Consider the following 115,343-nt stretch of genomic DNA (forward strand, 5'->3'; position numbering starts at 1 on the left):
TCTCCGAAGGCACATCGGTCGCGGTCTACGGGCCCTGGGGCTGCGGCGTCTGCCACTTCTGCTCGCGGGGTCTGGAGAACTACTGCAGCCGGGCGGGCGAACTCGGTATCGCACCACCGGGGCTCGGCAACCCTGGTGCGATGGCCGAGTACCTGCTCGTCGACAACCGGCGGCACCTGGTTCCCCTCGGCGATCTGGACCCGGTGGCCGCGGTACCGCTCACCGACGCCGGACTCACGCCGTATCACGCGATCAAACCGAGCCTTCCGAAGCTGGTGGGCGGCACGACTGCGGTGGTCATCGGCGCCGGCGGCCTCGGACACGTCGGCATCCAACTGCTTCGTCACCTGACCCCCTCACGGGTGATCGTGCTCGACGTGAACGACGAGAAGCTGGCCTTCGCGCGAGAGGTCGGCGCCCACGAGGTGGTGCTCAGTGACGCCGACGCCGTCGCCAATGTCCGCAAGATCACCGGCGGCGAGGGTGCGACCGCCGTCTTCGACTTCGTCGGTCTGCAGCCCACGATCGACATCGCGATGGGCGTCGTCGGCACCATGGGCGACGTGGTGATCGTCGGTATCGGCGACGGTGTCGCGGCGGCGAAGGTCGGCTTCTTCACCCAGCCCTATGAGGTGTCGGTGCGCGCACCGTACTGGGGTGCGCGCGATGAGCTGATCGAGGTGCTCGATCTGGCGCGGGACGGTGTTCTCGAGGTGGCGGTCGAGAAGTTCTCACTCGACGACGGCCTCGAGGCCTACCGGCGGTTGGCGGCGAATGAGCTCCGCGGGCGGGCCGTCGTGGTGCCGGACTGATCACCATCCGGACGCCTCATGGACGTGTCACCTGCGGTTTCTCGTGCTCGAGACCGCGGGTGACTTTCGTCGTTCGTTAGGCGAAGCCGCTAACCTACGGTACCGTAACTTACGTGGATGTAGAGCTCGCCCAGTCTGAAGCCGTATACGCGCACTACCTGGATCACCAGCAGGACCGCGTACGAGCGAGGCTGATGTACGGGGTGCTCGCCGCCAGGATTCGGCCCGTGGTGCGCTTCACGTCCCGCGATCGTCTGGTTCGTGCGGTCCGGAGCGGCAAGCCGTTACTGATCGCCGCCAACCATGTCTCCGAGCGCGATCCGCTGGTGCTGGCGGCCGCGGGGTTCCGCTCCCCCATTCGACTCCGGATCGGCCACCTGCGCGTGTTGGCGAAAGACGAACTCTTCGAGGATCCGGAGCAGCGACGAAAGATCGACACCCTGGGCGGTATCCCGGTGTTCCGTCCGAAGGACCATGGCGTCCGGGCGGCAGCTGAGGCCGGTCGGCAGATGTTCGGCGTCTGCGTCGAGCGAATGGTCCGCGGTGACAGCATCGCGGTCTTCCCGGAGGGGACCTGCAACGAGGGCGACGTCACCCGTCTGCAGAAACTCGGCACCGGCATCGGTCACATCGCCTATCGGGCGCTGAAGGCCGGGGTCGACGTCTCGCTGGTGTCCGCCGGGATCGCCTACCCGGACCACGGCGACCGTGTACGTCCACGCGTGACCTTTGGGGAACCCGTTGTCCTGGCGGGCTTCAAGGACGAAACGCCGGCTGCACTGACCAGGATCATCCAGGGGGATCTGCAGGGCGTCGTCGACGAGGTGAGTCGGGTCGCTGCCCGGGCCTGAGGTCAGTCCGTCGTGGGCGGCAGATCTTCCCACGACTGGTTACGGTCTCGTGAGGTCGCTTCGGCCGGCTGAGCGCGCCGACCACCTCGCCAATCCTCGCTGGTCGCGGCATGAAGGGTTTGGTCCGCGAACCCCGCGGCTACACCGGGGTATGAGCAAGGATGAGCAGACCAAGGAACCGGACCGGGACGTCGATGTCCGCGACGACCCGGAGCGTGCCGATCCCGACGATCCTCGCAAACCGGAGTCGCCCACCGACCTGACGAAACCGTCACTGATGTTCGTCCTGCGCAAGACGGCTCGCGAGTTCTCCCGCGATCAGTGCACCGACCTCGCCGCCGCACTCACCTACTACTCGGTGCTGTCGTTGTTCCCCGCGCTCCTCGCCATGGTGTCTCTGCTCGGTGTCTTCGGGCAGGGCGAGAAGACCGTCGACGCGGTGCTGACGATGGTCGAAGACCTCGGGCCCTCGGACGCGGTGGACACCCTCCGCGCGCCCGTCGAGCAACTGGTGGCCGCACCGAGTGCCGGTCTCGCGCTCGTGCTCGGTCTCGCCGGCGCCCTGTGGTCGGCGTCGGGGTACGTCGGTGCGTTCGGACGGGCGATGAACCGCATGTACGAGGTCGACGAAGGCCGGCCGATCTGGAAACTGCGGCCCGCCATGCTGTTGGTGACGCTCCTGGCCCTCGTCCTGGCTGCGGCGGTGGCGCTGATGCTTGCCGTCAGCGGGCCGATCGCGCGGTCCATCGGTGACGCCATCGGTTTCGGCAGCACCGCGCTCACGGTGTGGAACATCGTCCGCTGGCCGGTGGTGTTGTTGTTCGTCGTGGTGATCGTCGCGGTCTTGTATTGGGCCACACCGAATGTGAAGCAACCGAAGTTCCGCTGGATCAGCGCGGGCGCGGTCCTCGCGATCGTCACCTGGATCGTGGCGTCGGCGGCGTTCGCTCTCTACGTGTCGAACTTCGGCAGCTACAACAAGACCTACGGAGCACTGGCGGGCGTCATCGTGTTCCTGCTGTGGTTGTGGCTGACGAATCTGGCCCTGCTGTTCGGCGCCGAGTTCGACGCCGAACTCGAGCGGGGTCGACAGCTCCAGGCGGGCATGGCAGCCGAAGAGCGCCTGCAACTTCCGCCCCGCGACACCACTGTCTCGGACAAGAACGAGAAGATCCACCAGGAGTACATCGAGAAGGGGCGCGAATTGCGGAACTCCCGCGGTGGCTGACGGGTCAGGCGAACACCGCGACCGTCTGTGAGGCCTGGATGATCGGCCGGGATGCGCTGTCCCAGAGTGTCATCGACTGGTGCGAGTAGCCGTCACGGGTGAACGTGCTCGACGATTCGAGTAACAACCACTCCGTTGGCTTGGGCACCTCGTCGGTGCAGATGTGCAATGTCCAGCTCATGGTGCTGATGGGTGCCCAGTCGGTGAACACCGCGGTTGTCGCGGGCGGCAGCGCGTCGGCCAGGGCGACGAGCGCGGTCGCCGGATCGACCCCCACGGCGCCACGGTGGCGGACCCAGGCGAGGAATCGCGGCGGCCCGTCGTTGGACATGGGGCCGGCGCCGCCCGCCTTGCGGATGTCGAAGTTGTCCACGAACGCGGGCCGGAGCGAGGACGCCTCCGAGAATGCCTGACAGTCGTCCGGGCCAGGAACCTCGGGTATCACGACGAAATCGTGCGCGATCGCGCTGGGCCGCGGGGCGGCGAAGATCAGCGACGCGTGGGCGGCGACCTGTCCCCCGCTGACGGTCTCCACCGCGACACTCGTTGCCGAGCGGCCCTCGCGAAGACGGCGGGCGGTGATCGTCGCGGCGTCGACGACCGGAGCGCTGAGCAGGAACTGGGCCGACTTGAGCGGCGGGAGCGGGCCCCCCTCGGTCAGCTGCGCTGCGTGCACGGACAGTGCGGCCGTCAAGCCTCCGTAGGCGGTACGACCCTGCGTCCATTCGACGGGCACGACGAAGTCGCAGGTCGGATCGAAACGGGAAACGAGTTCGGCGAGTGTGGGCACGGGGAAGCTCCCTGACGCAATTATGACGATCGGTATACCCGGCGAACGCTACGCTATGGCGGTTTGCATAGGCAACCGCACTCGACCGGTCGGCTACTCCTCGGCCGGCGAACGGGCAGACCTGGCCGCGGCAGCATCGCGCGCCATGGCCTCGCGCATGAGTTGCCCCCCGTTGGTGAGCACCGCACGCCGCCACGGCAGCGTGCCTTCGATCTCGATCTGGATGGACATCGACAACACCGTCCGGATGACCACGATGATGCCGAGGATCACGGCGTCCTCGATGGACGGCTTCGAGGTGATCGTCCGGATGAGATCTGCGGCGACCAGGATCTCGAGACCGAGGAGGATCGCGGACCCCAGTGTGGTTCGTAGCACCGAGAAGGCCTCGCCGCCGCCCTCCTTGCGGGAGAGCGATCGTGCGCCGAGGACGATGGCGATCACAAACCCCACGATCATCGCCAACGCGCCGAGCGCCTCGAAGGCGACGGCGACGGCGGTGAAGACGTCCTCGAAATCCATGTGCGCCAGACTATCCACGTCCGGGGGTTTCCAGAGCATTTCACGGCCTGTCGTGCGTCACGCCTCGATCGTGTGGTTCGGTGTGCACTTGCCACTGACCGACCCGCGCGAGCGTGATGGCCGAGAGCGGTCGGGATACGATTCGTCGGTGTTGGTACGAGGGCGATGTCGATGACCTCCGCTTTGATCGCCATTCTGGTGATCGTCGGGTGGTCGTTTGTGGCGGGCGGGTTGTCCCGGGTCAGGATCTCGGGTGCGTTGCTGATGGTGATCACCGGCATGGTCATCGGACTGACCACCAGCAACCCGATCGGCTATGCACTCGACACCGACGATGCCGAGCCGGCGGTCGAGCTGATCCTGGCGTTGCTGTTGTTCGTCGACGCGATCGAGGTCCGGGGCGGCTACTTCGCCGGCGAACGCCGAACGTCGTTCCGCCTGTTGCTGATTGCGATGCCCCTGTCGATCGCGGCGGCCACGCTACTCGGCCTCGCACTGCTTCCGACCATGTCGGTGGGTGTGGCACTGGCCATCGCCTGTGTCGTTATCCCGATGGACCTGACGCCCGTCTCATCGCTGGTACGCGACCAGCGAATCCCCTCCAGGGTGCGTCACCTGTTGAACATCGAAAGCGGCTACAACGACGGGATCATCGCGCCGGTCTTCATCTTCGCGCTCACGCTCGCCGGCGACCACAAACACGCCTCCTCGCCTGCCGACGCCCTGGAACAGGCAGTGCCCTCGGCCCTGTGGGCCGCGCTGGCGGGCAGTGTCATCGGATTCGTCGCGGCTCGACTGACGAACATCTCGGCGCGTCGCGGGCTCGCCACGGAACAGTCGATCAGGATCAGTCTCGTCCTCATCCCGATACTCGCCTACGGATGTTCGGTGCAGCTCGGCGGCAACGGCTTCGTGGCGGCGTTCATCTGCGGTATCGCCTACAAGGCAGCCCGCGCGGACGGGCCCGGTGACGAGCAGCTGCGCCTGGCCGACGACGTCAGTGGCCTCGCCGCACTCACGATGTGGTTTGTGTTCGGTTGCGCAGCCGTCCTGGTCTTCGAGCTCGGATTCGTCTGGCAGCTGGTCGTTCTGGGGATCGCTGCGCTGACGGTCCTGCGGATCGTTCCCGTGTACCTGGCGCTCCTGCGGACCGACCTCGGTCGTCGCGATCGATTACTGGTCGGCGTTCTCGGCCCGCGTGGCACCGCGTCGATCGTGTTCGGTCAACTCGCATTCAACGAATTCGACGGTCTGGTCGCCGACCAGACCCTCTACGCGATGACGGTGACGGTCCTGGCGAGTGTCCTGTTCCACGGCTTCGGCGCGGCTCTCATCGCTCATCGTCTCGGCCGGCGGAACCCGGCTCCGGAGTTGAAGTCCGACTGATTCTTTGACTTGCACGGCGGGTCGATCGCCCGGAGCGGCCGGTCGCTTGCCGGACCGTGACCGTTTCCCCGGGAGCATCACCGCTGCTCGCATACGGTCTGGGCGTCCGGACGGACGCAGCGTGGTCCTCTGTGCGGCGGATGTATGGGTCGCATGTCCAGAGTTCTGCTGTCTCACAGCAGCCTTCGTGGATGTGAGAAATGCGTAGAGTTTCTGGCCTATTGGAAATCCATCCAGTTCGTCCAGAGGAATACCGATGACACTGACCTCCCACGCCATCCCGCGCGACGCCTTCGGTCCCGACGCCCGCAGCGTCGACACCGAGGTGCTCGACTCCCACATCCACCACATCGAGCACGGCGATGGGAACCCCATCGTCTTCCTGCACGGCAGCCCCACCAGCTCATACCTCTGGCGTCACGTGTTCACACGTCTCACCGGACGCGGGCGACTGATCGTTCCGGATCTCATCGGATTCGGGGACTCCGGACGTCCTGACATCGCCTACGAACTCGACGACCACATCCGGTACCTCGACGCCTGGTTCGATGCCCTCGATCTGCGCGATGTGACCCTCGTCGTGCAGGACTACGGCGCCGCCTTCGGAGTCTCCTGGGCTGCACGACATTCCGGCCGCGTCAAGGCCGTCCTCCTGGCCGAGCCGGTCATCCGTGACATCGCGTCAGCGGACCTGCCCGAACCGTTCGTCCAGGCGCAGCAGCTGATCCGGACGCCCGGCGACGGTGAGAAGTTCGTCGTCGAGGACAACCTGTTCCTGACCCAGGTGCTACCCGGTGCCTTCCTCACCCCGCCGGCACAGGAGGACCTCGACGTCTACCTGGCGCCGTTCCCGACCCCCGAGTCGCGCGGCCACCTCATCAAGTTCCCGCGCAACCTGCCCATCGACGGCACCCCCGCCTCGAGCGTCGACTTCCTGGAGCGCAGCGTCGACTGGCTGAAGACCAGCAATGACGTTCCGAAGCTGCTGCTGACCTTCGAGCCGGGCTTCCTGCTGACCCCGGAGATCCTGTCCTGGGCCGCCGAGAACATCGCCGCGCTCGAGGTTCGCGCCGCGGGTGCTGGTGTCCACTTCGTCCAGGAGGAACAGCCCCAGGCCATCGCCGACGGCGTCGTCGACCTGCTCGCGCGTGTCGAGGGAGCGAAATGACCGTCACCGACGCCACGACGACGGCCGACGCGGTACGCCCCGGATCCGCCGAACTCGACGCACTTCTCGAGCGCATCGCCGCAGGCAGCTTCGAGCGCGAACGCACCGACACCGCCCCTTATGAGCAGGTTGCGTGGCTGAAAGAGGCGAGGATCGGTGCGTATCGGCTGCCGGTCGCCGACGGCGGCGGCGGTGCGACCGTCCGCGAGTTGTTCGACCTCGTCATCCGGCTGAGCAAGGCCGACTCCAATCTGGGCCACCTGCTGCGTGCCCATTTCGGGACGGTCGAGGACATCCTGCTGTGGCCGGAGTCGCCCCGGCGCCGTCTGTGGTTGGAGCGGGTCGCGGCCGGTGAACTGATCGGCAACGGCAACAACGAACTCGGCAACAAGCACGCCGGTGATTTCGCCAAGTCGACGACGTTCACGCCCGACGGTGACGGCTACCGACTGGACGGCGTGAAGTACTACTCCACCGGAACCCTGTACGCCGAACACACTTTCGTCACGGGTGTGACCTCCGAGGGCGTCCCGGTCCAGGCGTTGCTGTCGCTGAGCCGTGCGGGCATCACCGTCGAGGACGACTGGGACGGATTTGGTCAGGCCCTCACCGGAACGGGCACAACCCGTTTCCAGGGCGTTCGCGTCGAAGCCGACGAGGTCGCTCTCCCGCCGGAGGACCTCAGCACGATCCCGCGCTGGCATCTCGGACCGTTCTATCAGCATTACCTGAACGCCGTCGTCGCCGGCAACGCTCTCGCCGTCGCCGACGACGCCGTTGAACTCATCCGTGGTCGACGACGCAGCTTCACCCATGGCTCGGCCGACCTACCGCGAGAGGATCCGGTGCTGCTCGAGGTGGTCGGCGAGATCCACTCCCTCGCCTACGCCACGGAGTCGCTGGTGCTCGACGCCGCCGACGTCCTGGGCCGGATTCCCGCAACGGTGGTCGACGGCGTGACCGATGACGGCGTCGTGCACGAGGCCGCCCTGCGCGCGTCTCAGGTACAGGTTGTCGTCGACGATCTGGCGCTGCGGGCGGCCGCCCTGCTGTTCGACGTCGGTGGGGCGTCGGCGGTGAAGCGGTCGGCGAACCTCGACCGGCATTGGCGCAACATCCGGACCGTGGCGTCGCACAATCCGACTCGGTTCAAGAATCGTGCCATCGGCGAGCTCGTCGTCAACGACGTCACCCTCCCCGACAACACGTACTTCTGATCGCAACCGCCAACACTCACCGCAGCACCCACACGACAAGGAACACCGCGTCAGCCATGGCCGATCGTCGCCAGATGAACCTCAATCTCTTCATCCTCTCGTCGGGACATCATGAGGCGGCCTGGCGCCATCCGGCCTCGACGCCCGAGCGGATGTTCGAGCCCGACTTCTACCTGGGTCTGGCCCGGGCAGCGGAGGCGGCGACACTCGACGCGGTGTTCCTTGCCGACATACCGAAACTCGACGCCAACATCGAGTTCAACGCGGCCGGCCGCCTCGACCCGCTGCTGACGCTGGCGACCGTCGCCGGCGGGACCGAACGCATCGGTCTCATCGCGACGGCCTCCACCACCTACTCCTACCCGTGGCAGCTCGCCCGAGCCCTCTCGACACTCGACCATCTGTCTCGCGGCCGTGCCGCGTGGAACATCGTCACCACCGACTCCCCCGACGCCGCACGGAATTTCGGGTTGAACGGGAATCCGGACGCCGCGCTGCGGTATGAACGCGCGGAAGCCTTCGTCGAGGCGGTCGAAGCGCTGTGGGACTCATGGGACGACGATGCGGTCGTGCTCGACCGAGCGGCCGGATGGTACGTGGACCCGAGCCGCATCCATCATCCGAACATCGCCGGCCCCCATCTGAAAGTCGCCGGCGCGCTCACCACGCCGCGTCCGCCGCAAGGACACCCCGTCCTGGTACAGGCGGGTTCGTCCGACCATGGCCGCGTGTTCGCGGCGCGACATGCCGAGGCGATCTTCACTGCTCAGCAACGCATCGAGGATGCGCAGGCCTTTTACCGGGACGTCAAGAGCAGAGCCTTCGATCTCGGCCGAAACCCCGACCACATCAAGATCCTGCCGGGACTCAGCCCGTTCATCGGTGGCACCGAGGAGGAGGCTCGCCGACTCGAGCGGGAGTTCAACGAACTGACGATTCCCGCTTTCGGTCTCATGCAGCTCAAGGACTTCGCCTACGTCGACCTCGACGATCTGGACCTCGACGCGCCCGTACCGATCGAGGCGTTCGGCGACGCGGGCGACGTCACGAACAACAAGAAGTCGCGAACGCAGGTGTACGCCGACATCGTCCGTCGCGAGAAGCCGACACTTCGGCAGTTGCTGCACAAGCTCGCCGGTGCCCGCGGTCACCGCGTCGTCGCCGGTACCCCCGAGCAAGTCGCGGACACGATGACGGACTGGTTCCACAACCGCGCGGCCGACGGCTTCAACGTCATGCCGCCATTTCTCCCCGGTGGGTTCGACGTGTTCGCCGAGACCGTGGTACCGATCCTGCGCCGCCGTGGCCTGTTCCGAGAGGGCTACGAAGGCATGACGCTACGCGAGCACCTCGGTCTGCCGCGCCCGGGCAAACCGTAGGTTCTCGTCGGCGACATCGCCTTTGAACAGACGACGGTCGGTGTAATAGCTCATCGACATCACCCACGGTGCGCGTGGTCCCTGTTTCGGCAGGGTGTCGAGAGCACGCTGGACGTAGCCGGCGCCGAAGTCGAGCAGCGGACGAGTGGGCATGTCCGGGTCGGCGACCGCCCACACCGCGTCGTGGCCGTGAGAGTCCATGTAGCCGAGCAGCTTACAGAAGTACTGGCAGAGCAACCCGATCTTCAGTGTCCAGGACGCATTGGTGTAGCCGATCGCCAGCGCGAAGTTCGGCACCCCGGACAGCATGATCCCGCGGTACACGACGGTGTCCGGCAGTGAGACGGACTCTCCGTCGACGGTGAGCTCGATACCGCCGATGATCTTGATGTTGAGACCTGTTGCGGTGACGATGATGTCGGCCTCGAGTTCGGCACCGCTCTCCAGGAGGATGCCGGTTTCGGTGAAGGATGCGATCCGATCGGTGACGATCGAGGCCTTGCCCGCCCGGATGGTGCGGAAGAGATCGGCATCGGGCACCACGCACAGCCGCTGATCCCACGGGTCGTAGGGCGGATTGAAGTGCACGTCGACCGGAAAGTCGTCCGGCAGCTGAGACTCGTTGATCTTCCGGATCATCCGCCGGGCGACCTGCGGGAACCGCTGGCACAGTTCGAACAGGATTCGCTGCTGCGCGACGTTCTTCTGCCGGGTCAGTGCGTATCCGCGCTCGTCGCCGAAGATCCGCTTCAGAGCGTTGGCGAGGGCGTCCTCCCGGGGCAGCGGGATGACATAGGTGGGCGTGCGCTGCAGCATCGTCACATGCGAGGTTTCGTCGGCCATCGCGGGGAGTAGCGTCACGGCCGTCGCGCCGCTTCCGATCACCACCACTCGCTTGCCTGCGTAGTCGAGATCCTCCGGCCAGTGTTGCGGATGCACGATCTGACCGCGGAACCGATCCTGTCCGGCGAAGTCGGGACTGAACCCCTCGTCGTAGTCGTAGTAGCCGGAACCGCAGAAGATCCACCGCGCGCTGATCTGCGTCCGTTCACTGGTATCGGCCCGTTCGATGTCGACCAGCCACCGTGCTTCGTCCGAGGACCAGGCGGCGGACACGACCTTGTGGTGGTACCGGATGTGGCCGGCCAGGTCGTTGTCCTCGATCGTCTCGTGCAGGTAGTCGAGAATCCGCGGGGCGTCGGCGATCGCCTGCTTGTCTGTCCACGGCTTGAACTCGTAGCCGAACGTGTGCAGGTCCGAGTCCGAGCGAATGCCGGGATAACGGAAGAGGTCCCAGGTTCCGCCGGCGGCCCCGCGGGCTTCGACGATGGTGAACGTCTTCGACGGCTGCTCGGACCGCAGATAGTGGGCGGCGCCGATCCCCGAGATCCCGGCTCCGATGATGAGGACGTCGACGCGGTCTACTGCGGTCACTGTTCACTCCTGGCTGTCCGACGCGGTGCTGTCTCCAGGATGCCAGCTCCGACAAGCCCACCACTTTTTGGCAAACCCAGCACCTATCAGGGTGGAGATTCTGCCGAAAAATGGTGGGTTCACGCCACGGCGCGGAGTGCTACTGCTGCCCGTGCCAGACGGCGTCGAACGGTGCGGTCGAGCCGAGGCGGCCGACGATCCCCGCATGGGTGTACTCCTTGGCCGCGCGCACCGCGTCGAGCACATCGGCGCCCTTGGTCAGCTCGGCGGTCGTCGCTGCGGCGAACACACATCCCGCACCGGAGACCCGCTCGTCGCCCACCTTGGGTGCGCGCAGGATGGTGATGTCCGTACCGTCGAAGACGACGTCGACGGCCTCGTCACCGGCGAGTCCGACCCCGCCCTTGACGATCACGTACTTCGGTCCGAGATCGGCGATACGACGAGCCGCTTCGGCGAGGTCGTCGACGCTGGTGAGCTCGTCCATGCCGGCGAGTGTTGCCGCCTCGAACAGATTGGGGGTCACGACGGTGGCCAGCGGCAGGATCTCCGCGCGTAGGGCATTGTCGGTGTCGAGCGCCGCACCGGGTTCCTGGCCCTTGCAGATCAGGACGGGGTCGACGACCACGTGCCGCCACGACCGCGATGCCAGTGCCTCGGCGACCGTCGAGATGGTCGCGGGCGTGCCCAGCATGCCGATCTTGACGACGTCCGGTTCGTGCGCGACGGTGGCGGCCTCCATCTGATCGGCGATCACGCCGGGCTCGATCGGGACGAAACGGTGACCCCAGCCGGCCTTGGGGTCGAAGGACACGATGCAGGTGATGGTTCCGACGCCGTAGGTGCCGAGCTGGGCGAAAGTGCGCAGGTCGGCCTGGATTCCCGCACCACCCGTCGCCTCTGAACCGGCGATCACATACGACACCACAGACATTGCTCGATCCTTTCGGGGTTCTGGATGAACCGGGTCTTTTCTACACCCCCGACCGGATCCACCTGCACAGGAGTCGGCCGTGGCGACGTCTCGGCCGTGAGGTTTGCCCGAAAAGCGGCCGGGTATCCGACGCCGCATGACAGCGTCGACGAGCACCGACACGATGCGTGCCATGGTCTATCGGGGGCCGTACAAGGTTCGTGTCGAGCAGAAGCCCATTCCCCGCATCGAACATCCCAACGACGCGATCGTCCGGGTCACCCACGCCGCCATCTGCGGCTCCGATCTGCACCTCTATCACGGCATGATGCCCGACACCCGACCCGGCATGACGTTCGGTCATGAGTTCATCGGTGTTGTCGAGTCCGTCGGCGGGTCGGTACAGAACCTGAAGGTCGGCGACCGCGTGATGGTGCCGTTCAACATCTACTGCGGCACCTGCTTCTTCTGCGCTCGAGGCCTCTATTCCAACTGCCACAACGTGAATCCCAACGCGACCGCGGTCGGTGGGATCTACGGGTACTCGCACACCTGCGGCGGATACGACGGCGGGCAGGCCGAGTTCGTCCGGGTTCCCTTCGCCGACGTCGGTCCCAGCGTGATCCCGGACTGGATGGACCCCGAAGACGCACTACTCCTCACAGATGCGCTGTCCACGGGATACTTCGGCGCGCAGCTCGCCGACATCCGACAGGGCGAGACGGTCATCGTGTTCGGTGCGGGTCCGGTCGGGTTGTACGCGGCGCGGTCGGCGTGGTTCATGGGTGCCGGGCGGGTCATCGTCGTCGACCACCTGCAGTACCGTCTCGACAAGGCCGAGACCTTCGCATATGCGGAGACCTACAACTTCGCCCACTACGACGACATCATCGTCCATCTGAAGAACATCACCGACAACATCGGTGCGGACCGCGTGATCGACGCGGTGGGGGCCGAGGCAGACGGCAACTTCCTGCAACACGTCACCGCCGCCAAGCTCAAGCTCCAGGGCGGTTCACCGGTGGCCCTGAACTGGGCCATCGACTCCGTTCGCAAGGGCGGCACGGTATCGGTGATGGGCGCGTACGGCCCGATCTTCAGCGCCGTGAAGTTCGGCGATGCGTTGAACAAGGGCCTGACGATCAACATGAACCAGTGCCCGGTCAAGCGCCAGTGGCCGCGCCTGTTCGAACACATCCGCAACGGCTACTTCAAGCCGAATGACATAGTCACACACCGCATTCCGCTCGAGCACATCGCCGACGGCTATCACATCTTCTCGTCGAAGCTGGACGGATGCATCAAGCCCATCATCGTCGCCGACGCCGGCTGAGGAGAAGCGCATGCCTGCCTACCCAGCGAACCGACCCAACGATCCGGACACCACCGACCTCGTCGACCGCATCCCGGGTTGGGGCGTCGATGCCGATCCGGCCTCCCGGCCCGCGGTCCCGGAGGAACTGCCGGTCGGGCCCGCTCCCGGTGTGCACTGGGACGTACCGGAGGATCAGCCTCACCGTGAGGCGAGGGAACGATCTAACGAACATGCCTTCCTGACACCGGTTTTCGGTACGTCGACCCCGCCCAGCGGTCTGTCGGGAGTGATCCGGCGATCCGCTTATCGGTTCAGCGAGGGTCGTGCGGCGCACTGGCTGATCCTGATCGGGGCCGATCGTGTCGGCGCGGTCGAGGCGCGACTCCGCTCGGTCGCGGCCGGCCGGCCCGACAATCCGATTACCGAGACCGGCATCCGGACGGAGGTCAGCCAACACGGCTGGAGTTCGCGGGTGGGGCGTGAACGCGTCGACAACAACCATGCCTGGCTCGATCCGATCCTGGTCGGCGGGCCGTGGGTCGCCGCCGCGGCAGCGGCCGGACTGGTGTCGCGCGCGATCCTGCGGGGCGAGCGGTCACGGAGTCGCTGAGCAGGCCCTCGGGCACCGGAGCGACACGGATTTCCCCAAACCCCGGACACGAGGCGCCGAGACCGGACTAATGGACTCATGTCCATCGGGGGTCGACCACGCAGTTTCTCGCGCACTCACATCCGCGTCCTGACGCGCGATCACAGGCGTTTCCCGACGCGACGTCGACGCTTGCGCTCCGTGCTGACAGCGTGCACGGCGGCCTCCGCGTTGGCATTCGGCGGTGCCGGCCAGGTGGCCGCCGACCCCTACCCCGGCTTCTACGACCCGCCACCGGCCTTCGACACCCGCCCCGGATCGCTGATCCGGTCGGCGCCGTCGTACGCGGCGATCATCCCGTTCACCGGCGCGAACATCGACGCCCGGACCACCACGGTGATGTACGCGAGTACCGGCGCGCGGAACCGTCCGACTGCCGTGACCGGCAGTGTCCTCGTCCCCCGATCGCCCTGGACCGGACGCGGCGAGCGTCCGGTCGTGGTGGTGGGGTCCGGGACCATCGGTGCCGGCGATCAATGCACGCCCTCGCGACTGTTGCGATACGGGCAGGCGTACGAGGAGCTCGCGATCGGGGCGCTCCTCGCGAACGGTTACGCGGTGGCGCTGACCGACTACGAGGGACTCGGCACGCCCGGTGATCACCCCTACCTCAACCGCAGGTCGCTGGGGACGTCGATGCTGGACATGGCGCGTGTGGCACGCAACCCGAAGTTCGGGGTGAGCGCCCAGGCCCCGGTCGCGTTGTGGGGCTACTCAGAGGGAGGCTTCGCGGCCGGCTCCGCCGCCGAACTCGCCGGGTCGTACGCTCCCGAACTCCCGATCTTCGGCGCCTTCGCCGGTGCCCCGGCACCGGATCTGGCAGATCTGGCACGACTCGGGGACGGGAGCCTTCTCGGGGGTGGTGTCGGCTGGGTGGTCAACGGCTTAATGGCCGCCTACCCCGAACGACGTGCGGAGTTCCTCTCCGTGTTCAACCCCCTCGGCCGGAACGTTCTGCGACAGGTCAACTCGTACTGTGTGTTCGATGTGCTCCGGATGAATCCGTTCGTGCCCACGACCTTCTACACCAGGGATGGCCGTCCCATCGCCGCCCATCTGCGCAAGGAGCCGTGGCGGACGGTGGTGAACGACCAGCGTCTGGGCCGTGTCGCGCCGCGGATGCCGATCCTGGTGAGTCAGAACCGTGGCGACGACGTGGTCGATGCGCGCGGTACCGATCGGATGGTGCGGTCCTGGCGTGCACAGGGTGCGGACGTCACCGTCGAGACGATGCATCTCCCGCTGGTGCTGCCGGGGACCTTCCTCGGACACGGGATCGGATTGACCTCCGAGCTCGCGGCCCTGTCCTGGCTGAACGGCAAGGCGGCCGCCCTGCCCGCGCGGTGACCGAGGTGTGATGACCGAGGTGTGATGTCCTACGCCTCCGGGTATGTCCACTTCCGTTCGCACAGCCGCCGGAAGGAACGTCATGGCATTCCCTGGGGCAGAACGGTTCCTGCCGGACTCGCACGATCTCGACGACCTGGTCGAGGCCGCCCGCACGTGCCGCGGCTGCGACCTCTACAAGGCGGCTGATCAGACCGTCTTCGGAGCCGGATCTCCGGGTTCGACGATCATGTTCGTCGGCGAACAACCCGGGGATCAGGAGGATCGGGCGGGCAAACCGTTCGTCGGTCCGGCGGGACGGGTGTTCGATCGTGCCTTGGACGCCGCCGAGATCGATCGCGAACTCACCTACGTCACCAATGCGGTGAAGCATTTCAAGTTCACTCGCGCGGCCGGCCAGAAACGTCGAATCCACGACAAGCCGTCGCGTACCGAAGTGGTGGCGTGCCGACCGTGGTTGCTGGCCGAACTCGACGCCGTCGCACCCCGAATCGTGGTATGCCTCGGCGCGACCGCCGCCCAGGCGTTGCTCGGGAGCACGTTCCGGCTGACCCGGCACCGGGGCGAACGATTCGATCTGGCCGCCGACGGTGATGTCGGACCTAACTACGCCGTGGACGTGCTGGCGACCGTCCACCCGTCGTCGATCCTGCGCGGACCGTCGGACAAACGTGACCGGGCCTTCGACGAGTTCGTCGCCGACCTGCGGGTGGTGCGGGAACTGCTGCAACCCTGATCTTCCATCGCCGGCCGAACGGTGACGATCGAGCGAAGCGGCGTACCTATTGCGAAACGTTCTCCAGCACTGTGTAACTCGGGTCCTCACGATGAAATCCATGAAGCCTGTCCCTGGAACGTTGCGCCGAACTCCCTGACGGGAGTCTGGAGGTGTCTATAGTCGGCAGGGTGCGGCCATGACGTGGTGGAACGGCCGTCGCCCGTCGATTGGTTCGAGATGTCTGACCTGGTGGCAGATTGGCCGGGCCGACGACCGAAGTGCCTCTGCCCCACCGCGGATCGGCTTCCGTCCGAACCACTGACCACGACCTCGCATCGCCCGTGGCGGTGCGCACAGAAACGGAGAGCCGTGAACACCTCAGAGATCGCCGACCGGTTCGAGATCGCCGACACGCTGTACAGATATGCCCGCGCGGTCGACACGAAGGACTGGGATCTGTGGCGCTCGGTGTTCACTGCCGACGCCACGGTCGACTATTCCTCGGCGCCCGCCGGTCGATCGGGAAGCCGCGACGAGATCGCCGCGTGGCTGGAGGAGAGCTTCGCATTCGTCACGGTCAGCCAACACTTCATCACCAACATCGAATACTCCTTCGAGGGCGACCGCGCCCAGGTCCGCGCGATGTTCTACAACCCCATGCAGTTCGTGGGGATGACCGAACTCAGCACGTGCGGCGGGAACTATCACCACTCGATGGTGCGCACCGAAACGGGCTGGCGGAGCGAACGCCTGCACGAAGAGAGCCTCTGGTTCGTCAATTCGCCCCTTGCGCAGGACGACTGACGATGCGACGCGACGCCGTCCGGCGTTACCGACCTGTGGCCAGAGGGAACGATCCGGCACCAACACCTGGCGACGGGCCCGGCGTCGAGGTTTCCGCTCCTAGCCTGAGGGGTAACGCCCGAAGGCACACAGAGGAGTCATGTGAACGACACGCGAACCTGTCTGGTCACCGGAGCGACCGGCTACGTCGGGGGCCGGCTGGCACCCCGATTGCTCGACCGCGGTCACCGTGTCCGTGCGCTGGCCCGGACACCGTCGAAGCTGGCCGACGCGCCGTGGACGGCCGACCCGCGTGCAGAGGTCGTCCAGGGTGACCTGTCGGACCGTGACTCACTGGTGGCGGCCTTCGACGGCGTCGACGTCGTCTATCACCTGGTTCATTCGATGAGCACCGACGCAGACTTCGCAACCGAAGAGCGACGCTCTGCTGAGAACGTGGTGGCAGCTGCACAGGAGTGCGGCGTGTCCCGGATCGTCTATCTGGGTGGGTTGCATCCAGAGGGAACCGAACTGTCCGAACACCTGGCATCGCGGGCCGAGGTCGGCGACATCCTCATCGAGTCGCCGGTCGAAGCCGTCGCGCTGCAGGCCGGAACCCTCATCGGGTCCGGATCGGCGTCGTTCGAACTCATCCGCCACCTCACCGAGCGGTTGCCGGCGATGACGACACCGCGGTGGGTCAGCAACAAGATCCAGCCCATTGCCGTCTCCGACGCGATGCACTACCTCGTCGAGGCCGCGACCGCGGAGGTCCCGTCGTCTCGAACCTGGGACATCGGCGGACCGGATGTGCTGGAGTACGGCGACATGATGCGGATCTACGCACAGGTCGCCGGGCTCCGCCCGCGGACGATGGTCGTCCTTCCGTTCCTCACACCGTCGGTGGCGAGTCGTTGGGTCCGCTTCGTGACACCTATCCGGGGAAAGATCGCCCGGCCGCTGATCGAGTCGCTGGAATGCGACGCCGTCTGCCGAAACCGCGACATCGACTCGATCATCCCCCGCCCACCGGGCGGGTTGACGCCGTACAGCCGCGCAGTCGCCGAGACACTGAACCGGGCCGAACGTGGTGCCGCACCGGCGACGTGGGCGAAGGCCGCCGCGGATGTGCCTGCTTCCGAACCGATCCCGACCGACCCCGACTGGGCCGGAGAAGAGGTGTTCGAGACGAGTACGACGACCGTCGAGAACGGATCCGCCGACGAGATCTGGGATTCCCTCGAGCGGCGCGGGCAGGTGGTCGGCGAGAAGCGTCCCGAGTTCCTGCGCGTTCGGGTGAGCGAGGACTCACGCGGGAACGGGTTCATCGAATACGCGTTGCGCGACCTCGGTGGCGATTCCCCACGTACCGAGGTGACCACCACCTGCCGCTTCTTTCCCCACGGGATCGTCGGACTCGCCTACTGGCGACTCGGAGGTCCGTTTCGCGCACTCGGTGTGCCGTCCGCGGATCCGTTTCACTGAGGCGCAGATCGGATTCGCCGACCAACGGACCGGGCTACCGGGGATCGGGCGTCTCACGGGATACAGTCAGCGGACCCGCCGATCGGGCGGTGCCAGCACGACCGGGCGGACGACGAGCAGAAGGTGATCGGGTGTCGCTGTCGGAACGGATCGACGACTTCCAGCGACGTCATCCGGCGACCGGGTTCCCCCTGGCGGTGATCTACAAGTTCGTCGACGATCAGGGCGCGTACCTGGCAGCACTCTGCACCTATTACGCGTTCATCTCCCTGTTCCCGCTGCTGTTGTTGTTCTCGACGATCCTGGGCATCGTGCTCGCCGACAATCCGGAACTGCAGGAGCGGATCCTGGACTCGGCGATGAGTCAGATCCCGGTCATCGGGAGCCAGCTCGGAGAGCCCGAGAAGCTCAGCGGCGGGATCCCGGCCCTCGTGATCGGTGTGCTCGTCTCGCTGTACGGCGGTCTGGGTGTCGCCGTCGCGGCCCAGAATGCGATGAACACGATCTGGGCAGTGCCACGCAACGAACGACCGGACCCGATCTTCGTGCGTCTGCGCGGCCTGGTGCTGCTGTCGACGGTCGGCCTCGCCGTCATCGGACTGACCGTTGTCAACGGCCTCGCCGCCGGTATCGAGCTGGGCGTCGTCGGACGCTGGTTCGCGATTCTCGGCTCTGTCGTGCTGAGCACGTCCGTCTTCATCGTGGCGTTCCGGTTCGGTACCGCTCGAGCCCTGTCGGTGCGCGACGTCCTACCCGGTGCGCTGGCGGCCGCGGCGTGCTGGCAGGCGATCCAGACCTTCGGCGCGGTGTACGTCGCACGCGTCATCGCCAACGCGAGCTCCACCAACGGCGTCTTCGCCATCGTTCTCGGGCTGCTCGCGTTTCTCTATGTGACCTCGATCGTGCTGGTGTTCTGCCTCGAAGCCAATTCCGTACGAGTGGATCACCTGTATCCGCGATCGCTGCTGACACCGTTCACCGACAACGTCATCCTCACCGAAGGCGACGAGGCCGCCTACTCGGCGCAGGTCAGGGCGCAGCGGAACAAGGGGTTTCAGGCGATCGACGTGACTTTCGACAACCCACGCGAGGACCGCACGAACGGGGAGGACGCCCCGGGTGGTCAGGGTGGAGACGATTCGCGCTGAGTCCTCAGCGCATGGAGCCGGTCTCCAGGTACCGCTGATGGAAGCTGAACGCCTCACCGAGGATGTGCGGGGTCTGGCCGGCGGCCGGCATCGCCTCGGCGCGGACGAAGTAATCGTTCAGCATCGGCCGGAACTCCGGGTGCGCACATTTCTCGATGATCAGGGGCGCGCGGCGTCGCGGCGACAGGCCACGTAGGTCGGCCAACCCGTGTTCGGTGACGATCACCTGGCAGTCGTGTTCGGTGTGGTCGACGTGTGGCGTCATCGGCACGATCGACGAGATCGCGCCGTCGCGGGCCGTCGACGGACTCAGGAACAACGACACATAACCGTTGCGGGCGAAGTCACCCGACCCGCCGATGCCGTTCATGATCCTGGTGCCCATCACGTGCGTCGAGTTCACGTTGCCGTAGATGTCGGCCTCCAGCATGCCGTTCATCGCGATCACACCGAGACGGCGGACGACCTCGGGATGGTTGCTGATCTCCTGCGGACGCAGGGTGATGTGGTTCCGGTAGAAGTCGATGTTGGACGTCAGTTCCTCGATACCCGCCTCGCTCAGTGCCAGTGCGGTCGACGACGCGTGTGAGACGGTCCCGTCCTTGATCAGCCGCAGCATGCTGTCCTGGATGACCTCGGAATAGCAGGTCAGTCCCTTGTAGGGGCCGCGGTCCAGACCGCCGAGCACGGCGTTGGCGACGTTGCCGATACCTGCTTGCAGAGGAAGCAGCGTGTCGGCGGGTAGCCGGCCGTTGCGGACCTCGTAGTCGAAGAAGTCGAGGACGTGACCGGCGATCGCCTCACTGATGGCGTCGGGCGGGGTCACGGGGCTGGCGCTGTCGCGGTGGTCGGTCTCCACGACGGCGACGACCTTGGCCGGGTCGACCCGGAAGGTCGGCTGGCCGATCCGGTCCTGTACGCGGGTCAGCGGGATCGGCTTGCGGTTGGGCGGAAGTGCCGTGCCGTAGTACACGTCGTGCATTCCCTCGACGCCCGCGGGTACCCACGAGTTGACCTCGAGGATGACCTTCTCGGCCACGTCGAGCCAGGTCTTGTTGTTGCCGATGGACGCGGACGGAATCAGCTCCCCCGATTCGGTGATTCCGGCAACCTCGACGACGGCGACGTCGACTTTGCCGTAGTAGCCCACCCACACCTGCTGGGCCACGTGGGACAGGTGTATGTCGACGTAGTCCATCCGACCGTCGTTGATGCGTTTACGGGCGGTGGCCTCCGACTGGTACGGCATCCGCAGTGCGATGCCGTCGACCTCGGTGAGGAGGCGTTCGGTCTCGGTCGAGACCGAGGCGCCGGTCAGCAGGTTGATGGTGAAATTCGAACCTGTCGCCCGGGCTCCCCTGATCTTGTCCGCGAGGGCGGGGATGATCACCTTCGGTGTTCCGGCACTGGCAAATCCGCTGATCGCCACGGTGTCGTCGGGCTGGATGAACTGCACTGCGTCGTCGGCGGACATCACCTTCGACGCGTATGCGGTGCTGCGAATACGTCCCGACGGCACGGAACTACCTACGGTGGGGGTCACGTCCCTCAGGATAAGCGCAGGTCGAAATGATCACGGTCACGGATGACCGAGGCATGTCGATCGCGGCATGGTATGAGGCCTCGGGTGAGTTGGGTCGGTTGACCTGTCCGGTAGGTCTCAGTGCACAGCGCCCAGCTCGACGAGCAGCACTCCCACGACGATGACTCCGATGCCGGCCAGCACCCGGGGGGTGAGTCTTTCCCGGAACAGGAAGTGGGCTGCGATGGCGGTCGCCGCCACACCGGCCGCCGCCCAGATCCCATAGGCGACACCGAGCGGGATTCCCAGACGAAGTGCGACTGTCAGTGCGACGAAGGCGGTGAGATAGCCGACCACCACGATCCCGTAGAACCGCGGTCTCCCGTCGGTGGCCACGCGGAGTGCGAGCGTGGCACTGACCTCCGCCACGATCGCCAGGATGACGAATACGTACCCCACGTTCAGGCCTCGTCGATCATCGCGGCGACCGGTGCGTGGGACGAGGACCCGGATTCGACGAGCACGACCCCGATCATGATGCACACGATCCCCACCGCCATGACGGGACTGAACGCCTCATCGAAGATCAGGGCGGCGAGCACCGCCGTCAGGGCGACGCCGGCCGCCGACCACACGCCGTACGCGACGCCGATCCCCATCCCCCGCTTCAGGACTGCGGCCAGCAGCATGAAGGCCGTCGCGTAGCCGACGACCACCACGAGGTAGAGGACCGGGAGTGATTCCGAGCCTTTGAGAGACAACGTCGCGGCGACCTCGGACACGATCGCGCCGATGAGGAGGATCCTGGGCAATGGGGTTCCTTCGACGGTTGAGGGACTTCGCGCGAAATCTACCCCGCCAACGGCTCGGACCCGCAGCCTGGGCTGCGGGTCCGAAAACGGGTGTGTGTGCGGTCAGTTGGCGGAGCCGACCGTCGTCGCCGGACGGTTGCCGTCGACGGCGCGCCAGGGTGCCTTGGTGCCGAGGATCGCGTCGATGCTGAGACGGCCTGCGCCGACCACGGCCAGCAGAAGCGCGCCGGCGCCGAGTGCCAGCACGAGTTCATAGCCGCCGTCGGAGGCCCAGATGCCGTTGTCGATGTGGGCGATGAACAGCGCGCCCAGCATGTCGAGGAAGAACAGCAGGCCGACGACCGGGGTGAGCAGACCGGCGATCAGAGCGATACCGCCGAGGATCTCGAGCCAGGTGACGAGGAACGCCGAGATCGCGGGCAGTGGAACGTCCATCATCTCGAACCCGGCTTTGGGGCCGGCCCACCCGTTCTGCTGGAACTTCTGCAGGCCATGGGCGAGGAAAACGGCGCCGAATGCGATGCGTGCGAGGAGGATTCCCACGCTCCGGACGATGGGACTGGACATGGAAAACCGCCTTGAGCTCGAGGATTCACTTGATGTGTCAATTGATGAACCTAGGCCCAATGAGTTGATGAGTCAAGTGAAGCTTCAAGTAATGGAGATCGGATAGACTGCGCGAATGTCCGGTGAGCAGGAGCCCAGATGGCTCGACGACGAGGAGATGGACGCCTGGATTCAGGTGGCCACGGCGCTGGCTCGGCTCCCCCATGCGCTCGACGCTCAACTGCTCCGGGAAGCGCAGCTCACCCACTTCGAATACGAGGTCCTCTCCGCGTTGTCCGAAGCGCCCGACCGTACGTTGCGGATGAGTGAGCTCGCCGAGATGTCCTATGGTTCCCTGTCGCGTCTCTCCCATGTCGTGGGTCGGCTGGAGAAACGAGAATGGGTGCGCCGCCATCAGTGCCCGGAGGACGGTCGCTTCACGAATGCGGTTCTGACTGAAGCGGGTTGGGAGAAGGTCGTGGCTACTGCGCCCGGTTATGTCGCCAATGTGCGCCGGCTCGTCGTCGACCGCCTGACCCGTGCGCAGTTGCGTCAGGTGTCAGCGATCGGGCGACGCGTCAACGACAGCGACGAACCCGGCAGGCGCTGACGGTCGTCCACTGCTCGCGGTCAACTGCTGTGTGCCGACGACACCGGGCAACTCGATCCTCACTCCGTGAGGGGCGACATGTGCAGTCTGTCCAGGAACGGGACGACCACCGGGTCCACGTCCCCGCGAGCGGTCGTGCCCAGTCTTCGGACGATGTGTTGCACACCGGATCCCGCATCGAGCACGGGTTGCACGAGACCCAGACGGGCACAGCGATCGAGGATCGGGAGAAGCAGTTCCTCCGCCTCGGCGAGGGACCCGCTCGCGGCCAGGCATTCGGCCAGGAGCAGCCGGGCGTCGAGCTCCGCTCTCGGCCGGGTCGTCGCGTCGATCGACCCGGCCAGGGCGCGTGCCCGTCGGCACGCGGCGTTCCGGGTGTCGGTGGTACCGACGGCCAGGAGTGCGCGGATGGCTGCCTCCTCGGTCTTTTCGGCGGTGACCTGAACGATTCCGTCCGGAAGGTCGTGCGGCATCTCGGCCGGGAACGAATCAGCGGACAGCGCTGACGCACCGATACCCGAACGGATGCGTTCGGCCGTGATGTGGGCGGCCAACCGCGGGAGATTCAGCGCCTGTGCCAGCCGTTCGCCCTCGTCCAGCCGCTCGGCGGCCTGGTCATCTTGCCCGAGAGCGTGTTTCGCGCGTGCGCCGACGACATAGGTGGCGAGCATGATCTCGACGATGCCCCCCTCGGCGCCGAGGTTGTAGGTGTCGTCGAGGAGCCGCTGGGCCTCGTCCACATTCCCGCGTTCGTACAGCAACTCCCCGAGGAGCGCGCCACTGAGCCGGGAGCCGTAGGAGCGGTCCTCGTCGGAGGCACGAGCGAGTCCCATCGCGTGCCGGAACGATGCCTCGGCGGCGTCGAAGTCCAGTTGTTCCCGCGCCGCCACGCCGTCGAGGATGTATCCGTAGATGACGCTGAACGGTCCTTTCGTCCTGCGGTGGTGCGGACGTGCCCAGCGCTGCCATTCCCGGGCCTCGTCGTAGGCGAACCGTTGGATCTCGCGGAACGATGCGACGGCGGCGACGCCGGACAGAACCCACGGACGCAGGCGCTCGGCGCGCACCATGCAGGCCCCGACGGCCTCGTCGACGCCCTCGAGTTGATCGTCGAGAACATTCATCGAGGCACGGATGAGTCCGGTCTCCGCGCGGATGTCGGCGACATCGCCATCGGGGCCGGCGCCGGCCGGGAGTGCGGCATCGATGGAGGCGAGCGCCGTGTTCGCCGGTGCCCGGTGGTGAAGAAGCGCGTGCGCCCAGGCGAGCGCCAGCTGGAGATCCGGTCGCTGCCTGCGCGTTGTCACCGGGAGCTTGGCGGCGAGGCCGAGCAGGGTGCTCATCTTGGACTGTTCGAGCAGGTCGTAGCCTTCGCGTTCGACCAGGTCGATCGCCTCGGACTCATCGCCGGCGGCGAGGAAATGGTCGACGGCCGGGCTGAACATGCGCCGCTCGGCGAACCACGCGGCTGCTCGCCGGTGGAGATCGTCGCACCTGTCGGACTCCTGCCGTTCGAGTCGACGACGCAGGAAGTGGGCGAACAGGTTGTGGTAGCGGAACCACTGTCCTTCGGGGTCGAGTCGGGTGAGGAACAGGTCACGTTCCTCGATGTCCTCGAGCATGCTCTGGGTGTGGCGTCGGCCCGTCAACGCGGCCGCCAGCGACGCACAGATCCGTTCGCTGACCGAGGTCGCCAGGAGGAAGTCGAGGAGGTCCGGGTCGAGGCTGTCGAGGACGTTCTCGGCGAGGTACTCCCCCAGTTCGCGGTGGTTCGCCGAGAACTGACGGATCGCCGCGCGGGGATCGTCGTGCTCGCGCAGCGCCAGGGACGCCAGCTGCAGGGCGGCCACCCAGCCGTCGGTGGTCTCCTCGAGCTCGGCGACATCGGTGTCGTCGATCGGCAGCCCGGTTCCCCCGGTGAGTAGCTCGCGAGACTCGTCGATGTCGAAACGCAGTGCGGCGGCGTCGATTTCGATGAGTTCGTTCTTCACTCGAAGACTGCTGAGCGGCAGATATCGGCGTGTGCGGATGGTGACGACGAGCTGGATGTGGTGGCAGCCGTTGTCGATCAGGAACTGCGCGATCGCCCGGCTCGCCGGGTTGGTGATCCGATGCCAGTCGTCGAGGACGATGCGGATGTGCTCGTCGGTCGTGTGGGCGCGATTGATCAGCGTGGTCAGCACGTAGCGCTCGGCGCCTTCGCCGTACTCCTCCAAGGTGCGGGTGAGCTCATTCCCCAGGCCGGGAAACGTCACGCTGATCGCGTCGACGAGGTGCGACAGAAACCATGCGGGTGTGTTGTCGTCCTCGTCGATCGCCAACCACGCCGTCTTTCCGCCGGTGGTCTCGGCTGCCTGGACGTACTGGGCGGCCAGCACGGTCTTCCCGTATCCCGCGGGTCCGTGGATCAGGATCAGCCGTGCCCGATTGCCGGTGGTCAGCCGCGCGAGCAACCGGGTGCGTGGAACCGTGGCGTGGGCCAGGACCGGCGGCCGGTACTTGGCGGTGATGACGGGCGGACGCCCCGAATCCGATCCGTCGGCGCGGGTGTCGAGGTGTGGGTACTCCGAGGTGTCCGTGGACGAGTCGGACTCGGTCAGCGCGGGACCGTCGATGTCGGCGAACAGCGGTACCGGCACCTCGGGTACGGGATATCCGAGTTCGAGGCCCGCCTGCCGCAGGGCTTCACCGAACTCGCGTGCCGTCGCATAGCGGTCTGCGGGTGTGGGGGCCATCGCCCGCGCGATGACCGTCCACAGGGGCTCCGGTATGCCTTGCGCTCGGAGGTCCGGAATCGGTTCGGTGGTGATCCGCAACAGCTGGGCGACCAGGTCCTCGTTCTTGCGACGCCCGTACGCCGGTCGGCCGGCCAGCGCCGCGAACAGTACGGCGCCGAGCCCGTACACGTCGGAGAGCACCGATGGTGACTCACCGCGCAGCACTTCCGGCGCGGTGTAGGCCGGTGTGCCGAGGACCAGTCCGCGGGTGGTGTCGTCGCGATCGGCGAGCCGGGCGATGCCGAAGTCGGTCAGCTGTGGTTGGCCGTACTCGGTGAGAAGGATGTTCGAGGGTTTCAGATCTCGATGCAGAACGCTGGCCCGATGGGAGGTCTCCAGGGCGCCGGCGATCTTGATCCCGAGGTCGAGGACCTCGTCGACCTCGCAAGGCCCTCGGCGACGGAGCCGCGTGTCCAGCGAGCCGCGGGCGTGGAAGGGCATGACGATGTACGGGAATCCCGATCGCGTCACGCCGGCCTCGAGAATGTGGACGATGTTGGGGTGACCCGACAGACGGCCCATCGCCTGCTGTTCGCGAAGGAACCGGAGGCGATCGGTCTCGTCGCGGCCGGCCCGCAGCACCTTGACCGCCACCTCACGGTCGAGCGCAGGTTGGAGACAGCGGTAGACGACCCCGAACCCGCCACGCCCCGCGATCCGAGCGTTGGTGAAGCCCGCCGCGCTCAGATCATCCGCGATCTCCCGGGACGGGGGATCGGTTGGTCGCGTGACTGTCCGACGGGCCATCGCAGGTCCTAGAGATCGGCTCGTGTCGTCATCGATCGCGGCTGGTCGGGCGAACTCCGAATGTCTGGTTCGGCCGACAGACGCACCGCAGGCTCATTCATGGCGTCCCCTCGTCGTCTCAGAGTCTAGGCGCCGGGGCGCGGCGATTGCCGCGGCATGGGTCAGCCGAGACGGCGGATCGTGTCGGCCGCGCACTCGACGGCGGCGTCGCGGAATCCGCTCCCGGCCCAGAGGTTGATGCCGTCGGGGTCGGTGGCGGCGGCGCGTCGGATGCCACCGGTGAGCTTGTTGACCGCCGGATACTCGGCCACCGCGGCGTCGGAGAACTCGTCGGTGAAGCGGTTGCGCAGCGCCCGTGCGGGGCGTCCGCTGAATGCGCGGGTCACCACCGTTTCGGTGCGCGCCGGATCGGCCAGCGCGTCCGCGTGCGCCGGCTTGGTTCCGGCTTCGTGGGTGCGCAGCAGCACGGTGCCGACCTGCACCGCGACCGGACCGAGGGATCGCACCTCGCCGGCTCGATCACGGGTCGACACACCGCCCGCCGCCACGAGAGGAAGATCGACGCGTGCAATCACCGCCCGGACGAGGTCGTCCAGCGGTTGGGTGGGCGGTTCGGTCCGACGGTCGAACACCGACCGATGACCGCCGGCGTCGGGTCCCTGCACACACAGCCAGTCGGCGCCGGCCTCGGCGGCCCTGCTCGCGTCGTCCTCGGTGGTGACGGTGACGCCCACGTTGCAGCCATGGCGTCGCAGTTCGCCGACGGTGTCGGCCGATGGGCAACCGAAAGCGAACGAGACGAAGGGAATTCGTTCGTCGCACATCAGCGCGATCTTGGCGTCGAACCGATCGTCGTCGTCGCCGAGTTCCTCGATGGCGGGCAGTTCCACGCCGAGAGAGGCGGCGTAGTCGAGGAGGCGATCGCGGTAGCGTGCCACGGCGTCCCGATTCACCGGTTCGGCCTCGGGGACGAAGATGTTCACCCCGAAGGTGTCGGTGCCCCCGTCGCGGACGGCGGCGATGTCCGACGCGAGGCGCTCGGGAGTCAGGTATCCCGCGGCCAGCTGGCCCAGTCCCCCGGCCATGCTCGCGGCGATGACCAGTTCGGGGGTCGTCGGACCGCCGGCCATCGGTGCCGCGACGACCGGCACGTCGAGGTCGCGCAGATCAGCCATGGACCGGTACTCCTCCGCTCATGCCTGTTCGGGGGCTCGGGCGGCGGTGATCCGGGACAGCCTGGATTCCGCGACCGAGTCCATGTCCTCGAGTTCCAGACCCTTCGTCTCCTCGACCTTCTTGAACACGTAGACGAACGATGCCGCGGCACAGAAGGCGAAGAAGCCGTAGATGATTCCGAGTCCCACGGCCTCGGTCATCGGCGGGAACAGCATCGAAATCGTGAAGTTGGCGATCCAGTTCACCGCGGTGCACACGCCGAGAGCGACACCTCGGATCCGATTGGGGAACATCTCCCCCAGCATCACCCACATGACCGGTCCCCAGGTGGCGGCGAAGGCGACGACGAACAGGTTTGCGCCGATCAGCGCGATCACACCCCACGGGTCGGGAAGCGTGACGTTCTCGCCCTCACCGATCTGCTGGGTGAACGCGACACACGCCATGAGCAACCCGATGCACATCCCCACGGATCCGCCCAGGAGGAGTTTCCGACGTCCGATGCGGTCGACGAACAGGATCGCCACGAACGTCATGGCCACGTTGATGACCGCCGTGATCACCGATGTCTTGAACGAATCGCTCTCGGAGAATCCCACCGACTGCCACAGCGTCGTCGAATAGTAGAAGATCGCGTTGATGCCGACGAACTGCTGGAACACCGCGAGCCAGATGCCGACCCACACCAGCGGGTGAAGTCCGAACGACGGGCCGGTGATGTCCTTGATCGACGACTTGGACTCACGCTTGACGGTGAGCTTGATCTCCTTCACCCGATCGAGCGGGTTGTTCTCTCCGGTCACCTCCTGGAGAATGCGGGCTGCTTCCTCATCGCGGTTGCGGCCCACCAGATATCGCGGTGACTCGGGGATCATCAGAGCGAGGACGCCGTAGACGAGGGCGGGTACGACACCCACGAGGAACATCCATCGCCAGGCCTCCAGACCCCACCAGAGGTCGTTCGACGCACTGCCGGCCGTGTCGGCGAGAACGGCATCCGACAGCAAGGCGGCGAAGATGCCCATGGTGATGGCCAGTTGCTGCATCGATGCGAGTGCGCCGCGATAACGAGCGGGCGCGATCTCGGAGATGTAGGCCGGGGCGATGACCGAGGCGATACCGATGCCGATGCCGCCGAGCACGCGCCAGAGCAGCAGGTCCGGAATCGTCTGCGTGTACGCGGTGCCGATCGCCGAGATGGTGAACAATGCCGAACCGAGCAGCATCACCCGTTTGCGGCCCCACACATCGGCCAGTCGCCCGGCGAACCATGCGCCGAGGGCGCAACCGAGCAGTGCGATCGCGACGGCGAAACCCGTCATGAGCTTGCCGAGACCGAAATTCGATTCGATCGAGTCGACGGCGCCGTTGACCACGGAACTGTCGAAGCCGAAGAGGAATCCGCCGACGGCCGCGGCGACGGTGACGCCGATGACCTTCGCCGTGTGTTGTTCGGCGATCTCGCGTTGTTGCGCGTCGGCCATCACATGACCCCACTCGCCGGTGTGTCGCAGCACGAATCCTGGGACATGTCCGTGACCTCGCTGTCCGGTTGCATGGCCGTCGTTTTCGACGGTTTCGCGCCCAATCTACTCGCGGAGCGAGACCACGCGGCGCACATCCGAACACGCGTCGGTCTCGATCTGGTCTGGACCGAAAGGTCAGGAGTCGTCCCGTACCTCCTGGGGGGCCGAGCTCGCCGCGCCCTCGGTCACGATCTCGGCGAGCGGTTTCGGCCGTCCGTAGTGGTAGCCCTGTGCGAGGTCGCACCGGACGGCGGCGATTGTGGCGGCCTGCTCGGCGGTCTCGACGCCCTCGGCGATCACCCGGACGCCCATCGCGTGCGCGACGTCGACGATGCCCGCGAGGATCGTGCGGGCGCTCGGGCGTTCCTCGAGGGCGTCGACAAACGCCCTGGCCGCCTTGAGGATGCTGACCGGCAGTCGATACAGCTCACTCAGTGAGGAAGCGCCCGTCCCGAAGTCGTCGAGGGAGATGTGGATGCCGAGTGCCCGGATCTCACGCAGCAGGTTGAGCAGGCCGCCGTCGAGCGGTGCGAGCGCGCTCTCGGTTATCTCCAAGCAGAGTGATCGCGGGTTCATGCCGGTCTGCTCGCAGGTCGCCGTGAGTCGGTGGAGGAATTCGCCGTTGGTGAGTTCACGCCGGGAGGCGTTGATGCACAACATGATCTGTGCCAGCTCGGGCGTCGCTGCCACCTCGGCGCAGGCCGTTGCCAAGACGTGCGCGCCGACCTTGTCGATGAGCGTGGATTGCTCTGCGAGAGGGATGAACTCGGCCGGCGGGATCGAACCGAGGTCGGGGTGATTCCACCGCAGGAGTGCTTCGAGCGCGACAAGCGTTCCACTGTCGGTGGAGACGATCGGCTGGTAGTGGATCTCCAACTGGGAGCGGTCGGTGTCCAGGGCGCGGCGCAGTTCCTCTTCGATCCGCTGGCGGCGCTGGAGTTCTTCCCGGTGCTGCGTCCGAAACTGGACGTACGGTTCTCGAGATGCCTTGCGTGCCTGGTACAGAGCGATATCGGCATCGCGAAGGAGATCCGTGGGGGTGTACCGTTCGCCCGCCGCAACGGTGGCCACGCCGATGCTCACCCGCACCGTCAGCGGTTCGCTGCGGATGCTCACCCTTACGGGAGGTCTGATCGCGGCGCGCACCGACTCGATCTGTCGATCGATCTCGGCGGTCGTGTTCTCTTTGGTGTGGGTGGCGACCAGGACGAATTCGTCGCCCCCGATCCGCCCGACCGCACCCTCCGGGGGCGTCGCCGCCGCGAGCCGCTGGGCGACGGCGTGGAGCACCTCGTCGCCGACGGCATGACCGAGCGAATCGTTGACGAGTTTGAAGTTGTCGAGGTCGATGTAATAGATCGCCACGCAACCGGAGTCGTGTTCGGCCAGGGCATCCATGTGTGCCTCGAGCTCCTTGAGGATCCCGGCCCGGTTGTACAGCTGGGTGAGTGGATCGTGGACCGCGTCCCACGCCAGCCGGGTCCGCTCGCGATAGCGCTCGGTGATATCGGCGAAGGACACCAGTGCGACCGCGTCGGAGGTGTCGTCGTCGATCGGCCGGCAGCTGCACGACAGCCATCGCTCGCCGCCCGGCGTGTTGATCGTCGCGGTCGCATCGGTGATCGCCACCCCGGTCCTCAGACAACGGACGACCGGCGATTCGCCGTCGACGAAGTCGAGCGGCAGATCGTGGACGAGCGACCCGGGCGCGCTCTGTGGACCGAGCATGGTCGCGGCGGCCGGATTCGCCAGTTCGATTCTGCCGTCCTCTCGCACCACGATGACTGCCTGGTGCAGGGCGGCCAGGATGGTACCCAGGCGTTCGATCAGCGGTCTGCGAGTGGCTTCGGCGACGATCAGGAAGCCATCGTCCATCGACGTCACCGAGATGTGGGCCAGGAAGGTTCGATCGTTGTCGGCACGGCGGTGGAGCTGGTCCACCGTCCCACCCAGTGCCATCGCCGCCTTGATGTCGAGGGTGCCGCCGATGACCGAATCGAGTTCACGACCCAGGGCTTTGTCGGCGGTGATTCCGTACATCTGCTCGGCGGCGGGGTTCCACGACCGCACGGTCATGTTCCGGTCAACGGCGATCACGGCGTTGCTGACGTGATCGAGCAACGCCGCCTGCCGCCGTAGAGCCACCTCGATCGCCTTCTGGGCGGTGATGTCGCGCAAGATCACCTGATAGGCGGGCTTGTCGTGCCACACCGTGCGTACCGAGGTGACCTCCATCGGACGTGACACCCCGTGGGCGTCGACCATCACGACTTCCTCCGGATACGTCGACGCTCCGGCCTCCTCGCCCATGCTGACGATTCGCTCGATCATGTGCGGGAGTTCGTCAGGATGGACGAAGTCGGTGATCGGACGGCCGAGCATCTGACCCCGATCGGTCACACGAGCGAAGTCGAGCGCCGCGGAGTTCACATAGACGATGACACCGTCCTGGTGTACGGCGATCGCGTCCGGACTGAGTTCGAGGAGGAGTCGGTAGCGTTCCGCCACCGCCGCGTCGCTGGATCGGGTCATCGGCTCGGCGTGCGGCGCGACGAGATCACTGTGGCCACCGTCCGTCGGCATCGATTCCGGCACTGCGTCAGTCCTCCCCCCTACCCTGCTCCGAGCCCCCGATGTTCATATTCCCCCACACAGGGGACAAATGGAGCGCGAAAACGACGGCAGAGTCGTGCCAAAGTCAGATTCGTCGCGACCGGGCCGTGAAATCTCGTCGCGACCGGCGCAGTGAGATGGGTCGAATGCCGCTTTCTGGAGGATTCTTGTGGTGGGGTTCGGCCCGATGACCTCGACAATCGCTGTCAATTCCAAATCACGAAAAGAGAGTGCACCAATGACAAACAATAGATCGACCATTTCCGGTGTGGGAGCCGTGACCGGCTACGGATGGGGCCGGGAGGCCCTGTGGAACGGCCTCGTCTCGGGCAAGTCCGCAGCCGCGTTGCACGAGGGTTTCGGATTCGGTTCCGACGATCACGGGGGTCCGGGCTGGATTGTGCGAGTACCGGAGGGCGGCGACCAGGCGGACGGGAACACCCGGTTCGCGCGCGCGATGCGAAGTGCTGCGCGGGAGGCGATCGAGGATGCGTCGGAACGCGGCTGGCGTCCGGGCTCTCGCGTCGGGCTGGTACACGCCTGTGTGCTCGGCGATCTCGACATGTACCCGATGGTCACCTCCGGTGTCGGGCAGTACAGGGGACGTCAGTACCTGTCCGTGACACCGTCCACGCCGGTCTCGCTCCTCATGCAGGAGTATGGCTTTCACGGTCCGGCCATGAACGTGTCGGCCATGTGCACCTCGGGGTCCGCGGCGATCGTGACCGCGAAGTCGTGGCTCGACTCCGATCTCGTCGACGACGTGCTCGTCGTCGCGACCGACCTGTCGGCGAAACCCGAGGTGGTCGGCATGTTCGTGCAGCTGGGCGTCGCCGTCACCGACACCGACGCACTCGACGCCTGCCGTCCGTTCCAGACCGGCAGCCGTGGTTTCACCTTCGGCGAGGCCGCCATCGCCTTCACGATGACCAACCGCGCGATCGACGGTTATGCAGATGTGTTGGGCGGGGCCATGTCCCACGACGCCTATCACGTCACCTCGGTCGATCCGGAACTGACCAACGTCGTGGGCTGCGTGGAACAGGCGCTGTCGGCAGCCGGCGTCGCGGGCGAGGAGATCCGATATCTCAACGCGCACGGTCCGGGTACCAGGCAGTGTGATCGCGCCGAGGCGACGATCGCGGAGACGATGCTGCCCAACAGCGAGGTCTTCTCCGTCAAACCACTTGCCGGGCATTGCCAGGGAGCAGCGGGTGCGGTCGAGCTCGCCGCGTCGCTGCTCGGCTACGACCGCGGCGAGATCCCGGCGACGCCGAGGGTGTCCGAAGGTATCCCGCAACTGCTCGACGGCCTGTCCCCTCTCGATGCGGGACCCACCGTGAAGACCTCGCTGGGGATGGGTGGCCACAACGCGGCGCTGGTGATCGCGCCCCAGCGCTGACCGGAATCACGCCGACGCGGCGTGAAGTGACCCTTTTCCATACGTATTCGGCGAGATCCAAGCGGAAACCCCAGCGAAGACTCACAATTCAGAGATGCCCAACGTGCCGGAGAACTCGGCGACCGACCGACCCGCCACGGAGCACGGACCGAGGCCGGGTGCGCGTGGTGTTCTGACCGCGCTGTTGGACTCCCCCTTCGCCGGTATGTCGCCGTGGATCCTGATGGCACTGGTGACGGGACCGGGCCGCTTCGAGGAGGCAGCGGCGTCGGCCTTCGCGCTCTCGTTGTTGCTGGTCGTGGGGACCCATCGCCGCGGGAGCAGCTTCAAACTGCTCGAATTGTTCGACGTGGCCTACTTCGGGACGATGGCCGCACTGGCTCTTTTCGCCTCGGACCGTGTCATCGACTGGCTGGAAAAGTGGGGCGGCGAGATGACCAACGTCGCGTTGGTGGCCTTTGCCCTGGGCTCGATCCTCGTGCGGCAACCCTTCACCCTCCAGTACGCCCGCGAGACCACCGAGCCGGAGTACTGGACCAGTCCGCTGTTCCTGCGGATCAACTACGTCATCACCTGGGCGTGGGTCGGCGGTTTCGCCGTCGCAGCGATCTCGGGCGCCGTCGGGGACATCGTGTTGGACGACCCGAACAACTTCTGGACCGGCTGGATCATCCAGATCGGCGGCACGGTGTTCGCCATCGCGTTCACCGAGTTCTATCCCGATTACGCCACGTATCACGCCGCCGTCCGTGAGGGGTGGCCGACGGACGAGGAACCGCAGAGCATGTTCCATCTGTTCGAGTGGGTGCCCGGCTATGTCCTGGCGATCGGGATCGCCGGTCTGCTGACCGAAGAACTGAGCACAGCTGTCGGGATCGGCGTCATCGTCGTCGGGGCGGTCGGAATCAAGGTCTTCCGTCAGCTGACCGCTGCGTTCGACACCCGGCTGGCCCAGACGGTGCCGGGAACGTCGAAAGAGGCATGAACCCGGTACTCGCGCCCCGCCGCCGAGGACCGTCGGTAGTGTCGTGACCATGAATCTCGACGGGGTAGGAATCTGGAGTTCGCCACTACGATACGGAGACGCCGGGGAGGCCGCGGAAGCCGCTGCCGAACTCGACGAGTTGGGCTTCACCGCCCTCTGGATTCCCGACGTCGGCGGTCCGGTTCTCGATTCGGTGCGCAACCTGCTCGGTGCCACCGAGAAGGCGGTGGTCGCGACCGGAATCCTCAACATGTGGATGCACGAACCCGCCGATGTCGCGACCGCGCACGCGAGTTTCGCCGATGAGTTCGGTCCGCGCTTTCTGCTCGGCCTGGGTATCAGCCACGCTCCACTCATCGACGCGCAGGAAGCCGGTCGCTACCAGAAGCCGCTCGCCACCACCCGCGCATTCCTCGACAGACTCGACGCCGCGCCGCAGCCGGTCCCGGCGGACAGTCGGGTCCTCGCGGCACTCGGACCGAAAATGCTCGGTCTCGCGGCGGACCGGACACTCGGAGCCCACCCGTACCTGGTCACGCCCGAACACACTGCCACCGCTCGCGAGACACTCGGCGACCGACCGCTGCTCGCCCCCGAGCAGACCGCGATCTTCGCCGCGGACCGCGACGAGGCGCGCGCGGTCGGCACCAAGTGGCTCACGGGTTATCTCGCGATGCCCAACTACGCCAACAACCTTCGTCGTCTCGGCTTCACCGACGAGGACCTCACCACGGTCAGCGACCGGTTGTTCGACGCACTGATCGTCTGGGGCGACGAGTCGGCGATCCTGTCGCGCATCGACGAACACCGCTCCGCCGGCGCCGATCACGTGTGCGTCCAGGTACTCCAGAAGGACCACCGCGGCTTCCCGCGCGAACAGTGGCGCCGGCTCGCGGCGGCTCTCCGACAGAACTGATCGCGAACCGGGCGCGTTCAATCGGTCGATGCAACACCGGGTTGTTGTACCGAGTGTAGTTGTTCGCCAAAGACTTCGGCGGGGGTCTTCCAGTTGAGGACTTTTCTAGGACGGCTGTTGAGGGTGTAGGCGATAGCCTCGAGGTCCTCAGCTGACCACCGCGACAGATCAGTTCCCTTAGGAAAATATTGACGCAGAACACCATTGGTGTTCTCGTTCGACGGTCGCTGCCACGGTGAGTGCGGATCGGCGAAGAACACCTGCGTTCCGGTGTCCATCGCGAACTGGGCGTGAGCAGACAGTTCCTTGCCGCGATCCCACGTCAACGTTTTGCGCAACTGCTGCGGCAGCACGGCCATCGACGCTGTCAGTCCTGCATTCATCGCGATGGCACCGTAGCCACCGAGTGCGGGCCCGTTCTTCACAGGCGGCTGCTCACCCCAGCCCTTCTGGCGTGGCAGATGCACCAGAAGTGTTGCACGACTACGACGTTCAACGATAGTGCCGATCGCCGATCTCCCAGTTCCGATAATCAGATCACCCTCCCAGTGCCCGGGGACGGCACGGTCCTCGGCCTCGGCAGGGCGCTGACTGAACACGACGTCGGAGGTGACGTGACCCTGCGGCTTGTTGCGCGAGCGGGCCCGCGGCTCCCTCAGTGCACGTCCGGTGCGCAGGCACGCCACCAGCTCACGTTTGAGCGCGCCGCGGCCCTCGATGAACAGGGACTGGTAGATCGCCTCGTGACTGATACGCATGGATTCATCATCGGGGAAGTCGACCTTCAAACGCTGGGAGATCTGCTCTGGACTCCACGCCAGCGACCACCGCCGGTCGGCACGGTGCGGTTTGTTAAGCCCCTTCCACGGTGGTGGCGTGGGGCCCGCAGCGATCGTGCCATCGGGACGGCGGACAACGCCGGCCAGGCGGTGCTGTACGTACTCCCGCAACTCGACGTGGGCCACGAGCTTCGCTGTTTTTGGGCGCTTGGCGGCCTGCTGGGCTTTCCACTGCGCCACCAACGCCCGATACTCGAGCTTCCCGCTCCTGGTTGCGGCGTTGCGCCGTAGCTCACGCGAGATCGTGGCCGGACTGCGCCCGATCCGCCGTGCGATCTCACGCACCCCACGATCCTGGGCGCGTAGCAGCGCGATCTCTTCCCGTTCGGCGAACGATAGATAGCGGCCCGAAGGCTCATCCAGACTCAGCGGCCTCATGCCGCCAGCGTGGCGGAACCAGCGTGTACCCACCGGCACCGACACACCGATAGCGATCGATGCCTGCGCCGTGCTCACCCCCGTCGCGACCACCCGCCAAAACTCACGTTGCACCTGCCGCGACGGCTCCGGCCGCCCCGGCGATCGCATCGCCGGCCGAAGTGCACGATCAGCACGCCACTGCCGACGAACACCTACCGCCACATCGCTGGTCTTCCAACTCCAGTCCGCCGTAGCCACCGCGAACACCTCCATGATCATGGTGTTGCGACGACCAGTTGAATCCGCCCCGCGAACCGCGATCCGTATGACGTCGAGTCCGCGAACCGGGCTTGATGTCGTACGGATTCGGTCGACCTCAGGGAATGTCGCGCCGTCGGAATCCGGCGAAACCGATGGCCAGGAACCCGACGGTCACCATGCCGATCCACAGAAGGCCCCACCAGTTCGCGCCGGCGGCAACGACGTCGGGTACATGGTGGAACGGGCTGAAACCGAGTGCCCACCCGGGCAATTTGAAGCTCGGGCCGAGAATGGTCATCACGAAGGACACCAGCACGCCGAGCCAGATCGCCGGACGGGCGACCGGTCGGGCGCCGATCACGGCGACCGCGAATGCGATGACCGTCCAGGTCGCCGGGATCGTCGCAAGGGCTTGGAGCAGCGCGTCGCCGAAGGTGATACCGATGTCTGCGGTGGACGCGAAGATACCGACCACCACCCCGGCGATCAGCAGGAACGCCGCCGTGGCCAGCAGCGCGACAGCGACATTGGTGGCGATGTAGCGCACTCGGGCAACCGATGTCGCGAGCACCGCTTCGGCCCGGTCCTCGAGTTCCTCGGTACGCACGCGGTTGACGATCTGCACGCCCGCGACCGATGCGACGATCCCGACCAGACTGAGGATCGTCGTGACGAACGCGGAGATCAGATCGGCCGGGGACGCGGCGCCGGAGGCGAAGACCCCGGCCATCGCCGGATTCGCCTCCAGCAGGCCTTTCACCGACCTGGTGAAGTAGCCGAAGACAACGCCCAGACCGATGAACGCCACCGACCACGAGGCGATCGGGGCTCGGTTGAGGCGGACCGCGAGGTCCATCGGCGTTCTGCTCCGCCCCCGCGGCGGTCCGGGCCTGGACGGGACGAGTCCCTGGCCGAAATCACGTGAGACCTGAAGTGCGAAGCCGACTCCGGCGAGAACAACCGCGAGTGCGACTCCGAGTGCCAGCGGCCACCAGTGATCTCCGGTCGCCGGCCGCGTCTCCTGGACCCATCCGAGCGGGTTGGCCCACGTCGTCCAGGTCGGTGCGCTCACCGAATAGAGAAAGCCTCTCAGGACGAACAGCACGCCGAGCAGCGACACCGAGATCGTCGTCGCCGCACGGGCGTCGGCGCCCACCTGAGCGCTGACAACCGCGACGGCGGCGAACATCCAACCCGTGACGGTGAAGCCGGCGCCGAGCAACATCGACGACTCCCAGGCTCCGCCGCACAGTCCGGTGACCACTCCGGCCACGACACCGATGGCCAGTGAGCACAGCATCGCCATCACCAGCGCCGTCAGCAGGCGCGCCGACCGGCCGAGAACACCTGAAGCCAGCAATTCGGCCTGGCCGGAGTCCTCCTGCCCGCGACTGGCCTTGACGACGATGAAGATCGCGCCGAGCGCCGCGACGAACCCGCCGAGTGCGAGACTGCGCCAGGCGTTGAAGCCGTCGACAGTCGACAGGTCGTAGGCCGGGCCGAAGATCAAACCCAGCGCCGGGTTGGCCCCGACCGTGGCGGCGAAGGCCCGCCTTTCCACGAGGTCGGGAAACAGCCAGGGGTACACGAGGACCGACGACACCGACAACGCCGTGGGCAGCACGATCCACGGAGCGAACGTTCTCGCCTCGTGGTGCAGCGTCGCGGTCAGCAGCGGTCGCGTACCGGCGATCGAGGCGACGGCCATCATCACTTCTTCCCCGACTTCGAATCCTCGGACCCGTAGAGCCGGAGGAACAGGCTTTCCAGCGACGGCGGTTCGACGGTCAGCGACCGCAGTCCGCACGACGTCAACACCTCCATCGCCGCACCGATGCGGTCGGAATCGACTGTGGCACTGATCCATTGGCCGTCGATGTCGACTTCGTGCAGTTCACCGAGCCGATCCTCGGACGGGATGGTCTCGAGCTCGGCACGTACCGATGTGCGGGTGCGACCCCGTAGGTCCGACAGGGTCCCCGTCGCGACGATCACGCCGTCGCGAATGATGCTGAGACGATCGGCGAGGGTCTCGACCTCGGCAAGGATGTGGCTGGACAACAACACCGTGGTACCCCGGGACTTGGCCTCTTCGATCACCTCCTGGAAGACGTTCTCCATCAACGGATCCAGTCCCGACGTCGGCTCGTCCAGGATGAGCAGCTCCACCTCGGACGCGAGCGCGGCGACGATCGCCACCTTTTGCCGGTTGCCCTTCGAGTACTGGCGTCCGCGCTTGGTGGTGTCGAGTTCGAAACGCCGGACGAGATCGGCACGACGACCCTCGTCGAGTCCGCCGCGCATCGAACCGAGGAGATCGATCATCTCGCCGCCGGTCATCGACGGCCACAGGGCGACGTCACCGGGGACATAGGCCAGTCGTCGATGGAGTTCCACGACGTCGCGCCACGGATTGCCACCCAGTATCCGAACCTCACCCGCGTTGGTCCGCAACAATCCCAGCAGCACGCGGATCGTCGTCGACTTGCCTGCTCCGTTCGGCCCGAGGAATCCGTGGACCTCCCCCCGCCGGACCCGGAGGTCGAGACCGCGCAGTGCTTCGAAACGGCCGAACGACTTGCGTAGTCCTCGTGCGTCGATGACGAGATCGGGCGTGTCTACGGGCATGGCGTACCTCCGGGCTCGGTGAGTCGCCACGATCGTTCCATGGTGCCCGAAGCGCTGCCGGTGCAACGCGCCGAGAGGTCACACCAGCGTCTACGGCCACGCGGCCGACCCGACCGCTCGGGCGTAGACTCCGCGACCATGGCGATCATCAATCGAGGGTTCGTGGGCCGTCGCGACCGTGATGCTCGTCGGCTGCCGCCCGGTCAGTACACGACCCTGGACTTCCCGGTGTTGTCGGCCGAACCGACACCGTCTGTCCCCCTGGACAGATGGTCCCTCGCCATCCAGTCGGCTGAGCACCGGGCCACGACATTCACCTGGGAGCAGTTCCAGGCGCTGCGCCACGACGAGGTCACCACCGACATCCACTGCGTCACAAGGTGGTCGAAGTTCGCGACGCGCTGGCGTGGCGTCTCCTTCGACACGCTGATCGATGCGTTGCCCTTCGAACCCGCCCCGTACGTCATGGCGCACTGCTACGGCGGGTACACGACCAATGTCCCGCTCGCCGATCTGACCGGTGGACGAGGCTGGATTGCCGACACCTACGGCGGGGAACCGCTGGCACCCGAACACGGCGGTCCCGCCCGGCTCCTCGTCCCTCACCTGTACTTCTGGAAGAGCGCGAAATGGATTCGGCGCCTTCGATTCATGCCCGAGGACACGCCGGGATTCTGGGAGGAACGCGGATACCACATGTACGGCGACCCCTGGCGCGAGCAGCGGTACTCGTGACCGACTGGCTGCTGACGACGGTGACCTCCGTCGTCGACATCACCCCGACCGCACGCACACTGCGTCTCGCGCTCCCCGAGCCGATCCACGTGCTGCCCGGTCAGCACGTCGACATCCGGCTCACCGCCGAGGACGGCTACTCCACCGCCCGCACCTACTCTGTGTCGGACGCCCGGGAGAGCCGATCGCTCGAGGTCACCGTCGAGCGCCTCGAGGACGGTGAGGTGTCCCCTTACCTGGTCGACGTCGTCGAGGTCGGTGATCCTCTGGAGATCAGTGGACCGCATGGCTGGTATTTCACCTGGGCCTCCGGCGACGACCGGCCGGTGCAACTGATCGGCGGTGGATCCGGGGTCGCGCCGCTCATGTCGATGATCCGGAGCCGCGAGGTCGACGCACCGCTCACGCCCTTCTCCCTGGTGTACTCGGTGCGCAGTCCGGACCGCGTCTACTACCGCGACGAGATCCGGCAACTCATGGAGCACCATCGCCTGGATCTCCATCTCGTCCACACCCGTGACGCACCAGCCGGATCGGCGCGACCGGCCGGACGCCTCGACTCGGCGGAACTGGCCGCACTCACCATGGATCCGTCCCGGTCACCGACCGTGTACATCTGCGGGCCCAATCGGTTCGTCGAGGACTGTGCGAAGTGGATGGTCGACGCCGGCCACGACCCGACCCGTATCCGTACCGAACGATTCGGCGACTGATCCGCGGCACCTGCGGGTTCGGGCCAATGCGTTTCGTTGCGCGCGGACCGGAAGTAGCGTGGCGGCATGACTTCCGCGTACGACTTCACCGCGACCGGGATCGACGGCAACCCGGTCGACCTCTCGCAGTTCCGGGGCGACCCGCTGCTGATCGTGAACACCGCGTCGAAGTGCGGCTTCACACCTCAGTACCAAGGTCTCGAGACGCTTCATCGCGACTACCAGGAGCAGGGACTGCGTGTTCTGGGTTTCCCGTGCGACCAGTTCGCACATCAGGAACCCGGCGACGAAGAAGAGATCAAGAACTTCTGTTCGCTCACCTACGACGTCACCTTCCCGATGTTCGCCAAGGTCGACGTGAACGGGCGCGACGCCCATCCCCTCTTCGAGTGGTTACGTACCCAGAAGTCGGGAGTGTTCGGCGGACGGATCAAGTGGAACTTCACCAAGTTCCTGGTGAACCGCGACGGGGTCGTCGTCGAACGCTTCGCACCGGCCACCAAACCCGAGAAATTGGTCGGGCCCATCGAGAAGCAGCTGTGACCCGCCGACGATAGGACGAGATCTCGTGAGCCGGACAGCGTCGTTCGTGCGCGTGGTGCTCGCCTACCTGGTGGCGTTCGGTGTCGCCGCCGCATGGTTGTGGCTGGGTCCCGACACCGGCCACCTGTGGCTCGACACCCTCATCGCCGACCTCTGGGCGACGCTGGTGATCTTCGGTTTCAGTCGCCGGTACTCGAACTCGAGCATGTATGACGCCTACTGGAGCGTCATACCGCCCGCACTCCTGGTGTATTGGTGGGCCGCCGGCGATGTCGGCATCGACGCGGTGCACTGCTGGGTCATCGCTCTCGTCCTCGGAGTGTGGGCCGTTCGGCTCACCGCCAACTGGGCCGTCGGGTGGCCGGGTCTGGATCACGAGGACTGGCGCTACCGACTGCTCAAGCAGCGTGCCGGCCGTGCGGCCTTCGTCGTGGACCTGGTCGCCATCCACGTCATCCCCACCATTCAGGTGTTCCTCGGCATGGTCCCGGTGTATGTCGCAGTCACCCGACATGATTCGACGATCGGCTGGCTCACCGCACTGGCCGCGGTCGTCGGATCGGCCGCCGTCGCCCTCGAGTACGTCGCCGACACCCAGCTGCGTCGCTTCACCGCACACCGCACGCCTGGGTCGGTGCTGGACTCCGGCGTGTGGTCGTGGTCCCGGCACCCGAACTACTTCGGTGAGTTCGGTTTCTGGGTCGCGATGGCGTTGTTCGGGATCGCCGCCTCGCCCGCCGACTGGTGGTGGTTGCTCGTGGGTGTGGTGGTGATGCTGGCGATGTTCCTCGGTGCCAGCATTCCGATGATGGAGCAGCGCAGCCTGTCCCGACGTCCCGGCTATCCCGATGTCGTCGACCGGGTGTCCCGGTTCGTACCCCGCCCACCTCGCCGAACCCGTCCGCCGCATTCCGCCGACCGCATCCCCGGATGACTCGCCGCGTTGTGGTCGCCGGCCTCGGTGACACCGGCATCCTCACCGCCATCCATCTGTCCCGCCACGCGGACGTCGTCGGGATCTCGTCGAAGCCCGGACTGGTCAGCGGTCAGGAACTCGGGCTTCGCGTGAGTCGGCCCGACACCTGGGCCCGCGACTACCGGATTCCGTTCGAACGATTCCGGAAGCTCGACCGCGTCCGCACCGTCCACGGGTCGCTGACCGGAGCCGACCTCGCCGAACGAACCGTCACCGTACGCAGCGCCGACGGAACCGATGTCATCGAACCGTTCGACGCGCTGGTCATCGCCACCGGTGTCCGCAACGGCTTCTGGCGACGTCCCGGTCTCCAGTCCCCGACCGATGTCGACCGGGACCTGGCCGCTGCACACCGCCGTCTGGCGGTCGCGGATTCGATCGCGGTGATCGGAGGGGGTACCGCCGCGGTGAGCGCGGCGGCGAACCTGGCAGCGACCTGGCCGGGTAAACGGATCGATCTCTACCATCCCGGTGAGCGCGCACTGCCCCGCCACCATCGGCGGACCTGGCAGAACGTGTCGGCGCGGCTGCGCACACTCGGTGTGGGTGTGCACGGCGGACACCGCGCCCAGGTGCCCGCCGGCTTCGGCTGCGACGAGATCACCGGCGGATCCGTACGCTGGACCACCGGGCAGGACGCCGTGCACGCCGACGCGGTGCTGTGGGCGATCGGTCGGGTGACCCCGAATTCGGAGTGGTTGCCTCCGCAGATCCTCGATCCGGGCGGATTCGTCTACGTGACACCGCAGCTCCGGGTTCCGGGACATGAACTCGTCTATGCCGTCGGCGACATCGCCGCCACCGACGCCCTCCGTGGTTCGGCCCGTAACCGTGCCGACCGGCTTCTCGCCCACAACATCCGCGTCGACCTGGCGGGCCGGCCGGACCGGGCGCGGCGCTACGTGCCGCCCCGCCGACGGTGGGGATCGGTTCTCGGAGTGCAACGCGACGGTCTGCAGGTGTTCGCGCCGAACGGTCGCGCGTTCCGTTTCCCCGCCTGGTCGGTCGACACGGTGCTGCAACCGTGGATCGTCCGACGGGGGATCTACGGCGGGATTCGCGACGCGGGTTCGCCGGCCACCACCGATCGTCGGCGGCGTCGCACCTGAAAGGTCATCTTCCGCGCTTACACTCGGCCCATGAGCAACGAGCAGTTCTCGGCCCATCCGACAGACCCGGTGGACCCGCCGCCCGGTTCGAACACCGCGCCGGTCCCGCCCGCGTCGGCACCGGCGGGATCGACACCCCCGGGAGCCCCCGCGACCACCGATGCACCACTGAAGCCGACAGCCGCCGAACGTGCGAACACGATCGTCAGGAAGGTCGTCATCGGCCTGATCATCGCCGCCCTCCTGGTGATCACCTACTTCATCCTCGAGGCGTTCCTGCCGCGCTGGTGGGCCGGCCAGATCGGTCGCCGGGTCGACGGATCGATGGCCAGCGGTGTCTGGACCGGACTCGTCCTGGGTGTTCTCTGCACCTTCGTCCCGCTCCTGTTGTTCACGCTGGCGTTCCTGAGCCGCAGCCGGTTGCGGAACGTCCCGGCGATCGCGTTCGCCGTCGCCGGCATCGTCGTGGCGATCCCCAACCTGTTGACGCTCTCCGTCGTCGCCGGCGGCGGCAACGGTGCCCACGCGGGTGAACGCATCTTCGACGTCGAAGCCCCCGGCTTCCGCGCCGCCACCGCGTGGGGCGTGATCATCGGAGTCCTTCTCGCGATCCTCGTCGGCTGGTTCATCTGGCGCTATCGGCGGCGTGGACGACAACTCGAGGCGACGCGCCCGAAGAAGGACAAGAAAAAGGACAAGAAGAAGTGATGGTCGGATAGACCCACCCAGAACGGGTCAACCCGCCACCTCACGAAGGTGGCGGGTTGACCCGTTTAGGGGGCGGAGGCGGTCAGTCGGCCAGCCCGGCATCCTTGCTGCCGTAGCTCTCCCGCAGCTTCGGCTTCACGACCTTGCCGCCGGCATTCCGGGGCAGTTCGTCGATGATCACGAGGTCCTTCGGGTGCTTGAACCGCGCGAGATTCTCGTTCAGATGAGGTTCCAGCTCGGCCAGCGTCAGATCGATGACGCCCTCGGCCAGGACCACGACGGCGACCGGCACCTCGCCCCATTTCTCGTGCGCGCGACCGATGACGGCCGCCTCCAGGATCGAGGGATGGCCGTACAGGACGTTCTCGACCTCGGCGCAGTAGATGTTCTCACCGCCGGAGATGATCATGTCCTTGGCTCGGTCGACGACGTAGAGGAAGCCGTCCTCGTCTTCTCGCACCAGGTCGCCGGAGTGGAACCACCCGCCGCGGAACGCTTCCGCGGTCTCCGCGGGCTTGTTCCAGTAGCCCTTCATCAGGTTGGGTCCGCGATAGACGATCTCTCCCACCTCGCCGGGCTTCACGTCGTTCATCAGCGGGTCGACGATGCGGGCGGTCACCGCCGGGACCACCTTGCCGATCGAACCCTGCTTGCGCAGTGCGTCCTTGCCCTCGAGGATCGTCGTCACCGGAGACATCTCGGTCTGCCCGAAGGCGGTCATGTTCAGCGCCTCGGGGAAGGCCTCGCCCATGGCGTTGAGCACGGTGTCCGACGCGGGGGCCGCACCCCAGCTGATGTTGCGCAGACGGAGCTTTCGCGGCCGCGCTTTCTGCGCCGCGCACACCGCCTGCCACTGTGCGGGCACCATGAACACCGAGGTGGTGCCTTCTCTCTCCAGGGTGTCGAGCATGGCGTCCGGGTCGAAAGCACCGAGTGGATGGATGACCGCACGGATGCCGCGGTAGAAGACCGGGGCGAAGGCGGCGAGCCCAGCGATGTGGAACATCGGCGGTACGACCGACGCCACGTCCTCGGCATCGGCGGACGCGGTGGTCGCCATCGTGGTGACGGCCTGCGCGTGGAAATTCTGGTGGGTCAGCATGGCGCCCTTGGGCTTTCCGGTGGTACCCGAGGTGTACATGATCGCGGCGACGGTGTCCTCCGGGACATCGACCGCCGGCAGATCCGAGTCCCCCTGCGCGACAAGGCCTTCATAGTCGAGATGCTGAGGGTTCTCACTGCCGTCGACGACGATGAGGGTGTCGATCCCACCCGTGGACGCACTCACGGCATCGGCCAGCGGCGCGAGGAGTTTCTCGGTCAGTATGACCTTGGCCCCACTGTCGGCGACGAGATAAGCGACCTCGGCGGGGCTCATCCGGATGTTCACCGGAACCGGGATCGCGCCGATCAGCGTTGCGCCCAGCACGGCTTCGACGTACTCGGTGCGGTTGAGTAGCACCATGAGGATTCGGTCGCCGAACTCGACTCCGAGTCGGCTCAATGCTGCGCCGAAAGCCCGTGACCTGTCATCGAGTTGCTTCCACGTCGTGGACTTGTCCAGGTATGTGATCGCCATGTTGTCCGGCGTCATCAGCGCATGCCGGTGGACCTGGTTGTTCCAGTGGTTGCGGCGCGAGCGGTAGGGCTCGGTGGTCAGGTCGGCGGTGGCGTCGGTGGTTGCGGTCATCCCTGCTCCCGTGTCGATCGTGCGATGGTCGACATTGTTGTCTGCGTCACACCCTACGCAGACCGGGCGGGTTGCTCGTCAGATTTCGACGGGTCAATCGGACAAACCGGCGTCCTTGCTGCCAAAGCGCTGGCGCGCATGGGTTTCGTGACCTTGCCGCCGGCGTTTCGCGGCAGGGCGTCGATGATCACGAGATCCTTCGGGTGCTTGAAGCGCGCCAGGTTCTCGTTCAGGTGGGGTCCCAACTCCTCCAGGGTCAGGTCCTCGACACCGTCGGCGAGCACGACGACCGCGACGGGCACCTCGCCCCACTTCTGGTCCGCCCGGCCGATGACCGCCGCCTCGGCGACAGCGGGATGGCCGTAGAGGACGTTCTCGACCTCGGCGCAGTAGATGTTCTCACCGCCGGAGATGATCATGTCCTTGGCACGGTCGACCACGAAGAGGAATCCCTCGTCATCCTCCCGGACGAGGTCACCGGAGTGGAACCAGCCACCGCGGAAGGCGTCCGCGGTCTCCTCGGGCTTGTTCCAGTAGCCCTTCATCAGGGTCGGCCCGCGGTAGACGATCTCCCCCACCTCGCCGGGCTTCACGTCGTTCATCAGCGGGTCGACGATGCGCGCCGTCACCGCAGGCACCACCTTGCCGATCGACCCGATCTTCCGCAGGGCGTCCTTGCCCTCGAGGATGCAGGTCACCGGCGACATCTCGGTCTGCCCGAACGACGTCATGTTGAGAACGCCCGGGAATGTCTCGTTGATGGCGTTGAGCACGGTGTCCGAGGCGGGGGCGCCACCCCAGCTGAGGTGACGTAGACGCAGGCCGCGCAGACGTGCCTGCTGTGCGGCGCACACTGCCTGCCATTGTGCGGGCACCATGAACACCGATGTCGAGCCCTCTCGCTCCAGCGTGTCGAGCATGACGTCGGGGTCGAAGGATCCCAGCGGATGGATGACGGCCCGGATTCCTCGGTAGAAGACCATCGCGAAGGTCGCGAGGCCCGCGATGTGGAACATCGGCGGGACGATCGATGCGACGTCACCGGGCTGCGGGTTCGTCGTGGAGATCGACGTGACGGCCTGCGACTGAAAGTTCTGGTGGGTCAGCATCGCACCTTTGGGACGGCCAGTGGTGCCCGAGGTGTACATGATGATCGCGACAGCGTCCTCGGGGACGTCCACCGGCGGGAGATCCGAGGAGTCCTCGGCCAGGAGGTCCTCGAACGAAAGATGGTCGGGGTTGTCGCTCTCACCGACGACGACCACGGTGTCGGAGGTGCCTCCCAGGGCTCGCGCGGCATCCACGACGCCCGTCAGCGCCGATTCGGTGACCACGACCTCGGCGCCGCTGTCCGTCATGAGATAGGCGATCTCGCCGGGACTCATGCGAACGTTCACCGGCACCGCGATCGCACCGATGAGGGTCGCCCCCAGAATCGCCTCGACGTACTCGGTGCGGTTGAGCAGCGCCATCATGACCCGGTCGCCGAACTCCACACCGCGTCTGCTCAGCGCCGCGGCGAAAGCCCGGGAGCGGTCGTCGATCTGCGTCCACGTGCGCGTCTGGCCGAGGAAGGTGATCGCGGGTTCGTCGGGAGTCGTCAGAGCGTGGCGGCAGACATGGTTGTTCCAGTGGTTGCGGCGCGAGCGGTAGGGCTCGGAGGTCACGTCGGTGACGGCCTCGGCGAATGCAGTCATTGCGGTCTCCCGTGTCGTCGGACACTCGTTGTCCGACTCACCACCCTAGGTCGTGACTGTCACGGAATACGCTGTGCAGCCGATGATTTGCGCCTATGGAAGGGTTAGCCGGCTCCTATGGACGACGCCGGGGCGGCGTCTGCGCACGTGTCCCCCGGGACGGAGTCACCCCATGCGGTCCGCCCGGCACCGCAAGTACTCCCGGACGCGAGGGTCGCGGGCGGACGTCGCGGCGCGCTCGAAGTGCCGACGTGCCTCGTCGAGTGCGCCGGTGCGGGCCAGGAGGTCTGCGCGTGTGGCGTGGAAAGGCTGGAAGTCGTCGAGGTCGTGCTGCTCCTCGAGTTGCCCGAGCAGCGCCAGACCATCGGCGGGCGACGTCGCGCGCCCCACGATGGCGGCGTGCGCGACCCGTGCACCCAGTGTCGGGGTGACGGTGAGGAGGGCGGTCGACAAGGTCTCGAGTACGGCCCAGTCGACGACGCCGGTGCGTACGCGATCGGCGTGGACCGACTGCATGGCGGCCTCGAGCTGGAATCGCCCCATCGGTGCGCCGAGTGCGGCGGCACGTCGGAGCATCGCCTCGCCGTCGCGGATCAGTTCGCCGTCCCACAGCGCGGGGTCCTGCTCCTCGAGCGGGACGAACGGTCCGTTCCGTGCCGGCGCACGTGACAACGACAGGGCGATGAGAGCGGCGAGTCCCCATGCCTCGGGCTCGACGTCGAGGAGAGAGGCGAGTGTCACGGCGAGATACAGCGCCTCCCCCGTCATCGATTCGACGGCGTCGGGACCGCAACCGGTCGCGTCGTCCCAGGCGATCGCGAAGCACCCGTAGACGGCCTCGAGCACCGCGGGCAGTCGTCCCGGCATCGCCGTGCGGTCGGGAACGGCGAACGGGATGCGGGCGTCGCGGATGCGTCGCTTGGCGCGGACGAGTCGTTGCGCCATCGTCGCGGGGGCCACCGCGAAGGCCGCGGCTATGTGAGTGGCCTCGAATCCCAGCACCGCCTGCAACATCAGGGGTGTCCGGATGGCCGGGTCGATCGCGGGGTGAGCGCAGGTGAACAGCAGTTCGTGTCGCTTGTCGCCGATCGCGTCGGGGTCGAGATCGTCGATGGGTGTCACGCTGGCCTCCCCGGCGGTATCGGCGCGGTCGTCGAGATCGACCGACATCCGGTGCGACGCGGACTTCCAGACGTCGCGCTGGTGGTTGCGGGCGACCGTGAGCAGCCACGCGGTCGGATTCTCGGGTATGCCGCGTGCCGGCCACGTGACGAGCGCACGTTCGAAGGCGGTCGACAACGCGTCCTCGGCGAGCGCGAGGTCGCCCGATGATGCGGCCAGGAGCGCCACCAACCGCGAATACGCTTCGCGAGCGGCGTGTTCCGCGGCGGCGTGCGCTCCCGGCCGGTTCATCCGTTCGGTGTCCACGCCCCGTTCACGGTGTACGTGGCCCCGGGTCGGATCTCGACGACACCCCAGTCGATGGGGGGCGCCTGACGTGCCCACTCGATGGCGGCGTCGAGGTCCTCGACATCGACGACGATGGACCCGCCGAGCTGCTCCTTGGTGTCCGCGAAGGGACCGTCCTGGATGACGAGTTCGCCGTCCACCTTCCGCAGCGTGGTGGTGGCGGTCGAATGCTGGAGCACCTCGGCACTCACCAGGACGCCGGCGTCCTGCAATGCCCGTGCGTAGGCGGAGAATGCTGCCTGACCCGACCGGATGGCGTCCTCGCCGAGCGTCGTGGCGTCCTGCTCCGGGTAGTGCAGCAGAAGTGAGTAATGCATGGTCTACCTCCTGGTCACCGGACCGCCTCTCGGTCCGTGTGAGGAGATGACGAGCGTGCGACCCGTCGATCGACAGCCTACGGCCGATGAATCAGATTCCGCGGCGATCCGCCCGGACCGCGGCATCGGGCCACATCGGCGGGCACGCTGTCCCGGGTGTCGTGGCCAGTTCGAAATGCCACCACTCGTTGACGAATGTCCGGCACAACCCCCAGCGATGGCCGTTGCGTTCCAGCCAGGCAGCGCCCTCCCACGGGCCGACGTCGACGGCCTCACCGCGAACGTGCGGTGACTCCTCCGCGGGAAGAACCCAGCGCCGGGCCGCCGCGGGACTGCCGTAGGTGGCGATGGCGTTCCGCCACAACTGTCGCTGTTCGGCGTCGGTCCGTTTGCCGGAGGTGATGTACATCTGAATCCCTTGGGCGCGGCCGTCGTTCGCGGCGAGCGTGTACGACACCGCCAGTCCCGGTACGAGTCCGGCCGTCCCGGGGGCCAGGGCGGTGGGCGCTGCCACCGCCGGGCCGACGCCGACCACCGCACCGGTCACGGCACACGCAGCGCCGGCCACCGCGAGCGCGGCCCGCGTGAGTCCAGACGCGAAGATGCTCATCAGACCAGTAAACCGTACGACCGACGTGTGCTGCGTGGACCGGTGTGCGGCATTAACGTCGAATGTGTCGGGCCCGTCGACGCAATGGAGGGGCTGCATGAGGAAACGCCTGATCATCTGCTGCGATGGCACGTGGAAATCATCGAAGGATCCGCGGGTCTCCAACGTGGAGAAGATCGCTCGGGCCGTCAAGACCGATGCAGCCGACGGTGCCGTTCAACTGGTTCACTACGTGAACGGTGTCGGGACGGGCTCCGCGTGGTCCGACCGTGTCCTCGGAGGCGCCTTCGGTCGCGGGTTGAACGCGAATCTCGTTGACGCCTACCGTTTTCTCGTCCTGAACTACGAGCCCGATGACGAGATCTTCGTCTTCGGTTTCAGTCGAGGCGCGTACACCGCCCGCAGTCTGGTCGGGATGATCAGCAAGGTCGGGCTGGTCACGCCACGCCAACTGGCCGAGAACCCCGCGAGCAACCTGTTCGAGAAGGCCCTGCAGTTGTATCGGGACGAGAACAAACGATCTGCCCTCGGTCGCGAGGTGCCGGTCGCGTTCATCGGCGTGTTCGACACCGTGGGAGCCCTCGGCGTTCCCGGTATCACCCGGTACAAGCACAACTTCCACAATGTGAATCTCGGCGCCAAGGTCGAGGTCGCGCGACAGGCGCTGGCGATCGACGAGTGTCGGCTGACGTTCGACCCGTGTGTCTGGGAGACCGCCGGTAACACCGAGACCGATGTGAAGCAGGTCTGGTTCGAGGGCGTGCACTCCGACATCGGCGGAGGTCTGAAAGTCGTCGAACCGTCCGAACTCACCCTGGCCTGGATGGTGCGGGAAGCGAGCCTGCGCGGTCTCGAGTTCTCCTACGACCGGTTCACGGCGATCCGGCAGCCGGTCGATCCCGTGTGCCCCGAGTATGCCGCCAACAAGTCGATGAACACCGCGTACCAGGTCATCAACCTCGTCAAACTCGCGATCGGACCATTTCGACTGCACGGCACCACCATTCGCCATCGGCGCCAGAGACGCAGGCTCGAGGTCGAGAAGGATCCGGCGTCGCCGATGTTGATCGCCGAACCCGCGCACACGCGATGGGAGACCGATCAGGACGGGCGCAGACGGAAGGCGCCCAACATCGGATGGTGGATCGACATGTTCGACGGCGACCCCGCTGCGTTACGCGCCCGCGTCGTCGAGATCCCACCACTCTCGGCGCCACTCGCCACAGGGTGACAGCAGCCTTCGGATCGAGACCGAACGCCAGCACCCGCGGGCGAACGCCTCCCCGCGGCCGGGTCAGGCCTCCTTGACCGCGGCGATCTGGATGAGGTTGCCGCAGGTGTCGTCGGAGACGGCCACGATTGCCGTGCCGACGTCGGTGGGCTGTCATGCCTTTCGTGGCGTGGGCCACCGTCTGGCGATCTCTGCCAGCGGTGCCGGATCGAAGTGATGGAACTTGGCACGTCCGCGTCTCATGTCTACGCGACTTGTAGAGATGACGAAGCGGGTTCGTGGACAGTGTCCGCGAACCCGCTTCGAGTAGTTCAGGTCAGTCCCTGGGGAACGGTACGCCCATGCGCTCGTAGGACTCGTAGACCTCTTTCATCTTGCCGTCCCGGAACGAGCCCAGAAGTGCCTTCACCGCGCGGCGACGAGTCGCGGCGATCGGCTTGGGGTACTGCCTGGTGTTCATCAGCTTCTGCGCCCATTCCGGATGGAGATCCTGGATGGCCCAGTCGACGAGGCTCACCACCGGACGCTGCCACGAGGGGTAGCGCCACGGTGCGGTCGGATTGAGGAGTTCGACGGTCGGCATGGTCACGGCCAGGTACGGCAGTGAGTCGGCGAGATACTTGTCGACGCCTTCCTTCGTGGTCGGCACGTTCGCTCCGCCCAGCTCACGACCCATCCGTGCGTAATCGTGGAAGAACTCCTCGAGACGTTCGTCGCTGAGCGGGTCGGGATGGAAGGCCTTGTGCGACGCTGCGAGAGCCCACGCCTGCGTGCAGTAGTTCCAGGTCAGCAGATCGGCGTCGCTGGCCTTGTAGGCGTGGCCGTCGGGACGCACACCCTCGATGCGGTTGTGCATCCCCCGGACCGTCTTCGACACCCGTTCGGCCACCGGCGTCGACGCCAGTGCGACGCCGAAGAAGAAGGACAGGGTGTGTCCGGAACGTGAGGAGAATGCCTTCTCGTCGAACTGGCCGGTCGGCACGCCGTCGATCCGTTCGATGGCGCGCGTGTGCTCGTACGGCATCCAGGCCATGTCGGGGTGCAGGGTCTCCATCATCGCGGCGGCACCCATGGCGATCTGGACCGTCGGCAGGTGCTCGTGGACGTACCAGACAGCGCTCCCGGGTCCGAACCACCCGGGATCGCCCTTCGGTTCGGTGAACTGGACGTTCCGGAAGAACTCGTCCCGGATCGACTGGAAGGACTTGGCCACCGCCCAGTCGAAGACGCTGCGCTTGTGTGGGACAGGCGCGACCGACGGGGTCGGCTCAACCGCGGGGTGGTCGGGTGCCCCGTGTGGTGTGGTTCTGCGGAAAGCCTGCGAGGTACCGCGTACTGTGGCCGCACAGGTAGATTACATAGTTTACTAGGTGAGCGTAGAAGTATGGGAGGTTTGACCCGATGATCACCGCGGAGCAGCGGGAACTCGCCGAGTCGGAACGGGCATGGCTCGGCAAGCACGATCCGATCGACCATCTGCGATCTCAGTCCGGACGAGCGGGGTCCCCGGAAGGGCTGGCGTCCGTCGATCCCCGTGCCCTGACCCACGTACGCGAGTCGGGTCTCGCTTCGATCCTCACCGCCGATGCGGGCGGCACCCATCCCGACCTCGCGGTCCTGACCGCCGAACACGGTCGGGCCGCGAGTTCGCTGCCGGTCGCGGACCTCGCCCTCGGTGCGTGGCTGCTCGAGTTCGCGGGTCGCGCCGACCTCGCTGACGCCCACGCGTCCGGTGACCGCGTCGTCACGGTGGTGACGTCACCGTACGGTCAGTCGCTGCACGGTGACCGGATCGCGGCGATCAGCGCACCTTTCGTCGTCCTGCCGGACCCGGCTGATCGCGATCTCGTGGTGCTGACCGACGATGATGCGCTGTTCGTCCTTCCCGCCGGCGCCTCCCGGAGGACGATCGAGACGTTCGCCACCCTGGACCTCACCCGCCCGTGGGCTCGGACACGACTCGACGTCGACGCCGCAGAGCGCGTGGCCCTCCCCGTCGGTACGGCGTCGTGGTACCGGGACGCCATCGCGGTCCACCGCGCCGTCGACTCCGTCGGTGCCGCCGAGGAACTGCTGGCCCGCACGGTCGAATATGCCGTACAGCGTGAGCAATTCGGTGCGGTGATCGGCTCGTTCCAGGCGGTCAAGCACCATTGCGCGACGATGGCCGTCCGGGTCTCCGCGGCGCAGGCGACTCTCGGTGCAGCCGTGGATTCGCTCGCGCTGTCGGAGGCTTCAGATCGTCGCCGACCGGTCGATGCCGCGGTGGCCTACGCGGCCGACGCCGCGAACTCCGTTGCGGGGCTCGCCCAGCAGGTACACGGTGGGATCGGCTTCACCTGGGAGCACGACCTCCACCTGTACCTACGGCGCATCAAGGTGAACGGGAACATCGACGGCGGCGTGCGGGAACGGCGCCGCGCGCTGGTCTCCTGACCCGCCGGGATTCCGTCGAGGGAATGCGCGCCCATGTGCTCATTCCCTCGACGGGATCCGTGAGTCGTCAGGAGCGGGGCATCCCGAGCCCGCGCTCGGCGATCATCGTGCGCATGATCTCCGACGTGCCGCCGGCGATGGTGAACGCACGCGCGTAGAGCCACTCGTCCTGCCACCGGTGCATGTCCGGCGTGAGTTCGAGGCCGGGCGTTCCGCACAGGTCGAGTGCGAACTCGGCCATCGCGAGATTGAGTTCGGAGAACATCAGTTTGCCCATGGCGGCGTCGTGGATACGTTCGGCGCCGGACAGCCAACGGTCGATGTTGTCGGTGGTGAGCGCCGCCAGTGCGGTCACCTCGGCCGTGAAGGCGCCGAGCTGCTCCCGGACGGCACCGTCCGAGATCGCCGGTGCGCCATCGATCGTCACGGTGCGTGCGAGTTCGGTGATCGCGGCCAGTGTGAGTTCCAGCCGGACGACGATCGCGCCGACGTTGGTCCGTTCCCGGCTCAGGGTCTCCGACGCGATCCGCCAGCCGTTGCCCTCATCCCCGATGACCGCGTCCTCGGGGACGAAGACGTCGTCGAAGAACACCTCGTTGAAGTCGGAGGTGCCGGTGATCTCGCGGAGCGGACGCACGGTGACTCCGGGCGTCGACATGTCGAGGACGAACGCGGTGATCCCCTTGTGTTGGGGGCAGCGGGATCCGACCGCGCCAACAGGTATCCGTAGTCGGCCCAATGGCCGTCGGTGGTCCAGACCTTCTGCCCGCTGATCCGGTACCCGCCGTCGACCTTGGTGGCGCGGGTGCGCAGCGACGCGAGGTCGCTGCCCGCGCCGGGCTCACTGAACAGCTGACACCACAGCTCGCGGCCGGATCGAATCGCCGGGAGGTGCCGACGACGCTGGTCGTCCGACCCGTGTCCGAGAAGCGCGTGCGCGACCAGCGTGCCGGCACTCGGTGCGCCGGGCACCCCGGCTCGGGCGAGCTCCTCCCCACGATGATGTCGCGACGCGGCGAATAGTCCTCGCGCCCACCGTATTCCGTCGGCCAGTCGGCGCCGGCCAGACCGGCTCCGTAGAGCTCGGCCGTCCAGGTCTTCAGGAGCTCGAGTTCCGCCGCGTCGTCCGCGCTGCGCACCCCGGCACGCGGCGGGATGTCCGGCGCATGGGCGGCGATAAACTCGCGCACCCGGCCACGGAAATCCTCCGCCGATTCTGTCTCGGTCCCGGGTTCAGCGGACATCGAAACCGTCATGACGTACCTCGCTTCGCGTGACCTGCTGGGTGGAGATCGGGTTGCCGATGTCGGTGTACGACAAGCCGGTCGCCAGGGCATGGGACCGGGTCGAGTCCAGGGACTCCCAGATGGCCCGAACCGAGCCCTGGACGGCCACCGGCGGTTTGGCGGCGATGCGGGCGGCAAGCTGCGCGGCCCGGTCCCAGAGTTGCTCGCGCGGCAGTACTTCGGTCACGAAACCGATCTCGAGGGCCCGTCGCGCCGACATCCGCTCGTCCAGGCCGAGCAAGGTCATGCGCAGCACTTCGCCGATCGGGATGCGCCGGACCAGTCCGATCGGCTCGAGAGCTGCGACCAGGCCGTAGGAGACATGGGGATCGAAGAACTGGGCGTCGTCGGCGGCGATGATGACGTCGGCCTCGTTGAGCCAGTACAGCGCGCCGCCGGCGACCATCCCATGGACCGCGCAGATCAGCGGTTTCCAGCAGTGATTGAGCTTGGGCGACAGATGCGCGCCGGGATCGGTTCGGCTGAAGGGATTCTCGTGGAGCTGGTAGCCCTCTTTCACGTCGGCGCCGGTCGAGAAGGCGCGGTCGCCGTTGGCCCGCAACACGATGACGTGGACGTCGTCCTCGGTTGCCGCAAAAGCCCAGAGGCGCGTGAACTCGTCGAGCATCGCCCGGTTGAACGAGTTGAGCGCCTGCGGTCGGTTGAGAGTGATCGTCAGGACGTGGCCGGACAGCGTCACCTCCACCGTCTCAAAGCTTCCGACGTCCATGGTCTCCTCGCCTCTACTCGAACTGCCGACAGCGATCGGTCGGACCGAACGCATCTGGGACTTTACATGTGTTACTAAGTTATCCTGCTTACACTTACGGAAGTGGTCGATCGTCGACCGTTCCGATCCAGCGATGTGTGGAGGTTGCGATGCAGTGGGGCCTGCCCTGGCCGGGTGCCGAACAGGCACGGGCCGCCGAAGCCACCGGCGCGATCGCTTTCTGCACCGGAGAGTTCGCCGACGTCGACGCCTATGTCACGTCCACCGAGATGGCGCTCGGCACGTCGTCGGCCGTCGTCGGTCCGGGCATCGCCTATGCGTTCGCGAGGTCGCCGTTCGTCCATGCCTCGGCGGTGCGGCACCTTCATCGTCTTGCTCCTGAACGCGTCTTCCTCGGACTGGGGGCGGGCAGTTTCCGTATGAATCGTGACTGGTTCGGCGTCGATTCCAGCCACGCCGCGCCGCGGATGTCGGAGCTGATCCAGGCGATCCGCGCGTTCCTCACGGCCGAGAACGGTGAGCGCATCACGTTCGACGGTCGCTTCTATTCGATCGACGCCGATGTGCGCGCCCCCGTCTTCGGTCCGCTCGACGTCCCGATCCTCATCGGCGCGTTCAACAAGTACATGGTGCGGACGGTCGGCCGGGACGCCGACGGCATCCTCGGGCACGGCATCTTCACCGATCGCTGGTGGTCGGAAGCCATCGCACCCGAACTCGCGGTGGGCGCCGCCGATTCGGGGCGGGCGGTGGACGAGATCACCCGCTGGGGATGGGTCATCACCGCGGTCGACGACGAGGATCCCGAGGCCGCGATCGCTGCCGCGCGCCGCCAGATCGCCTTCTATCTCACCGTCAAGACCTACGACCCTCTCGTCGAACTGCACGGGTGGCAGGACGAGGTCGCCGCCATCCGTCACGCCTTCCGTGAGTCGCCCACCACCATCGGCGACCATGTGTCCGACGACATGCTGTGGTCGATCGCGATCTGCGGGGACACCGCACAGGCGTCCGAGATGCTCGGCAAACGCACGGATCTGCCCGATGTCGGGTTCCTGTCGTGTCCGGGCTTCCTCGTCGGTCGTCGGGCCCGGGCACGCTTCGCCGGCGCCGCGATCGGTTTTGCGCGCGACCACCTCGCTACTGTTGGGTAGAATCGACCTGTATCACTGAGTTTGACAACTGGGTGTATCAGATCGGCCAGTGTTTCAGATCCGCTTCGGCCATCGCGCTCACATCAGGGGGCGTCCTGGTGACGCGAGAGGAAGGTACCCATGACCAAGCCTGTCAACCTGGCTCCCATGATGGTCCCCACGACCACCTCCGGTGCGATCCGGTCCCCCAAGACCGCTGAACTGGTGGCGCGCACCCTGCGCCGGATGATCGTCGACGGCCAGCTGAACGAGGGTGACTTCCTTCCCCACGAAGCCGATCTGATGGCCCACTTCCAGGTCAGCCGCCCGACGTTGCGTGAGGCGGTCCGCGTCCTCGAGTCCGAGCGTCTCGTCGAGGTGCGTCGTGGCTCCCGTACCGGCGCCCGGATCCGCATCCCCGGCCCCGAGATCGTGGCGCGTCCGGCGGGCCTCCTGCTCGAACTGTCGGGGACGTCGCTGGCCGAGGTCATGCGCGCGCGTGAGGCCATCGAACCCGCCGCCGCGGAGATGCTCGCGGACACCGGGAATGCCGAGGCGTTCGACGAACTGCAGTCGATCATCGACAACGAGCTGAAGGACGCCTACGAGAACGGCACCATGGCCCAGGCAACGGTCTGGTTCCACCGCCGGATGATCGAGTTGTCCGGCAACTCGGCCATGGCGATGATCGCGGGCATGCTCAACGAGATCGCCGAGCGGCACATCGCCAGCACCATCCACGACGGCCCGATGCCGCGGTCGCAGTACACCAAGCTCATCCGCTTGTATCAGAAGCTCGTCGACCTCGTCCGCGCCGGCGACGGCGCCGAGGCCGCCGCCCACTGGCAGCGGCACATGAAGAACTCGAACCAGGCGCTCCTCGCCGGGCACGAGAACACCCGTGTCCGGGACGTGATGGACTGACTGTCCGCTGGTTGAGCCCCCGCTGGTTGAGCCGGCACCGAGCGCAGCGAGGAGCCGCGTCGAAACCACCCGGCGAGCTGACCTCGATACGGCCGACAGGGGTTACGCCCACCGGGCTTTCCGATCAGGTTGCGTTTTGTCCCGGCAAGCGGGACAAAACGCAACGTGATTCAGATACCCAACTCGGCGAGGCGCGCCCGCAGCTCGTCGGGATCGGTGAACTCGATCGTCGCCATCCCGAGGTCGGCGGCGGGCGGCAGGTTCTCGGCGAAATCGTCGATGTAGACGACCTCTGATCCGTCACAACCCAGGCGCCGCAACAACTCCCGGTAGATCAGTGGGTCGGGTTTGCGCACTCCGACGTCCGCGGAGTTGAGGATGAAGTCGAAGTGGTCGAGCGGCAGCGTCGACGCCAGGTGATCCCGGTTCTCGGCGACGTTGTTCGTCAGGACTGCGAGGGTGTAGCGACCGCTGAGTTCGGCGACCAGCTCGAGCATGGGTTGCCGCAGGGTGCGGGTGTCGGCCATGGCGGCGCCGAGCCGTCTGATCTCGACGTCGACTCCGTGCTCCTCGTGGACCCGGACACAGACGCCCTTGAGGAAGTCGCGGACCGACAACTCGCCCCGCTCGACCTTCGCGAACTCCTGGTCGCCCCGGACGAATCGGTGGAGTGCGGTCTCGGGGAGGCCGAGTTCGGCACTGTACCGGCGCAACCCGGACAGAGGCGACTCGGTGAGAACCCCGGACCAGTCGAAGACGATGGCACGGATGGTGGCCGTCGTGGTGCCAGGTGTGGGCGTGCTCATCCCGGATTCGACACCAGCGCGGCCTGATCCGCCGACCCGACCTCGAGCACCGTGATGGTGCCGGCCGATCCGTCGACCTCGACCAGTGCCCCGTCCGGGATGCGTGACGCCGCGACCTGGGTGTCGACGACGCACGCGACGCCGAATTCGCGGGCGACCACGGCGGCATGCGACATCACACCGCCGATGTCGGTGACGACGGCGGCGACGTGACCGAACAGTGCGGTGTAACCGATGTCGGTGACGTGGGCGATCATGATCTCGCCCGGCTCGACGTCGTCGATGGTGTGCGGCTCCACGATTCGCGCCCGGCCCACGACCTTGCCGCCGCAGATGCCGATACCGCCGAGCTTCTCTCCCGCCCCGAGCGGCTTCAAGACCTCTGCGGCCTGCCACTTCTCGGCGAAGATGGGCGGCATGTGGAGTTGTTTGAGCTTCTCGCGCTCGGCCTTTCGTCGTGCGACGGTCTCGCGGACGCCCTCTGGCGGGTCGATGAGCACACCCAGGGTGAGGTGGAAGAGATCGTCGGGGGCGTCGATGCGGCCCTGAGCGGTCAGGCGTCGGCCCTGTTCACGCACCAGTCGGCGCATGATCCAGGTGAGACGAACACAGCGGTCGCGGTTCTGTTCCCGCTGCCGCAGCAGCTTCGCCGCGATTCGCTGCGGCACCGAGAGTTGGGACTGCTGCACGGATAGGTGACAGTTGGGGTGTCATGCCGCGGCAGCTGCGGTGTTGATCATTGCTTCGAACTCGACAGGCGTCAACCGACCGAGGCGGACTTGCCGGCGCCGGCGGTGGTAGGTCCGTTCGATCCAGGTGACGATCGCGATCCGAAGCTGTTCACGGGTGTCCCAGCGTTGGCGGTCGAGCACGTTGCGCTGCAGGAGCGCGAAGAAGCTCTCCATAGCTGCGTTGTCCCCGCACGCCCCGACCTTGCCCATCGAACCAACGAGATCGTGACTGTTCAAGGCGTGCTGAAACTTTCGCGATCGGAACTGGGCGCGATCGGAATGGACGATGCAGCCAGCGACCTCACCACGACGGGCCACCGCACTGTGCAACGCCGCCACGGCCAGCCGGGACTTCATCCGCGAATCGATGCTGTAGCCGACGATCCGCCCGGAGTAGACGTCCTTGATCGCACACAGGTACAGCTTGCCCTCACCGGTGTGGTGCTCGGTGATATCAGTGAGCCACAACCGATTTAGCTCCTCGGCGGTGAAGTTGCGCTGGACCAGATCATCGTGGACCGGCGGCCCGGATCGTCGGCCGTTACGCCCTCGTTTCTTGCCGAACACCGACCACCAGGCGTTGTCCCGGCAGATGCGCCACGCGGTCCGCGCAGCCATCGACTCACCCACGGTTGTGGCTTCCCCGGCGAGGAATCGGTAACCGAATTCCGGGTCCTCGCGATGAGCGTCGAACAGGGCGTTGGCCCGATACGCCGCGGCCAGCTCGGCATCGGTGACCGGGCTGGCCAGCCACCGGTAGTAGGGCTGGCGAGAGAGCTGAAGTACCCGACACGACACCGCGACGGCAATCCCGTCGGCGGCAAGCTCTCTCACGAGCGGGTAGAGCCTTTTCCCGGCAGGTTCGCCTGCGACAGATACGCCGCCGCCCGACGCAACACCTCGTTCTCCTGCTCGAGCAAGCGGATCCGCTTACGGGCCTCGCGCAGCTCAGCGGACTCACTCGAGGTCACGCCAGGGCTGCGGCCCTCATCTATGTCCGCGCGTCGCATCCACTTGTGCAGCGTCATCGGGTGCACACCGAAATCTTTGGCGACCTGCTCGATCGTGACGCCTTGGCCACGATCACGAGCCACCCGGACCACATCGTCACGGAACTCCTGGGGGTACGGCTTGGGCACAGCTACATCCTTCCCGACCGCCCAAAGGCAAGCCAGATCAGATGTCACCTATCCGTGCAGCAGTCCCGAGCACCGAGATGCACTGGCGGGTGTCACCGAGGATGCTCACCGCGTCGGGGTTGTCGGCGAGGCCGGCGGTGATCTGCGGGGTCAGGTCGGCGGCACCGGTCGGGATCGTGACGACGTTGAGGGCCACGCCCGCGCGCTGGAACATCGGGTCACCAAGCGCCTTGACCGACGCGGCCGCGTCACCGGAGTCGCCGATGATGAGGCTGACCTTCTTGAGGCCGTCCTTCGCGGCGGTGGCGGCCTGGCCGGCGAGCACCGCGACGATGCCGCCGGAGAGCATGAACGAGCCGGGCGTCGCCATCTCGGCCTGTGAGACCGGAGCCTGTGCGACGTAGGGGATTCCGGCGCCGGCGACGATCGGCAGCATCACCGCACCCTGCGCACCGAGCGGTGACACGACGACCGAGACCTTCTCCTCGACCATCTGGTTGGCGCACTTGGTCGCCGAGGCCGGCTCTTCCTGCTGCTTGCACACCACGAGGTCGATCTTGTGCCCGCCGATGCCGCCGCCGTTGTTGTTCAGGTACTCGACGGCCGCTTCACCACCCTCGCGCACCATCGGCGTCGTCACCGCACCGCCCTCGGGCGTGATGAATCCGATCTTGATCGGGTCGCCGGTCGCCGCGTTGCTGGGTAGCGAGCTGGTCTCTCCGGCGCTCGAGCTGTCCGAACTGTCGTCGGTGCATGCCGTGAGTGTGCCGAGAGTCAGGACGCTTGCGCAGCCGAGGACGGCGGTCGTGCGAACGACGCGTTTGAGTGCAACTGGTGATTTCAACTGCGATCCCTTCGATAGGAGATGACGCCCGCCGCGATGGTGCTGCCCGAGCAGGTGAAAAGTCGTCGGCGTCGTGGTGACTCTAAACCCGCACACTGTCGGTTATGAGTAGTTCCGTGAAAGTCGTCGTGCCTTGCTTTCGTTGAGGCACAGTGGATTACAGAGCCCAATGCGCGACGCGCACGTCGAGGACACGGCAGCCGCCCCACCCTGCCGGCGGAGTAGCTCGACCGCGAACACGGCAGCCGCCCCACCCCGCCGGCCGAGTGGCATCAACCGCGGACACGGCAGCCGCCCCACCCCGCTGGCCGAGTAGCGTCGACCGAGCGCAGCGAGGACGCTGCGTATCGAGGTCACCGTGGCCTGCGTCACAGTGGACCTAGAGGCAAAAGTTAGACCACCATCCAGAAATCGGTGGGCGAATGTAAGAATTGGCCCCCAGGAGCGCCACCGGGCTGCTCGACGACCCCCGACGGAGGCAGGCCGATGACCGAGGTTGCACCCGTCGGACGTCGCGAACGGAACAAGCAGCAGACACGCGACCGGTTGCTGGTCGCGGCCCGCGAACTCCTCGCCACCCGCGGCACGGCTGCGACGGTCGAGGAGATCGCGGAGCGTGCCGAGGTCTCCCGCGCGACCTTCTTCAACTACTTCCCCAGCAAGGATGATCTCGTCACTGCGTTGTACGCCGAGCTGATGAGCGTCTTCGGGCGCGTCGTCGACTCGATGCTGCGACGACCGGTCAGCACCCACGATCGCGTGGTCGGCGTGTTCATCGACTTCGCGCAGTCATCGCTGGCCGACCCCGACTACATGCGTGTGGTGACCGGAGAGATCGAGCGTCTGGCGACGGCGTCGGAGGGGCTCGGCGAGCGCAGCCATCTGTTCACCGCTCAAGTGCGACGTCTGATCGAGCCGGGCCTGGAACAAGGCGACGTGCGCACCGACCATCCGGTCGAGTTCCTCGCCCAGATGGTGGCGGCGATCTACCTGTCGACGATGCGATACTGGCGGATCGATCCCGACCTCGACATCACCGAAACATTCGAGCGCGCAGGACGATACGCGGCCGAGTCGATCGTTCCTCGCTGAGCGTCATTCGTCACCCGGTCGCGGTACCTCGTTCTCCCAGCGTGCGCGACGCTCGTCGTCGGTCTGCTCCCACCAGGGAGTACCTCGCTCCCCCAACGCGACTTTCGCGGCCTGGACGCCGGCGCGCGACTCGGGGGCACCCTGTGTCCGTTTCACGTCCCGTCGCCACGCCATGAGGATCGACTGCAGTTCGGATCGGCGCTCGTCCGGAATGAGCGGGTCGGTGGTACGCCACTTGCGACCGTTGATCACCACGTAGCGGCCGTCGGGGGTGCGCTCTGGATCCGTCATGGGTCCACGGTGCCATGGGCACGAGTTTCTCCCCCGCATAGCTCACTGCGAAGGTCCGACCGTCGGCGGATGACGATCGACGAGGCGATCGGCCATGCTCGCGACATCATCGCCGAGCAGGGTGCCGGAGCGGTGTCCATCTCCGAGATCGCCCGCCGGATGCAGATGCGACCCCCGTTGCTCTACAAGTACTTCCCGTCGCTGACTGCGCTGTACGACAGCCTGTTTGAGGCGGGGAATGTCGAACTGACCCGGTACGTCGACGACGCACGCATCGGCCATGAGCCAGGGTTGGATCGGCTGCTCGAACAGTCACGGGCGATTGTCCGATGGTCGATGACCGAGCCCGGGCTCGCCGCGCTGTTGTTCTGGCGACCGGTGCCCGGTTTCGAGCCCAGCGACGCGGCATTCGCCCCCGCCCGGGCGCTCGTGGGCCAGGCTCGAGAGGATCTGGCGACCGCGGTCGCGCGCGGTGAACTAAACCCTGCCGCGGACTCCGATGATGCGCTGCGTCTGCTCACGTCGGTCGTCTCGGGCATTGGTTCACAGCAGATGTCGAACGAACCGGGCGTCACCTACGAATCAGGTGCTTACACGCGACTACTCGACGACGCCCTGCAGATGTGGGTGCGTCACTTCACGCCCTGAGCGAGCCTCGGGGCACTCAAGGAAGGAACCATCATGCGTCAGGATCTCACCAGCGACTCGGTGTCGCGCCACATCGACGCGAGCCCCGAAGAGCTGTACGACATCGTCTCCGACGTCACGCGCACACCCGAGTTGTCCTCGGAGATAGCCGATGTGAAGTGGCTCGACGGGGCGACCGGTCCGGCCGTCGGTGCGCGATTCCGTGCCCGCAACAGCGTTGGCCGCGGACCGGACTGGTTCAACAAACCCGTCATCACGGTCGCCGATCGTGCGCGTGAGTTCGCCTTCGAACGGACGGCATGGATCGGCGGCACTCTGCGGTGGAGCTACCGGTTCGAGCCCGACGCGACCGGAACGACGGTCACCGAATCGTACGAAGTGACCGAGCCGCTCAATGCATTCGGATGGTTCCTGATCGGCACGCTCTACGGCCTCAAGGACCGGAAAGGTGATCTGCGGCAGGGTATGACGGAAACCCTCGAGCGGCTGGCGGTGATGGTTCGGCAGCCGGCCTGAGGCCTGTTCAGGCCGGGTCGGCGAACGTCCCCGCATGCACCGTGGCGTCGTCGCCGAGTGGTCGTCGGAGAGACCACCGTTCGGTGAGGGTGCTGGCAGCCATCCTCCACTCGTCGTCCTCGACGACGTACTCGTCGTCGTACTCCCCTGTCATCACGGTCTCGGTACGGTCGATCAGATTGACCTGACGGAACTTCAGGGTCCAGCGCCCGGTCGCGGTGGTCTCCGACGTCAGCGTGATGTCGGGATGGAAGCCGTGGTGCATGTCAAAGATGACGTACTGTCCGTCGACCTTGTGGAGAGCGACCTGCTCGAAGATCTTCGCCATCGGCTCTGCGTCGTCGAAGGTGCCGAGCGGGCCGTAGTCGATGCGTGCTCCGTGGGCGATGAAACAACTGCGAAATCCGTTGACGTCCTTCGCGTCACATGCACGCCAGTATCGGTGCTTGAGTTGAGTGATGGCTTCGATTCGGGCGAGGTTGTCGAGGCGTTGCGTGAGGTCGGACGGCATAGTTCCACCATAGGCTGCCGCAAACGCCACGAGGTTTCGCCATTTCAATCTGGATTGGAGCTCGCGGAGCGGGTGGCCTCGCACCTCCCTGGCCTTCACTGCAGGTGGATAGGTGGGAGACACACGGAAACGAACCCACCCTGGTTCGAAGCCGTCGGGCATGAATTCAGGTGTCAAGGCGAACTGGTCCCCAAAGATGGTGAGCAAGCTCAGGTCTTCGTTTATATGCACAGCCGTCGGCCGGATGGAGACAGTCCAACGACCACCCAGGTCGATGAAAACCACCTCGCCGCGGGCCTCAACCAACTGCAACTCCAGATAGCCGTCAAACGCACGCGGTGGTGGAGCTTCGGGGAACTCCAGCCTGACCGGGGTCACTTCCTCGTAGATGTGGAAGAACTGCTGGACCGAGCCACATACGAAATTGCAGAGTGCAGATTGCACGGTTCAGCCTCGATTCTTAATCTGTTGCACTAGTTGATGACCAGTCCGCAGTGCCTCTACGGGTCAAACACATCCAGTACGACTATTTCGCGTCCGCGGCATCACGGCGCGGGCCCATGCCACCGTCGTTGGCGGCCACTGCAGCTTTCCGTAGAGCCGATGAGCCCGCGTCTCGCGCCGTCGCCACCTCGGGGAAGTGCGTATCGACCTCAAAGGTTATCCGGCCATACTCATATCTTCTATCGAGAAGACTTGAATGAATGCGGATATGTCGACCCGTGATCATGAGGGCGGATAACTCTTCTGAAAACTCGTACTCCAGTGGAGAGAGCTCCATGAGAATGCCGTCCCCCAACGGAATCTGCACTTGAACTCCATCACACCGAATCTCACCGAGCTTGTAGTAGTAATCGTACGGCTTTCCGAAATTCCCATCGGGTAGCTGGAGGTTTATAACAAATGAACTATAGACCGAGAAGAATGTTTCGACGGCTGTGCGAGTGGCTAGAATCAGCTGTAGGCTCAATTCTTCTCCTTCGACGATTTAACCGATGATCCACGAGTGCGGAATGTTCAGCCAGGTCCCGAAGACCATTTGATACCCACCACCGAGAAGCGCACTACCTCCGATCGGTACAGGACGTCCACCCAGCGTGAATCTTCCGGTTGCTCCGAGCTCCTGCTGCTCTACGGGACGTTCGAGGAAGACCGTCACGTTGCGCGACGTGTCAAGCGGCCGAGGGCCTCTGTTCGTACCCATTCATCGTCGTCGTGCGTTAGTTCGCGCAGCAGTTCGACACTCAGCTTCGGATTGCGTGCGATAGCGGCGCGGATCCTCGGGTTTGCATCCGAGACCAGGAGCCGCGCAATGGAGTCGCTCTTGCCCGCGGCGCGTCGCATCGCCACCCAGAACCTGACGTCAGGGTCGTCATCCGCAGCAAGGACACGGAGAACCTCATCCGGCGAAGTCTTGTTTTGGGCTACAAGCGCGCGGAACTGGGGGTGGGCGGCGACGACCTCCAGCCAAACATCTGTCGGCGCTTCATCGTGAATCGCACGATCTTGGTCGTCCGGATCCTCGCTGTCCCACAGTGCGAGATATTCGGCAACGGACTCGATCAATTCAGATCCTTCCACGGTATGAACTTGCCAACCGGTCCCTTGTGCTTCCCGCGGATGAACGTACCGTACTCATCTGCGTCGGCGATCCAACGCAATCCGCGACTGTCCTCTTCGAAAACCTTCCACACAACTCTTCCGTGGCCCGCTGTGTCACGTGACCACCAGAGCCCGTCCGTCTTACTCTGATCGTAGGTATGTCCACCCAGTTTCTTGGTCTTGGCTGTCCCTTCCTTGGTGATCTCCCAGAGTTTCCGCTCCGGCGTCGATTGCTCGGAACCGCCTCGGTCGTCGCATGCGCCAGTGGGTGAGAGACCGAGTGGGTCAGACAAGACCGTCGGATTAGACGGATACGCGTGCGGATTCGGTGCCGGCGCGAGGCCGAGCGGGTCGGAACTTAGGTAACGGCCGGTGTCTGAGTGGTAGTAGCGGTGGCGGTTGTAGTGCAGGCCGGTCTCGGTGTCTAGGTATTGGCCTGGGTACGACCATGGTGTCGATGCACCCGTCCAAGAGGTTGCGCCGTATAGAGTCCGAACCGATCGTCCCGCGACCTCCCCGCTGTCCGGATCGATGAGGGCGGTCGGCGCTGCGATCTGGTCGGTGACGACCGCGAAGAACTCGCGGTCGATCTCGGTCTGCGTCCAGCGGCGCGCCGAGGGTGGCGCAGCGGAAATGCCGTTCCCGAGGTTGAGGCTGAGATCGCGGTCCTGGTCGTCAGCGTTGGTCGAGTCTGCCGCGTCGTCAGCAGGGCCGATCGGCTCAGAAGTGACCGTCTGTGCCAGCGGGGCGTACGCGGCCGGTGAGTAGGTCCAGGTCGTGGCCCGTAGCTGCTGGTCGTGGCCGGACACGACGTCGGTCTGCTCGACGAGGTGCTCCCCGTGCCAATGGAAGCGCGTGGTCTCACCGGTCGACTGGTTCGTTTTCGACAGTCGCCGTCCCACGTGGTCGTAGGTGTAGGTCCACACCGTGCCGTCCGGCGTGGTCACCGACCGCAGATGATCGTGGGCGTCCCAGACGTAGTGCCACACATCCGGTTTGCGCGAGAGTCGGCGCCGGCTCATCGACACGACGCGACCGGCAGCGTCGTAGCGGTAGGACGTTCGGCCGTCGTCGACGAGGAGAGTGCCGGAGTAGCGGCGGCGGTGGCTCTTCGCGCCCTTCGAGGCTCGGCTAGCGCCTCGCACCTCAGGGAGCGGAGGTCCAGCGTCGGCAAGCACCTCAGGGAGCGGGGGCTGGTCGCCGCGACCGGAAGACGCGTAGTCGGTGATGTTGCCGGTCGCGTCGTACGAGAATTGCTCGGTCCCAGCAGGACTGGTGGCCTCAACGACCCGACCGAGCACGTCGACCCGGTAGTCGGTGCGACCAGCGGTCAGTGTCGACGTCGAAGTGGTGAGAATCCCGTCGGAACGGTAGCGGTACTCGGCAGCTGCGACGGTCCGGTCGGGGGGCTTCTCCCCCACGCTCGCACCGGGGCCGAGGTTCAGCGCCGCCGGGCGCTCCGATACTGCCGCGACGGAACGTCCGGTGAGGCGGCCCACCGGATCCCACGTCGAGTCGATGGCCGAGCCCTCGAAGCGCCGCCGCTGTTCACGGCCGGTCGGGCTCGTCGTGATGTCGCAGGAGCGTCCCGCACTGGACAGGAAGTCGAGGACACCCCGCGGGTCGTAGCCGTACCGGGTGCTGACCCCGGTCGGCGATCTCAACGACGCCAGTCGTCCCGCGCCGGTCCAGGCGGATTCGATGACCCAGTCGCTCTGACCGTCGTGAAGACCGGTGAGCTGCGGCAAGCCCGCTGCCGTATAACTCGTATGCCAGCGTCCGAAGACACCGGTCGCACCGTCCAGTCGCCCTGCCGCGTCGAAGCTGTATTCCGTTGTCTCCCCGTCGAGATCGGAGTTCACCGGATCAGCAGTCAGGTCGCTGATCAGGCGCCCGGCAGCATCGTAGGTGAAGAACACCGTCTGCCCTGCGGCGTTCGTCCGTGATCCCAGCCGACCTTCGTCGTCGTAGGTGTAGGTCGTTGTCGCGTTGTTGAAGTCGGTTTCCGTCGCCAGCCTGCCGTCGGCGTTGTAGGTGTAGGTCCACACCAGGTCGTCGGGGTTGGTGACCGCGACCAGGCGACGTGTGGCGTCGTAGCTGAACTCGGTGCGCGACCCGTCGGCGTCGATGCGTGCGACCGGCAGGTCGTAATGTCCGTACTCCCACCGGGTCACCGCGCCGACGGGATCGGTGTACGCGACACAGTTGCCTTCGCCGTCGTACTCCCACCGCGACCGACCGCCATCCGGCGCCGTGACACTTGTTCGGTTACCCATCGCGTCGTAGGTGACGACGGTCCGTGCGCCTTCGGCATCGACGACCTCGGTCGGTCGCCCGTAACCGTCGTAACTAATCCGCGTGGTGTTGCCGAGCGTGTCCGAGATTGCGACCGGAAGCCCGGCGGCGTTGTTGCGATAGCGCACGACGACGCCGTCGGGGCCGGTGCGCGACGTCAGCGCGCCGTGCTCGTCATACGTGTAGCTGGTGACCACACCGGCGTTATCGACGACGCTGGTCGGTAAGCCGTTGTCGTCGTGACCGATTCGTGTCGTGATGCCGCCCGGTTCGACGATCCGCACTGGCTGTCCGGGTCCGGCGTAGGAGACCTCGGTGACCTTCCCGTCGGGCGCGGTGATCTGCTCGACGTCGCCGAACGCGTTGTAGTGCAGCAACGTACGCGCACCACCTGGGCTGGTGACGGAGAGCGGCTGACGGTTGGCGTTGTAGTCGGTCGCGGTGACGCGTCCGGCGGGATCGGATTCTTGGCGCACGCGTCCGTCGGTGTCGATGCCGTACACGGTGGTCGCGCCGACGGCGTCGCGGTAGGTCGTGTACGAGCCGAGACCATTTGGGCGGAGATGATACTCGAACCGGCCCGACCAGACACCGTTCATACCGGACTGGATTGTCACGCGACCGAGGTCGTCGTAGCGGTTCCAGTACTCCATGCCCAGCGAGTCACGCCACCAGGTCATCCGCCCGGCGTCGTCGTAGCCGAAATAGGTTGTGCCACCGACTGCGTTGGTAACCGCCGCGAGATTGCCCTGGTGATAGTCGAAGGTGCACAGCTGCTGGTCGACCGGGATACCGTCCAGACCTGCGGTCAGCCGGTAGCCGAGGATGCGGGCGCCGTCGCATCGCACCTTGATCCGGTATCCGGCCGAGTGTTCCACCGCCGTGGGTCGCCCGCGGTCGTCGAAGATGAACTCGATCCGATTGTGGTGGCGATCGGTCATCGCCGAGACCGCGATATCCCCGGCGCGCACATCGACCCCGTTGAGTTCGGGGATCGGAACGAAGAACCAGCTCACGCGGTCGCGGATGTGGGTGACCTGATAACCGCCCGTCGGGGTCGTCCGCAGCTCCCAATCGGTCGCGTTGACACTCCGCGACACCGAATCACCCTCGGGCTTGGGGAAATTCGTCAGAGTGCCGTCGGCGTCGACGATCGTGACGAGTTCGTCGCCGACGATGGCCCGCGCGTCGAAGGTCGACGGTGTCGTCGGACCCATCCAGCGGCCCCACCGGTACCGCGACCGATGCCGATGCGTCAGGCGCAGCGGCAGTACGCCCGGTAGCTCGACGTCGGTGAGCGGCAGGAAGTACTCGCCCGTGGCGACGTTGACCGGTTCACCGTTGCTGCGGCACTGCGACGGTGCCTCGTTGCCCTCGCTGGTATCGGCACGATCGGGAGCGCCTTCGTCGGTGCGCCCGGGGTTCGCCGGGTTGTGGGGCTCCCGGGTGTCGTGATCGATCTCGGGCTTATCCGAGTCGGGACCATTCGACTGGTCGGGGTTGCGCGGCGACGAGGGCGAATCCGGCGTGGTGTCGCGGTGATTCGGTGTGGGCGAACGATCAGGTGTGATCGGACGGTCCGGGAACACAGCCGGCGGGATCGGCCGGTCGTCCGGCATGATCCGCGTGTTGGTGGGGTTGCCCGGATCGCGGTCGGGAGTGTGTCGGACCGCGGGTTCCGGCACGTTGTGAGCGTTCGACGGAGCCGGCCGAGCGCCATCGCGTGCAGGGGTGGCGTGGTCCGGGGTGGTCCGCGCGAGTGTGGTGCGGTCGGGCGTGTGATCGGGTGCCCGTGGAGGTGCGGCAGGCGTGTCGGCTCTGGCGGCAGCACCAGGACTGACCGGTGCGCTGGTGGGCTTCGGCTGGCCTGCGTCCGGCACGGCGTGTGAAGGAGCGTGCGGCCCCGACACAGGGTGCGGTCCAGAGACAGGTACGACCGGCGTCCCGTTTGGTGACTGACCATCCGAGGGAGTTCTCGTCGAGGCGTCGGGTCCGTTGTGTGACCCGACAGGTGACTCGGGATGGACCGTCGGTGTCGGCCGTGCGTTGGGCCCGGGTGTGTTCGCATCCGGACGAGCAGGGTGTGGTCCAGGCGACGCGTTGTCGTCGACGGGTTTGGACGGATCGGGACCTGAAGGTTCGTCGTTGCGCACGACCGGTTGCCCTATGCCGTCGCCATCCGATTTGGTCGGTGCATGGTCAACACTGGTCGGTGTGACGTCGCTTCCGCGGGCATCTGGGTCGTCGTGATGCCCCACGTTCTGTCCGTCGCTGTCACCGTCGTTCTTGGTTGACGGTGAATCGCCACCGGGACTGTGTTCGACGGCGGGTGTGGTCGTTTTACCGCGATCAGGACCTGGCGGGTCGTCATCACCTGATCCCCTACCGCCCGGTGTGGTGTCCCCCGCGTCCGGTGTGGACGCGTCCGGTGCGTCTGTTCGCGTCGCCGAAGGGGCTGCCGGTGTGGATGTAGGAGCTGGGTCACCTGAGTGTGGCGAGGTCGGTGATGGACTGTCGAAGGTACCGCCGCCGACGGGTTGATCGGGCGTGGCGGAATCGGAACGTGGTGTGGGCGAGTGCGGTGGCCCCGCTGCGGGTGTGGGTTCGGGTGGAACCGGTGGCGGGGCAGCATGATCTGGCATGGGGGCCGAGGACGACGATTCGGAGTGGGCTGGCGTTCCGGGACTGGGACCGGGGTCGGGCTCTGGTGGAAGCGGTCTCTCATGAGTGGGTAGATCGGGTCCGTGGTGGACAGGCAGATCTCGGGACGGGGTGGCTCCAGGTGTGGGCGCCGAGCCGTCGGCAGATGCCGAGTTGGGCGCAGACGGGGTGGGAGACGTCGGGTCGGTGGGCGCCGGCGCATCGGGCGCTGTTCCGGCGTGCGGCCTGGTGGACGGTGTCGGTACGTCGGGCGCCGCTTTGGTGAGCTTGAGAAGTGACAGACCTTTGGGTCCCGGAGCGGCAGTCGCCGCCACATTTCCGAGCAAGGTGCCGAAGCTGCTCGCCGGATCGGTAGACCATCCGCCACCGACAAAATTTCGGACAGCGGCGTCGGGGTGGGCTACCTGGTTGGTGAGACCAATGACCAACCCGGCGGAGTTGCGTACGTACTGATGCGGTCTGGCGACGTTGTACGGATTCTGCGGGGCGAGCATCCACAGCGACTTGAACATCTCGGTCCCCGCGCCGATGAGCCCGAACTCGAAATGGTTGAACGCTGTGACGGCGCCAGTTCCGATGTCTTTCGCCTCCATCTGGGCTTGTTCGAAGGCCGAGGGCATGGGCGGCGCCAGGTTCGCGGCCGCGCTGAGTTCGGACTTCGTACCCGGCGCAGCCGAATTCCGGTGATCCCGACCGATTTTCAGAACCCGTCGCGCCTCGCTTTGATACTCCGGCCAGGGATTCGGCCCAGGGTGGACGGGCGGTGTGTCGCGGCGGTCGTTCCGATAGTCGTCGAGTTCGGCGTTGTAGGTTTCGGCCTTGGCTTTCCATTCGTCGCGTCGACTTTCGCCCTCCTCCCAGATCCGGATGGCGTCGGCCGCCTTCTGCTGGGCGAACTCGACGACACCGGCCCATTTCGTCAAAGCTGCGGCGGCATTCGACGCGGCTTCGGCGGCGGAGAACCACCGCGGAACCTGCTGGCCCATGGCGTCGTGGAATCCGTCAGCGCCGGCGCCGACCCAGTTGCCGGCCGAGATTCCGCGGAGTCCTTCTCCGGCCTTCGTGAAGTTGCCTGCGAATCCCTCGAATGTGCCTGCGGCTGCGGTGATGGCGCCGGGATCCCCGAGGATGAGCTCTTTCGGGTCGTTCGTCTTTCCCAGTTCTTCCTCGTCGGGCATGGCGCCCATCGAATTCGCGATGTCATCTCCGAAGTCCTCGACTTCGATCGCGATCTTCTCGAGCCCTACTGCACGAAGACCCTTGCCGACGAGATCGGTGGCACCGTCGACGAGTCCGCCGACGAGTTCCCGTCCGCCCTCGAGGATGCCTGAATGGATCCATTCAGGCGACCTCAGTCATGCGGTGTCCCAGCCGAATCTGGCGCTCGAACCGTACGTTCGTCGCCCGGGGGCTCGCCGGCCGTGAAGCCATCTCTCTCGAAACCGTCCATGGTGTCGTCGATCAGGGTTCGCGGGTCCATCTGGTGACGCTTGATGGTCGCGAGGTCATTCAAGAAACTCTCGCGGTTCTCCTCGGCGAAGTCGAGGTGACGCTGTTTCTCGGCGTCGCTCAGCGACCATTCCGGATTCGTCAGCACGTTGCGGTTGTGGTCCCACAGGTCGCCCCACGACATCTTCTTGATGTCCTCGGCAGTCAGGCTCGGGTCACCGGCGATGTCCATCACCATGTCTTTGAACTGACCTTCGGCCCACTTCTCCTCGCGCTCATAGTGACTCGCCCCGAGTCCGAGTCCGCGCGACAGTTCGGCCGCGCCTGTGACGAGCGCCCGAACGCCCCATTCCCAGCGATCGCAGTATTCCTCGAGTCCGGCTTTGGGATCGGCGTGACCGATCGACTTGCCGTCGAGGTCGAGATCCCCGTACCCCCGGCCGAGCGCTGCGGTGTACCCGGCCGCGGCGCCGGTGTCCCCGAGACCGTCGATCACGCCGTTGATTCCCTCGCCGGCCTTCTTGATGTCGTCCGGATCGACAGTCAGTTTCTCGGTCATCGGATGATCTCGCCCTCGTCGTCGTAGTAACAGTGCGGGGTGAAGTCCTTCAGCGGAGGGAAAGTCATCTGCGTGGGTGTCATCGGGTCGACGACGAGGCCCGTCGGTTCGGGGGCTATGTCGAGCACCTCGTCGATCAGTGCCTGACCCTGGACGTCGATATAGGTGACCTCGGCGGGGTCGCGGTCGGTCAGGTCGGCGAAGTCGCGCAGACGCTGGGGCGTGGTGAACGCGAGCATCCATGGCAGTCCGCCCTGGACCAGGGTGAAGAAGCGTCCGTGGACATCGAGCGGTACCGATAGGTGCGCCTCGCGCAGTGCGTCGTAGAGCTTCGGAGGGTCGCCGAAACCGGACAGGTACGCGCGCACCTCACCTGCATACGTGACAGTCACCGAATCCCCCGACATTCATCCCCGTGCCGGATGATGCTAGTTCACCCGGCGCGGGTCCTCACGGCGGCTGTCCACAGGACCGATTCCGCGGTCGACGAGCCACCGCGTCTTCCGTGGCGCCTGACTGGACGTTTACGCGACGACGGTCTGTCGAAGTGACCTCGCCCACTATGAGCGCCACTTCTCAGGGTCTACTTAGGTCTCTGTGGGTAACCTCGCCGTGTCCTCGCCGATATCAAACTGTTACCGAGACGGAAATGCTGTGCCTCTACACCGACTGAATGCCCACAACTCTATCCACGCGTTTAACTCGACCTCGCGGAGCCGCCGACCCGGCCGGCATCGCGCCACCGTGCCGACCACCGTGAACAAGGCGGTGCGAGCGGGCGCGCTCACCGCATTCGTCGGCGCTCTTGGTCTGACCGTCGGCAACGCTGCCCAGGCAGCCGCGCAGCCCGCGCCTCAGCCGAAGATCGCGCTGCCGGAGAGCGTGAAGATGCCGGCCGGTCTGGTCCTGCCGCCCGAGGTCGACAAGTTCGCTCGCGACATCCTGCCGCCGTCGGTATTCACTCCCGCCGTGCCCGGCCACCCGGGCATCCGCAAGGCCGTCAAGCCGGTCAGCGGCACCGTGACGTCGGGCTATGGCCCGCGTTGGGGCACCAATCACAACGGAGTCGACATCGCCAACAAGATCGGCACCCCCATCTACGCCGTGACCGACGGAGTCGTCCTCGAGTCCGGCCCGGCGTCGGGCTTCGGGCAGTGGATCCGCGTGAAGCAGGACGACGGCACCATCGGCGTCTTCGGCCACGTCGACCAGAGCTTCGTCCGCGCCGGCCAGCCGGTGACGGCCGGTCAGCAGATCGCCACCGTCGGCAACCGCGGCCAGTCCACCGGCCCCCACCTGCATTACGAGGTCTGGGATGCGAACGGCAACAAGATCAATCCGCAGGTGTGGCTGAACCAGCGCGGCGTCCACCCGTGACGGACGCTTCTTCCTGAGTCCTAACGTCGGAGCCGGCGTGTACTGCGAATCGCGTACACGCCGGCTCCGACTGCTAAGACGACCATCCCGGCCAGCACGGAGGTGAGCGGCAACGTGAACGCCACCACCACGCACCCGATGACACCCACCACGGGGATGGCTCGCGCGGGACGGTTCTCCTCGCGGGTCAGCGTCAGCGCCGACGCGTTGGCGACCGCGTAGTAGAGAAGTACGCCGAACGACGAGAACCCGATGGCCGCGCGGACATCCGCGGTAGCGGCGACCACGGCAACCACCGCCCCGACCACCAGCTCGGCGCGATGCGGAACCTGAGTCCGAGCGTGGACGGCGGCCAGCGTACGCGGCAGGTGACCATCGCGGGACATCGCGAGCACGGTCCTCGAGACACCGAGGATGAGTGCGAGCAGTGAACCGATCGCCGCAACAGCAGCGCCTACGCGGACGACCGGGACCAGCCAGTCGACGCCTGCGGATTCGGCGACAGCCGTCAATGGTGCTGCGGCGTTGCCGAGTTCATCAGCCCCGAGAACGCTGAGCGCCGCGGTCGCGACCAGCGCGTAGACCACGAGGGTGAGTCCCAGCGAGATGCCGATCGCGCGGGGAATGGTGCGGGCGGGGTCGCGGACCTCCTCTCCCAGCGTCGCGATCCGGGCGTAACCGGCGAAGGCGAAGAACAGCAGGCCCGCCGCCTGCAGCACGCCGAGAACGCTGGCGTCCGAGCTGAGCGTCAGACGGTCGGGGGTGGCGACGTCCGATGTGAACGCGGACACCACCACCGCGGCCAGCACCGCCAGGACGAACGCGACGATGATCCGCGTCAGCCACGCCGCCTTCTGCACTCCCGCGTAGTTCACCGCGGTCAGGGCGACCACGGCGGCAACCGCGACGGCGTGGGCGTGCTCCGGCCACACGTAGACCCCGACCGTCAGCGCCATCGCCGCGCACGACGCGGTCTTCCCGATGACGAACGCCCAACCGGCGAGGTATCCCCAGAATTCGCCGAGTCGCTCCCGGCCGTACACGTAGGTGCCACCCGAGACCGGATAGAGAGCCGCCAACCGCGCGGAAGATGTTGCGTTGCAATACGCTACGACGCCCGCGAGAGCGAGGCCGACGAGCAGCCACGAACCGGCAGCGGCGGCGGCCGGCGCGAGAGCGACGAAGATCCCGGCACCGAGCATCGCCCCGAGCCCGACCAGTACCGCGTCGTGGAGACCGAGTGCCCGACGCAGAGGGGCCTGGGAGTCCGTCATCGAGTTCCTTCGTTCGGTGGTCGCACGACGCTGTGGATCCGCGCGGAATCATACGGGGTGATGTCGCGAGGCCGCTACTCAGTGTCGGGCCTCGGGCTGGGCAACCGCCATCCGAAGGTCGCGGTCGGCGGCGCATCTTTGGCGTACAGCCGCGCCGGGCGACCACCACCGACCCGGGTTGCCGGGTTGCCCTGGGCGTCGACCTGTGGCGCCAACAAGGGCTGAACCCTCCGATTGAATGAATCGCGCATGAGGCGTCGCCCGAGGATCGCTTCGTGCAGTTCCCGCAGTTCGGACAGCGTGTAGGGCGGTTGGAGGAGGTTGTCTGGATCGGCCTTGTCCTCGTAGCGGTCCCGCAGATTGTCGGTGGCCGCTGCAATGATCTCGGCGTGGTCGTAAAGGACCCGCTCCCCCGACGCCAGCCTGCCGGTTGACGTCACGGGCGCGAGTTCGCCGGTGACGTCGGACAATTCGGCGGCCGGCAGAGCGACCGCATGCGCGACCGAGATCGTCCACCCGCGAGGATCCCGGTCAGGATCACTAAAGACCGCCAGAAGGTGCGGCCGCACGTGATCGGGCGACAGCCCCAGTTTGAGTTCGAGCACCTCCCGCACCGTCTGCTCGACGGTGCGCCGTTCCCGGACGAACCGCCCCGGCAACGCGGCCCTCCCCTGCTCGTCCCGCTGGATCACCACATTCAGCGTGGCGTCGGAGACGGTGAGGACCGCGATGTCGACGGCCACGTTCGGTCGTGGGTAGTCGCTGAGCGTCGTCGAACCGGTGGCCACGAAACAAAAGACTATGCGAATGTCTGCGCAAAGGTCTATTCTCAGAAACGCGCAAAGTCGCCGTCTCGCTCCGATGCCGGGACGGAGGAAGGAATGACGATGAAACTCTCCGCTGCTCTGGACGTCGAGATGGTGGCCCACGAGACCGCCGATGAAGTGACCGTTCTGCTGGAACTGCAGGTTCCTGCCGGGCCCGAAACCAACCGCACCCCAACCGCTGTGCAGGTGGTGCTCGACCGGAGCGGGTCGATGTCGGGTGGCCCGCTCGAGGGTGCGAAGAAGGCGCTCGCCGGCGTGGTCGCGCAGCTGGATCCGTCGGATGTGTTCGGCGTAGTGACCTTTGACGACGACGCCCAAGTCGTCGTACCGGCCGCTCCCCTGTCGGACAAGCAACGCGCGGTGGATGCGATCGGTTCGATCGAGGCGGGTGGCTGCACCGACCTGTCGTCGGGCTACCTGCTCGGCCTGCGGGAACTGCGGCGTAGCGCGCACGCGGCCGGAATCTCTGGTGGCACAGTGCTGATCATCAGCGACGGCCACGTGAACAGTGGGATCCGCGAGGCCGACAAGTTCGCGAGCATCACCTCGAAGGCCGCGGCCGACGGGATCGTCACCTCCACGCTCGGGTACGGGCGCGGCTACGACGAGTCGCTGCTTTCGGCGATGGCGCGGGCGGGCAACGGCAACCACGTCTTCGCCGACAACCCGGACGCCGCGGGCGCGGCGATCGCCGGCGAGGTCGAGGGCCTGCTGTCGAAGTCGGCGCAGGTGGTGACTCTCACCGTGCACTTCGTCCCGCAGGTGACGGAGCTGTCGCTGTACAACGACCTGCCGGCGCATCAGACCGCCGACGGCGAGGTGATGATCGAGCTCGGCGACTTCTACGCACTCGAGGAGCGGAAGCTGCTGCTGCGGATGAAGGTCGACGGGCTTGCTGCGGTGGGGTTGGCCCAGATCGCGACCCTCGAGCTGCGGTATGTGGAGACTGCGACACTCACCGAACACACGGTGTCGCTGCCGATTTCGGTGAATGTGGTTCCCGGTGACGAGGCTTCGGGTCGCGTTCCGGATCCGAAGGTGGAGTCCGAGCGGCTGTACCAGGAGGGGCAGGCGGCGAAGCTCCGAGCGTCGGAGGCGTTCGAGGCCGGCGACCTGGATGCTGGCAACGAGCTGCTGGGCGAGTCGGCGTCGCAGCTACGACGGGCCTCGGCGTTCGCGATGCCCGAGGAGCACATGCTGATCGAGCAGGAGTTGCGGAGTATCGAGGCGTTGGGTGCGCAGGCCAGGGTCGAGGGTGCGGGGTACGCGTCGAAGATGACGCGGGACTCGTACCACCTCGCGAATCGGAAGCGGGGGCGTCGGCGGGGTTAGTTGATCTTCGCTGGGTGTGGCCATCGGGTACATGCGCGATGGCCACACCCCCTTTGTGCGGACCGCCCCTGTGGACGCGATGGCTCGTCGGCAGGTGTCGAGATCGAGGGAACTCGAAGGTTGGTCTCCACAGGTAGTGGGATCAGATGGCGGAATCAGCGAGCCGCGCTAGTCTGTTCGGCGAGGGTGGGGCGCCGTCGGGGCGCGCGAGCGTGAGGGGGACTTGTGTCGACACCGTTCTCGGACGACTCGTTGTTGCCCAAACCTGCACCGGCGATGCCGGTGAGTCCGCACGGGGATGAGTACTTACTGCGGTCGGCGCGGGCTCAGTGGGAGCGGCGGGCGACAGTGGCGGCAGACGCGGCCTCCGAGCTAAAGAAGGCCTTCAATTCCCTCTCGGCTCCTATAGAAGCTAATCATTTCGGGGAATGCATCGAGGGAAACCAGGTCTACGAGGCGTTCCTATCCGCGATTTCGAAGCTGGCGCAGGAGTGCCTCGAGCACGCAACGCGGGCAGAACAGCTCAGCGGGCAGTGTCGCGCCAGCGGGATGAGTTTCGACGATGCCGATCGACAGGGAGCGGTCGGGTTTGCCACGTAATCCTCTTACCACCAGGGCTATCCGTTTCGTTGCTTGCACAATTCTCGGTGTGATCTGCGCCGGGTGCACGACGAATGGAGATCCCATCGCCAGCGTCAGTAGCCCCGCAACTGCGCCTCCGACCTCAACGGCCGGGATTCGACAAACCGACGATGCCGGAAGGTCGTTGCCATTCACGACCGAGTATCCAAATCGGTGGAGCATCAACAACGACGGGACACCATACGAACCGTGTACACAAGTCTCCGACGAGGTCGTGGAACAGTTCGGTCTGCGCAGAGACTCAGTGGAGGACGTGGCAGGATCTGACTTTCAAACCGCGCGTGGCTGCAGATGGACGTACGTTGACGACGGAATGTCCTCGATCTCCCAGTTTGTTGGCAACATCCTCCGGCCCCAACTTGGTCTCGACGGATACAAAGCCAAGAACTCTGCCGGAAAAACTTGGTATCCAGATACATTCATCAATACCCGCCGCGTGCTTGTTGGGTCGATCGGGGCTGGCGTCTGCTCGGCCTACGTCCAGTCCGGTGGTGCTGTGGTCGTGACTACAGTTTCCAGATTCGATATCCCGCCCCCTCCGAGTGCCGAGGTATGTAGTACTGCGGTCGACTTCCTGAGGGCGACTATAAGTGAAATCCCGGCATGAGGACATGTCCCTGCACCACCCTTTCGTCCAAGGATGACCTACCGCGCGAAGTTGGGTTGCGACTATCCGGTTGCCCCGACGCAAACCAACTTGACCAACTCCGCCCGGTTCCGTACCCGCGTAGCCGTGAACACCCGGCTGACCTACTTCTTCACAGTGTCAACCCCCAGGTTGAGTATCGACGCGATCTCTTCGTTGGTATGCCCATCCGCAACGAGCTCCGCCAACTCGATCTGCCGCGGCGAAAGGCACTCCCGCCACGATGGGAGCGTCTGCCGGGTAGCAATTTCGCAACGTTGGACAGTTGCCGCGACAACAGCCCCATGGCATGCAACCGAACGCGGTCTGGTTCCTTACCCTCCGAGTCGAACAACCCGACCAGCCCATGACAGTCGTTCGCGAGGTCGAGATGCATCACGGATGCGCTGTGTAACTGCTTGCGGTACAGGAAGTCTTGCAGATAACTGACCGAGTCGGTTGCGAGCCCGCCGAGTTTGTCCGCAGAGATCGCCGGGGTCTTCGACAGCGCCGCACGCGACTGCGCGGACGCGAAGACATCCTTCGGGTACCACCGCGCTTGATACTCGTCGATGACCGGCGTGATCCGCCCAGTGACCACCGGGCTGGGATCCGAGAACGCGGTGACAAAGGTCGGACCGGTGAAGAAGGTGGTGTTCAGGCAGTCGTAGTGCTCGTGCAGCGCACCCATCAAGACGTTCTTGAACGCACGAGCGTCTCCGCCTCCGAGCATGCGTCGAGAATGGCGAAGACCCGTTCGTACTCGTCCACAGGCAGCGCGACCGACTGACTGGCCAACGTCCACTCCTCCCTACGGCACCAATCCCCGAACTGTACCGGCTCGAGTGTGATGCGGAGCACATGCAACGTCATGCAACGGTCGCACGCCCCGATGCCTTGGAGGCGCCGCGCAAACCGTCCACTTTCGTGCACTGTGGCACCAGTCACACTGTTTCTAGTCTCGGGGTCGTGGCCGACAGAACGTCGGCCGAGTAGATCGACAGGAGATCCCATGAGCAGGCTTCGTTTCGGATACTTCATGGCGCCGTTCCACGCACCCGGCCGCAACCCCACCGCAGCCCTCGAACGCGACCTCGACCTGGTCGAACACCTCGACCATCTCGGATACGACGAAGCCTGGTTCGGCGAACACCACTCTGCAGGCAGCGAGATCATCGCCTCCCCCGAGATCATGATCGCCGCGGCCTCCCAGCGAGCGAAGCGCATCCGATTCGGTACCGGCGTCACCTCGCTCTCCTACCACAATCCCTTGTGGGCGGCCGACCGCATCATGCAGCTCGACCACATGACGCGCGGGCGGACCACCTTCGGCGTCGGCCCCGGTTCCCTACCAACCGACTCCGCGATGATCGGCCTCAACCCCACCGACACCCGTGAGCTGTTGCAGGAGAACCTCGACATCGTCGTGCGACTCCTCCGCGGCGAGACGGTGTCCGCGAAGACCCGCACCCATGAGCTATACGACGCCAAGCTGCAGCTGGCGCCCTATTCAACCGATGGAATCGACGTCGTCGTCGCTGCCGTGGCTTCACCCACTGGACCTCGTCTTGCCGGCACCCACGGCCTCGGCCTGCTGTCGATCGGCGCGACACTCTCCGCCGACGGGTTCGACGCCCTCGGCCACCACTGGAACGTCATGGAGGAGCGGGCTGCGGCCAACAACGTCACCGTCGACCGCAGCAAGTGGACCCTCGCAGGGCCGTTCCACATCGCCGAGACCGAAGCCGAGGCGTACCGCCAGGTCGAGTACGGCATCGAGCAGTGGTTCGACTACTTCCAGCACGTCGCGGCGTTCCCTCAGATGACCGTCTCCGGAAGCAAGCTCACGGAAATGATCGACTTCATCAACGAGGCCGGCATCGGCGTCATCGGTACCGCTGAACAGGCGCGAGCTCAGGTCCAGCGGCTGTGGGATCAGTCGGGCGGCTTCGGGTGTCTGCTGCAGATGGGCCACGACTGGGCGAACCCGCAGGACACCAAGCGTTCCGCGGAACTCTTCGCGCAGGAGGTGTTCCCCCACTTCCAAGGTCAGGCGCAGGCGACGCTCGACGCCGCCGAGCATGCACGTGCCGTGCGGGAGGGCCATGCCGCGAAGCAGCTCGAGGCCGTTGACCACATGACGCGCAAGTATCAGCAGGAGCTGGCAGAGAAGTCATAGCTGTTCAGGTGTAGGTCGGTCGTCGTCGACACGCTCGACGACGACCGACTTCGTTGGCCAGCTGCTACACCCGCTTCGTGCCGCCGCCTTGACGCCCCGTGATGCGCACAGTCAGGTTTGGAACAATGCGAACATGATCGAACAAAGCCTCTGGATGCAGCAGGTAGCCGCGGACCCGGACCATTCCCACTGGTACGTCGAGCGCTTCCGCAAACTGGAGCGTGAAGGCAACGACGTAGTGGGCGAGGCCCGACTCATCGACGCGATGGCCGCACGCGGGTCGCATATCCTCGATGCCGGCTGCGGACCTGGACGGACCGGCGGCTACCTACACACAGTTGGACACCGCGTCGTCGGCGTGGACGTCGATCCTGTGCTCATTGCCGCAGCCGAGGAAGATCATCCTGGACCGCGCTGGGTGGTCCAGGATCTCGCAGAACTGGACCTTCCTGCGGTCGGTATCCCCGACCCGTTCGACATCGTCGTGTCCGCGGGAAATGTCATGGCGTTCTTGGCACCCAGTACACGAGTCACCGTACTGAGACGGCTCCGTAGCCATTTGCGTGACGACGGCCGTGCGGTGATCGGGTTCGGTGCCGGTCGCGGGTATTCGTTCGACGAGTTCCTGGCGGACGCCGGGATGGCGGGCTTCACCAGTGACGTGTTGCTGTCGGCGTGGGATGTTCGGCCGTTCACCTCGGACTCGGAGTTCCTGGTGGCGGTGCTGCGGCCGAGTTAGTTGCTGTCCCGAACGGGCAGCAAACTGATTGCACGTGGGCCATTTGTCCGGCCGCTTGGCTCACCGATCACCGGGCGAACTGCGAATTCTCCTGGCATAGAGGATCATTCGTGCAATCGCGACCAGCCTGTGGACAACATCCTCGATATCCCCACAAGCCCAGGTAACGTCCCGGGCGATTGAAGGGGGCAGTCGTGGAACTGACAGCGCATCTAGCAGCGCTGCGCGCAGTGTCGCAAGACGTGACAGCGCTGCATGGCGACGTCACCGAGGAATGGTCGACGATCACCAAGCGCGCCGAGGATCTCTTCGGCGTCAGCTGGTCTGGGACCGCAGCGGACTCGTATGCAGAGCCTTGGGCGAATTGCTGCGAAGGTGTGGATCACATTCTGAACGGCCTCAGCTCGACGGGGCGTCTCCTCGTCTCTGCCGCACAGGTCTACGCGGAGGGCGACACCGCTGGCGCGGAAGGCATCAAGGGCGCGACCCCTTTCACCCCCTTGAAACTGCCGTGACCTCCGACGATGCTTACCGCATCGAGTTGGCCGCGGTCGAGAGGTTCGTTAACGATCTCGTGAGATTCGCGACAACAGTCGACGAACGGATCCGCGCTCTGGATCGGCGAATCGACGATCTTCACCTGGACTGGAGTGGCGAAGGCGTGATCGCTCACCGAGACGCCCACCACCGGTGGAAAGAGGGAGTAGCAGACATCCGCGAGGCCATCGTCGAAGTCCGGAAGGCGGCAAATAGGTCGCACTCGGCGTTCGGCGGCCTGCAGGAGCATCAGCGAAAGATGTGGCCTTGACGCCACCTATCGCTGTTCGCCCGGCGACGTTCTCGACGGCAGCGGATGCGTTCTTGGATGTCCACGCCGAGATCGGCAGGACGGTCAACGACCTCTACTCTTCACTGCAGTCTTGCAGGCAGATGGCGGGCCAAGATGGGGCTGGACGAGCGTTCGCCGACCACTACGACAAGACAGTCAACGGCCAACAGAGCCTCCTGGCAGGTATCGCCCTGATGGGTAACGCGTGCGCCAAGATGGCTGAGCTGCTTGATGCCTCGGCGGTCAATCACGCGAACGTGAACAGCGCGATTGGACTATGCACGCCCGCTACCCCTACCGGGAATCTCAAGCAACTCGACAAAATTCCGACGCTGTCGTTGGGTTCCTCGTTCGGCGGGCCCGGAGAACCCAGCAACTGGGAGAAGCTGAGGGAATTCGTCGAAGGGGAAGTCTTTCCCGATGGAGATCCCGCCAAGCTCGAGAACGCCGGGGACGCCTGGACACGTGCGGCGACTTCTCTTCGCAGGCAGCAACAGGCCGTTCGCTCTGCGATAAAGCCGATTGCCGGCGAACGCTCAGCAGAGGTCGGCCCAGCTCAAGATCAAGCATCCTTGATCGACCAGCACCTTGGCGGGATTGCGGAGTCGTGCGATGCCACGGCCAAACTGTGCAATCAGTTCGCGGACGAAGTTCGTAAGACCCGCGACAGGATCGGCGACCTCGTCAGGGAGCTGACGTGTGAGCTACTGGTGGCGGCAGCTATCGGTGTCGCACTGGTGCTTGTGACTTCTGGGCTCGGTAGCCTGCTGGCAACCGCGGCGGGCGTGGCGAAAGCAACTCAAACAGGGGCGCGAATCGCGGGAGTGATCCGCGGGCTGATGGCCGCGGCCGGCCCTGTCCTGCGTCCGGCGGCTTACGTCCTGGATCCGGTGGGGGCTGCTGTTGGTGACCTGGGCGCACTGATGGGCGCTCGCGCGGCGATGTTCGGCATGAGCATGTCTAGAGGCTCCGTGCGGGCGGCCCAGTTAGCGGCAGCATTGGAGAAGATCCCCACCTGGGCTCATGACGAGCTCAAGAGAGCCGTCGATCCTGACTTCCTGCGCACGTCTTTGGAAGCCGGCGGCGTACCAAAAAACATCATCGACGATGCGATCGCCAGCAACCCGTACCGCAATATGACGCCCGAACAGATCTTGGAACGGTACTGGGACGGCAACGGCTGGGCGTACCCACCCAACAACGGGTTCAAGGGCGACTACCACGTCTCCGACAACATTCCCGAAGGCACTCGTCTGGACAGGATAGGTTCGAGCGATGGCGGATTCATGGGGCGGGACGGGGATTCGTACGGCGCGCGAGCGCTTCCGCCGGGCAAGTCCGGTGCGTACCACGAATACGTTGGCACGGGTAAGCAACTCCCTGATGAGTGGGAAGTCCGGCACGGAGAGGTAGCGAGAGCGTTCGATCGTGAGGGCGGGGGTCGCCAGTGGGTCGTGATCGACAAACAGACGGGTGATGAGATATCTGTCGGCGACCTGCTGGAGCGCGGTGTGATCGCACCCAGGACGCGTTGACATGAGTTCGACTTGGAGGGAAGAAATGGATCGCTGGCACGGCCTGGCAAACCTGTTCGCCTCGCTGGACTATTGGTCCGAGGTGCAGACGACGCTCGCTCAGCAAGGCGCCTTCGAGACTGCAGCGCCCCTGTTTGGGCGTCCGTATCTGGATGGCAACCGGTTGTTGTTCCCCCGAGGACCCGGCGCCGATCAGGACTCCGAAGGTTACACCGACTACTCGATTCACGACGTCGCCGACCACTTCGCACTCGAAGTATCCGGGCAGCGTCGAGGCAGAACATACGAGAACGTGGCGAAGGCGTGGTTCAGCGACTTCGCCGATATAGCGAAGTACTTTGTCGGTTCGAACGTTGCTAGCCGCACGCGCAGTAGGTATCGCCCGGCCAACCTCGAGATCATCAATCATCGGTGGCTGGACCGCGGGCCGGCGCCTCTCTGGGATCAAGTGAGAGAACCAAACCCGGGCGGATTTGATCGTGCGGTGAAGTACTTTCGTTCCGACCACCCTGAGCGGTGGTACTTCACCGTAACCACTGACTCGGACACGTCATTCATGCTGGATTTGCCTTGGCGCGAACTGAATTCCATTTTCAGCGAGGGGATACCGGGGATCGAGCACATCCCGTTTCCGAAATTCTCGGACGGCTGACTGTATCGGCCTTGCTGATCAGAGTAGTTGGCGACGACCGTCCACGAGCGGATCTTCAATCTCGACAAGTCCACAACCGACTCAGGAGGCGTGGCGTGAGCAGTAGCCCCGACAAGAGGAAACACAAAGACTCATCATGGATAAGTGGAGCGGTCTGGCAGACCTACTGTCGTCACTGGAGTACTGGTCGGAGGTTCAAACAACCCTCTCGAACGAAGGTCACTTCCAGGGTGCTGCCCCGGTGTACGGGCGTCCCTACCTGGAGGACGGGCGGCTGGTTATCCCCCGCGGGCCCGGCATGGCGAAGGACTCGGACGGCTACACCGACTACTCCATCCTCGACAGCGATGGGTACTTCAGTATTCGAAGCTCCGGCAGAAGTCGGGGGAATCTGTACGCGGATTCGCCGGAGTCGTGGTTTGGAATGTTCAGCGACGCGGCAAAGCATTTCCTGGCGCGTGAGGTGGCGCTGACTACGCGACTGCGTGTTCAGGGCAAGCGTCTCGAGATAGTCACTCGCAGATTGAAGAGCCTCGGACTTGCTCCCTCGTGGACGGAGGTCGCCCAGCCGAATCCCGGCGGGTTTGTTGACTCCAAGACGTACTTCAGGAGTGATGACCCAAGCAGGTTCTACATCACCGTCAATCCAGATACTGCAACTTCCTTCCTCCTCGACCTGAACTGGCGAGAGCTCAATTCAACCTTCAGCGAAGGAATCCCGGGTTTCGAGTACGTTCCACTGCCGAGCTTCAGCTGTCATTTGCCACCGTGAAGGGACCACCTGGGCTGATTGTTTGCCATAGGGATGGGACCACCTGGATTGCCAGTTATGGGACCACCGGCGCGTCGCGCTGGTGGTCCTTCATTTTGTCCGTTGACTCGGCCGTGACGATGTTCACGGAAGGGGCCGACGGCATGGGCTACCGGGAGGTTGCAGTGGAAGAGATCAGAGAAGTCCTGCGGTTGTGGTTGGGCCTTGCGGTGGGGTTACCGGCGCCGGGTCTGCGCACGATCGCCGCGCGTGCGGGTGTCGATAGGAAGACGGTGCGACGCTACATCGCGGCGGCGCAGGCGGCGGGGTTGACGCGCGATGTCGGTGCGTCGGCACTGACCGATGAGTTGCTCGGTGCGGTGGTGGCCGGGGTGCGTCCGGCGCGGCCGAAGGGTCATGGCCAGGCGTGGGAAGCGTTGGTGCCGTTCAGCGAACAGATCACGCAGTGGGTGAGGGGAGGAACGCCGGAGAATCCAGAACCGTTGACGGTGACGAAGATTCACATCCTGCTGGCCCGTCAGGGGTGTGTGGTCCCGTATCGGACGCTGGTGCGGTTCGCGACCGAGTGCTGTGGGTATCGCCGCACCACGACCACGGTGCGGGTGGCCGATGGGGATCCCGGGGTGGAGTGCCAGATCGACTTCGGCTACCTCGGGATGCTCGATGATGCGGCAACAGGTAAGCGCCGCAAAGTGTTCGCGCTGGTGTTCACCGCCGTGTACTCGCGGCACACGTTCGTGTGGCTCTCACACACCCAAACCCTGTCAACGATCCTCGAGGGCTGTTCAGCGGCGTGGGAGTTCTTCGGCGGCGTGTTCGCTGTGATCATTCCGGACAACATGAAACCTATTGTCACCCAAGCAGACACCCTCAATCCGAGGTTGTCTCGGGGCTGGTTGGACTACGGCCAGCATGCCGGGTTCGTCACCGACACCGCCCGAGTCGCCACACCAACCGACAAGCCGCGGGTAGAACGCACCATCCACTACGTGCAGAACAACTTTTGGGCCGGTGAGCGATTCTCGAGCCTGCCCGATGCCCAGGCCGCCGCGGTGGCGTGGTGCCAGAGCACCGCGGGGCTGCGGATTCACGGCACCACCGCCGCCGCGCCAGCGGTGCTGTTCGACACAGACGAGCGCGCCCACCTGTTACCGATACCGGCCGACTACGACGTACCGATCTTCAAAACTGTCAAGGTGCACAGAGACTTTCACGCCTCGGTCGGCAAAGCACTGTACTCACTGCCCGAAACCTGGATCGGCTCGACACTGGACGTTCGCCTGGACAGCGAAGCGGTGAAGTTCTATCACCGCGGCGAGTTGGTCAAGCAACACCCGCGCCAGCCCGCCGGTGGGCAGAGCACCGACCCCAACGACTACCCCGCAGACAAGGCCGCCTACGCGCTGCGCAACATCAGCAAGCTGCAGGCCACCTGCGAGCATCACGGCCCCCATATCGGGCTCTACGCGGCCCGTATCGTCGACGACCCGCGCCCGTGGTCTCGGGTGCGGGCGGTGTACACCCTGCTCGGCCTGGTGCGCACCTACGGGCCCGGACCTGTCGATGCTGCCTGTGCCACCGCCCTGGAGTTCGATGTCATCGCCGTGCCCAAGATCGCCTCGATGCTTGAGCAGGCCACCGAGAACACCACCCCGGACATGCCCGTGGCCGCCGGGTCGGAATCGTCTCGCTTTGCCCGCGACCCCTCCGAATACGCAACCAACAGAACACAGTTGACACTTGTTCCTAACCCCGACAACACCATTCAGGAGTGAACCGATGACCCGAACCACCAACAGTGTGCCCGAACCTGTCGGCGCCGACATGCTCGGCCTGCTCAAAACCCTCAAACTCGGAGCCCTCGCCGACACCCTGCCCCAACGCGCAGCCCTGGCCCGCCAACACAAAACCTCGCACCTGACGTTCCTGCAACAATTGCTCGCCGATGAAGTCTCACGGCGTGAATCCAGCTCCGCCGCCCGACGATCAGCCAAGGCAGGTCTCGACCCCAGCATGCGGATCGACAACTGGCGCGCGGCAGACGATCTACTCTACGACCGCCCCCTGCTCGAGGACCTCACCACCCTGCGGTTCATCGACGCCGGCCACTCCGCGATCCTGCTCGGCCCCGTCGGAGTCGGCAAAACACACCTAGCAAACGCGTTGGGCCACATGGCCATCGGCCGACGCAAAACAGTGCTGTTCGCGCGAGCGGACAAACTGTTCCACCGACTCAAAGCCGCCCGCCTCGACAACAGCGTCGACGCCGAACTCCGCCGCATCACCGCCGTCGACATCCTGATCATCGACGACTTCGCACTCAGAGCGCTCGACGCGACCGAAACCAACGACTTCTACGAACTCATCGTCGAACGCCACCAGCAGACCAAGACCACCATCGTCACATCCAACCGAGAACCCGCCGAATGGCTCACCATGACCGCCGACGCGCTACTGGCCCAATCGGCCATCGACCGACTCACCTCACGCGCGCACACCCTCGTCATCGAAGGCCCCTCCTACCGCCAACGACACCGACCCGGACTTGACCGACCCAACCCCGCAGAGCATCCTCAATAACGCGCCAAGGTGGTCCCATCCTCGTGGCAATCCAGGCGGTCCCATAGCAGTGGCAAATGACACTTCAGCGATGCCTAACCAGGGCCCGGCCGGACACCGTGCCCGCCTGCAACGTCGTATCTGATCAAAGGTCCGGTATCCGAGTTCCTCTGTCGTATAGGTACATACGCACCACCGCGATGACCGGCGTGTGGTGCTCGGATTCGGCACGGGTCGCCATAGTCCCGGCGACCCCTCAGTTTCGTCGCGTCCGCCTTTCGAGATGGATGCACTGCTGTACGGGCCGTTCCGTGATTTAAAGGAGGTACTGACGACGCGCACAGTGGGGACTGCCGCACGGATAGGTGACAGTTGGGGAGTCATGCCGCGGCAGCGGCGGTGTTACTCGCTGCTTCGAACTCGACGGACGTCAACGGGCCCAGGCGGGCATGGCGGCGCCGGCGGCGATAGGTCCGATCGATCCAGGTGGGGGATCGCGATCCGAAGCTGCTCACGGCTGTCCCAGCGTTGGCGGTCGAGGACGTTGCGTTGCGGTAGCGCGAAGAAGTTCTCCACCGCGGCGTTGTCCCCTCACGCCCCAACTCACCCATCGACACCGTTGGCCCGTGAGTCGTCACCGGAGCCGCGATCCTCGATCCGAATGCGCGATACAGCCGGCGAGGTCACCACGACGCGCGACCGCGTTGTGCAGTGCTGCCACGGCCAGTCGCGCCTTCGTGCGCGAGTCGATGCTGTAGCCGACGATCCACCCGGAATACACGTCCTTGATTGCACAGATAGAGATTGCCCTCGGCGGTGTGGTGCTCGGTGATGTCGGTCAGCCACAAACAGTTCGGTCTGTTGGCGGTGAAGCGCTGAACCAGATCATCATGAACCGGCGGCCCGGATCGTCGGCCGTTGCGGCCCCGTTTTGTGTCGGACACCGACCACCAGGCGTTGTCACGGCAGATCCGCCACGCCGTCCGCTCGCTCATGGCCTGACCAGCGTTTTCCGCGTAAGTGACGAGGAAGTGGTAGCCGAACTCCGGGTCCTCACGGTCAGCATCGAGAAGGGGCTGTTGACGGCGCCTGAAAACTGACCCCCTGACGACGGGTGAATTTTGACCCCCGTCTTGTTAGGAGGGTGATTTCAGTGGAGCAGTGGGCGGAGATCCGCCGTTTGCATCGCAGTGAGGGTGTGCCGATCAAGGAGATCGCGCGCCGGTTGGGGGTGGCCCGTAACACGGTGCGGGCGGCGTTGGCCTCAGACACCGCGCCGAAGTACTCGCGACCGGCGAAGGGCTCGGTGGTCGATGCGTTCGAACCGCAGATCCGGGCGTTGTTGCGGGAGTATCCGACGATGCCGGCGACGGTGATCGCGGAGCGGATCGGGTGGACGAGATCGTTGACTGTCCTCAAAGACCGGGTCCGGGTGATTCGCCCGGAGTTTCGTGGGGTAGATCCGGCCGATCGGGTGATCTATGAGCCCGGCGGCTGTTCGCAGTGGGATCTGTGGTTCCCGGACTACCGAATCCCAGTGGGCCACAATCAATTCGCCATGTTACCGGTGTTGGTGATGACATTGGCGTTCTCCCGATACCGGTCGGCGGTGATGATCCCGTCGCGCCAGGGCGGAGACATCCTGACGGGGATGTGGCTGCTGCTGTCGCAACTGGGCGCGGTGACCCGCAAGCTGGTGTGGGACCGCGAAGCCGCGATCGGCCCCAAGGGCACACCCACCGCGCTGGCCGCAGGATTCGTGGGCACCTTGGGCACTCGGCTGGAGCTGGCGCCACCGCGAGACCCCGAGTACAAGGGCATGGTCGAACGCAACAACCGATTCTTCGAGACCTCGTTCCTGCCGGGCCGCCAGTTCGCCTCACCGGACGATTTCACCGCCCAGTTCGATCGGTGGCTGGCCGATCATGCCAACACCCGAGTGGTGCGCGCGATCGGTGATCGACGCCCGTGTGATGCGCTCGCCGAGGACCTCGAGTAGATGGCCGGGCTTCCCCCGACCGCACCTCATATCGGGTTGAGTAGCCGGGTGCGACTCGGTCGCGACTACTACGTACGTGTGGCCGGCAATGACTATTCGGTGCACCCGTCGGTGATCGGTCGCTTCGTCGACATCACCGCCGACCTGCAGCAGGTGCGCATCCAGTGCGGCGAGGTCACCGTCGCCGACCACGCTCGCAGCTGGGCCAACCACGTCACCATCGCCGACCCTCAGCACGTGCGGGCAGCCAAAGAACTGCGCCGCGACTACCGCCGCCAAGACCTCGCCAACCGGGCCCGAAACGCCGCCCGCATCCGCGCCCACCCCGACGGCCACGAGGTACCGATCCGGGCGCTACCAGACTACGACGACCTGTTCGGGGTGCACTTTGCTACCCCGTCAGGTGCTCAACCACCCACCCCGTCCACTATCGCTGAAAGGTGAAATACCATGTCCGACAATCACACAGGTAAGCAGATCGAGTTCGCGGCGCGGGCGTTGAAGATGCCAGCGATCCGCCGCTGCTGGGCCGAGTTGGCCGAGCGGGCCCGCACCGACAACTGGACCCACGAGGAGTACCTCGCAGCGATCCTTGACCGCCAGGTCAGTGAACGCGAAGCCAACGGCACCGTGCTGCGGATCAGTGGCGCTCGCTTCCCCGCGGTCAAGACACTCGAGGACTTCAACTTCGACCACCTTCCAGGATTGCGTCGCGATGTTATCGCCCATCTGGCCACCAGCACCTGGATCGCCAAGAGCGACAACGTGATCCTTCTCGGACCACCTGGAGTGGGTAAGACCCACCTCGCGATCGCGCTCGGGATCAAAGCCGCGCACAACGCCTACCCTGTGCTCTTCGACACCGCCACCGGATGGGCCACCCGCCTGACCGAGGCACACACCACCGGCCGCCTGGTCTCCGAACTCAAACGGCTCCGCCGCTACCGGCTGATCATCATCGACGAGATCGGCTACCTGCCGTTCGACTCCGATACCGCCAACCTGTTCTTCCAACTCATCGCCAGCCGCTACGAACAAGGCTCGATCCTGATCACCTCGAACATGCCATTCGGCCGCTGGGGCGAAGTCTTCGCCGACGATGTCGTTGCCGCCGCACTCATCGACCGCCTCGTCCACCACGCCGAGGTCATCACCATCGACGGCGACTCCTACCGCACCAAGACCCGACGACAACTCGTCAACGCCGACCAGTAACCACACCAAAAGGGGGTCAAATTTCAACCGTCGATAAGGGGTCAGTTTTCGGCCGCCGTTGACAGGGGCGTTGGTCCGGTACGCCGCCCTCAGCTCGGCATTGCTGACCTGATCACCCAGCCAGCGGCAGCAGGGCTGGCGAGAGAGCAGAAGTACCCGACACGACACCGCCACGGGGATTGAGTCGGCGGCGAGCGCTCTCACGAGCGCGCCGAGTCTTTCTCGGCAGGTTCGCCTGCGACAGATACGCTGCGGCGCGACGCAGCACCTCGTTCTCCTGCTCGAGTAACCGGATCCGCTTGCGGGCCTCGCGCAGTTCGGCGGACTCGGTTCGAGGTCACACCTAGGCTGCGGCCCTCCTCGAGGTCAGCACGTCGCATCCACTTGTGCCAGCATCGTCGGGCGCACCCCGAAGTCGTTGGCGACCCGCTCGATCGTGACGTCGTCTCCACGGTCACGGGCCACTCGGGCCACATCGCCACGGAATTCCTGGGGGTAGGGCTTGGGACAGTTGCATCCTTCCCGACCGCCCGAAGGCAAGCCAGATCAGATGTCACCTATCCGTGCAGCACTCCAACAGAGCATCTGGATGCAGAAGGTTGCCGCCGATCCCGGACACTCCCAGTGGTACGTCGAGCGTTTCCGCACGATGGAGCGTGAGGGGAAAGACGTGGTCGGTGAGGCGCGCTTCATCGACGCCATGGCTGCCCGCGGTTCCCGCATCCTCGACGCAGGGTGCGGCGCCCGACGCATCGCCGGATATCTGGCATCGGTCGGTCATGACGTTGTCGGCGCCGACGTCGATTCGGTGCTCGTCGCCGCGGCTGAGAAGGATCACCCGGGACCGCGCTGGCTGGTCAACGACCTCGCCGAACTCGACTTAACGGCCCGCGGCATCGACGAACAGTCCGACATCGTCGTGTCCGCAGGTAAAGTCATGACTATTCTCGCGCCAAGCACTCGCGTCACGGTACTGAGGCGGTTACGCGCGCATCTGCGCGAGAACGGTTGCGCGGTAGTCGGTTTCGGCGCGGGCCGTGATTATCCGTTCGATGACTTCCTCGACGACGCGTCGACGGCCGGCTTCGCGGCTGACGTGCTGCTGGATTCGTGGGATGTTCGGCCGTTCACTCCAAAATTTCAGAGTTCCTGGTGGCGATACTTCTCCACGCGGGAACAACAAACTGTAGCCCGGTCAGGCATCCGCGCCTAGCTGTACTGACCCGGGACGTTAGGTACGGGGTTCGGCGAGTCGGCGCGACATAGGGAAGACCTCCGAGTGAGGTGTGGAGCTGTCTAAGAACCGCTCCTCAACCCGGAGGTCTTCATGTCTCACCGTAATTCACCGTTGTCCCCGACTGGCCGGCTGCGTCTGGCTCGGTGTGTTGTCGAGGATGGGTGGCCGCTGCGGCGTGCCGCGGACCGTTTCAATGTCTCGGTGACCACGGCCAAACGGTGGGCCGACCGCTACCGCGACCACGGGCCCGCAGGGATGGTTGACCGCTCAAGCCGGCCCCGCTCATGCCCGCATCGCACCACCCGTCGCCGGGAACGCCGGGTGGTGGGGTTACGCGTGTCGCGCCGTTGGGGACCAGCTCGGATCGGGTTCCACCTGGGGTTGAACGTGTCCACAGTCCACCGCATCCTCACCCGGTACCAGTGTGTGCGGTTGTCGTGGACCGACCCGGCCACCGGAGCACCGGTGCGTGCACGACGACGTGAGGTTCGCCGGTATGAACGCGAAGCTGCCGGGGACTTGATCCACGTCGACATCAAGAAGCTGGGCAGGATCCCCGACGGTGGTGGGCACCGCGTGCACGGCCGCGCCCGAGGCGGCCGCAATTCCAGTGCCCATCGCGATCACGTCCCGGCCCCGCACCGTGCAGGGCCGCCCCAACCTGGGATACGCCTACCTGCACCACGCCGTCGATGATCACTCCCGATACGCCTATTCGGAGATCCTCGCTGATGAGAAGAAGGAAACCGCGACCGCGTTCATGACGCGTGCCTTGGCCCACTTTGCCTCGATCGGCGTCACGACCACACGGGTGATGACCGACAACGGGTCCTGTTACCGGTCCAGAATGTTCCGGAAACGATTGGCCGACAACGGGATCAAACACAAATGGACACGACCGTACCGGCCGCAAACCAACGGCAAGGTGGAACGATTCAACCGCACACTGCAAGAGGAATGGGCCTACGCCCGCCCCTACAACAGCGAGACCGAACGCGTGGCCGCCTTCGACGAGTTCCTGCGCATCTACAATCACGAACGCAGCCACACCGCACTCAGAGGCGACTCACCCGCCGACCGCGTACCCAACCTGGCGGGTCAGTACACCTAGCGCGGCATATACACAGCTGACCCAGGCCAGGAAGTCAGTGCCTTGAGCCCTAAGAGACCCACCTTCGCTTGGCTAGGGAGCGTCATGGTCCTGCACGGGTCGCGAGACGGGGCTGTCTACGTCCCTACCCGGTACTGTCGACGACCGCCTGCTTCGACGACGTCTTTGCTCGGAACCGGACGACCGCTTGTCCGGGCGGGACGACGCTACTCGGAAGGAACACCCTGAAGCCGAACATTCGGGTTGGGTCAGCACCCTCGGTTGTATCCTTCACGGCATAGACCAACAACGCACCTCTCTTTGACCCCGCAAGATTGCCAAGTCCTGGATCACTGTCCGCAAGCCCCGTGACGAGTCTGATTGCTGGTCCTCTGTGCTTGGGGTCAGTAGGCTCACCCATCACATTGCCGCGCTCGATTCGACGCCTACGGGAGACGACCGCGAAATGCCCGATCTCCCCGAAGTCTTCTTTCGAGTTCCCCCCGGGCTGCGGTGAAATGACTGCAAAGTCTTCGACCTGCCCGGTGAGGGATTCAAGAAATCGTAGACGCGGGACCACGACGCGTTCGCGGTAGCCCTCTAACCAGATGTGCTCTCGGAGCATGGCGAGGACCTGCGAGTATGAAGCGATACCGCATCTGGCATCGAAGCCCTTCTGGGACATCTCGACTGGCAGGAGCTTCCTCGCTGGGCCGACTTGTTTGAGGATGGGCACCCAGAGTGAGAGGTTGCTCTTCAGCCCCGCCCCATCGACTGGATGTCCGTCGAGCCCGAACTCTGGATCATGCTGTTGTTCTAGCTCAGCGTTAAACATCTTGTTCGAGGCGGCTGGTTTGAGCCAAAAGAGATGCTGGCTTACAAGTGGTGGAATATCTATCGGACGCATTTGCGGTCGGCCGTCTACGAGCTGGGAATATATGCGCAGCTGCGACCGAAACTCCTCCTCATCCTGCACGACCGCATCGAATGCCTCAACGAGGTCGACACGCTTCTTACCAAACTTCTCGTCCCGACCTATGAAGACACGCACCAGGTCTCGGTACCCGTAACGGAACCCGAACCAACGACCAGCTTGCGTAAGGGTGTCGTGCAGCTTGGTCACACGCCGGAAGTAGGTCACGGTAAGACCCTCGACCGTGAACCCCCGGCTCAGCTTTGTGCCACCGACGAGGACGCGCCAGACGCTGCCTTTGTCGAAGTCGAGCTGTTGCTGATTGGCTTGGATGTCCGGATCACCGTTGACGACGATGACCGGGTTGCCCGCGTGCTCTTCTATTCGCGCCACAGCGCGACCAATGAACGGCTTCAACGCATCGAACGAGGGCACTGCTGGCACCCCATGTTCAATACGCGCGGCCGACACGCTCGCGAGATCATTTGTGTAAAGCTCCCTGAGTCTGCCGAGGCCTGTCGGAGTCGTGTATCCCGCTTCCGCCCAGACATTTTGGACGTCCAGCATCACGTCCTTATGTTCCGCCATATAGACGGATTGATGGACGAGCATCGTGTGGTGCCGGAACGAAAGCCCGGGCTCTTGTTCCGCTCGGTAGAGCTTCACGGCGCCAGTGAGCACAAACGTGTCTAGTGCAATCGACAGCTCTTGCAGCCGGTCTTCTCGCTGGACTGCCCAGAGGTCGCGGATAAAGGCAGTGCGATTGGACTTCGCGGGATCATGCAATGATTCGTTGTCATTGAATTCTTTGTTTACATCGGAAAAATCAGCCGCCCCCATATATCCGAACGGCCGTTTCAGGCCAACAACGAAATCCTTTGGGAAAAGGTCCTCTTCGTCGTCAGGGTCGATAAAGACATTCGCGAAGGGTGTTGCAGTGTAGCCGATATACTGCGCACGCGGCATGAGTCGAAGCAGCTGGCCGATACGACTGTTGATCGCAGTTCTGCTGGCCACCTCTTCGCCAGCACGCTCCGCCTTTGCAACCTTATCGGGGTTGACCGTGTTAACTGAAGCCTGGTCAGATTCGTCATCTATGATGAGCACCGGAATATCCTTGATCGAGTTCCGAATACGATCTAGATCCCCAATCAATCGGTCGATGACATGAGCATTCTTCTTGACTACGAAGAGACCGGCTCGCGCCCGCGCGATGTTTTCCGGTGCGTAGAGCGGAAGGTCAGGACGAATCCGTACGGGTTTTAGTTGATCCGCCGCTCCGCCGAGTTTTCTGTAATCGCCGTGCTTGCCGGTATAACGGGTGATGGATGGCTGTTGAGCTAAGTCGGGGTCCACGCCAAGGCTCATGAACTTGTCCGGCCAGTCATCATCCAGGCCATAGTCGAATGTCGGGTCAGCTGAGACCTCTTCGGGGCTTCGATCGCCCAGCAGATTCTCGATTCCTACGAGTTCCATATCCAGTCGCCGCTGAGTCTGATCTCGCAAGAGGTCCAGCATGCCAGTGAGCACGATGATATAGCGATAGCCGGCATCAATAGCTTTGGCTATGACCCCAGTGAAGTTGGCAGTCTTGCCGCTCTGAACGTATCCGACCACCAGGCCTTTACTTTGGAACGCTTCTTTACGGGTCGGGTCGGCAAGACGTTCCACAATCTGGTCACTGGCGTTGTCGAGATCCTGAACGGCTGGCCCCGGCCACTTCTTGACCTCGAGTAGATGTCGTTCGTAAGCATCCCAATAGAAACGCCCATGACGGCGTTCTTGGGTGTACCAGGGCTCCCATTCGTCACTGCTGATGACGACGGTGCCTTCTTCGGACGGTGGGTAATTGGTGGTGAGCCAGTTGGACACGGCCTCGGTGATTCCGAGGCGCTCGTAGACGTCGCGGCGCCGGTCGATGGTTCCAGCTTGCTCCCCACTCCAGGACGGACTGATGTCCGCGTCCCATCTGGCCAGCCTTAGTCCAAGGTTCTGTCGCAGAGGGTCGTTAGGGGAAGCCAGTTCGAGGTGAGCCAAGAGTGTTTCATGAGAAACTGCCCCACCGCCGTAGTCCGAGGCCTCCGTTTCGACGCGTTTGAGAAGATCCTTGGGCCGATCCTGCATGGCCCCTAGCGCTGCGAGATAGGCATTGACAGGGATGGTCATTCGGACTCCTCTGGAGGTCTTGTTAGGTCATCCAAGACTTCTGGTGTTGACTGCGGCAGCCCCGTGAGGTCCACGAGGTATCGAAAATCGACGATTCGGGTAATTTCAGGGATCGAATTGACCAGGTCCCCCATGCGGATAGCGGGAAAATCTTTATCGACGCAGAATCCGGCTGGACGACTCCTTAGTGTCCAAGTTTTCGGGTACAGGTCTGCGTCCGACTGTCTGTATCCCAGATTTGCCAACTCGGCCAGGAACGACTCCGAATACGGACCAATACGATCCGCGATAGTCGCGATCATCTGCGGAAGACTCCTACCCTGATTGCTAGTTCCGGTAATCTGAATCGAAAGCAAGAAAAGCTTCTTTGCATCAGTTGGGGTAAGCTGTGTCGGCGACGATATCCAGTGCTGGCGCCGCTCACCGGACGTCGTTTTCACTTCGACGTCGAAACTGTCGAAGGCGAAGTCATGTTCCTCGCGGGCTGGACCTAGCCAATGCTCCATCGCAGACTCAGTCCCAAGTTTCGACACGAAATGCTCCAACACCAGGAGCTCGCCATACAGGCCGATTTGATCTGAGTCCGTCATAGCTGCCCGTGTACTCAGGACACTGCGGAAGAGCTTGAGCACATCCAGTACCGCGCCGTTGAACGACTGACCTTCGAGTTGTACGCGATCGAGGACTCGACACAGAAGCGGGTACAGCTCCTCAATCCGCTCGATTCCGACGACACCGAATTCGTACCAGTCCCTGCCGTCGCGTCGCACCCGGGTCGTTGCGACGTGCTCATACCGCGAGCAATCGGTCAAGGGGCCCTCTGCCGGCAGCTGCACGCCTAGGCGCTTGCCACCCGGATCTATCGTCAAATAGCCGATAGGGTTTCCGTCTACCCTAATCAGACCCGGTGCACCCTCGTCTAGGTACTTTTTGACACCGGCCGTCCCCAGGTGTCGGGAACCTTCGTTCGTCAGCATGTCAGCCCAGAGCCTCAACATCGGCGGCGGCGGTGAGGATCGACTGCCAAACTTCGACGTTGTCCTTATCTCTCGGACCGTACGCTGCTCCCGCGAAAACATCCTCAGTGAGGAGGTAGAGAAGGGCTTTCATGACTGGAAGGTCGTTAAGCCCGCCGCGGCGTCCTGCCAACAAAGCCTGTCTATACGCGGTGTTGATCCACAGCGTGTTCTGCGCACGATCAATTTCGAAGAATTTGGGTTCGGATAGCGACTTCCACCGGATTTCCATCGGAGCTCGTCCCTCATGTATCGGCAACTCGCTCATGATCGCGCTTTTTACTGATGGAGCTAGTCCGGGACCAGGAGGAACTACTTCTTTGCGTGCCCTATTCGGCTGGTTTCCCTTCCGGTAGACGCGCTCTGCCGACTCCAGATACTCGATAAAGGTCGTTCCATCTCGCGCCTTGGCTCGGCTAGCGGCGCGGACAAACTCCGGTTTCGGATGTACCGTGTTTTTCTCCATACTCATCGAAAACAGATCGAGGTCGTCGGAGATATCTACCTCTACTCTCGCCAACTGAAGACGCCGGCTGGGCACCGCCGCACCTTTCCAATGGCCTGCCTCCAGGAGTCGGTCATTTCTATAAAAATAGAATCCCTGTCGGCTCTCAGGCTTGCCGTCAAGACGGAAGGCAAGGGCCTCGCTACGCGGCGGCCAAATGTGGCAGCGAATCGCTACAGATCGATCTCCGACGTTGCAGTCGAAGGTCTTTGGGTATCCGAGTTCACCGCTTCTACGGTAGGCGAACGGATCCAGCGCCTCGACGACCTGGGGAGCACCGGTCTCGCCCGTGTCAGCATCAAGAACGTCCAGTGTGATCGATATCGAGCTGAGCTTCAGAACTCGATGGAGAACGAGACCCAGGTGGGTGCGTAGTTCTTGGAATGTCTTGGACAAGAAGTCGTCCGTGACCCGGCGGTCATCGGAATGCGGAAAGGTCCGGATCCGATCCCAACGCACAATGGTCCCGGACTTCCCCCGAAACGGCGCTGCCTCGAGCTCTGTACGGACCTGCACTGGGTCCAAGACATCACAGTCGAAGTTCTTGGCGTGGCTACGCACCCAACGCCTGCCGACTGCCCTTCGGCTTGACGTTCGGGACATAACGGTCAGCACGTCGGCTTGGCTGAACGATGCCGCCTTAAGGCCCATCCCGAAGTGACCCAGGGCCTGGTCGCGATAGGTTCGCCGCTTGCCCACAGTCATCGCGTCATCGATGGCCTTATCGCTCATTCCCTTGCCGTCATCTGAAACCAGTAGCGAAACGAGGCGTCTATCGACCTCCACGAACCGTACGGAGATATGGGTGGCCTCCGCGTCGACTGCGTTGTCCACCAGATCAGCTATCGCCGAGGTCAACTTGTGGCTTAGCCCGATCGCCCCGAGGACATCAGGGTCTGGGGGCAGTTTTCGCGTGCCGACGGCATCGATCGTCCCGCGCCATCCCGATTTCATCGTCGTCCCCTGTCTCAAACTTCGTCCCTGTAACCCTCACGGGGACACCTTCGCTCCATGTCATCGCGTACTTACCACGGAACGCTACGGGCTGCCTACGGGACGAGAGACCGCAATTGGCTACCCAGCCGCGCATCGCACACCACCGGCGCAGTCAACCCTCCCGGTAGTCAACTAACTCTCGCGTTGACCAGGCTCGGCGAGCCGTGGTCAGGTTCCGTCCATTTGGCCGCAGCTATCTGCCCCCTCTAGACCGATACTTACGGTGAAGTCAGTCACATTGATGATCCCGTTGCACATCTAATCGCTTCTTATCAGCACCGACCGCTGGTCGGCGTCGATCAGCACAAGACACCAACTGTAAGGACTTTGGTCCCGGTCTTGTTCGGGCCCGTCCGACCAGACACGGACAGAGCGCCTACGGCTTGCAGCGCGGGCAATCCCGGTAGCAAACTCAACCGGACCCTGCACGATTTGAGCACGGCCGGACGACCGCGGCCGGGGTCAGGTTTCCGAGAGGAGATCCTCGGTGTCCCTCGATCGGCTGACACACGCAGCTTGACGGTGCGGTGCTATACCGTCGTATCAGGCAACTACCGGAGGTTCCGAGACAGTGGTAGATGAGTTCTTCGAGGTCTTCGCCGCGTGGGCGCGCGAGACGTCTCTCGAGTTGGCCTTGAAGAAGTTCCGACCGCGGCTCCCACCTCAGGAGTTGGCCGAGTACGAGGCCGAGTACCGGTCCAGGATGTCGAGCATCCGCAGCAACGGACCCGTTATCATCCACGGCCCGCGTAAACCGTGGTATCCCGGACCGAATGCCGAGACCGACACCTATTGGCCGGCTCTCGACCGTCACATGCGAGCCGACCTCGCCTGGCCGGACGACCGAATCGGCTCTCTTGATCAATCGTCCAGCAAAGTCATCGCCTGTACCCCTCCTCCGAACGAGCCGAACTGGGACGCGAAAGGCCTTGTGGTCGGATACGTCCAGTCTGGTAAGACGACCAATTTCACGGCCGTGATCGCAAAGGCCGCCGATGTCGGCTACAAATTCATCATTGTCTTCTCCGGCATTCACAACGGATTGCGCAAACAAACGCAGGACCGGCTCGACGAGCAGCTGTGTCAACTGACGCCCAAGAAGTGGAAACAGCTGACCAATGCCGACGACGATTTCCGGGCACCCGCGATTCCGGCCACCGCACTACTGCACTTGGGTGAAAGCGGTGTCGCGCTGGCCGTCGTCAAGAAGAACGCCACGGTCCTCAGACGCCTCGACCAGTGGCTGCAACCCGCTGTGAAGCAGCGAGCCCTGGCCGACGTCCCGACCTTGATCATCGACGATGAGGCCGACCAGGCCAGCGTGGAGACCTCATCGATCAATCCGCTGATCCGCAGCATCATCGGCAAGCTTCCGAAGACCACCTACATCGGGTACACGGCAACGCCTTTCGCGAACGTTCTCATCGATCCGAGCGACGACGACCTGTATCCGAAGGATTTCATTCTCAACTTGCCGCGACCCGAAGGCTATTTCGGTACCGAGCGGGTCTTCGGCCGTGACGCCGTCGAAGGCGACGAGGCCAACGGCGCCGACCTCGACGGGTCGAACATGGTCCGGATCATCCCGGATGAAGACGTCGACGCTGTGCGTCCGGTTGGTCGGGCAGCCGCTGCGGACTTCATCCCTTCGATCCCACGAAGCATGTCCGATGCCATCGACTGGTTCGTGCTGGCGACCGCCGGCCGCCGCGCCCGTGGCGATGACGGTCATTCAACCATGCTAATCCACACATCGGTGAAAACCGATGTGCACCTTGACTTCAAGGACCCGCTCCGATCTCGCGTCGACAAGCTGCGGAAACTCGTGGCAACCGGCGACGAGTCGACACTAGATCGACTCCGTGCCCTGTGGACGTCGGAGACCGCGGAGGTCCCGGCGGAGAGCTTCGGCCTCGCACCCCTGGACTTCGACGAGGTTCAGGCGCAATTGCCCTCCGTTCTGGACGGGGTCAGCATCGTCATCGACAACTTCCGCAGCGAGGACCGACTGGACTACTCGATCCCGGGTCAGGTCGCGATCGCGGTGGGCGGCAACACGTTGAGCCGAGGACTGACCCTCGAAGGCCTCACTGTCAGCTACTTCGTACGAGCGGCCAAGGCCTACGACACCTTGCTGCAGATGGCCAGGTGGTTCGGGTTCCGTCCGGGATACGAAGACCTGCCACGGATCTGGATGACCGAGGAACTCCGTCAATGGTTCCGCCATCTCGCCACCGTCGAACACGAGATCCGACTGGACACCGAGCGTTATCAGTCCGAAGACCTTACCCCCACCGAGTTCGGAGTCCGTATTCGCACGCATCCGACTCTGCGCATCACGGCGAAGATGGGCGCAGCACTTCCCGCATACGCGTCGTATGGCGGGCGTCGCGTCCAGACGCGGTACTTCTGCCCCAAGGACGCGGAATGGCTGCGCCACAACGTCGATGCGGCGGACGGCTTCGTGGCTCGGGTCCGGACAGCCGGGATCGAACCCGACGAACCCCTCGAGAACGGCGCAGTCATCTTCCGTAACGTATCGGCCGACGACGTTCTCCGTTTCTTGGTGGACTACAAAGTGCATCCTGACTCGCCGGACCTCGATCACGAACTCATCGAGAAGTACGTGACGAAGCAACGTCAGACGGGTCACCTGGACACATGGAACCTTGCAGTGATGGCCGGCCACACGACTGCCCACGGATCGGTTCGGCTCGGTTCGCTCGAGTTCGGCAGGATCGTCCGTTCACGCTTGAAGGACGAAGGGCTCGAACGAGCTGACATCAAAACTTTGATGTCGAAGGATCATCGCGCAGTCGACTTCATGGAATCGGCAGTCGCGCGAGGGCTGAAGGAGACCGAACTCGCGAAGGCGCGTGACGCCGACCCAGTCGTGAGGAGTAAGGGACTCATACTGCTCTATCCGATCGACCCGCACTCCGAACCGGAGCCGGCCAACAAGTCGTCCCGTAAGTCACTCGACGCTGTAGACGACGTCATCGGCATGGCGCTCGTCTTCCCCGGCCATCCTGACGAGTCGTCGCAGGTTCGACAAACGTATGTGGCAGTGGACCTCACCGACGCAGAAGTCGAGGTGGAACAAGGCGAACTGGACGAACTCTCCGGGCAGTCCGACGATGAATGAGCCTGTGGCCCGGGCGTCGTGGTGGTCTCAGCCGGTCGCAGCAGAAGGCTCCACCGCGTCCGAAGGAATTCGTCGCCAGCTGGGAAAACCTCGTCTCGATCCTCTCACCGTGTTGGTCCGCGAGGCCGCACAGAACAGTTGCGACGCCGCGCTGCCCGGCCGTGACGTTGAGTTCGCTGTCAAGATCAGCAACCTCAGCGGTCGGCGACTGCAGAATTGGCGCAATTTTCTACTTCCCGAGCCGGTCGGCTCCCAACTCGGCCTTCGAAAAGCACTGGACCGTGACATCCGCATTCTGACCGTCACCGATCGCGGAACCAGTGGACTCGGAGGGCCACTTCGAGCAGACGAACCACCACGCGAGGACGAACGTGCCGACTTTGTGAAGTTCGTACGGAACGTCGGGGAACGAAAGAACGTGAGCCTTGGTGGCGGGTCCTACGGATTCGGAAAGGGCATCTTTTACAACGTCAGTCGTTGCCATGTGATCGTCGTAGACAGTCAGTGTATGTTCCGCGGAAAACTCCAGCGGCGGTTGATCGGCGCCGCGATGGGCGACGGTTACGAGGACAAGAAGATCCGTTTCACCGGGCGCCACTGGTTGGGTGTCAAAGAAGACGGCATCGCACAAGCCCTTGTCGACGACGACGCGGTGAGGGTTGCTGAATCACTCGGGCTTCCACGTTTTGACGACGGTGAGACAGGTACCACTGTGGCGGTCGTCGACGTCGACCTGGGAGGCAGTGCCGGCACCGACGATGTCGAACGCACCCCGCAACAAGCAGCGGAGTACCTTGCCTCCACCATTGCCTGGAACCTGTGGCCGCGCATGATCGCCGACTCCCCTGGCCGGCTCAAATGTTCGGTGAAGTTCGAAGGCTTCAACGTAGAGATTCCAGACCCAGAACGATCCATCGAGCTCAAGCCGTTCGTCGACGCCTACCGACGGTTGAAGATCGAGGGCGAGTACGAAATCCCCTCGCGCAAGACCCCTCCCACCGAGATCGGACGTTTCGCAAAGACAGAGACGATGGCTCCGTTCAGAGTGGACGAAATCCTCGCCGCGGCAGCACCGTTCGAGGGACCTGCGCGACACTGTGCACGGATGCGCCAAGCCGATCTCGTCGTCGACTATGTCGCCGGGACCACACAGCCGGTGGAAGGAGTTCAGTACGGCGCGGTCTTCAAATCCAGCGCCGAGGCAGACCAGTACTTCTCCGACGCAGAACCTCCGACACACGACGACTGGGTCACGAGCGGTCTTCACGGGACGGCGCTCGGCGTTGTCCGCCTGGCGAACGCCTTCATCCGTACCAACTTGAATCCGGTTCAGCAGGAGCGGAACCCGGAGGTCGTGTCGGATGCGGCACTGGCCCCGCTGGCGAATCGGCTCTCTGGTCTTCTCGCGGCGGCCCCCGGTGGTGACGGCCCCAACGAAGACGACAAGAAGCGCGGTGGCGGTAAGCGCAGATCGACCAACTCGCGGTCGAGGCCGCGGATAACTTCTGGTCCTCGATTGACGACCCGTCAGGGTGCGCCACTGATCGAGGCCGGCGTGACGTTTCCTACTTGGCCTGTCGCCACCACGGTCAAAGTCGTTCCGATGGTCGTGATCGACTCGGGGGTCGAAAGAGACAGCGAACTCGACCAGCCCGAGGTCCTCGGCTGGTCATGCCCGACGACGGGCGAGGTCCGGCACGGGGACTCGATCTCCGTCGAGCCATCAGACGCGCGACAATGGGACATCGCCATCCGGCCACCCGGAGACGCAGTCGTTCGCCTGACCCTGTCTGTGGACGACCGCTGATGAAGACAGACGTCAAGCCGTACTTCGTCCCATCAGACGAGTCCGTCACCGCTTCCCCGTGGCTACGACAGGTCGACGGCGAGCTCGAGCCACTCGGTGAGACGATCGAGAACTGGGACTACCGTACCGAGGTTCACCTGAGATGTGCCGTCACGATCGACGCCGTGAAAGTACGTGCGCAGTCAGGATTGACCGACGGCTCCCCGATCTCGCTTGTCCTCGGCTATCGCGCACTCGACACCTATCTCGCGGGGCCCAACACGGTCATCCCTCTGTACGACGGCACATCTGAAGTAGAGCTGACGATCGATCCAGACCACGCGGGTTCAGTGATCTCGGTGACGCGGCGTCTCGTGTTGGCGCGCGACAGGTTGGCGGCGGCTCCCGGGGAAGCTCGGCACGCCGGCAGCGTCCTTTGGGAGGACGCGCACCCTCTCCGCCTGACCGGCTCACTGACGATGTTCCCCACAGAGGTGGTGGACTTCGAAGCATTCGGTCTGAACCCGAACACCAGTTGGCACGCCCTTCAGCCACCGTCTCCGGATGCTCCTGCGATGGGTGCGCTCCTCCTGTTGCTCAACGCAAACGACACCAAGTTGGTTGCCGCCGTGCAGAAAGAGCGTCGTCTCAGCGAAGAGCAGCAGTTCCTGGTCGAGCACATGGAGGAGAACCTCGTACTCGAGATCGTCCGATGGGCACTGGCACGGTGGGACGAACTCGCGGCGACCGACGAACAGTCGTTCGGGGCGTCGGCACGAGCATTGACGAAGCGGGTTCTGCCTGACCCGGAGACGTGGTCACTCGACAGTCTGACCGTGGCCTCGATCGATCTGCGCACCGCTGTCATCGGAGGAGCTCGCGCACTCGGATTCGGACGGAGTCTGTCATGACAGAACTGTGGCCACGTGTGGCGATGGGCCTGGCTGTCGCCGAGTATCGAGGATTGCCGAGCGACATCCGCGAACTGGCGGCCAACGCGCGGAACAGTCACCCCCAGGTCACGTACGCGGCGACCGGCGGCGTGCGTGTAACCGAGGCCCGGGTTACCGATCTGGCCGAGGCGGTACGTGCCGTCGCCGTCGAGTATGGGTTCCCAGAGGCTGCCGGTCCCGCAGACCTTGTCCGATTCGACCGAGCTGCGGCAGAGGCAGTCCACTCGGCGATGTCGATCAATCCTGTCGAGGCCGGAATCCGTGGCGTCTGGAGCTTTCTGAGTCTGATCGCAATGCCCGACGTCACCCGGTGGCGTTTTCAGGGCGACAACATCGAGCGATGGGTCGCGACGGACCTTACCCGCCATATGTTTGCCCGACTGTGGTGGCAGGCAAGAACATTCGCAGTGGTCACCCCGGCCGGCGCGACCGACTACTCGCTGCTCCGTGGAATGTCCGAGAGTGATCTGAACCAGATCATGGAACGTCGCTCCATCGCGGGGGTCGCACCGCTGGCGCGGTCGATCGCTCGAGTCCTCGCCCAGGATCCGCAGGCCGGAAGCCGACGGAAGATGCTTCGAGATGCGACTCCCCGACTACGGCGGCTGATGTCGTTCATCGACTTCTCCGCACTGGACGACACTCAACTCGACGACCGCGTGCGGGCAGTACTTCACGAGACACGACTGGCCGGGTAAGCAGAGCTCAGCTAACCCAATTCAAGCGTTTGAGCGGCGAACTATCCGTGCCGTCCACACGTTGTCCCCCCCCCGAGCCCCGTAGTCAGAGTTAGCGCGGTGCACTCAGATACCGGTAGTCCACCGTTACGGGGATCACGGGCTCCTCATCGCGCGCGATGGCCCAACGCTCGCCGTACAGTTCAACGAAGGGTCGCGTGTCAGTCTCAGACACCGATACGAGCCGGACTGAGATCCACTCACCCTTGACCGGGATCGGCAGACCTAACGCCTTCGCGATCTTCGGGTGCGCGTCTTGGTGCCCAAGGACGACAATTCCTTGAGTCTTCAGCGGTTTTCGAGCGTCGCGGACGCGCTTAGGAGCGTCGTCCTGCTGACCGACAGTCAATACGACTTGACGGCTTACGATTTGCCGCTGAGCTTCGAGAAACAGTTGTGTGACCCGCTGTTGACCAGACAGTCCGTTGGTCAAGATTCGGCCGCGCATCGACGAGTCCATCTGGAGCAACAGGTTTCGCGGCAAGTCCTTCTGCATACCGCCCCAAAGCCAGTAGATATCGGATAGCGTCTCAGCCCTCAGTTTGCGCTTATTGTCGCGGTTGTAGCCGCGGACCATGCGGCCCGTTTGCTTGTCCATTCGCCACCAGAGACGATCGTCTGTAACGGTGACCAGGCCAGCGAGCCACCGATTGGTGGTGTCATCGAACCACGTCAGCATCGCGGGGTGGTTGTCTTTACCCTGACGTTCGCCGTGGTCCGCGCAGAGATACATCTCCATCGGGATCTCCCACCCACCGACGTCCTTGGAGAACTTGCAATCGATGTCCCGCCCCGCGATCTTCCAATCGAGGTGGTCACCGTCCGTGAACTCGAACTCCTTCGTGAGATTCACCTCGACGGCAGTTCCCAGGTATGTCTTCTCGGTCTTTGAGAGATGCTGGTACGCCCAGCGACCAGTGCGCTGACCATCGAGCAACTCGTCGAGCGAATCGCGTAACGCCCAGCGGAAACGATCGCGCGCGTCAGGCGCAGTCTCGAACCACTGAGCTATATCGCGTAGCTCAGGCGCAGGCTCTTGATACCGCTCAGCATTGATCAGCCACGTCCCTGGAACCCTTCCCATAACAGCATCCGCCGCAGGAGCCCGGTGGACGCGGAAAACGTTGCGCCGACGACGTAAAGCCGCGGCCCGAGAATCCTGAAGGGGTGCTATGCCAGGGTGCGTGAAGTCGAAGTCAGTGCGATTAGACACGCGAACAGTCTGGCATCGCGCAAGTTTGGGCTAGCCCCCGGCTCCCGTGCCCATCACAGATACGGGCGGATATGCTCTGCAATAGCGGACGCAAGCCCGATTGGCACTGCGTTGCCGATCTGCCGGGCGATCTCGATCTTGCTGCCGCACCACTCGAAATCATCCGGAAAGCCCTGCAGCCGTGCTGCTTCAAGATGGGTGATCGGCCGATTCACTCGGTTCCGGCCCCGTGCGTCCCATTGTGGATGGAGGTAGGCACCCTTCTCAGGCTTGTAGAACTCTGTGCGGATCGTGTGCGACGGGAAATCCCACCGCATCCGGCCCATCACATCGGTCGTTCCGGACGGCTTCTCACGCCAGCACCGGGGAAGCAGATGATCCGGTATGTCGAACCGCCCGCCGCCAGGAGGCACGTGATCGTACCGCTGCAGTGATAGCTTCGTCGGATTTCGGCCTATATGCAGGTCTGCGGCCTTGAAAACCCCCGGGACGGTTTCCCCGAAGAACTCGGTCTTGCTCGACGGCAGACTGGTGATGGCCGGGGTCGGCGGAAGCCCTTCGATCCGTGTTCTAGTGCCGTTCCAAGGCTGGAGTCCCGAACCGGGCTCTGGATTCCGCGCGTGAGTCGCAGCTGGAAGCTCGATCTTCCCGACTCGGGAACCGATCACGATGGTTCGAATGCGCCGCTGAGCCACACCATAGTCTGCAGCGTTGAGGTGACCGTAAGACAGGTCGTACTTCGCGAGCGAGCCGTCCTCTGCCTCTTTGAGTAGAAGCTGAAATTCGCTCGACTTCATGAAGCGGTCGACGTTCTCGATGACGAAGACTTTCGGCTTCGCCACCCCCACCACACGCAGGTATTCCCTCCACAACTGATTGCGCGGATCGTTGATGTCCCGCGACCCCAAGTTGGAGAATCCTTGACAGGGCGGCCCGCCGATCACGACGTCGGCTTGCGGGATCTGCTTCTTGTTGATCTCGGCGATGTCGCCGTAGAACGTGTGGTCCTCCCCGAAGTTCGCCGCATACGTCGCCGCGGCGTGCAGGTTGAACTCGACTGACAACACGGGTTGGTAGTCCCCCGCCGCCGAGAAGCCGGCAGTCATCCCACCACAACCCGCGAAGAGGTCAATCACGTCTACCATGCGCCAACCATACGAGACACCTCCGACAGACTTGGGTACCACGCCGGTCGTACGATGCTGAATGTGGCACGCGGCACCTCCTGGGCCTCTTCTTCGGCGGTCCGGGCTTCTATGCAGAGCAACCGGCGACGGGATACCAGTCCTGAGCTCGCGGTGCGTCGCCTCGTGCACGCGGCCGGCCTGCGCTACCGCGTGGACTTTGCGCCACTCGATGACCATCGCCGGCTCCGCGCCGACCTAGTTTTCACACGGGCCCACGTCGCGGTCTTCATCGATGGCTGCTTCTGGCACGGATGCCCGCAGCACCACACCGTGGCAAAGACCAACGCCGAATACTGGGCGCGCAAGGTTCAGACCAACATGGACCGTGACGAACGGTTCAACGCGCTCCTCGAGAAGGCTGGCTGGTCGGTGCTTCGATTCTGGGAACATGAAGAGCCCGCGTCCGTAGCCAGATCCATCGTTCGTGTGGTCAGTGCGGCTGGTGCGAAATCAGGGCATTGAGCCCTCACCAGCAGGTACCCGCTCGGCAGACTTCGGCACACTTATCGCCCGCACCGAAACGGGCCCCTACTTACGAGCGCGACTAGACGCGTACGGCAAGTGACACACCACTACGGTCGCCTTGTAACTCTTTCGTGCAGCTACGACGAACCCAAGATGTCGTCAAGAACCAACTATTGCTCCCTGGTGCGCAACTAGCGCAGCGAGTCGCGTCAAACTCGACATTCGCGGCAAGTCGCGTCCATACGCGGCCATCGACCAAAGAATCCTAGGACGGCCGTGGCGCACGGAGCAATGATCAGAACCTGTGGATGACCCTCGGTGAGGGGGCGTTGAAAGTGGGCGCACCTTCCCGAGGATGATCTGAATATCCGAAGGTCCGATCATGAGCCGGCGTTGGCGCGCTGGTTCGGGAAGGTACGCCCATGCTCACCGTAGTTCACGATGCCACCGAGGCCACTGAAAGCACCGGCGGTGCCGGTCGGTCGTTATTGGACGAGATCGTCCGCGACGGCGCCCGGCAGATGCTGGCTGCAGCACTCAAAGCCGAGGTCGCCGCCTACGTGGCCCAGTTCGCCGACCAGCTCGATGAGGACGGCCATCGGTTGGTGGTCCGCAACGGCTACCACCAGCCGCGTGAGGTGCTGACCGCGGCCGGCGCGGTCAAGGTGAAGGCGCCGCGGGTCAACGACCGCCGCGTGGACCCCGATACCGGTGTGCGGCAGCGGTTTTCCTCGGCGATCCTGCCGGCGTGGGCACGTAAGTCTCCGCAGATGAGTGAGGTGTTGCCGCTGCTGTACCTGCATGGGCTGTCCAGCGGCGACTTCACTGCGGCGTTGGAGCAGTTCCTCGGCTCGGGTGCGGGGTTGTCGGCCTCGACGATCACCCGGCTGACCGCGCAGTGGCAGGACGAAGCCGCGGCGTTCGGGCGCCGTGATCTGTCCGGTACCGACTACGTCTACCTGTGGGTCGACGGCATCCACCTCAAGGTGCGCCTGGAGCAGACCAAACTGTGCCTGCTGGTGATGATTGGCGTGCGTACTGATGGCCGCAAGGAGCTGGTGGCGATCACCGACGGGTATCGGGAGTCCACCGAGTCGTGGGCCGACCTGCTACGCGACTGCAAACGCCGCGGGATGACTGCCCCGGTGCTGGCCGTGGGCGATGGCGCCCTCGGGTTCTGGAAGGCGGTCCGCGAAGTGTTCCCAGCGACCCGTGAGCAGCGGTGCTGGTTTCACAAGCAGGCCAATATCCTTGCCGCACTGCCTAAGTCGGCACATCCGTCGGCGTTGGCGGCGATCAAGGATATCTACAACGCCGAGGACATCGACAAGGCACAGATCGCGGTCAAGGCATTCGAGGTCGACTTCGGCGCCAAATACCCCAAGGCCGTCGCCAAGATCACCGACGACCTTGACACCCTGCTTGAGTTCTACAAGTACCCGGCCGAGCATTGGATTCACCTGCGCACGACCAACCCGATCGAAAGCACTTTCGCCACGGTGCGACTTCGGACCAAGGTCACCAAAGGGCCTGGATCACGCGCGGCCGGGATTGCCATGGCCTCCAAGCTGATAGACGCCGCACAAGCCCGCTGGCGGGCCGTCAACGCCCCGCATCTGGTCGCCCTGGTCCGTGCCGGCGCGGTCTTCCACAAAGGCAAACTGCTCGAACGGCCCACCGACATCACCCCACCGCAACCGCCTTCAAACGGTGACGAGCGCACCGGAACGGAGGTCGCCTGAAACACCCCGATCCACAGGTCTTGACAATTTCTCTCGCCAACCAGACCGAACCGCCGGATCAGAACCTCAGCTTCGTCCGGGTCCAACTCGACGAGCGCGCGGAGGATCTCGTCGACGCTCTCGCACTGCTTGAAACGCACCGCACTCGCAACGACGCTCCGGATATGCGCACTAGCTTGCTGGGTCATCGCCGCACTTTCCGCCACCGTGGTAGTAGCTGTCGCAGCCAACTCTTGGTCATCCTTACTCAGCGCCTCACCGTGCTTGTCTGGTTCGGGTAACCATTCCCTCATCAGTGCTGGAACACAGTGGACCTCAACTGTTTCGAGGTGTTGAGCGATCTCGGTGAGCTGCTCGAGGAACGTCCCATGCGCACCGTTCTTCGGGTCTTCAGAGCTTCCCTCGGCGTAGAAGATGAGGAACACTGCGGCACGTCCGTCGGCCTTCGGGCGAAGCACTCGGCCCATGCGTTGAATCATCTGCCGACGAGTTCGGCTGGCAGCAAGGATGATCCCGACATCCGCCTCTGGGACATCGATTCCCTCGTCGAGAACACGGGGAGCAGCCAGAGCTGTGAGACTGCCGTCCTTGAATGACTTGAGGAGCGCGACTCTCTCGTTCCGAGTTAGTTCGCTGGTGTATGGGGCCGCTGCCACTCCTTCTTGCAGGAGAGTCTCAGCAGCGGACGCGGCGGCTGTTTTCGTCTCGGCGAACAGGAGCGTTCGACTTGATCGTTCAAGCCCAGGCGCAATCTCGGCGAGTGCTTGCTCTTTGCCCGAGATTGAGGCGAGCAGGTCGCGACGTTCTGAGAACGCTTTGAGGTACCGCCGAGCGGACCGGACTGACGGATCGCCGCCGAAGTCGTCCTTTGCAAGTAATTGGACGTCTTTGAGGAAAGTCCCGAACGGCTCTGCCCGGCAGCCGTATCGAGAGATGAGATTGGCTCGCTCCGCGCGAGCTACCTCGTCGAGGTTGTCATAACGCGCTCGTTCGCGTGGCGCGAACGGTACTGGCACGAGTGCCACGTTCACTGGCGCGAGGATCCCGTCTTCGTACCCGCGTTGATAGGTACAGCCCGAGATCACGTTCTCGAAGAACGGCATCAGGACTTGTTCGATGCCGTCGTCCGATCGTTCCAGGGTCGCAGTTAGACCCAAGCGATGGTCGAATGAGTGGGTCAGGACTTTCGCGAAGGACTCCGCGGCGTATCTGTGCACTTCGTCGGCGACCACCAGCGAACCATCCGGCGGGCGTTCAACGGCGGGCATCACCGCTGATTGGACAGTCGACACGATCACATCAAAGTGACGGAATGAATCCTGGTAGGCGTCGCCGCGTCGCCCCACTCGTAGCGAGTCATCCGCCGCGACGAGCCGTTCGTGCCACTGGCGGAGTAGGTCACGCGACGGTACGACGACGAGTACCCGTCGACCAACAGCTACCGCTTCCAACGTGGCAGCGATTCCGACTTCAGTCTTCCCTGAACCGGTAACCGCCTCGATGACGCCTCGTCGTCCTCGTTTGCGCCACTCGTCGAGCGCCTCCTCCTGCCAGGCGCGTAGCGGTTTCAAGCTTTCGCCTTCCGCGAGCGAACCCACAGCATCGTGCCGGCCTTCGTCATCTCATCCAGGTGACCGTCTTCCACTAACGCGTTCAGCACGCCCCGTGTCTCACTCTCACTGAGTTTCGCGATGTGACAGGCACGGTCGATCGTCAGCGGAACACTGGACCATGCGGCAGCGACAAGAACCTTCCGAAGAGTCACGTTTGCGGTGGAAGCCCCGGTGTTCGAGCTGTCGGATTCGGCTGCTGATCGACGTAAGAGATCATCTCGGGCGTTCAGGCCTGGCGTGTAGCCACTGTCCTCTTGCCGGTCGTTGACATCGGACCGCGATGTTGGTTCGACGACCGAGGAGGCGGACTTCTGCGCCGGCGGTGGTGGTGCGGTCTCCTTCATCACTCTCGCTACAGACGTGGAAGTGTGAAGTCCTTGGTCGTCCGAATCGCCCTCGCGGTCCTCGATGGGAGCGACAGGCCGTTCGGTATCGGTGGAACCGTCTGACTTGTCACCGTCTCGACTGACGACGGTCGAGGCCGTCGGGGTTTCCCTAGCGTGGTCACCCCCCGGCCTGATTCCCAAGTTGTCGAGTTCGGTCCACAGCGTCGACATCGCTTGTACGCGATCCGCGTAGAACTCGGACTCGCGTACCCGCCAGAAGGTCCATCCGCATCGGCGGAGTTCGATCTCGCGCTCGAGGTCCTCCCGCAGCTGTTCGGGCGTGGTGTGGAACGCGTCGCCGTCGCATTCCACTGCTAGCCGTGATGCACTTCCCGTCACGACAAGGTCGATACGGCGGTTGTTCACCGGGATCTGCGGGTTGACGTGGTAGCCGCGGGCAACGATTTCGTTGAAGACTCGCTGCTCGAAGAGGCTGTCGAAACGAGGATCTCGCACATCATTGGATACGTTCTCGGGCACCGGTTCCGACGTCGCGACGGGCATCGCAGTCATGTGCTCAAGAAGCGATTTGCGGAGATCTCCAGTTCGCAACCGGTCCAGTGTCACCGAGTGGAACAGCCACATCTGGTCTTTGGCACGAGAGGCGCCCACGTTGAAGCGTTGCTCAAACTCCGTCCGGGTAAGTGACTGGAAGTTCTGGTCAGGTGCCACGACCAATGACAGGAAGATGACGTCCCGTTCATCGCCCTGGAAGTCGGGTGGAGTTCCAACCCGGAAGCGACGCGACTCCCACTCCTCTTCTGAAATCCTGCCGCGCAACTCATTCTGGATCGCGGTAACTTGGCCCTGCCCCTGCAAGACAACGACTCCCATCGTCTTGCCGTCGTACTGGGCATCGTCGAGGCACGTGCGCACTTGGTTCGAGATCGCGACGGCTTCAGCCTTGTTTGCGAGCGTGGCGTTCTTCCCGGTGACGGTCGCGCCGGTGACATACGTGCTCTTCAGCGGCGGTAGCCGGTCGGAGCCAAATTGCCGGACTGGTACGAGCGGTGCGTCACGATAGAACTGGTTGCTCGACCAGCTGATGATCTCTGGCATCGATCGGAAGTGCTCACGCAGCCGGACGACCTGACCGAATCTGGATCGTAGGAGCGAGAATAAGCTCGACCGCGGGGTGAACGTGTTCCGGACATGGTCCGGTAGGTCGCCGAGGTAATTGTCCAGGCGTGTGAACACATCATCGAGCCCACCAAGTGCCACTTCGCTGGGGGTGCACTGTTTGTCGTCGCCAACGACGATCACGCGGGGTGCCAACCACAGCAAGTACAGGTTGGTGATGTCCACCTGACTGGCTTCGTCCACGATGACAACGTCAAACGCTCCCGGCTGCGGCGGGATTGATGCGAGGACCTGTTGTGTAGGCATCACCCACGCCGGCACTGACGGCGCTCATCGAAATTCCCTAGTTTCGCTCACCGAAATTCCCTACCCGTGTGGCATCGCCAACGAGGGCGGGTCTCCCCGGATGCTGGTGGTATCTGACCACGCACCAGCTATCCAAAGGAGACCCGCTCCTCATGCTTACACGAGAGGAAGACGTGGAAATTCGCGCCCTGAAAGAACGAGGCTGGACGATCGCGGCGATCGCCCGTCACACCGGCCGAGACCCCAAAACAATCCGGTCCTACCTGAACGGCACCACCGCCCCTGGCGTGCGTAAACGTAGCGCCCCGGACCCGTTCGACAGGTTCGTCGCCTACGTCACCGCCCGCCTGCTCGACGACCCGCATCTGTGGGTGCGGACGTTATGCGACGAACTCGAAGACCTCGGCTACGCGATGTCGTATCAGACACTTTCCCGCAAGATCCGCGAGCTGGCGCTGCGACCGATCTGCCAGGCCTGCCTGACCGCCACCGAACGTCCCAACGCTGTCATCGAACACCCACCTGGTGAAGAGACACAATGGGATTGGGTGGATCTTCCCGATCCACCGGCCGCCTGGGGCTGGGGTTCGACAGCCCACTTGTTCGTCGGCACCCTCGCCTGTTCAGGCAAGTGGCGCGGCGTACTGGCCCCAGCGATGACACAACCGCATGTCGTCGATGGACTCGATCGGATCAGCCGAGGACTGGGCGGAATCAGCCGAGTCTGGCGATTCGACCGGATGGCCACGGTCTGCCATCCAGAATCGGGACGCATCACTGCGAGCTTCGCCGGCGTCGCCAAATACTATGGAGTCTCGGTCGCGATCTGCCCACCGCGCCGCGGCAACCGCAAAGGGGCAGTGGAGAAGTCCAATCACACTGCCGCCCAACGCTGGTGGCGCACATTGCCCGACGATGTGACCGTTGAACAAGCTCAAGCGAGTCTCGATCAGTTTTGCCGCACCCGCGGCGATACCCGCTTACGGGCAACCAAAGACGGCAAAGCCTCCGTAGCGACGATCGCGACCGCCGAAGGGCTGCACCCCCTGCCAGCCACCGCGTATCCCGCGATTCTGGCCACCGAGCGCACCGTCTCACGACAAGCATTGGTCGCCTACCGCGGCAACCGCTACTCGGTTCCACCCGAGCTCGCCTGCGCACAGGTCACCGTCACCCAGGTCCTGGGCACCGAGGTCATCGACGTCGTCACCGCCTCGGGAATCACCATCGCCCGCCACCAGCTGGCGGCCGACGGGACCGGGGCGATGGTCCGCGATCACGGCCACATCTACGCCCTCGAACAAGCAGCCATGGCCAGCGCGAACACCGGACGACCCCACCGCCGCAAAGAACGCATCCCACCCGGCCCGGACTCCATCGCTGCCGCACAGCAGCTTCAGGCAACAGCTAGCAAAGCCGATCAGCACGACTCCATGATTACCGAAACAGTCACTAGTGCAACCCAATCCGAAGAATCAGACGCAGTGATATACGACCTTTCGGTCTACGAACGTGCCGCCCACGGAAGGAACACCCTGTCATGACCACCCACGACACACCGACCGGCGCCGACCGGTTGCCGGCACCGAACACCGCCGAAGCCGCCAGCCTCTACCAACGCCTGCGCGGGCATCTCGCGGTCCTCAAACTTCACGACGCCGCCGAAGCGCTGCCCTCGGTCCTGAACCAAGCAGCCGCCGAAGAACTATCGATGACCGCAACACTGGACCGGCTCCTTTCCATAGAAGTCGAGGCCACTGAAGCACGCCGGCTACTGGGTCGCCTGCGGTTCGCGTGCCTGCCCACACCAGCATCACTGCAGGACTTCGACTACGACGCCGCCGCAGGCATCGACCGCAAGCTGATCGAGGAACTAGCAACCTGCAGATACCTCGAAACAGCGACGAACGTGCTGCTCATCGGCCCTCCAGGAG

The 115,343-nt window shown here is 64.8% G+C and carries 94 protein-coding genes and 9 pseudogenes (2 of these 103 only partly in view); 56 read left to right on the plus strand and 47 right to left on the minus strand.

Annotated elements, in window-relative coordinates; translation table 11 throughout:
- From GAA2_RS11265 to GAA2_RS11275, 3 genes are all read left to right on the plus strand, one after another.
- A protein-coding gene (locus tag GAA2_RS11265) for an NAD(P)-dependent alcohol dehydrogenase (protein WP_024499270.1) crosses the window boundary here: on the plus strand, window positions 1-812 show its 3' portion. It extends 232 nt beyond the left edge of the window; only the last 812 of its 1,044 coding nucleotides appear in the window; its start codon lies beyond the left edge, outside the window; its stop codon occupies window positions 810-812.
- Between the two features lie 113 nt (window positions 813-925).
- Window positions 926-1,663, plus strand: coding sequence for a lysophospholipid acyltransferase family protein (locus GAA2_RS11270; protein WP_159404993.1), 738 nt, complete (start codon window positions 926-928; stop codon window positions 1,661-1,663).
- Between the two features lie 151 nt (window positions 1,664-1,814).
- Window positions 1,815-2,891, plus strand: a complete 1,077-nt coding sequence (locus GAA2_RS11275) for a YihY/virulence factor BrkB family protein (protein WP_159404994.1) — start codon at window positions 1,815-1,817, stop codon at window positions 2,889-2,891.
- Between the two features lie 4 nt (window positions 2,892-2,895).
- On the opposite strand, the gene GAA2_RS11280 is transcribed toward GAA2_RS11275, so the two are convergent.
- A complete protein-coding gene (locus GAA2_RS11280; protein ID WP_191834949.1) occupies window positions 2,896-3,681 on the minus strand; it encodes a thioesterase family protein in 786 nt (261 codons plus the stop codon).
- A 93-nt stretch (window positions 3,682-3,774) separates the two neighbouring features.
- Window positions 3,775-4,203, minus strand: a complete 429-nt coding sequence (locus GAA2_RS11285; RefSeq protein ID WP_191834950.1) for a DUF1622 domain-containing protein — start codon at window positions 4,201-4,203, stop codon at window positions 3,775-3,777.
- A gap of 171 nt (window positions 4,204-4,374) precedes the next feature.
- Between GAA2_RS11285 and GAA2_RS11290 the strand changes: the two genes are divergently transcribed.
- The 4 genes from GAA2_RS11290 to GAA2_RS11305 all read left to right on the plus strand — a co-directional run bounded on the left by GAA2_RS11290 (window position 4,375) and on the right by GAA2_RS11305 (window position 9,353).
- A complete protein-coding gene (locus GAA2_RS11290) occupies window positions 4,375-5,589 on the plus strand; it encodes a cation:proton antiporter (protein ID WP_191834951.1) in 1,215 nt (404 codons plus the stop codon).
- Between the two features lie 256 nt (window positions 5,590-5,845).
- The gene (locus GAA2_RS11295; RefSeq protein ID WP_024499264.1) at window positions 5,846-6,757 is read left to right on the plus strand and encodes a haloalkane dehalogenase; all 912 of its coding nucleotides are present in this window, start codon (window positions 5,846-5,848) and stop codon (window positions 6,755-6,757) included.
- On the plus strand, window positions 6,754-7,974 hold the full coding sequence (locus GAA2_RS11300; protein ID WP_024499263.1) for an oxidoreductase: 1,221 nt from the start codon (window positions 6,754-6,756) through the stop codon (window positions 7,972-7,974). Before GAA2_RS11295 ends, GAA2_RS11300 begins: the two co-directional genes overlap by 4 nt.
- 56 nt (window positions 7,975-8,030) lie before the next feature.
- Window positions 8,031-9,353, plus strand: a complete 1,323-nt coding sequence (locus tag GAA2_RS11305; protein ID WP_024499262.1) for an LLM class flavin-dependent oxidoreductase — start codon at window positions 8,031-8,033, stop codon at window positions 9,351-9,353.
- Here GAA2_RS11305 and GAA2_RS11310 read toward each other — a convergent pair.
- Window positions 9,312-10,787 carry a flavin-containing monooxygenase gene (locus tag GAA2_RS11310; protein WP_024499261.1) on the minus strand — a complete coding sequence of 492 codons (1,476 nt, stop codon included), beginning with the start codon at window positions 10,785-10,787 and terminating at the stop codon, window positions 9,312-9,314. The two genes, GAA2_RS11305 and GAA2_RS11310, sit on opposite strands and share 42 nt — an antisense overlap.
- 139 nt (window positions 10,788-10,926) lie before the next feature.
- On the minus strand, window positions 10,927-11,721 hold the full coding sequence (gene thiD, locus GAA2_RS11315) for a bifunctional hydroxymethylpyrimidine kinase/phosphomethylpyrimidine kinase (RefSeq protein ID WP_024499260.1): 795 nt from the start codon (window positions 11,719-11,721) through the stop codon (window positions 10,927-10,929).
- Window positions 11,722-11,884: 163 nt separating this feature from the next.
- Between thiD and GAA2_RS11320 the strand changes: the two genes are divergently transcribed.
- From GAA2_RS11320 to GAA2_RS11350, 7 genes are all read left to right on the plus strand, one after another.
- On the plus strand, window positions 11,885-13,033 hold the full coding sequence (locus GAA2_RS11320; RefSeq protein WP_024499259.1) for a zinc-dependent alcohol dehydrogenase: 1,149 nt from the start codon (window positions 11,885-11,887) through the stop codon (window positions 13,031-13,033).
- 10 nt (window positions 13,034-13,043) lie between these two features.
- Entirely contained in the window at window positions 13,044-13,625 is a 582-nt protein-coding gene (locus tag GAA2_RS11325; protein ID WP_024499258.1) for a hypothetical protein, read from the plus strand.
- A gap of 180 nt (window positions 13,626-13,805) precedes the next feature.
- On the plus strand, window positions 13,806-15,011 hold the full coding sequence (locus tag GAA2_RS11330) for a lipase family protein (protein WP_262411032.1): 1,206 nt from the start codon (window positions 13,806-13,808) through the stop codon (window positions 15,009-15,011).
- Between the two features lie 82 nt (window positions 15,012-15,093).
- The gene (locus GAA2_RS11335; protein ID WP_191834952.1) at window positions 15,094-15,747 is read left to right on the plus strand and encodes a UdgX family uracil-DNA binding protein; all 654 of its coding nucleotides are present in this window, start codon (window positions 15,094-15,096) and stop codon (window positions 15,745-15,747) included.
- 351 nt (window positions 15,748-16,098) lie between these two features.
- Window positions 16,099-16,533, plus strand: a complete 435-nt coding sequence (locus GAA2_RS11340; protein ID WP_191834953.1) for a nuclear transport factor 2 family protein — start codon at window positions 16,099-16,101, stop codon at window positions 16,531-16,533.
- Between the two features lie 141 nt (window positions 16,534-16,674).
- Window positions 16,675-17,997, plus strand: a complete 1,323-nt coding sequence (locus GAA2_RS11345; RefSeq protein ID WP_191834954.1) for an NAD(P)H-binding protein — start codon at window positions 16,675-16,677, stop codon at window positions 17,995-17,997.
- Window positions 17,998-18,128: 131 nt separating this feature from the next.
- Window positions 18,129-19,145 carry a YihY/virulence factor BrkB family protein gene (locus GAA2_RS11350; RefSeq protein ID WP_024499253.1) on the plus strand — a complete coding sequence of 339 codons (1,017 nt, stop codon included), beginning with the start codon at window positions 18,129-18,131 and terminating at the stop codon, window positions 19,143-19,145.
- Window positions 19,146-19,149: 4 nt separating this feature from the next.
- Here GAA2_RS11350 and GAA2_RS11355 read toward each other — a convergent pair whose 3' ends face one another.
- The 4 genes from GAA2_RS11355 to GAA2_RS11370 all read right to left on the minus strand — a co-directional run bounded on the left by GAA2_RS11355 (window position 19,150) and on the right by GAA2_RS11370 (window position 22,046).
- Window positions 19,150-20,664 (minus strand): acetyl-CoA hydrolase/transferase family protein, encoded by a 1,515-nt coding sequence (locus tag GAA2_RS11355; protein ID WP_024499252.1) that lies wholly within the window; start codon window positions 20,662-20,664, stop codon window positions 19,150-19,152.
- Between the two features lie 141 nt (window positions 20,665-20,805).
- Window positions 20,806-21,126, minus strand: coding sequence for a DMT family transporter (locus GAA2_RS11360; RefSeq protein WP_024499251.1), 321 nt, complete (start codon window positions 21,124-21,126; stop codon window positions 20,806-20,808).
- A gap of 2 nt (window positions 21,127-21,128) precedes the next feature.
- Window positions 21,129-21,479 (minus strand): DMT family transporter, encoded by a 351-nt coding sequence (locus GAA2_RS11365; RefSeq protein WP_024499250.1) that lies wholly within the window; start codon window positions 21,477-21,479, stop codon window positions 21,129-21,131.
- Between the two features lie 102 nt (window positions 21,480-21,581).
- Complete coding sequence (locus GAA2_RS11370) at window positions 21,582-22,046, minus strand: DoxX family protein (protein WP_024499249.1); 465 nt, start codon at window positions 22,044-22,046, stop codon at window positions 21,582-21,584.
- Between the two features lie 115 nt (window positions 22,047-22,161).
- Between GAA2_RS11370 and GAA2_RS11375 the strand changes: the two genes are divergently transcribed.
- Window positions 22,162-22,635 carry a MarR family winged helix-turn-helix transcriptional regulator gene (locus GAA2_RS11375; protein ID WP_159404996.1) on the plus strand — a complete coding sequence of 158 codons (474 nt, stop codon included), beginning with the start codon at window positions 22,162-22,164 and terminating at the stop codon, window positions 22,633-22,635.
- A 59-nt stretch (window positions 22,636-22,694) separates the two neighbouring features.
- On the opposite strand, the gene GAA2_RS11380 is transcribed toward GAA2_RS11375, so the two are convergent.
- The 4 genes from GAA2_RS11380 to GAA2_RS11395 form a co-directional block, all read right to left on the minus strand.
- Window positions 22,695-26,159, minus strand: coding sequence for a serine/threonine-protein kinase (locus GAA2_RS11380; protein ID WP_191834955.1), 3,465 nt, complete (start codon window positions 26,157-26,159; stop codon window positions 22,695-22,697).
- 161 nt (window positions 26,160-26,320) lie between these two features.
- Entirely contained in the window at window positions 26,321-27,334 is a 1,014-nt protein-coding gene (locus GAA2_RS11385; protein WP_191834956.1) for an NAD(P)H-dependent flavin oxidoreductase, read from the minus strand.
- Between the two features lie 18 nt (window positions 27,335-27,352).
- Window positions 27,353-28,819 carry a sugar porter family MFS transporter gene (locus tag GAA2_RS11390; protein ID WP_040004628.1) on the minus strand — a complete coding sequence of 489 codons (1,467 nt, stop codon included), beginning with the start codon at window positions 28,817-28,819 and terminating at the stop codon, window positions 27,353-27,355.
- A 177-nt stretch (window positions 28,820-28,996) separates the two neighbouring features.
- On the minus strand, window positions 28,997-31,393 hold the full coding sequence (locus GAA2_RS11395) for an EAL domain-containing protein (protein WP_247603076.1): 2,397 nt from the start codon (window positions 31,391-31,393) through the stop codon (window positions 28,997-28,999).
- A 319-nt stretch (window positions 31,394-31,712) separates the two neighbouring features.
- Here GAA2_RS11395 and GAA2_RS11400 point away from each other — a divergent pair, with 319 nt between their 5' ends.
- From GAA2_RS11400 to GAA2_RS11410, 3 genes are all read left to right on the plus strand, one after another.
- A complete protein-coding gene (locus GAA2_RS11400; protein WP_040004610.1) occupies window positions 31,713-32,876 on the plus strand; it encodes a beta-ketoacyl synthase N-terminal-like domain-containing protein in 1,164 nt (387 codons plus the stop codon).
- A 94-nt stretch (window positions 32,877-32,970) separates the two neighbouring features.
- Window positions 32,971-33,861 (plus strand): hypothetical protein, encoded by an 891-nt coding sequence (locus GAA2_RS11405; protein ID WP_006435640.1) that lies wholly within the window; start codon window positions 32,971-32,973, stop codon window positions 33,859-33,861.
- A 49-nt stretch (window positions 33,862-33,910) separates the two neighbouring features.
- On the plus strand, window positions 33,911-34,777 hold the full coding sequence (locus GAA2_RS11410; protein WP_040004630.1) for an LLM class F420-dependent oxidoreductase: 867 nt from the start codon (window positions 33,911-33,913) through the stop codon (window positions 34,775-34,777).
- 17 nt (window positions 34,778-34,794) lie between these two features.
- Here GAA2_RS11410 and GAA2_RS11415 read toward each other — a convergent pair whose 3' ends face one another.
- The 3 genes from GAA2_RS11415 to GAA2_RS11425 all read right to left on the minus strand — a co-directional run bounded on the left by GAA2_RS11415 (window position 34,795) and on the right by GAA2_RS11425 (window position 38,865).
- Window positions 34,795-35,994 (minus strand): IS30 family transposase, encoded by a 1,200-nt coding sequence (locus tag GAA2_RS11415; protein WP_157228367.1) that lies wholly within the window; start codon window positions 35,992-35,994, stop codon window positions 34,795-34,797.
- A 358-nt stretch (window positions 35,995-36,352) separates the two neighbouring features.
- Window positions 36,353-37,945 (minus strand): ABC transporter permease, encoded by a 1,593-nt coding sequence (locus GAA2_RS11420; protein WP_040005017.1) that lies wholly within the window; start codon window positions 37,943-37,945, stop codon window positions 36,353-36,355.
- 2 nt (window positions 37,946-37,947) lie between these two features.
- Complete coding sequence (locus tag GAA2_RS11425; protein ID WP_006438232.1) at window positions 37,948-38,865, minus strand: ABC transporter ATP-binding protein; 918 nt, start codon at window positions 38,863-38,865, stop codon at window positions 37,948-37,950.
- A gap of 138 nt (window positions 38,866-39,003) precedes the next feature.
- Between GAA2_RS11425 and GAA2_RS11430 the strand changes: the two genes are divergently transcribed.
- The 6 genes from GAA2_RS11430 (at window position 39,004) to GAA2_RS11455 (ending at window position 43,649) form a co-directional block, all read left to right on the plus strand.
- On the plus strand, window positions 39,004-39,600 hold the full coding sequence (locus GAA2_RS11430; protein WP_040005005.1) for a sulfite oxidase-like oxidoreductase: 597 nt from the start codon (window positions 39,004-39,006) through the stop codon (window positions 39,598-39,600).
- A complete protein-coding gene (locus GAA2_RS11435; protein ID WP_040005007.1) occupies window positions 39,597-40,313 on the plus strand; it encodes a ferredoxin reductase in 717 nt (238 codons plus the stop codon). The genes GAA2_RS11430 and GAA2_RS11435 overlap by 4 nt, the downstream gene beginning before the upstream one ends.
- Window positions 40,314-40,379: 66 nt before the next feature.
- Window positions 40,380-40,856: a glutathione peroxidase gene (locus tag GAA2_RS11440; RefSeq protein WP_006438235.1), complete on the plus strand. Its 477-nt coding sequence runs from the start codon at window positions 40,380-40,382 to the stop codon at window positions 40,854-40,856.
- Between the two features lie 25 nt (window positions 40,857-40,881).
- Window positions 40,882-41,790, plus strand: a complete 909-nt coding sequence (locus GAA2_RS11445) for a DUF1295 domain-containing protein (RefSeq protein WP_006438236.1) — start codon at window positions 40,882-40,884, stop codon at window positions 41,788-41,790.
- Window positions 41,787-42,941, plus strand: a complete 1,155-nt coding sequence (locus GAA2_RS11450) for an FAD-dependent oxidoreductase (protein ID WP_040005008.1) — start codon at window positions 41,787-41,789, stop codon at window positions 42,939-42,941. The genes GAA2_RS11445 and GAA2_RS11450 overlap by 4 nt, the downstream gene beginning before the upstream one ends.
- A 30-nt stretch (window positions 42,942-42,971) precedes the next feature.
- Entirely contained in the window at window positions 42,972-43,649 is a 678-nt protein-coding gene (locus GAA2_RS11455) for a hypothetical protein (protein WP_040005010.1), read from the plus strand.
- Window positions 43,650-43,731: 82 nt separating this feature from the next.
- On the opposite strand, the gene fadD5 (GAA2_RS11460) is transcribed toward GAA2_RS11455, so the two are convergent.
- From fadD5 (GAA2_RS11460) to GAA2_RS11480, 5 genes and pseudogenes are all read right to left on the minus strand, one after another.
- A complete protein-coding gene (gene fadD5 / locus GAA2_RS11460) occupies window positions 43,732-45,339 on the minus strand; it encodes a fatty-acid--CoA ligase FadD5 (RefSeq protein WP_006438240.1) in 1,608 nt (535 codons plus the stop codon).
- Between the two features lie 93 nt (window positions 45,340-45,432).
- A pseudogene (fadD5, locus tag GAA2_RS11465) lies at window positions 45,433-47,036 on the minus strand (fatty-acid--CoA ligase FadD5).
- A 165-nt stretch (window positions 47,037-47,201) separates the two neighbouring features.
- Window positions 47,202-48,449 carry an RNA polymerase sigma factor gene (locus tag GAA2_RS11470; RefSeq protein ID WP_040005018.1) on the minus strand — a complete coding sequence of 416 codons (1,248 nt, stop codon included), beginning with the start codon at window positions 48,447-48,449 and terminating at the stop codon, window positions 47,202-47,204.
- Window positions 48,446-48,823, minus strand: a complete 378-nt coding sequence (locus GAA2_RS11475; protein ID WP_006438243.1) for a YciI family protein — start codon at window positions 48,821-48,823, stop codon at window positions 48,446-48,448. Before GAA2_RS11475 ends, GAA2_RS11470 begins: the two co-directional genes overlap by 4 nt.
- Before the next feature lie 91 nt (window positions 48,824-48,914).
- Complete coding sequence (locus tag GAA2_RS11480) at window positions 48,915-49,433, minus strand: M15 family metallopeptidase (RefSeq protein ID WP_040005011.1); 519 nt, start codon at window positions 49,431-49,433, stop codon at window positions 48,915-48,917.
- Window positions 49,434-49,530: 97 nt separating this feature from the next.
- Between GAA2_RS11480 and GAA2_RS11485 the strand changes: the two genes are divergently transcribed.
- Window positions 49,531-50,664, plus strand: a complete 1,134-nt coding sequence (locus GAA2_RS11485) for a DUF2235 domain-containing protein (RefSeq protein ID WP_006438245.1) — start codon at window positions 49,531-49,533, stop codon at window positions 50,662-50,664.
- Between the two features lie 63 nt (window positions 50,665-50,727).
- Here the strand turns inward: GAA2_RS11485 and GAA2_RS23435 are convergent.
- Both GAA2_RS23435 and GAA2_RS11490 read right to left on the minus strand, forming a co-directional pair.
- A pseudogene (locus GAA2_RS23435) lies at window positions 50,728-50,817 on the minus strand (VOC family protein); the annotation flags it as partial.
- Window positions 50,818-50,980: 163 nt separating this feature from the next.
- Complete coding sequence (locus GAA2_RS11490; RefSeq protein WP_006438246.1) at window positions 50,981-51,877, minus strand: oxygenase MpaB family protein; 897 nt, start codon at window positions 51,875-51,877, stop codon at window positions 50,981-50,983.
- Between the two features lie 188 nt (window positions 51,878-52,065).
- Between GAA2_RS11490 and GAA2_RS11495 the strand changes: the two genes are divergently transcribed.
- Window positions 52,066-53,100, plus strand: coding sequence for an acyl-CoA dehydrogenase (locus tag GAA2_RS11495; RefSeq protein WP_006438247.1), 1,035 nt, complete (start codon window positions 52,066-52,068; stop codon window positions 53,098-53,100).
- 67 nt (window positions 53,101-53,167) lie between these two features.
- Here GAA2_RS11495 and GAA2_RS11500 read toward each other — a convergent pair.
- Window positions 53,168-54,344: pseudogene (locus tag GAA2_RS11500) on the minus strand (acyl-CoA dehydrogenase family protein).
- Window positions 54,334-55,116, minus strand: coding sequence for an enoyl-CoA hydratase/isomerase family protein (locus GAA2_RS11505; RefSeq protein WP_006438249.1), 783 nt, complete (start codon window positions 55,114-55,116; stop codon window positions 54,334-54,336). The pseudogene GAA2_RS11500 and the gene GAA2_RS11505 overlap by 11 nt, the downstream one beginning before the upstream one ends.
- A gap of 149 nt (window positions 55,117-55,265) precedes the next feature.
- Here GAA2_RS11505 and GAA2_RS11510 point away from each other — a divergent pair, with 149 nt between their 5' ends.
- Both GAA2_RS11510 and GAA2_RS11515 read left to right on the plus strand, forming a co-directional pair.
- A complete protein-coding gene (locus GAA2_RS11510) occupies window positions 55,266-56,270 on the plus strand; it encodes an LLM class flavin-dependent oxidoreductase (RefSeq protein WP_006438250.1) in 1,005 nt (334 codons plus the stop codon).
- Window positions 56,271-56,390: 120 nt separating this feature from the next.
- The gene (locus tag GAA2_RS11515; protein ID WP_191834957.1) at window positions 56,391-57,173 is read left to right on the plus strand and encodes a FadR/GntR family transcriptional regulator; all 783 of its coding nucleotides are present in this window, start codon (window positions 56,391-56,393) and stop codon (window positions 57,171-57,173) included.
- Window positions 57,174-57,343: 170 nt separating this feature from the next.
- Here GAA2_RS11515 and GAA2_RS11520 read toward each other — a convergent pair whose 3' ends face one another.
- The 4 genes from GAA2_RS11520 to GAA2_RS11535 all read right to left on the minus strand — a co-directional run bounded on the left by GAA2_RS11520 (window position 57,344) and on the right by GAA2_RS11535 (window position 60,693).
- Window positions 57,344-57,979, minus strand: coding sequence for an HAD family hydrolase (locus GAA2_RS11520; RefSeq protein ID WP_006438252.1), 636 nt, complete (start codon window positions 57,977-57,979; stop codon window positions 57,344-57,346).
- Window positions 57,976-58,668 (minus strand): PEP-utilizing enzyme, encoded by a 693-nt coding sequence (locus tag GAA2_RS11525; RefSeq protein ID WP_006438253.1) that lies wholly within the window; start codon window positions 58,666-58,668, stop codon window positions 57,976-57,978. Before GAA2_RS11525 ends, GAA2_RS11520 begins: the two co-directional genes overlap by 4 nt.
- A gap of 21 nt (window positions 58,669-58,689) precedes the next feature.
- Window positions 58,690-59,849, minus strand: a protein-coding gene (locus GAA2_RS11530; protein ID WP_255219206.1) for an IS3 family transposase whose coding sequence is annotated in 2 segments (ribosomal slippage) — window positions 58,690-59,562 and window positions 59,565-59,849 — 1,158 coding nt in all. Because the reading frame shifts where the segments join, the coding sequence is not laid out codon by codon here.
- Window positions 59,850-59,886: 37 nt separating this feature from the next.
- Window positions 59,887-60,693, minus strand: coding sequence for an ABC transporter substrate-binding protein (locus GAA2_RS11535; protein ID WP_006438256.1), 807 nt, complete (start codon window positions 60,691-60,693; stop codon window positions 59,887-59,889).
- A gap of 486 nt (window positions 60,694-61,179) precedes the next feature.
- Between GAA2_RS11535 and GAA2_RS11540 the strand changes: the two genes are divergently transcribed.
- On the plus strand, window positions 61,180-61,785 hold the full coding sequence (locus GAA2_RS11540; RefSeq protein WP_006438257.1) for a TetR/AcrR family transcriptional regulator: 606 nt from the start codon (window positions 61,180-61,182) through the stop codon (window positions 61,783-61,785).
- 3 nt (window positions 61,786-61,788) lie between these two features.
- On the opposite strand, the gene GAA2_RS11545 is transcribed toward GAA2_RS11540, so the two are convergent.
- On the minus strand, window positions 61,789-62,076 hold the full coding sequence (locus GAA2_RS11545) for a hypothetical protein (RefSeq protein WP_006438258.1): 288 nt from the start codon (window positions 62,074-62,076) through the stop codon (window positions 61,789-61,791).
- 69 nt (window positions 62,077-62,145) lie between these two features.
- Here GAA2_RS11545 and GAA2_RS11550 point away from each other — a divergent pair, with 69 nt between their 5' ends.
- Window positions 62,146-62,724 (plus strand): TetR/AcrR family transcriptional regulator, encoded by a 579-nt coding sequence (locus tag GAA2_RS11550; protein ID WP_006438259.1) that lies wholly within the window; start codon window positions 62,146-62,148, stop codon window positions 62,722-62,724.
- 33 nt (window positions 62,725-62,757) lie between these two features.
- Window positions 62,758-63,240: an SRPBCC family protein gene (locus GAA2_RS11555; RefSeq protein ID WP_006438260.1), complete on the plus strand. Its 483-nt coding sequence runs from the start codon at window positions 62,758-62,760 to the stop codon at window positions 63,238-63,240.
- A 7-nt stretch (window positions 63,241-63,247) separates the two neighbouring features.
- Here the strand turns inward: GAA2_RS11555 and GAA2_RS11560 are convergent, their stop codons facing one another.
- From GAA2_RS11560 to GAA2_RS11585, 7 genes and pseudogenes are all read right to left on the minus strand, one after another.
- Window positions 63,248-63,751, minus strand: coding sequence for a nuclear transport factor 2 family protein (locus GAA2_RS11560; RefSeq protein ID WP_040005012.1), 504 nt, complete (start codon window positions 63,749-63,751; stop codon window positions 63,248-63,250).
- A 526-nt stretch (window positions 63,752-64,277) separates the two neighbouring features.
- The gene (locus GAA2_RS11565) at window positions 64,278-64,721 is read right to left on the minus strand and encodes a hypothetical protein (protein ID WP_006438262.1); all 444 of its coding nucleotides are present in this window, start codon (window positions 64,719-64,721) and stop codon (window positions 64,278-64,280) included.
- A 185-nt stretch (window positions 64,722-64,906) separates the two neighbouring features.
- Window positions 64,907-65,317, minus strand: coding sequence for a hypothetical protein (locus tag GAA2_RS11570; protein WP_006438263.1), 411 nt, complete (start codon window positions 65,315-65,317; stop codon window positions 64,907-64,909).
- Window positions 65,314-69,333: an RHS repeat-associated core domain-containing protein gene (locus GAA2_RS23175; RefSeq protein ID WP_255219207.1), complete on the minus strand. Its 4,020-nt coding sequence runs from the start codon at window positions 69,331-69,333 to the stop codon at window positions 65,314-65,316. Before GAA2_RS23175 ends, GAA2_RS11570 begins: the two co-directional genes overlap by 4 nt.
- Before the next feature lie 1,650 nt (window positions 69,334-70,983).
- Window positions 70,984-71,664, minus strand: a pseudogene (locus tag GAA2_RS23440) (WXG100 family type VII secretion target); the annotation flags it as partial.
- On the minus strand, window positions 71,661-72,317 hold the full coding sequence (locus GAA2_RS11580) for a hypothetical protein (protein ID WP_006438265.1): 657 nt from the start codon (window positions 72,315-72,317) through the stop codon (window positions 71,661-71,663). The pseudogene GAA2_RS23440 and the gene GAA2_RS11580, both read right to left, overlap by 4 nt.
- On the minus strand, window positions 72,314-72,709 hold the full coding sequence (locus tag GAA2_RS11585) for an SseB family protein (protein WP_255219209.1): 396 nt from the start codon (window positions 72,707-72,709) through the stop codon (window positions 72,314-72,316). Before GAA2_RS11585 ends, GAA2_RS11580 begins: the two co-directional genes overlap by 4 nt.
- Before the next feature lie 352 nt (window positions 72,710-73,061).
- Here GAA2_RS11585 and GAA2_RS11590 point away from each other — a divergent pair, with 352 nt between their 5' ends.
- Complete coding sequence (locus tag GAA2_RS11590) at window positions 73,062-73,694, plus strand: M23 family metallopeptidase (RefSeq protein WP_006438267.1); 633 nt, start codon at window positions 73,062-73,064, stop codon at window positions 73,692-73,694.
- Between the two features lie 20 nt (window positions 73,695-73,714).
- Here the strand turns inward: GAA2_RS11590 and GAA2_RS11595 are convergent, their stop codons facing one another.
- Both GAA2_RS11595 and GAA2_RS11600 read right to left on the minus strand, forming a co-directional pair.
- A complete protein-coding gene (locus tag GAA2_RS11595; protein ID WP_006438268.1) occupies window positions 73,715-74,968 on the minus strand; it encodes an APC family permease in 1,254 nt (417 codons plus the stop codon).
- Between the two features lie 74 nt (window positions 74,969-75,042).
- Window positions 75,043-75,756, minus strand: a complete 714-nt coding sequence (locus GAA2_RS11600) for an NUDIX hydrolase (RefSeq protein WP_006438269.1) — start codon at window positions 75,754-75,756, stop codon at window positions 75,043-75,045.
- A gap of 99 nt (window positions 75,757-75,855) precedes the next feature.
- Between GAA2_RS11600 and GAA2_RS11605 the strand changes: the two genes are divergently transcribed.
- Window positions 75,856-77,127: a vWA domain-containing protein gene (locus GAA2_RS11605; protein WP_006438270.1), complete on the plus strand. Its 1,272-nt coding sequence runs from the start codon at window positions 75,856-75,858 to the stop codon at window positions 77,125-77,127.
- Between the two features lie 562 nt (window positions 77,128-77,689).
- Complete coding sequence (locus GAA2_RS11610; RefSeq protein WP_081598274.1) at window positions 77,690-78,376, plus strand: DUF3558 domain-containing protein; 687 nt, start codon at window positions 77,690-77,692, stop codon at window positions 78,374-78,376.
- 143 nt (window positions 78,377-78,519) lie between these two features.
- On the opposite strand, the gene GAA2_RS23185 is transcribed toward GAA2_RS11610, so the two are convergent.
- Entirely contained in the window at window positions 78,520-78,603 is an 84-nt protein-coding gene (locus GAA2_RS23185) for a hypothetical protein (RefSeq protein ID WP_247603175.1), read from the minus strand.
- 803 nt (window positions 78,604-79,406) lie between these two features.
- Between GAA2_RS23185 and GAA2_RS11620 the strand changes: the two genes are divergently transcribed.
- From GAA2_RS11620 to GAA2_RS11660, 9 genes are all read left to right on the plus strand, one after another.
- Complete coding sequence (locus tag GAA2_RS11620) at window positions 79,407-80,573, plus strand: LLM class flavin-dependent oxidoreductase (RefSeq protein ID WP_006438274.1); 1,167 nt, start codon at window positions 79,407-79,409, stop codon at window positions 80,571-80,573.
- Between the two features lie 133 nt (window positions 80,574-80,706).
- Entirely contained in the window at window positions 80,707-81,312 is a 606-nt protein-coding gene (locus tag GAA2_RS11625; protein ID WP_006438275.1) for a class I SAM-dependent methyltransferase, read from the plus strand.
- A 194-nt stretch (window positions 81,313-81,506) separates the two neighbouring features.
- Entirely contained in the window at window positions 81,507-81,827 is a 321-nt protein-coding gene (locus GAA2_RS11630; protein ID WP_006438276.1) for a WXG100 family type VII secretion target, read from the plus strand.
- Window positions 81,824-82,120, plus strand: a complete 297-nt coding sequence (locus tag GAA2_RS11635; protein WP_040005015.1) for a WXG100 family type VII secretion target — start codon at window positions 81,824-81,826, stop codon at window positions 82,118-82,120. The genes GAA2_RS11630 and GAA2_RS11635 overlap by 4 nt, the downstream gene beginning before the upstream one ends.
- Complete coding sequence (locus GAA2_RS11640) at window positions 82,111-83,676, plus strand: TNT domain-containing protein (RefSeq protein ID WP_006438277.1); 1,566 nt, start codon at window positions 82,111-82,113, stop codon at window positions 83,674-83,676. The genes GAA2_RS11635 and GAA2_RS11640 overlap by 10 nt, the downstream gene beginning before the upstream one ends.
- A gap of 1 nt (window position 83,677) precedes the next feature.
- Window positions 83,678-84,328 (plus strand): hypothetical protein, encoded by a 651-nt coding sequence (locus tag GAA2_RS11645; RefSeq protein ID WP_006438278.1) that lies wholly within the window; start codon window positions 83,678-83,680, stop codon window positions 84,326-84,328.
- 136 nt (window positions 84,329-84,464) lie between these two features.
- Complete coding sequence (locus tag GAA2_RS11650) at window positions 84,465-85,100, plus strand: hypothetical protein (protein WP_168432457.1); 636 nt, start codon at window positions 84,465-84,467, stop codon at window positions 85,098-85,100.
- Window positions 85,101-85,243: 143 nt separating this feature from the next.
- A complete protein-coding gene (gene istA, locus GAA2_RS11655) occupies window positions 85,244-86,875 on the plus strand; it encodes an IS21 family transposase (protein ID WP_096274965.1) in 1,632 nt (543 codons plus the stop codon).
- A gap of 4 nt (window positions 86,876-86,879) precedes the next feature.
- A complete protein-coding gene (locus GAA2_RS11660; RefSeq protein WP_006438890.1) occupies window positions 86,880-87,680 on the plus strand; it encodes an ATP-binding protein in 801 nt (266 codons plus the stop codon).
- Window positions 87,681-88,293: 613 nt separating this feature from the next.
- Here the strand turns inward: GAA2_RS11660 and GAA2_RS23445 are convergent.
- Window positions 88,294-88,440, minus strand: coding sequence for a hypothetical protein (locus tag GAA2_RS23445; protein ID WP_191834359.1), 147 nt, complete (start codon window positions 88,438-88,440; stop codon window positions 88,294-88,296).
- 4 nt (window positions 88,441-88,444) lie between these two features.
- Between GAA2_RS23445 and GAA2_RS23450 the strand changes: the two genes are divergently transcribed.
- The 5 genes and pseudogenes from GAA2_RS23450 (at window position 88,445) to GAA2_RS11690 (ending at window position 93,221) form a co-directional block, all read left to right on the plus strand.
- The gene (locus GAA2_RS23450; RefSeq protein WP_191834360.1) at window positions 88,445-88,759 is read left to right on the plus strand and encodes a hypothetical protein; all 315 of its coding nucleotides are present in this window, start codon (window positions 88,445-88,447) and stop codon (window positions 88,757-88,759) included.
- Between the two features lie 44 nt (window positions 88,760-88,803).
- Window positions 88,804-90,102: pseudogene (gene istA / locus GAA2_RS11675) on the plus strand (IS21 family transposase).
- Window positions 90,103-90,108: 6 nt separating this feature from the next.
- Window positions 90,109-90,873, plus strand: coding sequence for an IS21-like element helper ATPase IstB (gene istB, locus GAA2_RS11680; protein ID WP_006438895.1), 765 nt, complete (start codon window positions 90,109-90,111; stop codon window positions 90,871-90,873).
- Window positions 90,874-91,423: 550 nt separating this feature from the next.
- Window positions 91,424-92,037 (plus strand): annotated as a pseudogene (locus GAA2_RS11685) (class I SAM-dependent methyltransferase); the annotation flags it as partial.
- A gap of 163 nt (window positions 92,038-92,200) precedes the next feature.
- Window positions 92,201-93,221 (plus strand): annotated as a pseudogene (locus GAA2_RS11690) (IS481 family transposase).
- Window positions 93,222-93,345: 124 nt separating this feature from the next.
- Here GAA2_RS11690 and GAA2_RS11695 read toward each other — a convergent pair.
- The 3 genes from GAA2_RS11695 to GAA2_RS11705 are packed head-to-tail and all read right to left on the minus strand — an operon-like array spanning window position 93,346 to window position 98,754.
- On the minus strand, window positions 93,346-96,279 hold the full coding sequence (locus GAA2_RS11695; RefSeq protein ID WP_006438796.1) for a Z1 domain-containing protein: 2,934 nt from the start codon (window positions 96,277-96,279) through the stop codon (window positions 93,346-93,348).
- Window positions 96,276-97,256 (minus strand): PD-(D/E)XK motif protein, encoded by a 981-nt coding sequence (locus tag GAA2_RS11700; RefSeq protein WP_006438797.1) that lies wholly within the window; start codon window positions 97,254-97,256, stop codon window positions 96,276-96,278. The genes GAA2_RS11695 and GAA2_RS11700 overlap by 4 nt, the downstream gene beginning before the upstream one ends.
- A 1-nt stretch (window position 97,257) precedes the next feature.
- Entirely contained in the window at window positions 97,258-98,754 is a 1,497-nt protein-coding gene (locus GAA2_RS11705; protein WP_006438799.1) for an ATP-binding protein, read from the minus strand.
- A gap of 613 nt (window positions 98,755-99,367) precedes the next feature.
- Between GAA2_RS11705 and GAA2_RS11710 the strand changes: the two genes are divergently transcribed.
- Genes GAA2_RS11710 through GAA2_RS11725 form a run of 4 tightly spaced genes read left to right on the plus strand, consistent with a single transcriptional unit; the run spans window position 99,368 to window position 105,378 of the window.
- Window positions 99,368-101,941 carry a Z1 domain-containing protein gene (locus GAA2_RS11710; RefSeq protein ID WP_006438801.1) on the plus strand — a complete coding sequence of 858 codons (2,574 nt, stop codon included), beginning with the start codon at window positions 99,368-99,370 and terminating at the stop codon, window positions 101,939-101,941.
- The gene (locus GAA2_RS11715) at window positions 101,934-103,748 is read left to right on the plus strand and encodes a hypothetical protein (RefSeq protein WP_191834361.1); all 1,815 of its coding nucleotides are present in this window, start codon (window positions 101,934-101,936) and stop codon (window positions 103,746-103,748) included. The genes GAA2_RS11710 and GAA2_RS11715 overlap by 8 nt, the downstream gene beginning before the upstream one ends.
- Window positions 103,748-104,638 (plus strand): hypothetical protein, encoded by an 891-nt coding sequence (locus GAA2_RS11720; RefSeq protein WP_006438805.1) that lies wholly within the window; start codon window positions 103,748-103,750, stop codon window positions 104,636-104,638. Before GAA2_RS11715 ends, GAA2_RS11720 begins: the two co-directional genes overlap by 1 nt.
- Window positions 104,635-105,378 carry a DUF6339 family protein gene (locus tag GAA2_RS11725; protein ID WP_006438807.1) on the plus strand — a complete coding sequence of 248 codons (744 nt, stop codon included), beginning with the start codon at window positions 104,635-104,637 and terminating at the stop codon, window positions 105,376-105,378. The genes GAA2_RS11720 and GAA2_RS11725 overlap by 4 nt, the downstream gene beginning before the upstream one ends.
- Window positions 105,379-105,469: 91 nt before the next feature.
- On the opposite strand, the gene GAA2_RS11730 is transcribed toward GAA2_RS11725, so the two are convergent.
- Both GAA2_RS11730 and GAA2_RS11735 read right to left on the minus strand, forming a co-directional pair.
- Window positions 105,470-106,630: a NaeI family type II restriction endonuclease gene (locus GAA2_RS11730; RefSeq protein ID WP_210738532.1), complete on the minus strand. Its 1,161-nt coding sequence runs from the start codon at window positions 106,628-106,630 to the stop codon at window positions 105,470-105,472.
- Between the two features lie 53 nt (window positions 106,631-106,683).
- Window positions 106,684-107,775, minus strand: coding sequence for a DNA cytosine methyltransferase (locus GAA2_RS11735; RefSeq protein ID WP_006438810.1), 1,092 nt, complete (start codon window positions 107,773-107,775; stop codon window positions 106,684-106,686).
- 54 nt (window positions 107,776-107,829) lie between these two features.
- Between GAA2_RS11735 and GAA2_RS11740 the strand changes: the two genes are divergently transcribed.
- Window positions 107,830-108,279: a very short patch repair endonuclease gene (locus GAA2_RS11740; protein ID WP_376740341.1), complete on the plus strand. Its 450-nt coding sequence runs from the start codon at window positions 107,830-107,832 to the stop codon at window positions 108,277-108,279.
- A gap of 425 nt (window positions 108,280-108,704) precedes the next feature.
- Entirely contained in the window at window positions 108,705-110,024 is a 1,320-nt protein-coding gene (locus GAA2_RS11745; RefSeq protein WP_191834362.1) for an IS256 family transposase, read from the plus strand.
- A gap of 464 nt (window positions 110,025-110,488) precedes the next feature.
- Here GAA2_RS11745 and GAA2_RS11750 read toward each other — a convergent pair.
- Window positions 110,489-111,622, minus strand: a pseudogene (locus tag GAA2_RS11750) (DEAD/DEAH box helicase); the annotation flags it as partial.
- Window positions 111,592-113,427: pseudogene (locus GAA2_RS11755) on the minus strand (AAA domain-containing protein); the annotation flags it as partial. The pseudogenes GAA2_RS11755 and GAA2_RS11750, both read right to left, overlap by 31 nt.
- 134 nt (window positions 113,428-113,561) lie before the next feature.
- Between GAA2_RS11755 and GAA2_RS11760 the strand changes: the two are divergent.
- Together GAA2_RS11760 and istB (GAA2_RS11765) are read left to right on the plus strand one after the other, a co-directional pair.
- Window positions 113,562-114,953 (plus strand): Mu transposase domain-containing protein, encoded by a 1,392-nt coding sequence (locus GAA2_RS11760; protein WP_096273747.1) that lies wholly within the window; start codon window positions 113,562-113,564, stop codon window positions 114,951-114,953.
- Window positions 114,950-115,343, plus strand: the 5' portion of a protein-coding gene (gene istB / locus GAA2_RS11765; RefSeq protein ID WP_006438910.1) for an IS21-like element helper ATPase IstB. The gene runs 458 nt beyond the window's last position; the window shows 394 of its 852 coding nt (coding positions 1-394); its start codon is at window positions 114,950-114,952; its stop codon lies off the right edge, out of view. Before GAA2_RS11760 ends, istB (GAA2_RS11765) begins: the two co-directional genes overlap by 4 nt.

The organism is Gordonia ajococcus, from assembly GCF_012974285.1.
Taxonomy (GTDB): Bacteria; Actinomycetota; Actinomycetes; order Mycobacteriales; family Mycobacteriaceae; genus Gordonia; species Gordonia amicalis.

Excerpts from the sequence above, each read along its gene's own strand:
- GAA2_RS11275 (WP_159404994.1), top strand. The coding sequence starts at position 1,815 with ATGAGCAAGGATGAGCAGACCAAGGAACCGGACCGGGACGTCGATGTC.
- GAA2_RS11285 (WP_191834950.1), bottom strand. The coding sequence starts at position 4,203 with ATGGATTTCGAGGACGTCTTCACCGCCGTCGCCGTCGCCTTCGAGGCG.
- GAA2_RS11290 (WP_191834951.1), top strand. The coding sequence starts at position 4,375 with ATGACCTCCGCTTTGATCGCCATTCTGGTGATCGTCGGGTGGTCGTTT.
- GAA2_RS11295 (WP_024499264.1), top strand. The coding sequence starts at position 5,846 with ATGACACTGACCTCCCACGCCATCCCGCGCGACGCCTTCGGTCCCGAC.
- GAA2_RS11300 (WP_024499263.1), top strand. The coding sequence starts at position 6,754 with ATGACCGTCACCGACGCCACGACGACGGCCGACGCGGTACGCCCCGGA.
- GAA2_RS11305 (WP_024499262.1), top strand. The coding sequence starts at position 8,031 with ATGGCCGATCGTCGCCAGATGAACCTCAATCTCTTCATCCTCTCGTCG.
- thiD (WP_024499260.1), bottom strand. The coding sequence starts at position 11,721 with ATGTCTGTGGTGTCGTATGTGATCGCCGGTTCAGAGGCGACGGGTGGT.
- GAA2_RS11320 (WP_024499259.1), top strand. The coding sequence starts at position 11,885 with ATGCGTGCCATGGTCTATCGGGGGCCGTACAAGGTTCGTGTCGAGCAG.
- GAA2_RS11325 (WP_024499258.1), top strand. The coding sequence starts at position 13,044 with ATGCCTGCCTACCCAGCGAACCGACCCAACGATCCGGACACCACCGAC.
- GAA2_RS11335 (WP_191834952.1), top strand. The coding sequence starts at position 15,094 with ATGGCATTCCCTGGGGCAGAACGGTTCCTGCCGGACTCGCACGATCTC.
- GAA2_RS11370 (WP_024499249.1), bottom strand. The coding sequence starts at position 22,046 with ATGTCCAGTCCCATCGTCCGGAGCGTGGGAATCCTCCTCGCACGCATC.
- GAA2_RS11375 (WP_159404996.1), top strand. The coding sequence starts at position 22,162 with ATGTCCGGTGAGCAGGAGCCCAGATGGCTCGACGACGAGGAGATGGAC.
- GAA2_RS11380 (WP_191834955.1), bottom strand. The coding sequence starts at position 26,159 with ATGGCCCGTCGGACAGTCACGCGACCAACCGATCCCCCGTCCCGGGAG.
- GAA2_RS11385 (WP_191834956.1), bottom strand. The coding sequence starts at position 27,334 with ATGGCTGATCTGCGCGACCTCGACGTGCCGGTCGTCGCGGCACCGATG.
- GAA2_RS11390 (WP_040004628.1), bottom strand. The coding sequence starts at position 28,819 with ATGGCCGACGCGCAACAACGCGAGATCGCCGAACAACACACGGCGAAG.
- GAA2_RS11395 (WP_247603076.1), bottom strand. The coding sequence starts at position 31,393 with ATGACCCGATCCAGCGACGCGGCGGTGGCGGAACGCTACCGACTCCTC.
- GAA2_RS11400 (WP_040004610.1), top strand. The coding sequence starts at position 31,713 with ATGACAAACAATAGATCGACCATTTCCGGTGTGGGAGCCGTGACCGGC.
- GAA2_RS11405 (WP_006435640.1), top strand. The coding sequence starts at position 32,971 with ATGCCCAACGTGCCGGAGAACTCGGCGACCGACCGACCCGCCACGGAG.
- GAA2_RS11410 (WP_040004630.1), top strand. The coding sequence starts at position 33,911 with ATGAATCTCGACGGGGTAGGAATCTGGAGTTCGCCACTACGATACGGA.
- GAA2_RS11415 (WP_157228367.1), bottom strand. The coding sequence starts at position 35,994 with ATGAGGCCGCTGAGTCTGGATGAGCCTTCGGGCCGCTATCTATCGTTC.
- GAA2_RS11420 (WP_040005017.1), bottom strand. The coding sequence starts at position 37,945 with ATGGCCGTCGCCTCGATCGCCGGTACGCGACCGCTGCTGACCGCGACG.
- GAA2_RS11425 (WP_006438232.1), bottom strand. The coding sequence starts at position 38,865 with ATGCCCGTAGACACGCCCGATCTCGTCATCGACGCACGAGGACTACGC.
- GAA2_RS11430 (WP_040005005.1), top strand. The coding sequence starts at position 39,004 with ATGGCGATCATCAATCGAGGGTTCGTGGGCCGTCGCGACCGTGATGCT.
- GAA2_RS11440 (WP_006438235.1), top strand. The coding sequence starts at position 40,380 with ATGACTTCCGCGTACGACTTCACCGCGACCGGGATCGACGGCAACCCG.
- GAA2_RS11450 (WP_040005008.1), top strand. The coding sequence starts at position 41,787 with ATGACTCGCCGCGTTGTGGTCGCCGGCCTCGGTGACACCGGCATCCTC.
- GAA2_RS11455 (WP_040005010.1), top strand. The coding sequence starts at position 42,972 with ATGAGCAACGAGCAGTTCTCGGCCCATCCGACAGACCCGGTGGACCCG.
- fadD5 (WP_006438240.1), bottom strand. The coding sequence starts at position 45,339 with ATGACCGCAACCACCGACGCCACCGCCGACCTGACCACCGAGCCCTAC.
- GAA2_RS11470 (WP_040005018.1), bottom strand. The coding sequence starts at position 48,449 with ATGAACCGGCCGGGAGCGCACGCCGCCGCGGAACACGCCGCTCGCGAA.
- GAA2_RS11475 (WP_006438243.1), bottom strand. The coding sequence starts at position 48,823 with ATGCATTACTCACTTCTGCTGCACTACCCGGAGCAGGACGCCACGACG.
- GAA2_RS11480 (WP_040005011.1), bottom strand. The coding sequence starts at position 49,433 with ATGAGCATCTTCGCGTCTGGACTCACGCGGGCCGCGCTCGCGGTGGCC.
- GAA2_RS11485 (WP_006438245.1), top strand. The coding sequence starts at position 49,531 with ATGAGGAAACGCCTGATCATCTGCTGCGATGGCACGTGGAAATCATCG.
- GAA2_RS11495 (WP_006438247.1), top strand. The coding sequence starts at position 52,066 with ATGATCACCGCGGAGCAGCGGGAACTCGCCGAGTCGGAACGGGCATGG.
- GAA2_RS11505 (WP_006438249.1), bottom strand. The coding sequence starts at position 55,116 with ATGGACGTCGGAAGCTTTGAGACGGTGGAGGTGACGCTGTCCGGCCAC.
- GAA2_RS11510 (WP_006438250.1), top strand. The coding sequence starts at position 55,266 with ATGCAGTGGGGCCTGCCCTGGCCGGGTGCCGAACAGGCACGGGCCGCC.
- GAA2_RS11515 (WP_191834957.1), top strand. The coding sequence starts at position 56,391 with ATGACCAAGCCTGTCAACCTGGCTCCCATGATGGTCCCCACGACCACC.
- GAA2_RS11520 (WP_006438252.1), bottom strand. The coding sequence starts at position 57,979 with ATGAGCACGCCCACACCTGGCACCACGACGGCCACCATCCGTGCCATC.
- GAA2_RS11540 (WP_006438257.1), top strand. The coding sequence starts at position 61,180 with ATGACCGAGGTTGCACCCGTCGGACGTCGCGAACGGAACAAGCAGCAG.
- GAA2_RS11545 (WP_006438258.1), bottom strand. The coding sequence starts at position 62,076 with ATGACGGATCCAGAGCGCACCCCCGACGGCCGCTACGTGGTGATCAAC.
- GAA2_RS11550 (WP_006438259.1), top strand. The coding sequence starts at position 62,146 with ATGACGATCGACGAGGCGATCGGCCATGCTCGCGACATCATCGCCGAG.
- GAA2_RS11555 (WP_006438260.1), top strand. The coding sequence starts at position 62,758 with ATGCGTCAGGATCTCACCAGCGACTCGGTGTCGCGCCACATCGACGCG.
- GAA2_RS11560 (WP_040005012.1), bottom strand. The coding sequence starts at position 63,751 with ATGCCGTCCGACCTCACGCAACGCCTCGACAACCTCGCCCGAATCGAA.
- GAA2_RS11580 (WP_006438265.1), bottom strand. The coding sequence starts at position 72,317 with ATGACCGAGAAACTGACTGTCGATCCGGACGACATCAAGAAGGCCGGC.
- GAA2_RS11595 (WP_006438268.1), bottom strand. The coding sequence starts at position 74,968 with ATGACGGACTCCCAGGCCCCTCTGCGTCGGGCACTCGGTCTCCACGAC.
- GAA2_RS11605 (WP_006438270.1), top strand. The coding sequence starts at position 75,856 with ATGAAACTCTCCGCTGCTCTGGACGTCGAGATGGTGGCCCACGAGACC.
- GAA2_RS11610 (WP_081598274.1), top strand. The coding sequence starts at position 77,690 with ATGCCGATCGACAGGGAGCGGTCGGGTTTGCCACGTAATCCTCTTACC.
- GAA2_RS11620 (WP_006438274.1), top strand. The coding sequence starts at position 79,407 with ATGAGCAGGCTTCGTTTCGGATACTTCATGGCGCCGTTCCACGCACCC.
- GAA2_RS11625 (WP_006438275.1), top strand. The coding sequence starts at position 80,707 with ATGATCGAACAAAGCCTCTGGATGCAGCAGGTAGCCGCGGACCCGGAC.
- GAA2_RS11645 (WP_006438278.1), top strand. The coding sequence starts at position 83,678 with ATGAGTTCGACTTGGAGGGAAGAAATGGATCGCTGGCACGGCCTGGCA.
- GAA2_RS11650 (WP_168432457.1), top strand. The coding sequence starts at position 84,465 with ATGGATAAGTGGAGCGGTCTGGCAGACCTACTGTCGTCACTGGAGTAC.
- istA (WP_096274965.1), top strand. The coding sequence starts at position 85,244 with ATGGGCTACCGGGAGGTTGCAGTGGAAGAGATCAGAGAAGTCCTGCGG.
- GAA2_RS11660 (WP_006438890.1), top strand. The coding sequence starts at position 86,880 with ATGACCCGAACCACCAACAGTGTGCCCGAACCTGTCGGCGCCGACATG.
- istB (WP_006438895.1), top strand. The coding sequence starts at position 90,109 with ATGTCCGACAATCACACAGGTAAGCAGATCGAGTTCGCGGCGCGGGCG.
- GAA2_RS11695 (WP_006438796.1), bottom strand. The coding sequence starts at position 96,279 with ATGACCATCCCTGTCAATGCCTATCTCGCAGCGCTAGGGGCCATGCAG.
- GAA2_RS11700 (WP_006438797.1), bottom strand. The coding sequence starts at position 97,256 with ATGCTGACGAACGAAGGTTCCCGACACCTGGGGACGGCCGGTGTCAAA.
- GAA2_RS11705 (WP_006438799.1), bottom strand. The coding sequence starts at position 98,754 with ATGAAATCGGGATGGCGCGGGACGATCGATGCCGTCGGCACGCGAAAA.
- GAA2_RS11715 (WP_191834361.1), top strand. The coding sequence starts at position 101,934 with ATGAATGAGCCTGTGGCCCGGGCGTCGTGGTGGTCTCAGCCGGTCGCA.
- GAA2_RS11720 (WP_006438805.1), top strand. The coding sequence starts at position 103,748 with ATGAAGACAGACGTCAAGCCGTACTTCGTCCCATCAGACGAGTCCGTC.
- GAA2_RS11725 (WP_006438807.1), top strand. The coding sequence starts at position 104,635 with ATGACAGAACTGTGGCCACGTGTGGCGATGGGCCTGGCTGTCGCCGAG.
- GAA2_RS11735 (WP_006438810.1), bottom strand. The coding sequence starts at position 107,775 with ATGGTAGACGTGATTGACCTCTTCGCGGGTTGTGGTGGGATGACTGCC.
- GAA2_RS11740 (WP_376740341.1), top strand. The coding sequence starts at position 107,830 with ATGCTGAATGTGGCACGCGGCACCTCCTGGGCCTCTTCTTCGGCGGTC.
- GAA2_RS11745 (WP_191834362.1), top strand. The coding sequence starts at position 108,705 with ATGCTCACCGTAGTTCACGATGCCACCGAGGCCACTGAAAGCACCGGC.
- GAA2_RS11760 (WP_096273747.1), top strand. The coding sequence starts at position 113,562 with ATGCTTACACGAGAGGAAGACGTGGAAATTCGCGCCCTGAAAGAACGA.